Raw genomic sequence first — 115,343 nt, 5'->3', positions numbered from 1 at the left:
GAATGATTTTCTCCTCTAGAATTGTTGAATTAAAAAAGTACTTTTCTTCTTCACGACTCAATGAAGTTTCATACAGATTCCAGCTTCCGTTGCGTTCACCAGCATACAATATAGCTCTTCCATCGGGGCTAAAGGATACACTTCGCTCTTGTTCTGGAGTATTGGTAATTCGTTTTGTGGTTCCATCTTTAATCGAACTAACGAATACTTCACCACGTTTGATAAAAACTATTTCTTTTCCATTGGAAGAAACATCAAACTCACTAAGATTGTTATTTACAGATATTGTTTTTACAGGTAGATTACGTAAGTCCGAACGGATATCTATTTCTACAAGTTGAGGTTCTGATCCTTCCGTTTGTAAAAATATTCTACCATGATAGCCATAACAGAGCTTACCATCTGAAGCTATGCTAAGGTGACGAACAGGATGTTTGGTAAAATTTGAAATTTGTTGAGCAGCTCCACCAGAGAGACTTGCTTTGTATACGTTAAAACTACCCGAAGATTCGCTCAAGAAATAGTAAGAATTTCCATCTTTCGCAAAAACGGGATCCATGTCTTCTCCATTAAAAGTACTCAGTTGGGTATACGCTTTAGATTCCACATCATATTTCCAAATATCTCGGGTAACAGATGATGTATGGTGCTTACGAAGTGGATCCTCATACCCTTTGGAGTCTTGAAAAAGTAATGTCTTACCATCACTACTCATCTTCGTGTTAACCGCAGGAGTGGTTAGAACTTGAGTTACTCTACCTCCAGTAATGGGTGCTTGATATAATTCTGGTAATACCCCAGACGGAAATTGTTGATTAGTATGTAAATCTAAACGTGAAGATGAAAATAGCACGAAATTACCATCGGTACTGAAATCGCTCGGACTATCATTAGAAGAGTGGAATGTTAGTCGGGTAGCAGTACCTCCTTTGGATGGCATAACGAAAACATCAAAATTACCATGTCTGTTTGAAGCAAAAGCAATTTGAGAACCATCAGGAGACCATACAGGCATATGATCATAGCCATCATTTATGGTAAGAATAGTAGCTGTCCCTCCGGTAGATGGTACCGTATAAATGTCACCATGATAACTAAAGGCTATAGTTTTACCGTCAGGAGATATGGCAGGAAAGCGTAGCCATTGAGAACTCTCCTGAGCTGATGAAATTTGTAATGAAAAGATAAAGGTAAAAAACAGAAAGATTGATTGTCTCATAATAAAAATATAAGGTATTCTAATTGTTTGATTCGTAAATTTGAGTAAACTTTAAAAATTAAAGCAAGCACAACATCAGATGTAGTTAATTTCTTCTGCAAGCGCGTATTAGGAAAATTTCGTTAGAATTTTCTCTTACTTGTTCTTGTTTACTAAATTAGATGCTAAACAAATAAATAATCACGCATAAGTTGTTAAAAAAACAATAAATTATAAGTCATGCCAGAAGTAACAGCAAAAAAGAATGAGCAAGTCGCAAAAATGAATTTCGGATCTATCTATCCTCATTATCTCAAAAGAATAGAAAAGCACGGTAGAACCAAAGAAGAGCTCGATCAGGTTATTTTGTGGTTAACGGGTTATGATCAGGCTACATTAGCATCTTTTATTGAGGGTAACGGAACCTTCGGAGATTTTTTTGAAGGAGCCCAAATGCATGAAAATGCAGACATGATCAAAGGGGTGGTGTGCGGATATCGTATTGAAGAAATACCTGAAGAATTTGCCTTGTACCGAGATTGCAGACGTATGGAAAAACTGATTGATGAATTGGCAAAAGGTCGTAAAATGGAGAAAATTTTACGCGAAGAAAAAATAGAAATCAGTGCAGATAAGAAAATAAAGCGGATACGTTTCATTACCTAAAGGGCACTTCTTTATTAACAATTTGGATAGTATGAAAAGAACAGTAGTACATTTTGAAATAGGTTGTGGTGATATTGATCAAACATCTGCATTTTATAGATCAGTCTTTGACTGGAATTTAACACGACACGGAAATTCTGCAATTATTGATACAGGAAACCAAAGTGCTTTAAGCGGGCATATCAATCAATTAGGACCTAATGATCCACAAAACTATGTTACTATATATATTGAAACCGATGATATCTCATCAGATTTGAAGGCAATTGAATCAAATGGAGGGGAGATATTTGTAAAAGCTACAAGATTACCGGATGGAAGGGAGTTTGCTTGGTTTAAGGATGTTGCAGGGAACTTAATTGGCCTGATCACTCCTAAATAAATGTTTAAAAGAAACATAAAGTACTCCTAATGAATAATGAAAATTTTCGTAACAAAGTACCGCATACCCTAAAAGCGATCAGAAAAATTCTGTATTTAAAGAAATGAGAATATGTACAGTAAAAACTATTCAATAAATAGGCAACTACCAGACTTTGAAAAATACATTTTGCTTAGAATAGTATAGAGAACAGGGAAATAAAAGATCATGAAACTAAAATTTCAATAAAAACAATGATTGACGCTTTTAAAAAACGTATTAATTTTTCAAATTTTTGGGTTAGAAATATCGTTATCATTGTAATCATTTCTGTTGTGGCTAATCATCTTACCGAGCCAGAAAATTTTCCGTTTAACCAAGACTACGAGTTTCCTTTACTTCCTATTGTAGTTTCCATCATTTCGGGAGGCTTAATCATTCTAATTGGCGGGGTTAATTTTAAACATTTTGAAAATAAGTATTTCAGCAACAAAATTAATACACCTATAGTATTGCGTTTTCTTTTTTCGACTTTAGGATATATTACTATCCTATATCTCATTTTATACTTTGGTCTAAATGGAATGATTAATGGAATCGAATCCTATAGCATATATCATTTGCTTACAGGACTATCCGTAAGTCTGCTCATCAGTGCAATTGGAATTACACTTTTATTTTCGACAGATATCTACAGACTACACAGACTTGCCTCGATAAAAGGAACACTTAAAACGCAACATGGTGGTAAAATAACCTTGATTAAGTATGGGGAAATCGCTTTTATCTATAGCGAAAACAAGATCGTATATATTGTAAAAACCGATGGGACGACAATTACTACAGATTTCACTTTGAATGAAGTTGAAAGCAAAATCAATGTACAAAGTTTTTTTAGAGCAAATAGACAAATCGTACTCCATTCTCGTTCTATCGAACAAGTACAGTCCATCGAAAATGGAAAGCTATCGGTATTACTTAAACCTACTATCGACAACCAAAAGACTTTTCAGATAAACATTAGTAGGTATAAAAAACAAGAATTTATGACTTGGTTTGAGGGTAAGCTATAAAATGCAATGATTATTCGGGAGTTATTTTGATACCATTCGGTAAAAATGAGCCGTAAATCCCTGTTTATCTTGCTTTATCGTTTTTACTTCGCTTAAAATTAAAAACGATAAAAAATGAATACCAAGACCTTTTTAACTACAAAAGTAACACCCGTAATCGCTATTCTTCTTTGCTACCTTCTATATCTATTAGGCTATTTTTACATCATCATAGCGGCTTTAATCGTATTAGTGGCAAGTGCCATTGAGTATAAAAAAGATATGTTTAAATCTTTAGGCTTTCAACGTAAAAGAATCCATGTAAAAAGCCTATTGATCATAGCTCCAATTTTGGGTATAGTTATGTTTCTATTTTATTTCTATATCATGGTACCAGGCGCTGCATATGTTACGGGGCAACCTATAGACTTTTCTGTTTTTGAAGTGTATAAAGGAAACCTGCCTGCTACAATGACTTTATTGGTCTTTATATGGGTATCCGCAGCATTTGGCGAAGAAATTGTGTTTAGAGGCTATCTGATGAGACAGTTTACTAAGTTTTTTGGATCAGGTAAAATTAGCCTTATGATTAATATCCTACTCTTTGGGTTTGTTTTTGGTTGTATACATGCATATCAAGGAATAACTGGGCAGGTTGTGGCAGGTGTTACAGGGATGCTTCTCGCTATTATTTTTCATCTTCGTAAGAACGATTTATGGTTCACTATTGCGGTTCATGGATTTATTGACACTGTGGCTCTTGTTTTTATGTATTACGGTTGGGGGTAATTGCCAGAAATCATAGAACCTTTTTGAAAACAGATAATTATATTTTCTATATTTAGGAGTTAGAGATAATATCAAAATCAATGGCATACGCACCTGCAATAAGCACAATTATCTCACCTGAGTATTTATCCGATTTTATTGGTAATGAATACGGTTTTGGAAAAAACACAGATTGCAAAATCTTAAAAACAGGTGTAAAACATAATTATTTAATTAAAACCGAAACAGACGAAAAGTTTGTGTTCAGAATTTACTTTAAAAATTGGAGAACTAAAAATGAGATTGAGGAAGAGTTATCACTATTAAACTATTTAAAAGGTAACGGAATTTCCGTTTCGTATCCAATAAAAGATTCAAATGATAACTATATCCAAAGAATAAATGGATTTGAAGGCGAACGTTTTGGAGTTTTATTTTCTTTTGCGGAGGGAAAGTTTATCCGAAAACCATCAGAAGAAATTTGTTATAATCTTGGTGTGGTAATGGCAAAAATTCATCAATTAACTATTAATAAAAAAATTGACCGAAAGAATTATAACGATAAGACATTGGTTAATTGGGCTTTTGAACTGGTAAAGAAGAATTTTTCTGAATCTTCAAACGAAATGAAATATTTTGAGCGTGCTACTTCTAAAATTTTCTCTGAATTTAGGAATGCAGAATCTGATCGCTTAAGGTACGGAACAATCCATCTTGATATGTGGTATGAGAATATGAAGATTAAAAATGATAGTGAAATTACGATATTTGACTTTGACAATTGTGGTAATGGATGGCTATTTTTAGATATCGCTTATAGCTTGATGTCGATCTATCGGAATGAGCCGGTTAAGGAGGTATTTGAAAAGAAAAGAAATAGTTTTTATGAAGGGTATGAATCAATTACCTCAATATCAAGCGAAGAAAAAAGATTGATTCCGTATGGAGGTTTAGCTATTTGGCTTCATTATACTGGAATTCATATTGAACGATTTAATGATTTCTCCAATCACTTCTTAAGTGAGGAGTTTTTAAAATATTGGATTCATGCCGTAAATCAGTGGATGGAATTAAACGAAATAAAAATATAAAGCCTCTAACACTGTATAACAAAACATAGTTGCCCTTCAGGACTATAACGTTTGTTATACTTACCGTCGGCAAACATTCCCAATATCGTGTTAAACAAGTTAATTTCCTTGTTCTAAATGTAAATTTTGAAGAATTTTCGTACTAAAAATCGGCCTAATTCAAAATTAAACCAAAACAATGAAGAGTAAACTAGTTATATTTCTACTACTAGCCACAAGTCGATTCTCTGCACAAAATTCAATTGAGAATTTTACTATAAATTCAGAGTACATAGATGAAACTCGAACCGTTACAGTAACGTTACCCAAAGAATATAAAAACTCAACAAAAAAATACCCCATAATCTTGGTGTTAGATCATGGTTTACTGTTTAACACAACAAGTGCAATTGTTAATCATTTGAGCAACACATCAAGAATGCCGGAATCCATTGTTATTGCGCTTGGTTCAGGAGGAAAACATAGAAATCACTTTGCGCCAAATCTATACAACAATCATCGTAATAGAATGTATAACTATGGCGATCATCAAGATGAATTTGTCAATTTCTTAGAACTTGAATTATTACCACTAGTAGAAAAAAATACCGTACGGCTACTTTTAAAACTTTTATTGGGTTTTCGCCATCATCAGTGATTGGACTTTATACATTATTGAATAAACCTAATTTGTTTCAAGCTTATATATGTTTTGCAGCAGGTAACATTATAGGAGATGGTTACGGTAAAGACGAGCGATTGATCGAAGAATTAGTTGCTCTTTATAGTCAAGATAAAATAAAACAGAACTTTTTGTATGTGGTATCTGGTAGTAAGGATGCAAATTCTCAACCCTACATAGCTACAAATATTAATGATTTCAATAATGAATTATCCAGATTCAATTCTAAGGCTATTCATACAAAAGCAGAGACGATTCAAGGTGAAGGACATACTGATGTTATTTTACCAGGTTTAATTACTGCTTTCGATTTTATATTTCCAAAAGAAAAGTGGTTTGTCGATTACTTGGATTTAATTGAGAATGAAGGTTCGGCTAAAGACAATATTGTATCTTTCTACCAAATTCTATCTGAGGAATATGGGTTTGACATTTATCCAAATGCTGACAGATTGTACAGTATGAGTTGTCTTAAAAATGTGGGTAGAAGATTATTGGGAGCAAAGAAAACTGAAGAGGCTATCGAGCTTTATGAATACTGGACAACATTATACCCTCAATCACATCTGGCATATTATTTTTTAGGTACATCATATAAGGAGAATCAAAAATTATTGAAAGCTACTACTGCTTATAATAGGGCTATTGAATTAGCTTTAACTCAAAAAAGTAGTGATGTAGACTTATATAGAAAGTCTTTGGAATCGTTAAAACAAATTAAGCAATGATAAACCGAATAGCTAAATTCTTGATCTTAATATCTGTAATATTTCTAAGTGCTTGTAAAACTGAGAAATCGAAGGCAGAAAAAGATGAGTCTTTAATCGAAAAACACTATTATTTTGATCAAAAACCACCTGGTTTAATACCAGAAGTTTTTGCTCCTGGCATCGTTTCAATTGATGGAAGGTTCGAAGGCACCGTTTCGTTTTCTTCAGAGTTGAATGAAATGTATTTTGCTGCAGAAAACAAAGAAGAAGAGGCATCTATCTATTTTTCAAAACTTATAGACGATAAATGGACTCCTGTAAAAAAAGCCAATTTTACGAATGGTAAAAAAAGGAAGAAATGCACCCATTTGTTAGCCCTGATGGGAAAAGGATTTATTTCACAGCGATGGACTCTGCTTTTGCAGATGAAAAAATTTGGTATGTAGACCGTTTAGAAGATTCCTGGAGTGATGCGACTCTTCTTGAGTCACCTATAAATGAGGATATGGTGTTTTTTCCTAATCAGTCTAAAAACGGAGATCTTTATTATTTCAATTTGTCAAAATTCAAAACGTATTATGCGCCTTATAAAAATGGTAAATTTCCCGTAGTACAGGAGGTTGCACTTGAATTTGGTCATCATGCTTTCATTTCTCCGTCGCAAGATTACATCATAGTAACAGCAAAGAGCGATCTAGAAGATGGAAGAAAAGATAATGATATGTATGTTTATTTTAAAGAGAAAGATGGAACATGGACAGCACCTAAAAATCTTGGAAATACCATAAACACTAGTTTTAATGAAAAAGCCCCAAGAATTACCCCAGATGGTAAGTATTTATTTTTTGGTAGGGATGAAAGAGATATAGAACCGGGACTATCAAATATCTATTGGGTAAGCACAGAAGTTATAGAAATCCTAAGACCAAAACCATAAAATGACAATTACTATCAACAAGGTATATTGCATATACCCTTTTTGATAGAGATTATACACTTGCTGTTATATAGAATCAAAATTTTAAAGAAATGAAAAAACTCTTACCAACTTTCGGAATTTTGATTTTTATAGCACTATATATTTATTCTGCTAATGTATATCCTGGAGGCTCACCTATCGACCCAAACTCTGTTGGGTATGATTGGTTGAATAACCTTTGGTGTAATTTGATGAGTGAAAATGCAATAAATGGAAATGAAAATCCTGCAAGACCAATTTCGATTTTCGCGATAGTTGTGCTGGGTTGCAGTATGGTTATTTTCTTCTTTTACTTTACAAAGTATTTTGTAAAAAGTAGATTCCTAACAATTGCAATCCAAGCTACTGGAGTTTTAGCCATGTTGTCGGCAGCATTAATTTTTACCAAATATCATGATATGATGACCACTATTTTAAGTATTTGTGGTTTGATTGGAATACTTAGTATTATTAGAACACTTCATATAAACAAAATGACCCTTTTTAAAATAACAGGCATCGTTTGCTTACTAGTTATAGGTCTTAATAACTTGTTTTATTATATTGAAAAATTAAACGAATACCTACCAATAGTACAGCTCATTGATTTTATTCTTGTTCTTGGTTGGACCGTTGGCCTTAACTTAAAAATGATGAAAATGCAGGCCATACAAAAAGCAGAATAAAAATTGAGTGCTATACTATGTATGATGGCATGATAACTAAATGGTCAGTCAAATGATTGTTGTATTCCTTCTGATAATATAGGAAAAGCCGAAAACCAGGTAACGTTTTACGATGTTGCGAAACATATATTAAAGACTGTAAGTCATATAAAACACATCTTGAAAACAATGAGACCAAAGAAATTGATTGAAAAGTGGATTGAAATATTCAATGAGGGAAATGCAGACAAAATTGCAGAACTATACCATCTGGATGCAATTAATCACCAAGTGGCCAACGAACCAATTGAAGGGAGAAATGCTATTAAAGAGATGTTTTCGACCGAATTCAGTACAGTGGATATGACCTGTATTCCTGAAAATTTATTTGAAGATGGAGAATGGGCGATTTTAGAATGGAAAGATCCTTTAGGATTAAGAGGGTGCGGATTTTTTCAAGTTATTGATGGAAAAATCAAATTTCAACGTGGATATTGGGATAAATTGTCATTTCTAAAAATGCATAACTTGCCGATTCCAACCGAATAAAAGAAGTACAGAAGGAACACAACAATGCTTAGATGGCATTAAATAATCTTTAAGCTAAACCATAAACATTATCTGTAGAACAGAAATCTATGAAGAGAAAAACAACCTTTGTTTTATTGATTTTAATTTCAATATCAAGTTGGGCTCAAGAGAGCGTTACTTTCAAAACCAAGTTCAAGCCCAACAAGAAGTATCAGACTCAACTCAAAACAACTTCACAAACAGAAATTGAATTTGAGGCTGATAAAGAAATAATGGATCGATTTAAAAGTCAAGGAATTGAATTGCCGATGATTATGGAAAGTGAAACCAATATGTCAACCAGTATTGTTACTCATGACTTGGACGGGAATGGGGGATTTCCGGCAACAATGAGTTATGGTAAAATAATCTCCAAGACTACAATTAATGGGGAAGAAACGATTGAAGAAAAGCCTTATTCCGGAATAAAAATTCTTGGAAAATATGATGCTAACAATAAATTCAAAGTAGATTCTATACTTGGGAAAAACATATCTCAACAAATGAGAACAACTTTAAGAGCTACTCTTGAAAATATCCAACAAGCCATAAAGTTTCCAGAAAAACCATTAAAAATTGGAGATAAATTCTCTAGCGAAGTTCCGATGTTAATCCCAATGCAAGGAATGAATCCTATTTCTATCAAAATAGATATAGAATATTTGTTAACCGAAATTAAAGGAGGGAAAGCTTTTTGATTTTAAACAAACTGTTACATTGGATACAAGTCAAGAACAAGTAAATGTCATAGCAAACGGGACAGGGACTGGAACATCGGAGTATGATATTAACGAAAGTTATTTGACAAAGTATACATCAAGATTACCTATGGATGTAACTGTTAAAGTCAATGAAAAAATGACGATGAAAATGAAAGCGACCACTACATCCGAGCAGCATGCGGTAATCGAATAAAAGAGGTCGACGGATGGAGGTATCGGATAATCCTTGAAATGAAACAACTTCTTGAATAAGATAAAAGGTTATGAATAATTTATAAGATAAACGGTTTTCGTTTCTTACATTAATAAGACATACAACAATTTGTATATTGCTTATGCTCCTTTGGGAAGCAAACGCAGGATATAAGGAATGTTATACACCATTTGAGAAAAGTAATCTACATAGTATTAATATTTGGGATTTTTGCTTCTTGTAAAGAGAAAACCAAATCAGAAAAGGCGAAAGATAAACTGACTAAAATTCCTGCAATGAAAGTTGATTTGGACACGATTTTGGAAAAGAATAATCCAAAATACTTGGACTTTTCCAAACATCAGTTGTTTATCGACACGACTCGGAATTCAGAAATTTTTGAAAAACTAATTAACTGGAAACCAAATCGAATAGACAATGATGCCATTGCATATCATGAAAAGGAAATTGCAAAAAAGCATAAACCAATAAAGGTTGACCTAAAAGGATTCCCGAGACATTGGATAAGTTTAAAAAGACTCAATAATGAGTTTGTGATTTATGAACCTTGTGATGGAAACACAACAGCTTTTGAAATAAATGAAAGTTCAGTTCTATTCTTCTATCAACTGGAACCGGATATCGATTTGATATCTGAATTAAGGAAAATCACAGAAAATGAAATCTCATTAGAATTAAGAACTGTTCCTCAAAAAACAGAAACTGAAAAAACAGAACTGTCTATAAAACCAACTAAATTTGAAAATGTCTATTTGTTAACTTATAGTTTTGGTGAATGGTATGTAACACCAACAGAAAAAGTTTCGAAATTTGATATAGTAGTTAATCATTGTCCAAAAACGAAAAGAAAGGAGTTTAACGGGTTTGATGAAAAATAAAAAAGGAGTACAACAATTTGTGTATAGTGCATACCCTTTGAGGTAAGCACCATAAACAAACCGTTGACATCAACTCAAAAATATGACTACAAAATCGTGTAAATTAAAGGCCGAAGAGATTTTGGAGCTTGAACCAAATCGAGGCGCTTGTTTTGCAACAGACAGAATAACCGTTGATGGTAAAAAAATTGGTTATATATATAAAGAAAAGCCAACTCGAGACATGGATAGTGGTTGGAGGTTTTTCGCGGGTGACGAAATAGATGAATATGTGAATAACTTGAATAACATCTCTATTTACGATATCAATACTATAGTAAATTATGATGGGGCAATTACTCCATTTTTGGATGCTCCAATTGGAAGCGAGTTTGAAAGAGTTGAAGGAAAAAATGATTTTAAATTGGTTGACGAGTAAAAACTAATACCAACAAAACGTTATTTGCAAACGAAAAAAAATACTCGTCCAATTTTCGGTTGCTGGATAAATTTCATCATTAGTTCTTTGTACAAAACTTGTGAAGATGGAATTTAAAAACTTACATAACCAAGACCAACCAGTATTCATTACAAATGTTTGGGATGTTCCAAGTGCAAAAGTAGCCGAAGAATTAGGTTGTAAAGCAATCGGTACTTCAAGTTCTGCCATTGCATCCCTATTAGGATATAATGATGGCGAAGAAATAGAATTTTCCGAACTAGAATATTTCGTAAAGCGAATAGCTCTTCATACCAATTTACCTTTGTCTGTTGACTTGGAATCGGGATATAGTCGTAATCCAAAAGAAATAGTTGGTCATATCAAAAGATTAGCAGCACTTGGTGTTGTAGGCATCAACATTGAAGATAGCGTGGTTGAAGGAAACAGAGTGTTATTAGATGCAATTCGTTTTGCAGAGGTACTATCGGATATAAAAGAGCACTTAGAAAAAGAAAATATTGATGTTTTTATAAACGTAAGAACAGATACATTTATCTTGCTTCAAGAAAATGTCGTTGAAGAAACAAAAAAGAGAATTCAGCTTTATCAAAATGCTGGAGTAGATGGAATTTTCACACCTTGTATCGAGAAGAAAACTGACATAAAAGAAATTGTAAATTGTACAAATTTGCCAGTCAACGTAATGGCGATGCCTAATCTTCCGGATTTTGAGACATTGACAAAGTTGGGTGTAAAACGAATAAGTATGGGTAATTTCCTTTTCGACAAAATGTATGATAACTTTAAAGAAACTGTACAAATGGTGGTAAACCATAGTTCCTTTAAATCAATTTTTTAAATACGATGTTGATAACAGACCATAGAAAAATAGAAACGTATTACCAGGCATTGTTAGAACGGAAACAAAGCTTTGTCGGAATCTTTTTTGTTGGCGTGAAAACCACATCTGTTTTTTGTATTGCAACGTGTAGGGCTAGAAAACCCAAGAAAGAAAATGTAGAGTTTTATACCACTTTTAAGGAAGCTTTGGACAATGGGTATAGACCCTGTAAAGTTTGTAAACCAACAGAAAATGCAAATCAAGCTCCCGAACAAGTAGAGCATGCCATTATATTGGTAAAAGAAAACCCTAAAGAGAAAATCACAGATAATCAATTAAGGCAAAAAGGAATTAGCCCAGAAGTTGTGCGTAGATGGTTTAAGAAAAATTATAGGATGACGTTTCAAGCCTACCAAAGAATGTATAGAATAAATAATGCCTTTCAAGAGTTAAAACTAGGAAAGAATACCACACATACCGCATTTGATATAGGGTATGAATCCTTAAGCGGGTTTGGTTACACCTTTAAAAAACTTGTAGGCAAATCACCCAAACAGAGTAAGGACAAAAACCTAATTCTCATCAACAGACTTACAACACCATTAGGTCCAATGTTTGTTTGTGCAACTGATAAAGGCATTTGTTTGCTAGAGTTTGTTGATAGACGGATGTTGGAAACAAAATTTAAAGATTTACAAAAGTTGTTAAATGCAAACATAATTTTGGGTGAGAATAAACACATCAAACAGGTAAAGAAAGAGATTGATGAATATTTTGACGGTACGCGAAAGACTTTTGACGTACATATAGAAACACCGGGAACTGATTTTCAGAATAAAGTATGGAAGGGTTTACAAAAAATCGAATATGGGACAACGACCACTTATCAAAAACATGCCGTAAGGATAAATAGTCCAAAGGCAATTAGAGCGGTCGCCTCTGCAAATGGACATAACCGAATCTCGATAATCATACCTTGTCATAGAGTAATTGGAAAGAATGGAAAAATGACTGGCTATGGAGGAGGAGTTGAACGAAAACAATGGTTGATTGAACATGAATCACGGAACGCCAGAGCATAGCAAAGTATATCAAAAAAATAAAGGTTTAAGAACTGAAACAAAAGTGTTTTTTGTAAATTTAAGGTCAATACCAACCGAAAAGTCATTACCAGGAAACTTATTGCTACGCTTATATAATACTACTAGGTTGCCTAGGGGTAATCAATGAATTAAGAACATCAAAAAAACAAACGGTATGAATCAATTAATGATTAGCTTGACGGTCTTATTTTTTTCATTTTATGTTCAGTCTTTTAGTCAAAAAAGCGAATCCATTGAAAAAAAGGTATGAGAGTACAATACACGGTTGGAGCAGAATTTGTCAATTTTACGATGACAGCCCCAACCGATGGATGGGTGGCAATTGGCTTAAATCCAGAGAACAAATTGGCTGGGAGTAGTTTTTTAATTGGAAGAGTAAAATAAGGCACTGTCGAAATAGAAGACTTTTACACCAGAAGTCCAGGAGATGTTCCCAAGGTAAAAGACTTAGGGGGCAAAACAGCGGTTCGTAATATTAGTGGAAAAGAAAACTCCAACAGCACAGAAATTGTATTTGACTTGGAAAGATTTCCAGATAGTAAATTTCACCATCAACTTCAAAAGGGTAAGAAATTCTTTATGCATATCGCATATAGCCAAGATGATGATTTTGCACATCATTCTTTTATGAGAGACAAAGTAGAAATTACTTTTAAGACTAGCGAAAGTAAAAGATATACAAAATAAAAACTGTGGGACAGCTTATCAGGTATACCAATGCAATAACCCACATTTTATAGTAAAACTTGGGTACGGCAAAAGCGAATACATAAATTCATTTCAATTTTGCTCAATTGCGATCCATAGATTAAAAAATAGTGATAATTATGAATACATCTAATAAGTCTCATTAAAAGGTTTCATCGTATATTCCAAAGAAATACCAAACGAAATCATAGATTTACTAAAAAAGATATGATTGAAAGAAAACATATAAATTTAATTCTCGCTATAGAGAAAAATGGGTCATTAAATAAAGCATCCAAGGAATTGAATTTAACCCAATCTGCACTCAGTCATCAGCTCAAAAATTTGGAGGATTCATTAGCGATACAAATTTTTTATAGAAAAGGGAATAGGTTGTTTTTTACAGAAGCTGGGCATGAATTAAGAGAAAGAGCAGGAAAAATATCAATTGACCTACATCAACTTGAGCAAAAGCTATTAGAAATTAAAGAATCCAAATATAATCGATATGTTCATGGCTATAGTGAAAGAGAAGCTAAACGATTATTAGACCAGGCATCTACAGTATCAGAATATTTGCACTATGATTCAGTGTGGGATCAGAATTCAACAATTTTGGAGGTAGGGTGCGGAGTTGGTGCTCAAACAGAAATAGTTGCGCTAAAAAACCCTGAAGCAAAAATAACGTCTATAGATATTTCAGAAGCATCGATAAAAAAGGCTAGGTCCAAAATTAAAAGCCTGGGAATAACTAATGTTGAATTTAAAGTAAAAGATATAAGGAGTTTAAACTCAGAACAGAAATTTGATCATGTTTTTATCTGTTTTGTTCTGGAACATATAAATAATCCCATAGAAATTCTAAAACATGTAAAAAAGTTGATAAAACCAGCAGGTACAATAACAATCATTGAAGGTGATCATGGATCGACCTTATTTTATCCTGATAATTTATTTTCAAGAAAAGTGATTGAAGGGCAAGTCAAACTACAAGAAATTAGAAGAGGTAATGCAAATATAGGTCGGGAACTATACCCTTTATTAGTACAATCGGGGTTTAAAGATGTAGAAATTAGTCCTAGGCAAATATACGTGGATAATAGTAATCCTGAACTGGTAGAAGGATTTATAAAGAATACTTTTACAGCGATGATTCAGGGTGTTTCGACAGAAATAATATCAGAGGGAATTATGAATAAAGAAGAATTTGAAAAAGGAATTACCGGATTACTAAGAACGACGAAAGAAGATGGGGTATTTAGCTATACTTTTTTTAAAGCTAAGGCAAGGCGATAAAGAACTGCAACTAATATGAAGTATGCGACTGGTCAATTAAACATCATCATATCACATACCTGTAATCTTGTGTGCTACATCAAAAAAAACCTTATTTTTAATCACATATCACCATAAGATTATTGAAAACATTAACAACAACTAGAAGTAATAAAATCTCATAAGGTAATACAAAAAAGCAATGATAGACACTTCCCTTAGCTCATCAAATTTTTATTTTTTGCTAGCGGTATTTCAAGGGGTTTTATTGGCGTTGTTTATCATTTTTCTAAAACCCAAGAGAAAACCCAATATATACTTGGGAATTCTAATACTTTTATTTTCATCTGCTCTTTTGCAATCGGTTTTAGAGTCTTCTATTCATGCTTTCAACTCAAAATACCCAATACCTTTAAACTTTAGTTTTTCCTACGGTCCTTTGGCATATTTACATATTCTACATATCAAAGATCCTCCGAGATCCTTTCGTTGGAAAGATGTGATCCATTTTGTGCCTTCCTTGATATTCGACGTGTTATTTTTTACCATTTCCTTTCTGTTTATAAGAGCAAATATGGATTGGGCTTATGACAATATTCCACTCATACAAACCATTGCACTAATCATGGCGGCTATCGGGATGATTCAATTAGCTATTTATTCCTATTTCATTTATCGGGAATCAAAGGATTCCAATCAAGTACTCAAAGAATTTAAAAAAGTAAAACGGTGGCTCTCTATATTGATTATTTCCTGGTCTTTGATCATCGGGTTTCTTATGATTGCTATCCCCATAGGGCTTATTTTTATCAAAAACCTTGATGATAATTCACAGTGGTTGTATAAGCCTTTAGGTGTTATCAAAGCACTTTGGATTTATGTACTTGGTTATTTGTATCTGATAAAATATGTCAAATTTATCGGAAACTACATGGACAGAGTCTTAAAATTTGACTTTTCATTAGCCGAACTTATCTTTAGAAAAAATGAACTCCTTGAGCTGCTGGAAAAAGAAGAGCTATATAAGAATCCAAAAATTACTCTGACCGAATTCGCAGGTCATCTGGGTTGGCCGATAAATAATGTTTCCAAAATAATTAATGAAACCTTGCAAACCAATTTTAGTGATCTTATCAACAAATATAGAGTGAATGCTTTTAAAGAAATAAGCGCACAACCTGATAAAAAGAAATATTCAATATTAGGTCTGGGTTTAGAAGTTGGCTTTAGCTCAAAAGCATCTTTTTATCGAGTTTTTAAAAAAGAAACAGGTATGACACCTTCAGAATTTATTAAATCTCAAGAATAAGAAGTCTTATATGATGATCTGAGACCCTCTCTATTTTCATGTTTTAAAACTCCATGCCAAATTTGGAAAAAATTAAAAGACATGAAAAAACAATTTGTAATGATTATTCTTGGGTGCATATACGCATCTTGTTTATTTGGTCAGGTAAAACTCGTAGACGTTACCCATAAAGTTATTAAGGTGAGTGAAGAGGTAAACGTTGATGCACAGTTTGGTTATCTGGAAGTGCCAGAAAACAAGAACCAAACAGCTAGTAGAAAAATCAAGGTAAAGTATGTTTGGTTAAAAAACAGGTCTAAAAACTCTGAGCCGCCTGTGGTTTTTCTTGAAGGCGGGAGCGGAGTCAGTACATGGCAAGCAGACAGTCCTGAAGACTTAGCAGATTGGATTGAACTCTTGAAAGTAAGAGACTTGATTTTTATCGATAGACGTGGAAGCACGGATGAATCACTCACTTATATCTGGTCCGGTGAATACCCTGAAGACTTTTTTGTTTCAGAAGAAGCTGCAAGTATTCATTACCAACAAATGATAAAGGAATCCTTGGCGACATTTAAAAAACGTGGTGTAGATATAACGAGTTATACCATTGAAGCACATGCTAATGACGTAAATGAATTAATGACCGCTTTGAAAATTAATCGATATTCAATTTTTGGTTTCAGTTTTGGGTCGCATATTGGGATGACTGTTATGCAACTTTTTCCAGATCGTGTAGAGCGTGCTATCTTTTCTGGAGCAGATGCTCCAAATCAAGCATTTAACTTTCCCCGGTATTTGGATGCTCATATCGAGAAATTAGCAACACTAGTCAATGCAGATCAAAACATAAATAAAGAAGTACCCGATTTCAAAAAATTAGTAAAACGAGTTATGGAACAACTTGCACAAAAACCTGCAATCGTTACTATCAATAATCCCATAACCGGAAAAGAAATGAAACTCAAAATTGGGGCGTACGGATTAGGGGTAGTCTTACGATTAGATATTGATGACTATACTGATATTCCGGTATTACCCAGACTTTTGTATAGCATAGAAAAAGAGGATTACGGGATGCTTTCGTGGTTTGTGCAAAAACGCGTGGCATTTAGCCTTGCAATACCAGGGGGTGGAATTAATCAGCAGCTAGCATCGGGAGTAGGTACGGAACGAAGAATGCAAATTTCAAAAGAAGCAGAAAAAAGCATGTTCGGCAACGCAGTAAATTTCCCTTTTAATATAGCTCTGGGGCATTGGCCGGAAAATACATTGTCTTTTGACTCTTCTATACCAATAGCTTCTTCAATTCCTACTTTATTTATTACGGGAACCTTGGATTGCCGCACGCCTATTGAACAGGTAGAAGAAACAATGAAGGGATTTAAAAATGTTACACATATCAAGGTGGAAAATGCCGGACATGAACAAGCCCATTGGAACTCAAAAGTAGTAGATGAAATCATTCCTTTATTTCTGAAAAGAGAAAAAGTTGATGCCCAAAAGACATATTATGGAGATATAAAGTTCGTAAAAGTTACAGGACCAAGTAATAGTCATCCTTCTATTCGGTGAGTTTACATTATGCAAGAATTTAATTTTACTTATTGATGATATAGCAAAAACATTGCTCCGTACGTAGATGATTCAATCACATTCGACCAATTATTACAAAAATCCACCCGTTTATTTATTAGCAATCTCATAATGGAGGAATCAATTATACATTTGATTTAGTAATCTAAACAAATAATATTATGAGTTACGCAGACGATTTTTATACCAAAGAAAATATCATAGGATACACTGGGGATATCAATAATAAACCTACCGTGTATTTTGAGAGAAAAAATGGAGATGGTACCATTTCTTACGGGCATATCACCCAATACTATCCTGCTGATCCCGATAATGTAGGGCGTGATTTTGTGAACACAGTGAAGGAGAGTGAGTATACCAGGAAAAACGAATTAGTACTTATTGATCAGAAAGAGAATGGGATGTTGCCCGAAGAATTTATGACAAAGAATGAAGATAAATTTGATATAACAGCTATTTCCGAAAGAAAAGATAAAAATGGAAAGGTTTGGAAGGTTGGAGAACGATCGGTGGAAAGAGGTAAAGAAGTTCACCATATTAGTCGTACTCCTTTTATTTCAAAAAAAGGTTGCTCCCTATTTGATATAAAAAAGCTTGAGGCTTCTCTTAGCGTACAACATATAAAAGAGAAAGACCGCCACAAAACTCCAGAGGGTGCAGCTGAACTTGACAAATTCATGGATGATTTTGTGAAACTTTCTGCCGAAAACACTAATGATAAGAATGTTATGGCAACACCTAAAAATAAGGAATTAGAAAGTGAAGAAGAGTTACTCCGTCAATTTGAGTCGCTTTACATTATGGGAGTAGGCAGGGGGAAAGAGGAAAGTAATGCTAAAAATGTATTAGAAGGGTTTATGTTGCCCGATCATACAGCAACAAAAGCAGTTACTTCAGGAACTCCCAGAAATACTCAAAGAAGAAAAACTGAACAAAAACCAACAAACTTGGGAAATACAAACACCCGAAAAAGCAGAAGAAAGTCTCGTGGTCCTGGGCAAGGATAAACAAAGATGAACTGACACTAAATAGATGTGAACCATCTAATAATAATAGTTTGGTGTAATAAAGATAATAGAGATTTCTCTATATATTCAAATTTAGTTTCAAGTGTTGTTTTAATCTAGTGTTAATTCCTCAAACTAAGAAAGCCTTGTGTTAAGAAAACACAAGGCTTCTTTTGTGGAGTCGGAGGGATTCGAACCCTCGTCCAAACAAGGAACAACACAGCTTTCTACACGCTTAGTCTTTGTTTAATTTTCGTCGATAAGAAAGACCAAAAACTGCCAACCTATCGCTTATTCTCAATTAAATTTCGAAACCACATCAAGACCCTATAGTTTCTAGGTTTACTTTTACGAAGTCTCAAAATCAATCGCCGCAAACCAAGGCTATTGGGAGACTTCCTGCTTGCTCACCTAGTGAGCCGAGGCACTATCCTACTATGATTCGGATTATGCAGCTAGGGCGTAGTTATTCTCGCCGTTTAAAAAAGTGAAACATGATATTTACGAGCTATATTCCAGCGCTCGACGTGCTTACCATCTTATTCATCTCGCTGTCAAAACCAGTCGACCCCGATACTACTATTCAAGATAGTTTCCATTTCATGTCAAATTGGGGTAAAATTACAAGATCCAAGCATAAAATGGTTGGCAAAGATAACTATAATTGTCATATCTTTAGCCGCAATTTTAATTCAACAAAATATATACCAAACCTTATGGTCAAGTTCGGTGTTATTAAAGAACGAAAAAACCCGCCAGATCGTCGTGTTGTTTTCTCTCCAGATGGCATAAAAAAAGTAATTTCTAAGTTTCCAGAAGCCTCATTTATTGTAGAACATTCCGACATACGAGTGTTTAGCGATATGCAATATACCGATGCAGGCATTGTAGTGTCTAATGATGTTACAGATTGTGATGTGTTATTGGGGGTCAAAGAAGTGCCAAAAACAGATTTGATAGCCGATAAGAAATACTTTTTCTTTTCGCATACCATTAAAAAGCAACCATATAATCGGGAGCTTTTACAAGTTATACTGGATAAGAATATAGAACTATATGATCACGAGGTAATCGTTGGGAGTAGAGGGTTTAGATTGATCGGTTTTGGTAGATATGCAGGTATTGTGGGGGCGTATAATGGATTTAGAGCCTGGGGACAAAAGTTTGGTGGTTTTTCATTACCCAAAGCAGAGACCTTAAGCGATCAAAAAGATCTGGAAGCAGAGCTTTCAAAAATCACACTGCCTAATATCAAAATTGTAATTACCGGAAACGGTAAAGTTGGTAGTGGAGCAAGAGAGATTGTAGAAGCTATGAAGATCAGAGAAGTGTCTGTGGATGAATATTTGAACAACACTTTTTCTGAGCCTGTATATGTACAGATAGATGTATTGGATTACAACAAACGCAAAGACGGCACTGTGTTGGATAAAACAGACTTTTATACTAATCCAGGACAGTATGTAGGAGACTTTATGAAGTTTGCCAAAGTAAGCGATCTCTATATGGCAGGACACTTTTACGGAGATGGAGCGCCTTTTATTTTTACACGAGAAGATGCCAAGTCTGAGGATTTTAATATAAAAGTAGTAGCGGATATTTCTTGTGATATCGATGGCCCAGTGGCATCTACGATTAGACCTTCAACGATAGCTGATCCTATTTATGGATATGATCCAACTACAGAAACAGAAGTTGATTATAAGGATCCCAATGCGATTGTAGTGATGGCGGTAGATAATCTACCGTGCGAGCTGCCAAAAGATGCAAGCGAAGGCTTTGGAGAGATGTTTCTAGAACATGTAATCCCTGCCTTCTTTAATGGGGATAAAGATGGTATTCTCGAAAGAGCACGAATGACCAAAGGAGGAAAACTAACAGAGCGTTTTAGTTATCTGCAGGATTATGTAGATGGTAAAGAATAACGGAAGCAAATAAAGAGACATGACAACAAAGCAACTGGTCGAACAAATCCATAAGAAAAAGTCATTTTTGTGTGTGGGTCTAGATGTAGATTTTAACAAGATTCCAGAGCATTTATTAGAAACAGAAGATCCAATTTTTGAATTTAATAAGGCCATTATTGATGCTACGCATCATTTAGCAGTTGGCTACAAACCCAATACTGCTTTTTATGAAGCTTATGGGTTGAAAGGATGGAAATCTTTGGAAAAAACAATTGAGTACTTAAATACAAATTATCCTGAAGTGTTCACCATTGCAGATGCGAAGCGTGGAGACATCGGAAATACGAGTACCATGTATGCCAAAGCTTTTTTTGAAGATTTACAGTTCGACTCGGTTACTGTGGCACCGTATATGGGTAAAGATTCTGTAGAGCCATTCCTTGCTTTTGAAGATAAACATACCATCCTTTTGGCGTTAACTTCAAACCAAGGTGCTTTTGATTTTCAGACCAAACAAACAGAAGGGAAAGAATTATATAAGAATGTTCTGGAAGTATCCAAAACTTGGGCAAATTCAGAAAACTTGATGTATGTAGTGGGAGCCACCAAAGCAGAGTATTTGGCAGAAATACGAACAATAATCCCAGATAGCTTTTTATTGGTTCCTGGAGTCGGAGCACAAGGCGGAAATTTACAGGATGTATGCAAATATGGGCTCAATGATCAAATAGGCTTGTTGATTAACTCTTCCAGAGGGATTATTTACGCTTCAAAAGGAAAAGATTTTGCTGAAGCTGCACAAGCTAAAGCATTAGTGTTACAAGAGGAAATGGAAAAAATACTGGTAAGTCGATAATAAAAAAGGAACGAAACTTTTTTGTATAAATTTCGTTCCCTTTTAAAACAATAGAATTAACGTCTATTCGCGTTAAATACGTGTTTTGCATATCCGTAAAGTCCATACGCGATGAACACTACAAAAAATGCCATTATACCATAAATGATAACGTTTAGTAATACTGAATTCATAGCCCCGAAATTTTAATTATTACTCTTTCTAAGATACTGGTTTTTGATGAAAATTCCTACTTTTAAGTATTTAGTTATTAAGAGTTTATGAACTTTTTAGGATTTATTTAATTAGTGATGTTAAAAATCCATGGATAAGATGTTTTTTATCGATCAATTAGACCGAAAGGTGGAGATTTCAGGAAGTCCAAGACGTATCGTATCATTGGTGCCTTCGCAAACAGAGTTGTTGGTTGCCTTAGGGTTAGAAGAACACATTGTAGGAGTAACTAAGTTTTGTGTACATCCCGACACCATTCGAAAAGAGAAAACCATCGTGGGTGGGACCAAAAACATCAAATACGATCGTATACGAGCACTAGAACCGGATGTTATTCTTTGTAACAAAGAAGAAAACACCAAAGAGATCGTAGAAGGTTTGGCAAAAGAATTCCCAGTCCATGTCTCCGATATTTTTACCATAGCAGATGCCTTGGAGTTGATACAACAATATGGTGAGCTTTTTGATGTGCAGGAGCAGGCAAATAGCTTAGTTCAAGATATTGAAAAGGAACAACAGTCTTTTCTGGATTTTATAAAAGATAAACCCGCTCGTCGTGTAGCCTATTTTATATGGAAAGATCCTTGGATGGCAGCCGCCAATCAAACCTTTATCAATCATCTTTTGAAGTTGAATAAATTCATTAATGTTTTTGAAGATGAAGATCGATACCCAGAAAAATCAAAAGAAGAGATACAGGATTTGGAAAAACTGGATAAAATACTATTGTCTTCAGAACCATTTCCTTTTTCTGAAAAACACATAGAACAAGCGCAACAGCTTCATGAAAATGCTGAGGTGTTATTGGTGGATGGAGAATATTTTTCATGGTACGGATCTCGTCTCTTAGGTGCGTTTACCTATTTTAAAACCTTGCACTAAGCCTGCTGTAGAGGATAAACATTTCTATAAATATTGTTAAGTGGTGTGCTACTAACAAATAAGTTCCTATTTTTGAGCTTCTAAACAACTTTCTATTGTTAAATTATTCTGTATATCAGCACAATACTAGTAGCGAATGGGTAACTTTTGTTCATGGAGCAGGAGGGAGCTCTTCTATCTGGTTCAAACAAGTGCGCGAGTTTCGAAAACATTTTAATATTTTACTGTTGGATCTTAGAGGACATGGTAATTCTAAACCTGCACTCAAGGACGCTTTTGATTCAAAATATACCTTCGATTCGATTACCGAGGATATCGTAGAAGTGATTGATAAAGAGAATATTGCTACGTCTCATTTTGTAGGGATTTCTTTGGGAACCATATTAATTCGAAATTTAGCAGAAAAATATCCTGATCGTGTAAAAAGTATGATCATGGGTGGGGCGATTATGAAATTGAATCTTAGATCGCAAGTGTTAATGCGCCTGGGGATTGTATTCAAATCTGTAATCCCATATATGTTGCTGTATAAATTCTTTGCATTTATTATTATGCCAAAGAAAAATCATAAACAATCGAGAATACTATTTGCCAACGAAGCGAAAAAACTATACCAAAAAGAATTTGTAAGATGGTTTAGATTGACTTCAGAAATCAATCCTTTACTCCGATTCTTTAGAGCAAAAGATATTCGCATTCCTACCTTATATGTGATGGGAGAAGAAGATTATCTTTTTCTGCCTTCAGTAGAAAAGGTAGTAGCTGCGCATCATTTGTCGCAATTATTTGTTGTAAAGAATTCTGGGCATGTGGTAAATGTAGAACAACCCGAAGTGTTCAATAAAACATCGATTTCTTTTATTTCAAATTCTTGATTTCAGCCTATCTGTTATCCTGAAGGGCAAATACTCTTCGCAATAAGTCTGTGGTTCTCGAACTTAGTTTGTTTCTGATATCCTTTTCCTCAACCGCAATCATGGTATACACTCCTTTTAAGGCCTCTTGTGTTACATAATCGGTTAGATCAGGGTTCACATTATTGGTTAGTGGTATTGCATTATACTTATTGATGATGTTAGACCATATCTGATTCGCACCTACCTTAGAAAATGATTTATTGATAACAGGGCTAAATTTGGCATACAATGCAGAGTTGGTTTTGTTTTGCAAATATGTAGTTGCGGCATTATCCGATCCCAAAAGAATTTGTTTGGCATCGGTAAATGTGATTTGCTTTACAGCATCCACAAAGATAGGTGTAGCTTCTTTTACAGCATCTTCTGCAGCTCTATTGATGGCTCGTAGGCCTTCGTCGGCAAGATTACCTAAACCAATGTCTCGTAGGGTTTTGTCAACTTTTCTAAGTTCTTGTGGTAAAAGAATTTTTACGAGTTCATTTCTGTAAAAACCGTCTTTTTGGGTAAGTTTGGTTACTTGCTTATCGATTCCGTTGTCCAGCGCTTGTCGTAATCCATTGGCGATGTCAAGATTACTAACCCCAAAACCACCTCCTGTAGTTTGTGGTAAACTATTTACAACTTGTTGCAGTTCAGCACAACTGGACAGGGTCAATACGGCAAATAAACAAATAATACGTTTCATAATTTCTTGTTAGATTTGAGAATACAATGAATTAAAATGAACTCAAATTTAGTTTTTTTACTGGTATGCATTCTTATTATTTCATGCAAAAATGAAAAAGAATCGATAAACGACACATCTTTTCAACCAAAGGCAACCCAGCAATACATCACCGTTTTGGGAGTCGCACAAGATGGAGGATACCCACATATTAATAATACTTCAGAATTTGTTGCGGTCAAAAGTAAGGTGCGAAATAAAGAACTGGTCACTGCCCTGGGAGTAATTGATAAACAAGAGAGTCAAAAGTTTCTTTTTGAGGCTACACCAGATATGCCAGAACAATTAGCCATGTTAGAAGATCAACATATAAAGAGTGATCATATTGTCGATGGAGTTTTTCTTACCCACGCCCATATCGGTCATTATACCGGTTTAATGCATTTTGGAAGAGAGGCAATGGGATCCAAAAACATTCCTGTTTATGCCATGCCCAGAATGAAATCATTTCTAGAAAACAATGGTCCTTGGTCTCAGTTGATAGCTCTCAATAATATTAAAATCCAACCTTTAATAGCAGATAGTACTATTGTCTTAACGAATAACATCAAAGTAACCCCTTTTTTGGTACCACATCGAGATGAATATTCTGAAACCGTTGGATACACGATTATAGGTAATCAGGCTACGGCACTCTTTATTCCCGATATCAACAAATGGTCGCTATGGAAAAAGGACATTGTAGCAGAGGTTAAAAAAGTAGATTATGCCTTTATTGATGCCACTTTTTTTGAAGACGGAGAAATTCCCAGACCGATGTCAGAAGTTCCTCATCCTTTTATTGCAGAAACAGTAAAGCTCTTTGAGTCTGAATCCAAAGAACTAAAGTCAAAGGTTATTTTTATTCACTTCAATCATTCTAACCCAACTCTTCAAAAAGAGTATCCAAAAAGAAAAGCACTAGAAGCGCAAGGATATCAATTTGCGGCTACAGGTGCCATTTTTCCTTTATGAAAAAATGACTGTTTTGTTGTTATATACCAATACCTTGTGTTGGATATGATGTTTGATAGCTCTGGACAATACAATTTTCTCTAGATCTCTTCCTTTCAGAATAAAATCCTGAACGTTGTGTATATGGGAGACTCGTACAATTTCTTGTTCAATAATAGGCCCTTCGTCAAGATCGGAAGTTACATAGTGGCTAGTAGCTCCAATAATTTTTACTCCTCTTTCATACGCAGAATGATAAGGCTTGGCCCCTGGAAACGCAGGTAAAAAAGAATGATGAATATTGATGATTTTATTAGGATACCGATCTACAAAATCTGAAGAGAGTATTTGCATATACCGAGCAAGTACAATAAAGTCAATTTTATGTTCTTTTAAGGTTTTGATTTGTTCGTGTTCTGCTTCTGCTTTGTTTCCTTTGGTCACAGGAATATGTTTGAAAGGAACATTAAAAGCATCGGCAATAGGCTTAAGGTCCGAATGATTGCTAATGATAATTGGAATTTTAACGTGCAATTCGCCAGAGGCGTATCTTCCTAATATATCATATAAGCAATGATCGTATTTAGAGACAAAAAGAGCCATTTTAGGCTTTTTGTCGGTGTCATACATCTCCCAATGCATTTGGTGATGAGTAGCCACATTAGTATTGAAGGATTCTTTAAATCGTGCTAATTTTTTCTCATCGCTGTCAAATTCACACTCCAGACGCATAAAGAATTCTCTAAGCTCGTGGTCCACATGTTGCTCGACATAGATGGTATTCCCTTCCTTCTCTAGTATAAAATTGGTTACCGTGGCAATCAGTCCCTTTTGGTCGGGGCAGTTGATTAATAAAGTGGTCTTTTTCATTAATAAAAGTCTTTTCGGTATATAAACATACCAAGAAAGCCCCGGGTGCACTAATGTTTTGATTGAATAGCACTACTTTTTAACTAATTCAAAATGAATACTTGTTTTTTATGAAAGATTGATAAAAATAAAAGCTGATTTAATTAAAAATCAGCTTTGTAAGAATAAATATGTATTAGATGTTATTTGATTTCGTCAATCGTATTACTGATCAATACCCTCAAATGGTCTTTATGTGCTTTGGTTAGTTTGTCGCCAGAACCATTAGAGATCATTGATCGTATTCTTTTCAAGTTATACAAAGCCATAGATTTTGCAGCATAGGTGTATTTTGCATTTTGTCCAGGATTGGATTTTGATAAAATACGAATCAATCGCTGTGTATACTCTAATTGTAAATTTTGTCTGAATGAGTTGATCGTTCCTCCTGCATCTTTCTGGAAAATAGCATTATTTAAATCTGTCATAAATTCTGATAACTCATAAGTGTTTCCGTAAAGCTCAGAGTCCGTAATTCTTTGCAAAGTATTAGGATGTAAAATATGATCCAGAATTCTTTTTTGATAACCAAGAATCAGATCATGAATTTTAGGATCCTCTGGTCCTCTAAAAAAATTATAACCTCTACGCTGCATGGCAATATAGTTGTATAATTCATTAGGAGTTTGATATGCATTAGGATCAAATACATATTTACCAAGGGCATTCATGGCTCTTTTTTGATCTTCATAGCTTACTGGAGTATATGGTTTAAGATTTGGATCCTGCCCAAACATACTTCGATCGACATACACCCCACCAATAAATCTTGAAATTACATCTCCAGCTCTCCCATACTGTCCTCGTAACAGATAGTAGGCTTGTCTTAGTTCCTGATAGGATTGTCCTTTTTTACTGAACTTAGATTTGATCTTAGTCATCATATCATTTACCAATTCCATTCTGTTGATAGAATAGGTAATCTGATCATTAGACATGTCTCCGGTCATTACACGTGGGTCGATAGCCTTACCTGCAGAACGCATATCATCTGCGTCATTTCCAAAAATTAATTCAGGTCTATTGGATTGATTGGTAATTTGATCTAATTCATTTTGATTATTTACCGGTGTATATCCATATTGAATAGCCCAAACATCATAAGGACCAACAGTAGTAGAAAAATAAGGACCTTGTTTTGATTTATCATTGGTAACATTAATAGCAGTATAGTCCATTACAGAACCAGTTAAACATTTGCCTTCTATAAGTTCGGGATTGGCAAGTTCTTCTGGACTAAACAACTGACTGGCTTTCATATTATGATTAAGTCCTAATGTATGCCCTACTTCATGCATGATCAATTCTTTCATGGCTTCTTTTCTCATGCCTTTCATTTCATTTTCATTGGCATCATAAGCCATTAGTGCTGTTTGACCAAAAAGAGTGTTTTCTTGCATTACATGTCCATAAGAACAACGTACCTGATTATTCTTGTTTAGCGCTAAAGAGGGTAGTGCCTCTTCTTCATCATGGGCAGTAAGATTAAATAAGCGATCATACTTTACGCGATTGGTATGAAAAACATACTCCAGCATAATATCGGCACCTAATAACTCACCAGTTCTTGGATTGGCAAAACTAGGACCGTATCCTCCAAAAGGTGGTCTGGGAGAAGATGTCCAACGTAATACATTATATCGGATATCCCCAGCATCCCAGGTAGCATCATCGGGTTGTGTTTTTACAACAATAGCATTTCTAAACCCTGCTTTTTCAAAGGCTTTGTTCCATTCTAATACAGCTTCCTTAATAGTTTCTCTAAACTCAATAGGAGTCGTGTTTTCAATCCACCACACAATAGGTTTTACAGGCTCAGATATTGCTGCATTAGGATCTTTTTTTACTAAATTCCAACGATGAACAAGATCTCTGTACGGTGTTGGACTGGTAGAAGTCATATCCGTTACCTGGGTAAAGAAGTACCCCACACGTGGATCGTCTAATCGTGGTTGATAATCATTTTCTGGTAGTGCAATTAAGCTGTGTTCTACCTTGATCGTCACATTTCTTCCGTCGGTAACAGCTGCAGACCCTCCATTAAGTACTGAAGGACTGGTATACACATAATGACTCTTTACGTTTGTGTTTTCTGGATAGTTCTTAATCGTCTTGATTTTGGTCTTTTCCTTACTAAGCTGCCCCGTTTTGAAAGCAAAAGGAGACGCTTTGGGACGGTTTGGAGCTTTGATTTGCTCAAAAGTTTCTTTTAAGAAAAGATCATCTGATTTGATCAAATACAAACCGTTTTCATCATCTTCAGCTTCTATTTTTAGACTGGCCATAATGCCTTCACTGATATTGGCTCCAGAAGATTTGGATAGCGCACTATTTTGATCAAAATAGAAGGATGAGTTTTGAGTAACGAATTCTATCTTATTGAAATGTTTTTCAATTTTAAAAATTTTGGATCCTAGATACGCTCCTCTAAATGCTCCTGCATCCAATACTCCGTCAGCAATCTGACTGAAATAAATGAACTCTTTACCAATTTGATCTTTAGTGATAATCATTTGGGTAGAGCCATCAATAGAGTCTCTGTACATGGTAAAAAGACCTTCGAGCTTTTCACTCTTTTTGGTCAATTCTTTGATCGTTTTTTTCTTGTCTTCCTTCTTTTCTGCAGAAGCTTCTGTTTGTCCCTTTTTAGCTCTTTTTTCTTTTTTTGAGCATAACCGTCTTGAATCCCAAAGCTGAAAACAAGTACGATCAACAATAGAACTAAGCTGTTTTTTGATGATGTGATATTCATAATAAAGATGTTTGATACTATAATTGTAGCGGAAGATATCGTTTTATTCGCGTTACCAAAAAACGTTTAACATTCGCGTTAACAAATGGTTGTATCTTAATTATTTATCCGAACTTTGTATTTTACATAAACTATGAATGCTCTAATTGAATTATAAACAGTAAAACGCTTCAAAAGGTTAAGTAAATTATATAATTCTAAAAAAATACTCCTTTTTGGTGCGTATTTCGTAAATTAGCAGCATAAAATTCACTATTTATTGTCGATGGAACAAATTGCACCGTATACACCAAAGAATAAAGTAAGAATCGTAACTGCTGCCTCCCTGTTTGATGGCCATGATGCAGCGATTAATATTATGCGTAGAATTATTCAATCTACAGGTGTTGAAGTAATTCACCTTGGTCATGACAGAAGTGTAGAAGAAGTAGTAAACTGTGCGATCCAGGAAGATGCCAATGCTATTGCGATGACTTCTTACCAGGGAGGACATAATGAGTATTTCAAATACATGTATGATTTGCTTCAGGAAAAGGGAGCAGGGCATATTAAGATTTTTGGAGGAGGAGGAGGAGTGATCCTTCCTGAAGAGATCAAAGATCTTATGGATTATGGGATTACAAGAATTTACTCTCCAGATGATGGACGTGAGTTAGGATTGCAGGGAATGATCAATGATCTAGTACAACAAGCAGATTTTCCGATAGGAAATACGTTAAATGGAGAGGCTAACCATCTTGCAGAAAAAGAAATTGGTGCTATTGCCAGAGTGATTTCTGCAGCAGAGAATTTTCCGGATGTTGCCAAAGATACTTTGGATGAAATCCATCAAAAAAATAAAACATCAACTACTCCAGTACTAGGAATTACAGGAACCGGAGGAGCAGGAAAATCGTCTTTGGTTGATGAGTTAGTTCGTAGATTTTTAATCGACTTTCCTAAAAAGACCATTGGAATTGTATCTGTAGATCCATCCAAAAGAAGAACGGGAGGTGCTTTGTTGGGAGATAGGATTCGTATGAATGCGATTAATTCTCCTCGTGTATATATGAGATCCCTGGCAACACGTCAGTCTAACCTGGCGTTATCAAAATATGTTGCCGAAGCTATAGAGGTATTAAAAGCCGCAGAATTTGATTTGATTATCTTAGAAACTTCAGGGATTGGTCAATCGGATACTGAAATTTTAGACCATAGTGATACATCCTTGTATGTAATGACACCAGAATTTGGTGCTGCTACACAGTTGGAAAAGATAGATATGCTGGATTTTGCAGACCTAGTAGCGATTAATAAATTCGATAAAAGAGGTTCATTAGATGCACTTAGAGATGTGAAAAAGCAGTATATGCGTAATCACAATCTTTGGGATACACCACAAGAAGAATTACCAGTTTACGGGACTATTGCTTCACAATTTAATGATCCGGGAATGAATACGCTTTACAAAGCGATCATGGATAAGTTGGTGGAGAAAACCGGAGCAAGCTTGGTTTCAGAGTTTCATATTTCAAAAGAAATGTCTGAAAAGATATTTGTAATTCCACCGAGTAGAACAAGATATCTATCTGAGATTTCAGAAAATAACAGAGCCTATGATAAAACTGTAGGAACCCAGGTTGAGGTGGCTCAAAAACTATATGGGATTTATAAAACCATTTGTAGTGTTGCGGATGTAAATTTCATTGGACTTTCAAAAAATGGAATCGAAGATGAAGCATTGCGAAGTGTGAAAAATGAAGATAATAAGGCTTTTATCAAGCTGTTATTGGCCGAATTTGACCGTGTTAAACTTAATCTGGATCCTTACAATTGGGAGATCATTATTGGTTGGGCTGGTAAAGTAAAAAAATACAAAGATCCAGTTTACACATTCAAGGTAAGAGATAAAGAAATCAATATAGAAACGCATACCAAGTCGTTATCGCATACACAGATTCCGAAGGTGGCCTTGCCAAAATATGAAGCTTGGGGAGATGTACTAAGATGGTCTTTGCAGGAGAATGTTCCTGGGGAGTTTCCGTATACTTCAGGATTATACCCTTTCAAAAGAACAGGAGAAGATCCTACAAGGATGTTTGCCGGAGAAGGTGGACCAGAGCGTACCAACAGACGTTTCCACTATGTGAGTCTTGGGATGCCTGCAAAACGATTATCAACAGCTTTTGATTCGGTAACTTTATACGGTAATGATCCAGATCATAGACCAGATATCTATGGTAAAATTGGTAATGCTGGAGTATCGATTTGTTGTCTTGATGATGCCAAGAAATTATATTCAGGATTTGATTTGACCCACGCAATGACCTCAGTGAGTATGACTATCAATGGGCCTGCGCCTATGTTGTTAGGATTCTTTATGAATGCTGCTGTAGATCAGAACTGTGAGAAATATATCAAAGAAAACGAGCTAGAAGCCGAGGTTGAAGCCAAGATCAAAAAAATTTATAAAGATAAAGGAATAGCACGTCCTGAGTATCAAGGTGATTTGCCGGAAGGGAATGATGGACTAGGGTTAATGCTTTTGGGTGTTACCGGAGATCAGGTTTTACCGGCAGAGGTATACGAAAAGATAAAAAGTGAAACGTTAAGTACGGTACGCGGTACTGTACAAGCAGATATTCTTAAAGAAGATCAGGCACAAAACACCTGTATTTTCTCTACAGAGTTTGCACTACGATTAATGGGAGATGTGCAAGAGTATTTTATTGATAAACAAGTGCGTAACTTCTATTCGGTATCTATTTCAGGATATCATATTGCTGAGGCTGGAGCAAACCCAATTACGCAGTTGGCACTTACCCTGGCAAATGGATTTACTTATGTAGAATATTACCTGAGCCGAGGAATGGATATCAACAAGTTTGGGCCTAATTTATCCTTCTTTTTCTCTAACGGAATCGATCCAGAATATGCAGTGATCGGTCGTGTAGCAAGAAAAATCTGGGCAAAAGCATTAAAACATAAATATGGAGCCAATGCCAGAGCGCAGATGTTGAAGTATCATATCCAAACCTCTGGGCGTTCATTACACGCTCAGGAAATTGATTTCAATGATATTCGTACTACGTTGCAAGCCCTGTATGCGATTTATGACAACTGTAACTCACTGCATACCAATGCCTATGATGAGGCGATTACAACACCAACCGAAGAGTCGGTACGTAGAGCAATGGCAATTCAATTGATTATCAATAAAGAATTAGGGTTAGCGAAAAATGAAAATCCTATCCAGGGATCATTTATTATTGAAGAGTTGACGGATTTGGTAGAAGAAGCTGTACTAACAGAATTTGATAGAATTACAGAACGTGGTGGAGTGCTAGGTGCTATGGAAACCATGTATCAACGTAGTAAAATTCAAGAAGAGAGCTTGTATTACGAAACTTTGAAGCACACAGGAGAGTTCCCGATCATTGGGGTAAATACATTCTTGAGTTCAAAAGGTTCTCCAACGGTAACTCCGGGAGAGGTTATTCGAGCTACCGAAGAAGAAAAACAATATCAAATAACGACACTTAACAATCTGCACGAAGCCAAAAAAGATCTTGCTACAGATGCTTTGTCAAAAGTTCAGGAGGCGGCCATTAACAATCAAAATATTTTTGAGGTGTTGATGGAAGCAACCAAAGTGTGTTCTCTAGGACAAATCACTGCCGCTTTATTTGAGGTGGGAGGACAGTATAGAAGAAATATGTAAAAGTTCAAAAACAATATTTTTAAACCCCGTTCAATAGAGCGGGGTTTTTCATTTATTGTAGTTTCTTTATCTTTAAAGCAAAAGGATACTTCGTGCTCAATACCATAGAATATACTGTTACAGCAATCGTTTGCCTAATTTCGGCTATAGTAATTCAACGTATTTTTAGCAAAGAAAGACTACGTCAAGCCGATCCCAAAGCAGTAGAAGGGATCAAATGGTTCGGACTGGCGATATTTGTATGGGGATTGGGCGCTTTAGTGAATTTGATTTTGGTGTCAGGACTCAAATGGACTCCTACCAACAAAGTATTGATTTATTTTGGGGTACTGATATCCTTGGCTAACTCCTTATTTATCATCTTGTCTTTACCTTCTATAGAACATCAAAAAAAGCCAGGGATTTTGGTGCGATTGGCGCAGCGTTTTAGCATTAGGGAATTTGTAAGCTTATTTTGTGGTGTTTTGGGAATGATTGCATTTGTTTTTGTAGCCTCATCCTACGGAAACGAAGAGATTAGCAATAATTTTATTTGGTTAATAGATATCCCGATTTCTATTTTGGTCGCCATTTCACTGTTGTTCGAGTTGAACAAAGCTTTTGTTGCTAGACAAATGAAGTTTATGTACCTGCCAACTTTCGTATTGTTCATTCTCATTGTGATTGCGGTTACGCATAGAATTATTCCTCAGGATAAAGCACTGCAATTTATTGATCAGCAATTTTGGAGTGTATTAGGGAGTATTACAGCGATCTCTTTCAAATTCCTATTCATTTTATTGTTTTCCATTCTTTTATATAGTTGGAAATTCCTTTCAGAAAAAGAGCAACAACAAAGTTTGGCGCAGCAGTTAACTGTGGAGAATGAGCAACTTAAAAAAACAATCGAACAATTTGAATTGGCCAACGAGAGTCATTTAGACACCATTAAGAATTTAAAGGTTGAGGTAAAAGATCTCCAACAGACGGCAAAAGTTGAACTTTCTGATCGACAAAAAGAGGTATTGGGATATTTGGCTCATTACGGAAAAGACAAATCGTATACCGAGATTGCTCAAGAAATGCATATCAGTACCGACGGTTTGCAAACCCATATTCATCAGATCAAGAAAATATTGAACATCAGTGGGGCGGGTGGTAAAGAGCAGCTTATAGAATTTGCGAAGACTCATGATTTTCTTCAGTATTTCCAGTCGGGAGAAGGTGCTTAACCATATACTTACGTACAGAGGTTACAAAATTTGAGCAGTGCGTAACCTTTTATGCCAACCATTTTTCTTTGAATTTGGACAAAAATTTAAAGAAGTATGGGAGCATTTATAGCAGAACAAAATCTGGATCAAAAAATTAATGAAGCCTTTGGTAATGCCACAGACTGGTTTGTTGAAGCCATTTTGGCTGAAATTCCATTGACTGAAGATGTGGGCATTCCTTGGGTACTAGTCGTCCTTTTTTCTGGGGCGATGTTTTTCACTATTTATTTTAAAGGAATCAACTTTAGGGATTTTTTTACCGCCATACAAGTAGTAAGGGGAAAGTTTGATCATTTAGAAAATGGTAATACAACTGAAAAAGAAGAAATCACCAAAAACGGAGAAGTAAGTCATTTTCAAGCATTGACCACCGCGGTTTCTGCCACTGTAGGATTAGGGAATATTGCTGGAGTAGCAATAGCATTATCCATAGGCGGACCGGGAGCAACTTTGTGGATGGTTTTGATTGGGATCTTGGGGATGTCCTCAAAGTTTGTAGAATGTACACTTGGTGTAAAGTATAGAGAAATCGATGAGCATGGGAAGGTTTTTGGTGGGCCTATGTATTACCTTAAAAAAGGATTAAGCGAAAAAGGATACCAAAAACTTGGAAAAGTATTGGCTGTGTTGTTTTCGATCATGTGCATTGGTGGATCTTTTGGTGGAGGAAATATGTTTCAAGCCAACCAGGCTTTCAAGCTGTTCGACAAGGTATTGATTCCTGATGGTGCGATGATTCAAGGACAGGGTTGGGTATTTGGAGTAGTGATGGCTATTTTGGTAGCTGTGGTGATTATAGGAGGAATCAAGAAAATAGCCAGTGTTACGGACAAAGTAGTTCCTTTTATGGTGCTAACGTATATCTTATCTGTTTTGGTAGTTTTGGGATTAAATTTTTCGGCTATTCCGGCAGCCTTAGAAAGTATCTGGGATGGTGCCTTTGATCCCCAAGGAGTAATCGGAGGATTCGTGGGTGTACTCATTCAGGGGTTTCGTCGCGGGGCATTTAGTAACGAAGCTGGAATAGGAAGTGCCTCTATAGCACATAGTGCCGTAAAAACAGATTATCCTGCCAGTGAAGGTTTAGTAGCATTGCTGGAGCCATTTATAGATACTGTAGTGGTATGTACAATGACAGCTTTGGTATTGATTATTACAGGGCAGGTAGATACCGGGATGCAGATCAACTCTGAGCAGGGGGTGTTATTAACGGCCTCTGCATTAGAAAGTGGTGTTTCCTGGTTTCCGTATTTGTTAACCATAGCCGTGGTGCTATTTGCCTTCTCTTCGATGATCTCCTGGTCGTATTATGGATACCAATCCTGGAGTTACTTATTTGGTAGGAGTAAACGTATGGAATATATCTACAAATCTATCTTCTGTTGTTTTACGGTGATAGGGGCATCTGCAACTTTAAATGCAGTAACAGATTTTAGCGATGCCATGGTATTTGCGATGATGGTTCCTAATATGGTAGGACTGTTTTTGTTAAAAGATAAAGTAAAACAGGAGTTAAAAAAGTATAAACACAAAATTTTTGAAATGCTCTAGCATTGGTTGCTAGCTAATTTCTTTATCTTTAGACAAACACAAACTCATCATGAAGAAATTACTCACCCTATTGCTAGTTATAACTACATCATCTTTTGCGCAACAATCAGATCAAGTTTTGGCCTTGGTAGGAGGTACATTAATCGATGGTTTTGGGTCTACGCCTATTAAGAACAGTGTAATTATTGTAGAAGGTGATAAAATCAAGGCAGTTGGTACAAAAAAGACACTAGAGATTCCAGCAAATGCTAGAGTGATCTCAACAGAAGGAATGTCTATATTACCTGGTTTATGGGATATGCATGTGCATACCATGATCAATGGGCATGCAGATTATGCCTATTGGGATAAGACCTATCCTCCATTATTAGAAAACGTGATTATGCCGGCTTCTGCAGAGCAATTGCTTATGGCTGGAGTAACTAGTGCTAGGGACTTGGGAGGTCCATTGGCAGAAAGTATATCGGTAAGAGATCGTATCAATAAGGGAGAGATCCCAGGAGCAACTTTGTATGTTTCGGGGCCTTTTATTCAGAAGAAGCCTTATCCGGGTACAGAAGCATTTAGATGGGGAATAAATGGAGTGGAAGATGCCAAAAAGAAAATCAAAAAGCTGGCAGATGCTGGGGTAGATTGTATAAAATTGATCGATCAGGATCAAATGAGTAAAGAAGAGGTGCAAGCAGTTGTAGATACCGCTCATAAGTATAATTTGAAAGTAGTGGCCCACGGGCACAGACCACAGGAAATCCGAACAGGTTTGGCTGCAGGAGCTGATTGTTTTGAGCACACGGGCTTATCATCAGCGCCTCGATATCCTGATGATGTCATGGAAGCTATAAGAGAGCGTACTGCACAAATGAATTTAGGACCATTGTATTGGTGCCCCACTGTAGAAGGGTTATACAATTATGAGTATGTTCGGGATCATGGAGAGCATTTGGATAACGATTCCTGGCATAGAGGATTACACGATACCATTGTTGCCGATATAAAGAATAGTTTTAAACATAAAGATCGATTACCATATTTTCAGCTAACACCGATACGGAAACCTACATTAGAAACCAAAATAAAACAGTTGATGGATGCTGGTGTGGTATTAATGATAGGTACGGATAGTGGGATACCCATGAAATTTCATAGTCAATCCACTTGGAATGAGTTGGATGTTTGGGTAAATGAATTTGGTATTGATCCGATGTACGCCATACGAGCCGCAACCTATTGGCCGTCATTATGGATGGGAGTAGCAGATAAAGTAGGAACCGTTACTGAAGGGAAATTAGCAGATATTATTGCTGTAAAAGGTGATGTGCTTCGACATATCAGTGTATTGCAAGATGTAGATATTGTGATTAAGAATGGAAAGCAATACAAGTAATCTGGAAAAGGAGTTCTTAAAGTGACATTACCCAACTTCGTTGTAGTTTTCTAAATTTTCTTAGTTCTTTACGAAGTAGAATGACAAATTCTTTTCCATTGCTCTCAGACTGTTCAAGGCGTTCGCAATTTCTATATAATTTGTTGGTAATTCGGATCAAAGAATTTGCATGACGAATTCTATCATCCTGAAACGTTTGATTCTCTGCATTAATAATGTGAGGAGCGAGCGCATCAGACTGCCTTACAATGTCTCCGGTAAAATAAACATGAGGGTTTTCGTCACCATTATGTTGTAGTGGAGCTAAATCTTCTACAAGGTAATTCGAAACACTTCTGGAGAGTGTAAAAATCTCCCGTGCTTTTTGATACAGTCTTTTATTTTTGGGTTGTAAATTCATAGCAATTTCTACATCAAAAATACTGCATTTTTTAAGATTTTTTCTTTAGAAATTAAGGTGATTAATTATATTTACCTTATAATTTAAATATTAATTGCTTTTCTGGGTTAAAATGAAAATCGACACTATAAATTGGGAAATATTACATTGTCTTCAAGAAAATGGACGACTCTCTAATGCAGAGATAGGAAGGAAAATTGGACTAAGTTCGCCGGCAGTAGCAGAGCGCATCAAGAAAATGGAAGATTACGGTATTTTGCAGGGGTTTAGAGCAGATGTTTCTTACACAAAAACAGGATACCAACTCAAAGCAATGATCACATTGAAAGCATTTATGGGTAGATTAAAACCTTTTATGCTTAAAGTACCTGAATTTAAAGAAGTATTGAATTGTTATCGTATAACAGGTAATGAGAATATTATTATGGAGGTAGTTTTGAGAGATCAACTACATCTCCAGGAGTTTATCGACCGGTTGATTACTTATGGAGAAGCAAAAACGCATATCATTCTTTCTAATTTGGTAGAAAACAGTCCAATTATGGATCATGGTGGAGAAGCAATTTAGGAAGACTTTGGCATAAGATTTGTAATAATTAAGACATATAGGGATAGTCTTAATCTTGTGTGAGGACATTAGTTTGGGAAGCTAAAGAGAGTACAAGGGGAAGATGAAAAACACCTGAATTTGTTCAGGTGTTTTTTTTATAGTAATTTTTGACTTTGGTGGCATCTTTTTTGTGGTGTTATCACAGTAAAAAAAGCTATAGTGCGAGCATCTTTAATTAAAAACAACATTCTACTTGTTATTTTGTTTGCGTCCTTCTTTGGGTATGCGCAAAGTCAATTGGTATTAACCAAGGGTAGAGTTACCGATTCACTAGTGGTACCTGATACAAAAAATACATTTAGTATCTATCTACCTAGGACATATGATAAAAATAAAAGTTGGCCGATTATTTTTGGTTTTGATTCTTCAAACAGAACCAGCAATATTGCTAGATTTTATCAAGCGGCTGCAGAAGAATTAGGATATATTATTGCGGTTACCAATTTTACCGAAGAGCAATCGGCCAGAGAGAGGGCAAACTATGTAGCCGTTTTTATGAAGCATATTTTTTCTTTGTTTCCCATTCAGATAGGAAGGGTTTATGTAACAGGGGTAGGTGATGATGCCAAATTTGCAAGTTTACTCCCTTTGGGATATCCGGATAAAATTTTTGGAGTAATCGCTATTGGCGATAGTTATTTTTATGATTCAAGAATTAACTTAAATAAAAACTTTACGCATTTTGGGATACTCAATACACATAACTACCGATTTAAAAACTTTCAGGCCAATAAGAGCTTTTTAAAGAGAAGAGCAGTTCCTGCAGATCTATTTGTTTATGAAGGGGGAGGAGAATTTCCTACTCAAGAGCTTATAAAGAATGTGTTGACTGCTTTAACCAGACAAGCCATGCTCAAAGGAAGAGTAGCAAAAGATTCTATTTGGATTCAAAATAGTTTTAAGGAAAGCTTGCAAGAGGTTGATGGTTATGTGTCAAAACGGAAGTTCTTAAAAGCGTATGAAGAGCTAAAAAGAATTCGTATTGATTACAATCAATTTTTTGATACAGACTATTTGAAAGAAAAACAGAAGGAGATTAAAAAGTTAAATGGTTTTAGGAAAGAAAAGCGATTGCGATCAAAATATGCCATCAAAGAAAATTATTTGAGAGAATCTTATTTGTTCTCTGCCGAAGAAGACATTGCCTTGCTAAACTATAGTAATTTTGGCTGGTGGCAATATGAAATGTCTAAGTTGGATACCTTGATTGCCAAGAAAGAAAAATATAGCCATGATATGGCAATTCGAGTAAAAGGGTATGTGAATGCGATTATAAATAATTACAAAATCACTGCAATAAAAGAAAACGTGAATCTGGAAGCGCAATTGTTTTTGAACATTTTTAGCACCATCGTCAATAAAGAGGATTTTGATTCCTATAAAAAGATCATTTCTTTAAGTGCCAGAGACCTGGATAATGAGACAGCTTTGTTTTATCTGGAGAAGATGTTGCAGAACGGTTATAAAGACTTCGATGCCTTGTATGAAATAGAAGGAACCTTAGCTTTAAAGATCACTAAAAAATACAATGAGTTGATCAAAAAATACCTCGGAAATTCTAAATACTTCTTTTCAAAATAAACTGAAATCATAAAGTTTTGTGTATTTCGTCGAATTTTTGTGTTTTTTATCGGTGAAAATTTTGGTTTTACAATTATTTTACATTAAATTTACTTCAACTTAAAAATACTTGATGTGTCGCCTTCAACTAACATTTTAAGCTGAGTGACGATTCGGATTTAAAATATTAGTTTGGAATACATCAGGGACAAATTAGGTGTGAGGACATTAGTCTAAAGACCCCAAATCTTGAAGCTAAAGAGAGTACGTAATTTGACCCTACAAATAGAAGTGTCTACCTAGTGTAGGCACTCTTTGTTTTTGGCTATTTGATTACAATATGGGGTACTTCTTCGAGTTTCCAATCGATTACTAAACCACCCGCCAAGGATCTTGCAATATCAGGACCATAGAGGTATTCGCACAAATACAAAGCAGCTTCAAAACTTTTTGCTCCTCCTGCGGAAGTAATGTATTTTCCATCATGAACAAATAGTACATCTTTTCTTATGTCCAGATCAGGGAACATACTTTTCATTTTGTCGATATCACTTGGGAAAGTCGTAGAGACAGCATTGTTCAAAAGCCCTGCCTTGGCCAGTACAAAAGCACCGTCGCAGTGCGAAGTCATGTACAAAGCATTTTGGTCTACCTTCTGTACAAAACGGATCATTTGCTCATCATCCAGATCAGTATCCAGATGGTGTTCTGCACTAGGGACAACAAGAATATCAATTTTGGGCAATTCATCTTGAAGATAATTATAATCAGGAATAATTTTCACTCCTTCAAAAGTGGTGATGGGATGATCTGTATTTGCTACAGTAAAAACATTCATTTGCTTAATGTTTTTGCGATATTGGGTATGCTGAAAAATATCGTAAGGAGCCGTAAACTCCGTATTGTATGTGCCATCCATGATCAAAAAAGCTACGTTATACCGATTGTCTTCTAATTTCGGGAAAGTCTTTTTTTGCTCTGGTTTTTTTCCTCTTTTACAGCTGTAGTACTATTTTGTTGATCGTTGTTGGTACAGCTTGATATGCAAATGGCTGCTATATAGATGAGAATTGAAAGTTTTTTCATAAGTATATTTTTGAGTCTATTTGTTAAGGGTAAGCCCACGTTTTACCATAAAAAGTAAAAAGGTACCAATACCTGCCATAACAGCCATAAATATCCAGCCGTTATCATAGCCAAAATTAGCAATAAATTGCATTCCAGAATTATGCCCAAAGATATGTGCTACCGAGAAAGACATGCTATACAATCCCATGTATGCTCCTTGTCGTCCTTTTTTTGATCGTTCTAGGGCAAAGGCGTTTCCAAATGGAAATGCTACCATTTCGCCTAGAGTGGCAGCAATCATACCTATGATCAAAATACCTGCCCAAGGCGTTATGAGTAGCAAGATAAAGCTAATACCGGTTAATATAAAACCATTGATAACGTTACCCACTTTTGAAACATTTGTTCTCTCTAAATAAGCAATAAGTGGCATTTCGAAGAAAAAGATAAGCGCTCCGTTCATTGCCAGTAACAAACCGATGTTTTCTTCAGACAGTTGATGCACTTCTTTATAATAAAGCGGAATGGTCGAGAAATATTGCACAAAAATAAACCCAAAAAGAGCCAAAGCTATTAGGAATACGACATATAACCCATCTTTGTGTGCTGGAACTGGATTTTTTACAGGGATTTCCTTATCCAATTCTCTTGCTTTTCTTGGGTTAAGTGTCTGGATCATAACAATACCAGCGATCAAACAAGTAACTCCATCTACCCAAAATAATCCAGAGTATCCCATGGTAGCAATGATTAAACCACCTATTGCCGGACCAGCAGAAAAACCTAAATTAATGGCAAGCCTAATAAATGTTAAGGACCTCGTTTTGTTTTCTGGTTTGCTATACGCACTTAAAGCTACAAAAAATGCAGGTCGAGCTGCGTCTGCAATCGCGATAAGAACAAAGAAACTAACACAAATACTCCAAAAACTAGAAAAGAATTGAACTACAAAAAAAGCAATCCCCGTAAGTAATAAAGAGCCAAGTATTACCTTATAGTACCCTAAGATATCACTGAGTTTACCTCCTAACCAAGCACCAAAAAAAGATCCCAATCCATAGCTGGTCATTACCCAGCCGATTTGTTCTTTAGTGAAATCAAGGTTGTCGGATAGATAAAGGGATAAAAATGGAATAACCATTGCCCCAGCTCTATTGATCAATGTGATCAGTGCGAGCCACCATACCTCCCTGGATAAGCCCGAAAACGAATCCTTATAACGTTGTAAAATTTTCTTCAAGGAAAGGGTGATTTTTTGGTTGTTTCATCAAAATAATCGATAAAAATAGTTTTTTATCTAGTTTCTTAAACAATTTTATCAAAATTAATTAGTTAACTCATTGTAAATTGTACTTTTGCAAAAAAGTAAGGAGTAGTGTATAAACTGGTGATCATCGCGTTCTTTTGTTTTGTCAATGTTTTTGGGCAAGAAGTATCGAACGTACAGCGAATTTTATCGTTCCAGGATGAATTAAACCACGAGTTTGCGGCTGAGGAAACTTCTCCATTATCTCCCAAGGATTTAAAAGCATTCAAAACCCTCGAATTTTTTAAGATTGATACTAGTTTTTGTTTTAAAGCGAAATTTGTAAGAACACCATATGAGACTCCCTTTATCATGAAGACCACAACAGGGAGAGAACCGCTCTATGTAAAATATGCAGAAGCTCATTTCGAGTTTCAGGATAAGAAATACACCGTTAATATTTATCAAAACCAGGGACTAACTACAGAACCGGAGTATGAGGATTACTTGTTTTTACCTTTTACTGATTTGACTAATGGTGAAACGACTTATGCAGGTGGGCGTTTTATAGATTTAAGAATTCCTGAGGGAGATGAGATTATCATAGATTTTAACACTGCGTACAATCCGTATTGTGCCTATAATGATCGATATTCTTGTCCTATTCCTCCAGAAGAAAATCACTTGAATCTATTGATACCGGTCGGAGTCAAAAAGTATAAAAACTTACCTACAACTCACTAAAAAAGCGTCCTGAATATTCAGAACGCCTTGATTTAAACAAACAATATATTTACAGATATTATTAGAATTTGTAAATAGCTCCTAGTACGAAAGACGAAAGACTTTTGGTTAATTCTCCATCATTATCGGTAAAGAAATCCTCAGAGGTAGAATCTAATCTAAGTTCTGGTTTCAACGTTAAGTCACCAATGTCGTAACTACCAGTAAGTGTAGCAGCAATAACATCACCATCTCCCTCGGCATCAAGTCCGATAACATCAACTAATCCTCCATTATATACAGAGAAATATTCTCCTCTTAATCCTAAAGTAAATTTTTCTGAAGTTTTGTATTGTGGATATAGTGCAACTCCGTAGAAACCTGAAGCGTCTCCATCTTCTTGTGGTTCTGTAGATAAGTAAGTAGCATTAACTCCTAGATAAAAGTCTTCAGATACATCCCATCCTGTGGTTAAATCTGCCTGGAATGTAGGTCCAACTTCTCCCGGTTCTCCTTCGTTACCATATCTGAAGTTTAAGTATGCACTACCGGTATCGCCAGAGTATCCCACTTGCGCTCCAACTATATAGGTGTCAAATGGATTGTTTTCAGTATAATCTGTTGGGTTCATAACAGCTAACATAGCAGACCATTTTTCACTTAAGGCGAAGTCTGCTTTAAGTCCAGTGTGAGAAAAAGGTCCGTAAGAGAACATATATGATGTAGAATAATTGAAATTTCCTGTTGGAGAAATTACCTCATATCCTAAGAAGGTGTTGAAGTTTCCAAAAGTAAGGGTTACTTTTTCGGATACATTCCAGTACGCATACAATTGGTTTACAATTTGAGAAGAACCATCAGACAAGAATACAGCGTCTTCTCCTCTTGGGCCAAATACTAAATCTGCAACGAACCCTACTTTTTCTCCTTCATATCCTAGGATCACATTAGCCATACCTAGAGCAAATCCACTCTGATTAGCAAATGATGAAGTAGGAGCGACTGAATTGTCATTTGGTGCGCCAAAATTATATCTGTAGTAGCCGTCAATAGACCCCGATAGGCTTACTTTTGATAATAATTTTTCTACCGCCGATTCGGTTTCTTCTTCTTGGGCAGTAGCATTAACACTTAATAACGCAAAAGTCAGTAAGAATACTGGTTTCAAAAAATTTGTTACGGTTTTTGTTTTCATAATAAACATTAATTACTGTGATAATTTGTTTTTAATTGGTGCTGTAAAACTATGTTAAAAGAATTTTACCCCAATAAAAAAGTGGGTATAACTACGTATTTTTACGTATTTTTAATTTTATACCCTAAAAAAATTAAGGTTTATTGTTAAAATGGATAAATTTTGAGAATTTAAAAGTACGGTTTAGCATGTTTTTCCGTAAATCAATCAAAAAATTGACTTTAAACCTGTACGTATTTAGAAATTTGTCTTGAAAATCAATTAAGTGCTTGATCTCCTTTTTCTCCAGTACGAATTCTATAGCTTTCCTGTATATCGAAAACGAAAATTTTTCCATCCCCAACTTCTCCTGTTTTTGAAGTTTCAAGAATGGTCTGTATCGTTTTTTCTTTTAATTCGTCGGCAACAACAATAGACAGGCATCTTCTTTGGATATCACTGGTGCTGTAGCTGATGCCTCTATAGACATTTCCTTTTTTTCGTTGCCTACTCCTGTAACATCCCAATAGGTGAAAAAATCGATACCAATACCGTGCAATGCGTTTTTTACAGCGCCAAATTTTGATTTTCTGATGATAGCTTCAATTTTTTTCATAATTCTTTGGTTGATGGGATAGAAGTTCCATTTTTGGAATAGCTATTTGGTAATGAATATTCCTAAAAATACAAAAAGTAAAGCAACGCTAATAGAACCTATGGTGTAGATCGCAAAGGAAATAAGATCTCCAGATTTAAGAAATAGATGATTCTCATAAGCAAATGAGGAAAAGGTGGTAAACCCACCACAAAAACCAGTTGCAAGTAATAGTACAGTTTGGTGTGAAAGTGTGCTGTTTTTTGCAGCCAATCCCAAGATAATTCCAATCAGAAAGCTTCCTAATATATTAGCTGCAAATGTTCCATAAGGAAGGCCCGAAGAAAATGTATTAAGGTATTTGCTAACTAAGTAGCGCGCAATACTACCTGTGCCACCACCCACAAATACCAATAATAGTTGTTTCATTACCTTTAGATTAAAAAGAACCTGCATTTCCTATACTAAAGAAATGCAGGCTGTAAATTAGTGTTTTTATTATTTTATTGGGATGTAAATTTCAGTGATATACTGAGCTGGGTTAGGTTGTAATTCTGGATTGGTTCGGTACACTTCAAACGCGGCAGATTGTGTATTCAACTCTAAACCATTATCCGCTATATATTTATAACCAGCTTCCCAAGCTTCTTTTAGATTTCCGTAATCGCCGGTTAAGGTAGTTTTTACAACTTTCTGTCTAGGAAGAAAATCGCAAAGTATAGCGCTGTCCTTAGGAGTGACTACTTTATCCCTAGTAGGAATAGCAGTCGAATAAATCGCTGTACTTTGTTCTTCATTAAATTCATTGTAAATCGTAAAAGGCATTCCGGTTTGTGGTAGGTTGTTTTCTATCATATAGCTGTTTACGGCAGGTAGCATTTGTGCCATTTTCTCAGGAATTACAGCAATCGATGACGCTGTTGCGCTATACATATAGAATCCTCCTCCGTGTTCGGTAACACCATCTACGTTGATTGCATATTCTTTCATTTTTTCATTAACATAAGCATCTAATTTTTCCAAACCTCTACTGTACATAGGTTTGATCATTTGAGACAGGGTGCTGTCTTGTGTTACCCAAAATGCTTTTTCCATAAAAGATTGCTCTCCTTTCATACCCCAGGTAACCTTGGTTTTTTTGCCTTCAATTTTTTCAAATTTCCAGTACACGTCACTAGCGCTTTCACCCATTGGAGTAATGAAAGTGATTTTCTGATCAATACTGGTAAAAGGAGCTGCTTTTACCGTATTCATTCTTCCATCACCTTGAGTTTCGCTTTTCCAGCTATATGAGGCTCCTTCTCCACTGGTTTTTTCTGGGTATTCCATGATTAGATCATCAGATTCATCCATCCATGGCCCCCATTTTTCCCAGGTTTTATATTCGTTAATGGTATTAAATAACAACTCATCTGGAGCTTCTATTATACGGCTTTCTTCTGCTTGATAGTTACCATCGATTGTTGCAACGTACACAGCGCCACCAATGATTATTAACAATAATAGAAAGAACAAATACTTGATTATTTTCATGTCAGTCAGTTTAGATTGTTTGATTAGCTAATATAACTAATTTTTGCATCCTATTATTTTGTTACATTTGTCAGAATAACTAAATCGGTTTATGAAATAAATTTCAATCGCTCTTTTATCTCAAAAATAGTACAATTTATAAGGTGATTTTATTAGTAAACCAAAAACAAACAAACAATGAAACTCAACAGATTATTATTTTTTATCATGTTCGCTACACTATTCGTGGCGTGTAAACAAGACCCGAAAGTACAGGATCAAATTGAGCAACAGGAAGAGAAAGTTGCCGAAGAGAAATTTGATCATGTAGTAGAGCAGTTTGCTGATCTAAGAATATTAAGATATCAAATCCCTGGATGGGAAAATCTAACCCTAAAGGAACAAAAATTAGTCTATTATTTAACTCAGGCTGGTTTAAGTGGGCGTGATATCATGTGGGATCAGAACTATAGATATAATTTAAGAATTAGGAAAGCTCTTGAAAAAATCTATAAAACATACGAAGGTGATAAAAATGTTGCCGATTGGAAAGCGTTTGAGACCTACCTTAAACGTGTTTGGTTCTCTAATGGGATCCATCACCACTACAGTAATGATAAGATTAAGCCAGAGTTTAGTCAGGATTATTTAAGTACACTTTTGGCAGCAACGAGTACAGAGTTAGAGAAAGAAGCCTACGAAGCAATCTTTAATGATGAAGATACTAAAAAAGTAAATCAAGGAAAGGGAATCGATAATGTTGCCCTTTCTGCAGTAAACTTTTATGGTCCAAATGTAACCAATGATGATGTAACTTCATTTTATGCCAAAATCAAATCTCCAGATAAGGATAAACCCTTGTCATACGGATTAAATTCTCAGCTAGTAAAGGAAAATGGAAAATTGGTAGAAAGAGTTTATAAATCCGGAGGATTATATGGTTCGGCTATCGATGAAATTATCAAATGGTTAGAAAAGGCACAAGGAGTTGCCGAAAATAAAGCACAAGGAGATGCTTTAGGATTGTTAATCCAATATTACAAAACAGGAGACTTGCAAACATGGGACGATTATAATGTAGCCTGGACGGCAGCTACTGAAGGTAATATCGACTATATCAATAGTTTTATTGAAGTATACAACGATCCATTAGGTTATAGAGGGTCGTATGAGACTATTGTAGAGATCAAAGATTTTGATATGTCGCAAAAGATGGCAGTATTGTCTGAGAATGCACAGTGGTTCGAAGATAATTCACCACTTATGGAAGAACACAAGAAGAAGAATGTTGTTGGAGTTACCTACAAAGTAGTGAATGTGGCTGGAGAGGCCGGAGATGCTTCACCAAGTACGCCTATTGGGGTTAATTTACCTAATGCAAACTGGATTAGAGCTGCTGTAGGATCTAAATCTGTTTCTTTAGGAAACATTATTGGTGCTTACAACAATGCAGGAGGATCTGGTCGTTTAAAAGAGTTTGTGCATGATGATGATGAATATAAGTTAGAAGAGCAGTATGGTCAACTAGCGGATAAATTACACACTGCATTACATGAAGTAATTGGGCATGCTTCTGGACAATTAAATCCAGGAGTAGGAGAGACCAAAGAAACGTTGAAAAACTACGCGTCTACCATGGAAGAAGGACGTGCGGATCTTGTTGGATTGTATTACTTGATGGATCCAAAATTACAAGAACTTGGTCTTGTAGAAGATTGGGAAAAAGTGGGTAAAGCTGCTTATGATGGATACATCCGAAATGGATTAATGACTCAATTAATTCGTTTAAATCTAGGAGACGATGTAGAAGAAGCACATATGAGAAACCGACAGTGGGTAAGTGCTTGGGCTTTTGAACAGGGAGCCAAAGATAATGTGATCGAAAAAGTAACCAGAAATGGAAAAACATATTTCAATGTAAACGATTACCAGAAACTACGTGAAATTTTTGGAAAATTGCTTCGTGAAACACAACGAATCAAATCAGAAGGAGATTATGCAGCGGCTGAAGCGTTGGTAGAAGGTTATGGTGTAAAAGTGGATCAAGATGTACATGCTGAAGTGTTAAAACGTAATGAGCAATTTACATCAGCACCATATAGCGGATTTGTAAACCCGGTTTTAGTGCCAGAGATGGACGAAAATGGAGAAATTACAAAGGTAAATGTAACGCAGCCAACAGATTTTGCTACGCAAATGCTTGACTATAGTAAAGACTATAGTTTCTTGCCAGCTGTAAATTAGTATTACATTCAATAATTAACAAAAACGCTTTTTCTGAAAAGGAGAAGCGTTTTTTGTTTGGATCAAGATCTATTGGAAATCGTATTTTTTCTCGATGGCGTATCGCAATAGTTCCCCTTTACCTTGTAGTCCGAGTTTGCGAATGATATTCTTGCGATGGGTCTCAATAGTAGATACCGAATTGAAGCGAAGAGCGGCAATTTCGGAGGAGGTCTTTCCTTGTCCAATGAGTTTTAAAATTTCACGCTCACTTTTTGATAATACTTGTTTTTTTTCTTGAGGTTTAGCGTCTTTTGATAATAAAGAAGGATCAATGGCAGCATCAAAATAGGTGCCTCCTTGAGCAACTTGTTGTATGGCAGTCAATACTTCTTCCAAAGGAGAGTTTTTAAGTAAATATCCTGAGGCTCCTGCGTCCACCATTTGCTTTATAGCATCTTCCTGGTCAAACATAGAAAAGGCAATTACTTTGATACTGGGAAATTCTTTCTTGATAATGTTAGTGGCCGCAATACCATCAATTTTAGGCATTCTGATATCCATAAGCACCACTTTAGGTTGTTTTCGACGAACGATAGCAAGTAACTCTTCTCCATCATTTGCCTTTCCTACAATGCTGATATCATCTTCATATTTTAGAAGCAATTGTACTCCGTCGATCAGAGATTGATGGTCTTCGGCTATGGCTACGGTGATCATATGGGTATGTTTATAATGATATTGGTACCTTGATTAGGTGTAGAATCAATTTCAAAGGTCCCTTCGAGATGTTCTACGCGTTTTTCAATAGTTTTTAATCCCATCCCATCCTTATCTATAATGATTTTAGGGTCAAATCCCTTCCCGTTATCTTCTATAATGATATTGAGTAACGAATCGTGATTGGTAAGGGAAATATGAATTTCGTTTGCTTCGGCGTGCTTGATACAATTCGTGATCAATTCCTGGATCATTCTGAAAATAGAAATCTCCAAGCTATTGTCTAATCGTTCTTCTAGCCCAAAATCCTGAACCTCTATCTGTATTTTATTACTTTTCGATACTTTTTTAGCCAGATTTTTAATGGCGACCAATAATCCTTGATTTGCCATAACCCCACTGTTTTTTTCGTGAGCGATAGTACGTACTTTTTGATAAGCTTCATCCAGCAGGTGATCTGTGTTTGTATATAATTCTTCTATATTTTTTACTTTTGGATTGTTCCAGTTGCTCTTCAAATGTTGAAAATGTAACTTAACCGTGGCCAATGTACTTCCTAGGTTATCATGCAAATCATTGGCTAATCGTTGTCGTTCTTTTTCCTGTCCAAGGATCATTGCGTCGATAGCTGCCAATTCTTGATCTTTTAATAGCTTTTCTGTTTTTTGGATTTCAATTTCTTTTTCCTGTTCAGCGATACGTTGTTTACGTTTGGTGTTTTTATTAATCAAAAAAGCAGTGATTCCCCCAAAAAACAAAAGGACCAAGGAGCCGATAAGGAAATTTCTGTTTTTAATTCGTTTTGCTTCAATTTCTAGATTGTTTGCCCGTAGTTTTTCATTGTCGTATTTTTCTTCAATGTCAGAAATCAAAGCGTTTTGCTTAGTAAGGTTAATACTACTTTTTAGCTTTTCTACTTTTTTTAAATATAAGTATGCACTATCGAATTGTTTTAGACTACTATATGTCTTTTCAATATTCTGAAATAGTATTTTTTTACTTTTTATACCGTGTTTTTTTATATTGATTAATTCGGCTTTTTTAAAATATGAAAGAGCAAGATTGTATTCTTTTTCGCTGCGATATACATTTCCAATATTATTAAGAATACTAAATTTTAGATTTTTATTTTCATTTGCGATGCTGTCACTTTTTTGAAGCTTAAGTGCTGTGTTGAAATAATATCTGGCGGAATCCATTTTTTTAACCTTTTGTGATACAGCACTCCCAAGTTGGAAAGAATGTTGACTTCTCCTATTATACTATCTATTTCTTTATGTAGATAATAAGATTTTAAAAAGAACATTTTGGGGATATCGGGGTCAGAATTCCTGAAGTTTTTTCTTCCTAACTCATTATTTACTAATGCTAACCATTTTTTTGAATTGTTCTTTTTTGCATAAATACGAAGAGAATCAAAATATTTTTCTCTTTCTAGAGATAGTTCATTTTGACTAGCTAATAGAGAATATATTTCTAAATAAGTTTTGGCGGTATATTCTGTGTTTTTTAATCTTTTAAAATCATCTAGAGCTTTTCTATAAAAAATAAAAGCCGAATCTTCCTTATTCAAATTTTCATATGCTTGTGCAGTAATAAAATTCAAATTTGGCTTAATTCGGCTATCTATTCTTATAACATCTTTCTTATAATTATCTATAATTATTCTATACTGCTCATTTTCTAGATTGTTTTTAGCTTTTATAAGTATTGATTCGTTGTTCTGACTATTAACTGAGATAGAAAGAAAAAAACAAATAAGAATTATTATGTTGTTGTTAACCTCCATTTAAAATACTTCCTTCCTCTTCCATAGGTTCTTCTTTTAAACGATCTAAAATGAAATCCTTGTTTAAATCGTACTTATCTAAAAATGGAATGTCTTGAACATCACATTTGTCAGTTGTATAGACTCCTTGTTCAAATATACACAAGCTATATAGTAGGCGATGGATCCTGTTGAATTTATCATTGTGAAGAACGATTACCTTAAGTTTTTTGTGAGACGATAATCTACTTCTGCTAAGGCCTCTTATTTTGTCTATGGGGATTTCTGTTTCTATCATGTGTGTGACAGGGTCATTGACCGAAGGGCGTCCATTGTTTCCATTTAGAAAAACTAGAATGGCGTTGACATTGTTACTGGAAATATCAACAACTTTTACAATTTTTAACTTCTTGGTGGTGATTGGTATTTTTATTTTGATCAAATTGGAATCTACTTTGAAATAACTTCTCCTCTCGTCTGGTTTAAGTGGTCTATATATTGCTCTTCTGTTACCCGGAATTTCTGTTATGATTTGATTAGGAGGTGTATAGTTATAAAATATTGCTTCATTTATAGAATCTAGTTTTTCAGTTTCACTAGTCCGGTCAATTTTTTCAACTTGTACGTTTTTTAATTTTTCTGTTTGATTATTTTTTTGATTTTCCTGTTTACAAGAATTCAATAAAATTACAATGGATAATATTCCTAATAATAGTAGTAATTCTTTTTTCATTTTATGGTTATTTAGTTCACTCCAAAACTCTAAAAAAAGAGCAGTATTAGCCATACCCAATACAGGGTATTTTGCATTGATGACGATAAATACTCGAACATTCAAATATCACTTTTTAATAAAAGTGACATCCTTTCTTGATGATTATTTGATTGAAAACCAGGGGTATGTACGGTTTATTCTGGTTGTAAATACGTTTTTAACGCAAACAACAGCAAAATAAAGATAATAAAACCGATCAAAATGAAAAGACTGCCTTTATAATATTTGCGATGAAGTTTTAGATCTTTTCGATAGCTGAAAATCATTAAAATAATAAAAGCAATTACAAAAAGACCGGCAAATATTAACTGACCTTGACTAAACATAAATTCTTATTTTTACCGCAAAGATAATTTATAAAAACATACTGATGAAGGATAAAATTGCCGCGGTACAAGAATTTCATACTGCTTTTGAGATAGGATATAAAAATGAACCCATTGCTGATCTGGGAGAAGCAAAAAATACACTTCGTTTTAATCTTATGAAAGAAGAAAATGAGGAGTATTTTGAAGCTGCTCAAAATAATGATTTGATAGAAGTGGCAGATGCGCTTGGGGATATGCTATATATTCTTTGTGGTACGATTATCGAGCATGGAATGCAACATAAAATAGAAGAGGTCTTTAATGAAATACAACGAAGTAATATGAGTAAGTTAGGTGAAGACGGAAAGCCAATTTACAGAGAAGATGGTAAAGTGTTGAAGGGCCCAAATTATTTTAAACCCAACATCAAAGAAATTTTAGATCGTTAAATAAAAAAACTCCAGAGATAATGTCTGGAGTTTTTTATTCATATATTTTCGAGAACTTATACTTTTTGTCTCCAGCCAAAAGGATCTTCGGCTTTATTATATTGTATGTCCATCAATGCTTTTTTAAAGAAATCGGCATAAGGCTGTTCTTGCTTTTCAATTTCATAATGTTTTCCTTGATATCCAAAAGCTTTAATAGGGCTCACAACTGCTGCAGTTCCTGCACCAAAGGCTTCTTTTAAAGTTCCATTTTTGGCAGCCTCTACAATTTCACTTACTTTGACTGGTCTTACCTCTACATTAATCCCTTCTTTTTCAGCCATCGCAATTAGACTCTTACGGGTTACTCCATCAAGGATACGATCACTTACAGGAGCAGTAAGCAAGGTGTCGTTTACTCTGAAAAACACATTCATTGTACCTGCTTCTTCCATATACTCGTGTGTATTGGCATCTGTCCAGATAACTTGCTGATATCCTTTTTCCTTAGCTAGTTTGGTTGGATAAAACTGCCCGGCATAGTTTCCTGCGGCTTTAGCATATCCAAAACCACCATCTGCCGAACGGCTAAATTTTTCAGCAACCAAAACACTTACATCTCCGCTATAATACGATTGTGCAGGAGAGCAAATGATCATGAATTTGTATTCGTCAGCTTCAGAGGCAGAAACACTAGCTTGGGTTGCAATTACAAACGGTCTTATGTATAGCGAATTACCATATCCTGGTTTAATCCATTCGTTATCCAACTTCAATAGGGTGTATAATCCTTCAAAGAAATATTCTTCTGGGAATTCAGGTATAGCTAAACGCTCTGCGGATTTATTGATACGTTTAAAGTTTTCATCGGGCCTGAACAAAAATGTATCGCCATTATCATCCTTATACGCCTTCATTCCTTCAAAAACGGCTTGCCCATAATGAAACACACGTGCAGACGGTTCTATTGTCAAAGGGCCATAAGGAACAATTTTTGGAGATTGCCACTCACCATTTACAAAATCACAGACAAACATGTGATCGGTAAAGATTTTTCCGAAATTTAGATTTTCAAAATCTACTTGTCCAATTTTGGACTCACTTGCTTTTTTAATTTCTATCTGCTGAGAGATTGTGTTTTTCATTCTATTCGTTTTTTAGTGATCAAACCAATATATTCATGCTCGCAATATCTTAGTAATAAGTCTACTATTTAGGTAATTACTAACATGAACCTATAAAGTACGCAAAAATACCCTTTTCTCCTAAAATAAGAATTCTCAAAATGCGTAATTTTGTAACTCATGACAAATAATTATAGAATAATGAATAAAATCCAGCTTTTTTTAACGGTATCACTACTAATTATGATTAGTTGTACAAACAATCAAAAAGACTCTTTTGCTATTCAGGAAACAGATTTAGAAAATTACTCACCTTATGGCGGAAAGATTGTAAAAGATCAGGTTTTTTATCAAGGAGCCTTAGCAGAGAAATATCAAGAAATGAATGTAGGAGATACCTTAGATATTGCTTTTACCAGTACAGTAAACAATGTTTGTAAAGCCAAAGGGTGTTGGATGAAGCTCGCAATCAATAAGGATGAGGAAACTATGGTAAAGTTTAAAGATTACGGTTTTTTTGTGCCTAAGGATATAGAAAATGACACCGTAATTGTTCAGGGTAAAGCATTCGTGACCGAGATGTCTGTAGAAGATCAACGTCATTATGCCAGCGATGCTGGGAAAAGTGAGGAAGAAATAGCTGCGATTACCAAACCAAAAAAGACCTATTCTTTTATAGCAGATGGAGTTTTAATCAAGAACTAATGCAGGAGGAACAAAAGCGAGAAATTATTACCACCGGCGATGGGTCCAAAACTATTCATCTCCCAGGATGGAATGAACAGTATCACTCTAAACATGGTGCGATTAATGAAGCGCAGCACGTATTTATAAAACAGGGTTTTCATCACATTCTTCAATTACACGGTTTTGAGGAGTTGCATATTTTGGAAATAGGATTTGGAACTGGCTTAAACGCATTTATCACATTTTTGGAGTCCTTAAAAAGTAAACAGAAAGTGAATTATGTCGGGGTAGAGGCCTACCCAGTTACTATTGAAGAAGCAAATGTGATGAACTATGTAGAAGCCCTTCAGGCTACTGATCAAAAAGCTGCTTTTGTTGAATTGCATACTTCACCATGGGAAACTGAAACCGAAATCTCTAATGATTTTAAGTGTACCAAGCGCAAACAGTTTTTCTCTGAAATAAAAGATGAAAACTGCTTTGATCTGATTTATTTTGATGCTTTTGGCGCCAGAGTGCAACCCGAGCTATGGACGGTTTCAATTTTTTCTAAAATGTTTAGGGCTTTAAAAGATAATGGTGTTTTGGTGACTTATGCTGCAAAGGGAAGTGTGCGAAGAGCAATGCAAGAGGTTGGTTTTACCGTAGAACGCCTGCCCGGACCGCCTGGTAAAAGGGAAATGTTGAGAGCAAGTAAACTTTGATATCCAGTTCTGTTTTCGCTTCTGAACGATTGTTAAACCTATAATAAAGATATAGGTTTTATACCCTAGTGATAGTATTTTGCAGCAAAATGTATCACCATGAGGGTTCTAATTACAGGAGCTACAGGTTTGATCGGCCAAGAGATCGTAAAGCTATGTCATCAATCAAAGATTGATGTAAATTACTTGACTACGAACAAAAGTAAGATCAGTAAAAATGAATCTTATCAGGGTTTTTACTGGAATCTGAAACAAAATGAAATAGATACCGACTGTTTCAAAGATGTTGAGGTGATCATTAATTTGGTAGGAGCAACAGTTGCCAAACGCTGGACTTCTTCTTACAAGCAGGAAATCTTAGATAGTAGAACCAAATCAGCAGACCTGCTGGTAACGTCCTTGAAAAATACTTCACATACTGTTAGGCATATTATTTCTGCTAGCGCTATTGGTATTTATCCCGATTCATTTCAAAATTATTACATGGAAAATTCTCCTGAAGAGGATACTGGATTTCTCGGGGAGGTTGTCAAAAAATGGGAAGATGCAGTACTTCAGTTTAAGGATTTGGGTATAGAAGTGAGTTTGTTGCGAATTGGTTTGGTGCTGTCTGATAAGGGCGGGGCTTTTCCAAAAATCAAAAAACCTATTCAGTATGGTGTAGGGGCTGTATTTGGTAGTGGTAAACAGTGGCAAAGCTGGATTCATGTATCGGATTTGGCCAATATGTTTGTGCATGTTTTGAAAGAAGAACTCACCGGGGTGTATAATGCGGTGGCACCCAATCCAGTCTCTAATAAGAAACTGACAGATACCGTTGCTAATAAGTTAAATAAGAATATTGTATTACCAGGCGTTCCCAGGCTTACCATGAAACTATTTTTGGGAGAAATGCATGTACTTCTTTTTTCGAGTCAGAGAGTCTGTAGTGACAAAATTGCAAAAACCGGGTTTGAGTTCGAATATGATAATATTACCTCTGCAGTGGATGCCTTAATTCCATAAAAAAAAGCCGACATTACAAACATCGGCCTTATCATTTCTTGTATACTCTATTCTTTACGAAGTAGGATTCGCCTGAATGTTAATTTTAAGCTCGATATCATCATCGATAAATTTGTCACCTAAATTTTCAAAAATAGATTTTGATCCGTAGTTAACACCCCAATCCGTACGATTGATCGTAAATACTTCACTAGTAAGCGATACTCCGTTTGGATCTACTTTACTCGATACAGGAACTGAAATGTTTTTGCTGATTCCTTTGATGGTTAAATTACCAGAAAGCATAGTCTTTCCTGCTTCTTCAGTAACCCCTGTGACTTCAAAAGTAGCCTTTGGAAATTGAGCCACATTAAAGAAGTGATCTTCTTTTCCTTCGCCTTCTCCTTTTAAGTGTCCTTCTAACCCAGCTTTTTCATCACCTTCAAGATCAGTAACTGTAATAGTGTTCATATCAATTACAAAAGACCCGCTTTGTATTTTTCCAGTTTCTGCGGTTACTTCTCCACCAGATAATTTAATAGTTCCCGTATGCAGGCCGGCAGGTTTTTTTCCGGTCCATTCTATTACACTTGAAGTAGTATTTACCGAGTAGGTTAATGCGGCAGCAGGAGCTTCTTTTACTTCTTCGGCGTCAGAAGTTTCTGTTTCGTTTTGCTTTTCTCCTTTACAAGAGGTAGCAGAAGCTATAATGGCCAATACTGCAAATAAGTTAATTAGTTTAGTTTTCATAGATAATTCTTAAATGGTTAAAACGTTTTCAAAATTATTTTTTTCTTAACACATACTTCTTAAATATATACTAAAATATTCCTGTGACATTATGACATTAATTCAAAAATGGCAGTACTTTTGCTACTTCAAATTGAAAACTTATAATTAGGTACTTGTTACAATGAGTGATAAAAATAAAAATACAGAAGAGGTAAAAGATCAGGTAGAAGAAATACTTGATACGCAAGATACAGAAGAGCAAACCACTGAAGAGGTAGATGTTGAGGTGAAATTGCAGGAAGAACTAGATAAAGAAAAAGATAAGTTTTTAAGACTTTTTGCAGAGTTTGAAAATTATAAGAAACGTACGTCAAAAGAACGATTAGAACTTTTTAAGACAGCAAGTCAGGATGTAATGGTCTCTATGTTACCTGTTTTGGATGATTTTGACAGAGCTTTAAAGGAAATTGAAAAATCAGAAGATAAGGAGTTGATCAAAGGAGTGGAGTTAATTCATAACAAACTTAAGGAAACCCTAAAAGGAAAAGGTCTTGAACAGATTGAAGTAAATGCAGGAGATGCTTTTAATGCAGATGACCACGAAGCAATTACTCAAATCCCAGCTCCGAGTGAAGATTTAAAAGGTAAGATTGTAGATGTGATCGAAAAGGGTTATAAACTTGGAGAGAAAGTAATTCGTTTCCCAAAAGTAGTAACCGGACAATAATTTAGGTATGAAGGAAGATTTTTATGACATACTGGGTGTAAGTAAAAATGCTAGCGATGCTGAAATAAAAAAGGCATATCGCAAAAAAGCTATTGAGTTCCACCCTGATAAAAACCCTGGTGATAAAACAGCCGAAGAGAAATTCAAGAAAGCTGCAGAGGCTTATGAGATTCTTAGTGATGCTGATAAAAGAGCCAGGTATGACCAGTTTGGTCACCAGGCTTTCGAAGGCGGCGGCTTTGGCGGTGGCGGCGGAATGAATATGGATGATATCTTTAGCCAGTTCGGAGACATTTTTGGAGGCGGCTTTGGCGGTTTCGGTGGCTTTGGCGGCGGCGGAAGACAACGTCGGGTAAAAGGAAGCAATCTTCGAATCCGAGTAAGGCTTACACTGGAAGAGATTGCTAATGGAGTTGAGAAAAAGATAAAGGTAAAGCGTAAAATTCAGGCGCCAGGGACTACCTACAAAACTTGTGGGACCTGTAATGGTACTGGACAGGTAACACGTATTACCAACACCATTTTGGGTAGAATGCAAACGGCTACCGCATGTTCTACATGTGGAGGTGCCGGGCAAATCATTGATCATAAACCAGCAGATGCAGATGCTCAAGGATTAAAAATCACAGAAGAAACTGTTAGTATTAAAATACCACCAGGAGTTGAAGATGGAATGCAGTTGAAAGTTGCAGGAAAAGGAAACGAAGCACCTGGTAACGGTATTGCGGGAGATCTTTTGGTAGCCATCGAGGAGCAAGATCATCCAGAATTGCAAAGAGAAGGAAACAATCTGCACTATGATTTGTATGTGAGCTTTTCTGAAGCAGCACTGGGTACTTCAAGAGAAATAGATACAGTATCTGGTAAGGTGCGTATTAAAATAGAAGAGGGAGTGCAAAGTGGAAAAATCCTAAGGCTGAGAGGTAAGGGGATTCCGAGCCTTAATGGATATGGTAAAGGAGATTTGCTAGTACATGTTAATGTATGGACTCCAAAAACCCTTAACAAAGAACAAAGAGAGTTTTTTGAAAGAATGGCCAAAGATGATCATTTCAAACCAAATCCTGATAGTGGAGAGAAATCATTTTTCGAGAAAGTGAAAGATATGTTTTCTTAACAAAATCAGATGATTACCCTTGAAAGAATCATTTGTTTGATATTAACTTTTGATTAAGAAAAATTCGTATATTTGAAACATCACTAGCGCATTTAGTGATAATTTTTCTTTTTCATAGCAATTTTTTTCCCATCCTTAATACTTGTATTTAGGGTGGGTTTTGTTTTAATAGGCATATATTAGCATAAGTTTTTTAGTTTTCGTATCATGCGGAGCTGATAACAACCACAATTATATTTTTACACTTTATGACTAATCTTTTAGAGGTACAAGGAGCATCCAAACGATTCGGTAGCTTTACGGCACTGGATAATGTTTCTATAGCAGTACCAAAAGGGAGTATTTTTGGGCTATTAGGTCCCAATGGAGCTGGTAAAACTACATTGATTCGTATTATTAATCAGATTACACTTCCAGATGAAGGAAAGGTATTTTTGGATAACGAACCTTTAAAAAAAGAGCATATTCAGGATATAGGATATCTACCCGAAGAACGTGGGTTGTATAAATCGATGAAAGTAGGAGAGCAAGCCTTGTATCTAGCCCAACTTAAAGGATTAAGCAAAAAAGAAGCAAAAGATCGACTAAAATATTGGTTTGATAAGTTTGAAATTTCACACTGGTGGGACAAAAAGATACAAGAGCTTTCCAAAGGAATGGCACAAAAAGTACAATTTATAGTAACGGTACTACATCGACCGAAGCTGTTAATTTTTGATGAACCCTTTAGTGGTTTTGATCCTATCAACGCCAATGTAATTAAGGATGAAATTCTACAATTACGAAAGGAAGGCGCTACAGTTATATTTTCTACTCACCGCATGGAAAGCGTAGAAGAGCTATGCGATCATATTGCATTGATCAACAAGTCCAAGAAAATTTTGGAAGGCGAAGTTTCGGATATCAAAAGAAAATACAAATCCAATACTTTTGAGGTGGGATTACTCACCGAAAGTGAAAATGGGTTGTACGATGAACTTAAAGAGAAATTCCAGGTAGTTCCAGCTGATTTTAAAACCATAGAAGAACAATTAAAGTTGAAAATCACTTTAGATCAAAGTACATCGGCTAATGATCTATTGGGGTATTTGTCCACTAAAGCACAAGTTCTTCGGTTCAACGAAGTGATCCCAAGTGTAAACGAAATTTTTATTAAAACCATCTCAGAAAATGAATAATCTCAAATTAATAATTCAAAGAGAATTTATTGCTCGTGTTCGTAACAGAACTTTTGTGGTTATGACTTTCTTAAGCCCCCTCATCTTTGTGGGGATGATTGCTTTAATAACATGGTTAGCTACGCTTAATAATGAAGAAGTTCGACAAATCGCCTTTTTTGATGAAACGGGAATGTTTACTTCCGATTTTAAAAATTCGGATAACGTAACTTACATAAACTATAGTGATCTTAGTTTGAACGATGCTAAAGATTCGGTAGTCATCAAGAAGCTTTATGGATTACTTTATATTCCTAAAAAAGGAACAAACAAAGAGCTTGCTTCTTCTGTTCAGTTCTATGCGGATGATGCTCCAAATATTTCCATCCTCAATGGGATTGAAGATATCATTGCTTCAAAGCTTACCAACCAAAATTTTGAAGAAAAGGGGTTAGACCTAAATGTGATCGAAAATTCAAGAGCAAGAGTCAATATTTTGATCGAAAATTTCTCCGGAGAAAAGACATCAAAAATGACAAATTATGTGAAGATGTTTTTTGGAGGTGCTGCAGGGTATTTTTTAATGATGTTTATTATTATTTATGGTAACATGGTGATGCGATCGGTCATCGAGGAGAAGGCAAATCGAATTATTGAGATTATTATCTCATCAGTAAAACCATTACAACTAATGATGGGGAAAATCCTGGGAACTTCTTTTGCTGGGATTCTTCAGTTTTTAATATGGGTGCTTTTAGGAAGCGTTTTATTATTTGTGGCTACTTCGGTCTTTGGAATAGAAGCACAAACTCCCACAGGTATAGATCCTTCTATAGCACTACAGGAAGATCATCAAGAAGAAATACAATTGTTGCTTCAGGATATATTGAAACTCCCGTTAGGTACTTTGGTAATGGCCTTTTTTGTCTACTTTGTAGGAGGTTATTTCTTATATAGTTCTATCTATGCTGCTATTGGTGCTGCAGTAGATAGCGAAACAGATTCTCAACAATTCATGCTGCCTATTATTTTGCCATTGATGCTTGGGATTTATGTAGGGTTCTTTTCCGTTGTAGAAAATCCACATGGTACGGTCTCTACCGTCTTTTCTATGATTCCATTAACTTCTCCCATCGTAATGCTAATGCGCATTCCTTTTGGAGTAAATTGGTGGGAAGTATTGATTTCGATCCTTCTGTTATTTGGAAGTATTATATTTATGGTATGGCTGGCTGGAAAAATATACCGCGTAGGTATTTTGATGTATGGTAAGAAGCCTAGTTATAAGGAGTTGTACAAATGGTTAAAGTATTAGTGCAATGATACAAGAAGAAATCACAGAACAGGTAAAAGAAGTAATCCAAGAGGATGTCTGGGGAGCTATAAAAGAGTTTCTGGGCTACGAAATATTTCATTTTGGTTCCGAGGATCATCCCTTAGTGCTTACGGTAGGTTTGCTGCTATTCGTGATTTTTGTATTGTTGATTACTTCTTTCTTTTTAAGGGTATTTAAAAGATTCCTGACACGGAAATTGAATAGTGACGACAAGCTGAAATTTGAATCCGTTTTTTCGTTTTTAAAGTATTTCATTTATATCGTTGTTATTTTTGGTACACTAGACGCTATAGGTTTTAATATCACAGCTATTTTTGCAGCTTCGGCGGCTTTACTGGTTGGTGTAGGTTTGGCTTTGCAAACTTTTATTCAGGATATTCTCTCTGGGATATTCATTTTTGTGGATAAAACCGTTCATGTTGGGGATATCATAGAATTGGAGGATAAAGTAGGTAGAGTAGTAGAGATCAAACTCAGAACAACAAGAGCAGTTACTATAGATAATAAGGTGCTCGTTATTCCCAACCATAAATACATGACATCCTCATTGTACAACTGGACTCAAAATGGAGTGTTGACACGAGAATCTGTAAGCGTTGGGGTGGCCTATGGGAGTGATACGCAATTAGTCAAAGAATTATTGATCCAGGCGGCTTTGTCAAATCCTCATGTGTTGAAACAACCAGAACCCTTGGTGCTGTTTACGGATTTTGCAGATAGCTCACTAAATTTTAAAGTCATTTTTACAATCAATGATAGTTTTCAGGGAGTAATCCCTAAAAGTGAAATACGCTTTGAGATTGATCGTTTATTTAGAGAACACAACATCAATATTCCGTTCCCGCAACGCGTAGTAACTATTGTTAAGGAATAATCTACCATTGAAAAGTTAATAAATAATATACACGCCCCAATATGAAGTATAAGGATCTTTTAATGTTTTGTTTTTGTGTGTTTGCAATACACACGACTATTAGATCCCAGGATACTGATTTGGCAAGGTTAGAATACGCCTATATTCCTCAAAGTGATAGTGATAATAAGTATAGCAGAATTCGTTTTTCTGCCAACTATCCAATCAAAATGAAACAAGAGGGGTCTTATTTGGTAATTTCTGGTCAGTACCGATATAATGATCTTGATATAGAAGATCCATTGATATTTGATCCAGGAGGAGATCTCAATGTATTTCAGACCATAGGTTTGGAATTGGGGTATACTTTCAAAATGAAGAATAATTGGAGATTTGGAGCCAAACTAGGAGGGCAGATTTCGTCGAATTTCGAAAGTTCAGGAATAGAAGGTGACGATTTTAGATATACAGGGTCGGTGTATTTTGTAAAAAGCTATAAGGATAAACAGGCCCCTAAAACGGCTAGGTTGATTATGGGATTACGCTATACTACTCCTGCCAGTATTAACTTCCCGTTACCCATTATAAATTACTTTAAACGATTTCATCAAAATTGGTCTTTTTCGGTAGGAACACCAAAAACGAGTATCAAATATTTCTTTAACGAAAAGAATACATTACAAGCTTTTGTGGGATTGGATCGTTTTTATGGTAATCTGCAGAATAACAGAACTTTTGTAGATCAAAATGGGGAAACAAAGGTTGCAGAAAATGCGTCGATGTTGAATATTCTTGGCGCATTAGGATATGAATATTATTTTACGGAACACTTATTGTTCTATATGTATTCCGGATATACATTAAGTAACGAAATACGACTACGAGATGGGGATCAGGAAAATGTACTGACTATCAATAATGGAAATACATTCTATTTTCGTAGTGGAATAAAACTAAAAATATAATGGCAAAAATTTTAGTAATTGAAGACGAATCTGCGATTCGAAGAGTTTTAGTCAAAATTCTTACCGAAGAAAGTGATAAATATGAAGTATTCGAAGCCGAAGATGGACTTTTGGGTATAGAAATGATCAAAAATGAAGATTATGATTTGGTGCTTTGTGATATCAAAATGCCAAAGATGGATGGAGTTGAGGTATTAGAGGCTGTAAAAAAGATAAAACCAGAAATCCCAATTGTGATGATCTCTGGACATGGTGATTTGGATACAGCTGTAAATACGATGAGGTTGGGGGCGTTTGATTACATTTCGAAACCACCAGATTTAAATCGTCTATTAAATACGGTAAGAAATGCCTTGGATAGAAAAGAATTGGTAGTCGAAAATAAAAGACTGAAAAAGAAGGTTTCCAAAAATTATGAAATGATTGGAGAATCCAAAGCCATTTCGAATATCAAAGAAATCATAGAAAAAGTTGCAGCTACCGATGCCAGAGTGCTGATTACCGGACCTAATGGAACAGGTAAAGAACTTGTGGCGCATTGGATTCATCAAAAGAGTGATCGTTCTTCTGGACCAATGATCGAAGTAAACTGCGCAGCAATCCCTGGAGAATTGATTGAGAGTGAACTTTTTGGTCATGTGAAGGGAGCATTTACCTCTGCAAATAAAGATAGAGCTGGTAAATTTGAAGCTGCAAATGGAGGAACCATATTCTTGGATGAGATTGGAGATATGAGTCTTTCTGCACAAGCAAAGGTACTTCGTGCATTACAAGAAAATAAAATACAACGTGTAGGAAGCGATAAAGATATTAAGGTAAATGTAAGAGTAGTAGCGGCTACCAACAAAGACCTTAAAAAGGAAATTAGCGATAACAAGTTTCGGGAGGATTTATATCACAGATTGGCTGTGATCCTGGTAAAGGTTCCTGCGTTAAACGATCGTAGAGAAGATATTCCGTTATTAGTTGATCATTTTTCAAAGAAAATAGCTTCAGAACAAGGATCACCTACAAAGACATTTTCAGCCAAAGCGATTAAGCAATTACAACAATACGATTGGACAGGTAATATTCGAGAGTTACGCAACGTAGTAGAACGCTTAATTATTCTTGGTGGAGCAGAAGTAAGCGAGGAGGATGTAAAGCTCTTTGCGGCAAAATAAGAGTATATAGTGTTTGGTGTTATAGTGGTTTATGCATGTAATGAATAAACCCTATATTGCGACCAAAAGTGGGATAAGCCCTTTGTTATGAAGAAAATTGTATTGCCCCTCCTGCTGTTGCTTGGCTTGCAAAATGCTACAGCACAATATGATCCTGGTGCCGTAAACTACGGTTTTGTAGGGATCAAAAGTTTTGGTTTGCAAAATGAAGTTGGATTAGGAGCACGAGTAGAATATGCCTTTAATTGCTACACCACCTTTATAGGAGAATATAATAGAGCTTTTGCTATTGGAGCAGAAGAAGACTACGAAGGATTCAACGAACTAGCGTTTGGAGTCAATCTTATTTTATTTAATTGGTATCCTACTACTATAACCGCAGGAATGAGTTATATCGGTAATGACTCTAGTTTTTTTGAAGAGATAGAAGACGAAGCCTTTTTGGGGATACGATCTGGGAATTTTAACCATGGCGCTCAGATAAAACTAAGAGCATTGCATCAAGTATCTGTACCCGTGCACATTTTTGCCGAATTGAATGTCAAAAGTTTGGGAAGACGGTATGATACCTTCTTGATTGGGTTTAGCTATGATTTTAAAGCAAGATAATAAACAGAATCAGTTATAAAAATACTGGTTTATGCACACTTGATGATAAGCTCCAATGACTAGATATATTTTTTACAAAACCAAAACTTTAGTATCTTTCGAAGTATAACACAAATGACATTATGAAGCACATAAATCATGATGATTTTAGGGCAAAAGGACCTGTAGAACTATCAAGTATCCCAACCATTGTTGATCTTGAAGAAAGTGAAAAGAAGATTGAAAAAGAGTTAGAAGAAGTCAGAGAAAAACTGGGAAAACTTCAGGATACTTTATACGCCCATGGTAAATATGCCGTATTGGTTTGCTTACAAGGTATGGATACCGCCGGAAAAGATAGTTTAATTCGAGAAGTATTTAAGGATTTCAATACCAGAGGGATTATCGTCCATAGTTTCAAAGTACCAACCGATCTGGAGTTAGGACATGATTATTTATGGAGGCATTATATAGCCTTGCCACAGCGCGGAAAATTTGGAGTCTTTAACAGGACACATTACGAAAATGTTTTGGTTACTCGGGTACATCCGGAATATATCATGAATGAAAATTTACCAGATGTTACTTCGGTAGAAGATATTAATGATGAATTCTGGGGTAAACGCTTTGAGCAAATACGAAATTTTGAAAAACACATTGCTCAAAACGGTACTTTGATTTATAAGTTTTATTTGCATCTGTCAAAAGAAGAACAGAAAAACAGATTATTACGTAGGCTTGAAAAAAGGAAAAGAACTGGAAATTTTCAGCAGGGGATTTAAAGGAACGAAAACTCTGGGAAAATTATCAGAATTGTTATCAGGATGCCATTAGTAGAACATCAGAACCACATGCACCTTGGTATATAATCCCCGCAGATGATAAGCCTTCGGCAAGATATATTGTAGCGAGAATTTTGTATGATACCTTAAAGACTTATGAAGATATTCAGGAGCCTGAGTTAGATGAAGAGACAAAAGCCAATTTAGAGGCTTATAAACAACAATTAAATAATGAATAATGTAAAGACCAAGTTGATTTAAGATGACAGTCGATACATTATAGAGACAAATACTATGTTAAGAAAAATAACCCCTATTCTTTTTATTCTACTAATTCTTAATGGCTTTGCCCAAACGCCATCAGTAGAGGATTCTACTATGCTTAAGAAGATATACACGACTTCGCTAGTAAATGGAAAAAGCTATGAGTGGTTGGACTATTTATCCAATCAGATAGGTGGGCGTCTCTCTGGTTCTATCAATGCACAAAAAGCAGTAGAGTGGGGAGAAAAGGAATTAAAAGAGCTAGGGATTGATAAGGTGTGGTTACAATCTGTAATGGTGCCTAAATGGACAAGAGGGGTAACCGAGTTTGCGTATATCGAAACAGAACCAGGTAAAACAACGAATGTTCCTATTTGTGCATTAGGAGGTTCTGTGCCAACTCCAATAGGAGGTATCAAAGCACCAATAATTGAGGTAAAAGGCCTCAAGGACCTAAGAACTCTAGGAACGGATCAGATCGAAGGTAAAATTGTATTCTACAATCGACCCATGCAACCAGATCTTATTCAAACCTTCGAGGCGTATGGGGGTTGTGTAGATCAGCGTTATTCAGGAGCAGCAGAGGCAGCCAAATTTGGAGCCGTTGGAGTAATCGTAAGATCCATGAATTTGAGAATGGATGATTTTCCGCATACCGGAGCTATGAGTTATGGTGATTTACCGAATAGTGATAAAATCCCAGCAGCTGCGATTAGCACCAATGGAGCAGACTTATTAAGTTCAATGTTAACATTGAATCCAAAGATCAAATTTCATATCAATATGAACTGCCGAAGTTGGAAAGATGTAGAATCTTTCAATGTGATCGGCCAGATTACCGGAACCGAATTCCCTAATGAGTATATGGTAGTTGGTGGCCATTTGGATTCTTGGGATCTAGGAGATGGTTCTCATGATGATGGAGCTGGAGTGGTTCAGTCGATGGAAGTGTTGCGACTTTTTAAAGAAATAGGATACAAACCGAAGCGTTCTATTCGGGTAGTACTTTTTATGAATGAAGAAAATGGATTACGAGGAGGTAAAAAGTATGCTAAAGTGGCCAAAAGCAAAGGAGAAAAGCATGTGTTTGCGTTAGAAAGTGATGCAGGAGCGTTTACGCCCAGAGGATTTTCTTTTGATTGCGATGATGCGAACTTTAATCAGATACAAAGTTGGAAGCCTCTTTTTGAACCGTATTTAGTGCATTATTTTGCCAAAGGAGGAAGCGGAGCCGACATCGGTCCATTAAAAGGAGATGGAATTGTTCTCGCTGGACTTAGACCTGATTCTCAACGGTATTTTGATTATCATCATGCCAAAAATGATACTTTTGATGCGATCAACAAAAGAGAACTCGAATTAGGCGCGGCAACAATGACCAGCCTTGTGTATCTTTTTGATAAATATGGTGTAAAGTAACAGATTCAACCTTAACAACTTCGTATACTTACTTATTACAACAGCTTCGATATGATTACATTCAAAACGCTTGACGGTATCGATATCAAAGATATTCATTCTTGTTTCTTGAAAGCTTTTGCAAATTATGAGGTTCCATTTAACATTACACTAGATGAATTCTCTTATATGCTAGCCCGAAGAGGATGTGATTTTTCAATGTCCTATGGAGCTTTCAGTAATGATGTATTGGTAGGTTTTGTGCTTAATGGAATTGGTATATGGAATGGTATACCAACGGCCTATGATACCGGCACAGGAATTATTCCTGACTTTCAGGGAAAAGGGATTGCAAAAGATCTATTTCGATTTGTGATTGAAGATTTGGTTGATAAAGGGCAAAAACAATATTTACTAGAAGTTATTAAGACGAATACAAAAGCGGTTCAGTTGTACAGAGAATTGGATTTTGAAGTAACAAGAACCTATGATTATTATGTATTCGAGAATACGGCATTGGATAAAATACAGTCCAAATCACAAGTAAATGGAGTTTTCAAAAGTATTGTGAAACCAGATTGGAGAGAAATAACATCTTTTTTCTCCATATCACAATCCTGGCAGAATAATAAGGATGCTGTAGAAAGGAAATTATCTCATTTTAAGATCCTTAAGATGGTTGTGAATGGAACAGTGGTTGGGTATGGAGCAATAGAAATGCATACAGGAGATATTCCTTTATTGGTCATTCACCCAGATCATCGAAGAAAAGGTTTTGGAACTTCATTATTGAAGGAATTAGCTGCTTTTTCAACCTCGGGTATGATAAAAATAATCAATATCGAGAGTAGTTATGATCCTTTTACTCAATTTTTTAAGTATCTTCAGGTACCGCCAGGTAAAGGGCAATACGAGATGATACTTACCTTCTAGCAATCCAAATTACCATCGCAAACTACTGCCATATAAACGATAGCAGCTATTCCTATTAGAATGTTCAGTACTGGTAAACTAGCGGCAATAATTGCAAAAAGATGTCTTCTCTTTACAAAAGCAATCCAACTTACTGCGATAGAAAAAACCGTCACAAAAGGATAAGCAACCAGGCTAATGACTAAAGTGATGGTAGGGATGCTGTTTTCGGATCCAGGGCTGTCAAACATCATCGGGGACATGATGATCATGGGTAAAGAGGGTAAAATTAGAATGCCAAAAATGATACTGGCAACAATGAGGTAGATCTTGGTGTTGTTTCGCTTCTTTAAGGCGTTGTTATTAGCTGTTTTTTCAGACATAGTTCATGGTATAGAACGTTAAATATACGATAAGAATATTTTAGTTTATTTTGGTTCATATACCTTTGCGTCTTCAAAACTTAAAAATGCTTCAACAGTACACCAAAGAATTTAGATACAACATCAAATTAGCTGCTCCTGTTATGATGGGGATGATAGGACATACGCTGGTGGCTCTAGTAGATAATATTATGGTAGGGCAGTTAGGTACAGCAGAACTAGCGGCAGTTTCTTTGGGAAACAGTTTTATGTTTATTGCTATGTCTTTGGGAATAGGATTCTCTACTGCAATTACTCCTTTGGTAGCAGAAGCTGATGGTGAAAATAATTTTAAGAACGGTAAATCTGCTTTTAAACATGGTCTTTTTTTATGCACGACCTTGGGAGTGATATTGTTCTTTTTGATCTTGCTAGCCAAGCCGTTGATGTATCTTATGAAGCAACCTGAAGAGGTAGTAACCCTGGCTTTACCCTATTTGGATTTGGTCGCATTTTCTTTGATTCCTCTGATTAGTTTTCAGGCGTTAAAACAATTTTCTGATGGCTTATCAATGACCAGATATCCAATGTATGCAACACTATTAGCTAATGTGGTCAATGTAGTACTAAATTATCTGTTGATTTTTGGGAAATTCGGATTTCCGCAGATGGGGATTGTTGGAGCAGCAATTGGTACACTAGCATCCAGAATTGTAATGACGATCTTTTTATGGGTCTTTTTACAGAAGAATACAAAGTCTACAAATTATGTACAGAACATCAAATTCTTTATCCTGGAGCGTAAGATGATCAAAAAAATATTGGCATTAGGATTCCCGTCTGCATTGCAGATGTTTTTTGAAGTCGCCATCTTTACCGCAGCGATATGGTTATCAGGTATTTTAGGAAAGAACCCACAGGCCGCTAATCAGATAGCGCTTAATTTATCCTCTATGACTTTTATGGTAGCCATGGGGTTAAGTGTGGCCGCTATGGTGAGGGTCGGAAATCAAAAAGGATTAGCTCGGTTCGAAGATCTACGTAGAATAGCATTTTCTATATTTCTTTTGTCATTTCTGATCGCTACTCTTTTTGCATTAATTTTTATCCTGTGTAATACTATTCTTCCTCTAATTTATTTGGACCAAAATGATGTAGAAAATCTGGTAGATAATACCGAAGTGATTAGTATTGCAGCAAAACTTTTAGTTATCGCAGCCTTATTTCAGATATCCGATGCAATTCAGGTAACAGTGCTTGGAGCATTGCGAGGGCTTCAGGATGTAAGAATACCCACCGTGATCACTTTTGTTGCCTACTGGGTAGTAGGTTTTCCTGTAAGTTATTATCTGGGGTTATATACTGAGTATCAAAGTTCGGGCATTTGGATAGGCCTTCTTGCCGGACTGACTACTTCGGCATTATTGTTGTATTTCAGATTCAATAAATTAACAAAAGCATTGATTCAGAAAGATTGATTTTTGAAATAAAAACAAGGGAGAAATACGTTTTACCTACTTCGTTCGTTAATTTGGTATTAACGAATAATTAACTATCTTTCCCATAAAAACCTAACACAAAGAATGAAAGTCCCAAATTTTAAATTTTGTCTATCACTTATTGCCTTTACTTTGTTGATGATGACTAGTGGTAGAGGTCAAAACTTCGAACACAGTAAAAAACAAAACTTAATTCCTAACCCGAGTTTTGAAACTGTAAATACTTCTTTAAAAAGGATGGATATGGAGATGCAAAATTTTGGAATTATCCAGGATTGGAAGCCTGCAATTAATTCTCCCGACGTCTATCATCCACAATTAGAGTTAGTAAGATTTATACATAAGTCTCCTAATTTCTTAAAACAATTTGGGGAGCAAGACCCAAGAACTGGAGAAGGTAAAGTAGGGATGTATATTGCTGGAGGAGAGTATAAAGAAGGAGTTACCTCAAAGTTAAGACAACCGCTTAGTGCAGGGAAGTATTACTATTTTCATATGTATGTGTCTTTGGGAGAAGGGATTTCTAATTCCTGTACTTCTTCTATAGGTGCATATTTTAGTGCTAGAAGCCCAAAAATTACTGGAACATCAAAACTTCCTTTACATATAGAATCTTCAAAAAGAGTGTGCGATACCAAAGGTTGGGCAAAAGTTTGCGGTGTATATCGAGCAAAAGGTAACGAAAAGTACATTTCTTTAGGGTATTTTTCTGATAGCCCTATTGGGAAATCAGTTAAAGGAGGAAATTATGATACCGGTTATTATTTTGTTGATGATGTGTTATTGATGGAAATGAGAAGCACCAAAGGCTTAATCGCAGATCAGGTATGTAATATGGCTCTAGATTTTAAACCTATAGAGTTCCTAATAGGGGAGAGTGAAGCCTACAAAGAAATTAAAACAGCTTTGGATTCATACATTCAATATGTAACTATTTTTAATGTGAATTCGGTGAAAATTATTGGTCATGCAGATGATGCTGGCTCTACCTTTGAGAATGAAATCATGTCGGCTGTTAGAGCGTTTAACGTTAAGAGTTACATGGTCGAAAAAGGAGTGGATGAGTCACTTATCGAGATTGTTGCTGCTGGAGAAACAGCTCCTATAGTTACCGAAGGGTCTGATTTGGACCCGGAGTCTAATAATCGCGTAGAAATTAAAATAGAATAATACCAAAATTATAACTGGTGTTCCTGCAAAAAGGTAGTACCTTTGAAGCAAATTTTTATAGACAAATCATGAGCTTTCCAAAATTCTTGTTAGGGGATAATACTGATTTTCCTGATTCAATTTTTGTGATTCATACCGAATTTCCAAGGTTTATCATCAATCTTGAAAATGATGAGGTAGAATGGCTGGAAGAATTTGATAAGCACGATGAGAAGGAGTTACTTTCTGAAGCCGAAAACCTTTTTCAGGAAGCTAATGATTTTTATGATCGTGAGATAGAACGTTATGACGAATAATCCGGTTGATATCCTATTGATTCATGGAAGAACTAATACAATTTGATAAAGATCTTTTTTTATATCTCAATAATCTTGGGAATACTACTTGGGATGGATTTTGGTTGTTTATGACCGAAAAGTTATATCAAATTCCCTTGTATTTAGTTTTGTTATACTTTTTCCATAAATATTTTGGGTTACGTGGTACGATTATAACGCTGGTTGTCGTAGCTGCTTTAATCGCTACATCTGATCAATTGTCGAATTTGTTCAAGAATGTATTGTTTATGCGGCCAAGACCATGTCGTGCAGAAGGGGTAGCAGAATTTACCAGATTTATTGCAGAACGTTGTGGCCGCCATGGATATTTTTCGGCTCATGCTGCTAGTTCTATGGCGTTGGCTTTTTTTACAGGGCTTTCTCTACAAAAGCGTCTAAAGTATATTTTCCCTTTTATGGTAGTTTGGTCTATCGTTGTGAGCTATAGTAGAATTTACTTAGGAGTTCATTATCCAGGAGATATCATTACTGGTATGGCGATAGGAATTTTGTTGGGTGTGGGTGCATATAAACTTCACGAATTTTTAATCAAAAAATACGGATAGTAGAACCCATTTTTGGGTTTTAGCGATATTAGCTTTTTCTGAATTTTTTCTTTTTCTGCTTTTTGCTAAATAATCGTTTTAAGAAACCATCACGTTTTTCGGGTTTGCAATCCAGATCGTCCAGAATTTCTTCAGAAGGTTGCTCGAATTTGGCTTTGGTAATAAAGTCAAAACTAGCATCTTTATTCATTTCCTGGTATAGCTTAGCAAAAATAGGTAGCGCTGTATTCGCTCCCTGACCTAATGCTGTCGTTTTGAATCCAATATTATAGTTGTCATTACCTACCCAGGTAACTGTCACAAGTTTCGGAGTAATTCCAACAAACCAACCATCCTTATTATCTTGCGTGGTTCCTGTCTTTCCTGCGATATCGTTATTTAGCTTATAAGAATTCCGTATTCTTGAAGCCGTTCCTTTATCTACGGTTGCTCTCATCATCTGTAGCATTACTTGCCCTGTATATGCCGAGTATGCTGCGGTATCCTTTACTTTGGGTTCGAAAGATTGTATGAGATTGCCATTTTTGTCTTCAATTTTTGTGATGTAAAATGGGGTTACGGGTTTACTTTCGTTTACGAAACTGGCATAGGCACCGGCAAGAGATTTTAAAGGAATACCATCTGTGCCTAAAGCCATAGCAGGCTTTTCTGACAGCGAATCTGTAATGCCTAATTTTCTTACCTGATCTACCACTTTAGGGATTCCCACCTCGTTAAGAACTTTAACGGCAACTGTGTTAACAGATTGACTTAGTGCAGTCTCCAGACTAAAGTTGAGATATGGATCTTCTTCTTTTGATGAATTTTTAGGAGTCCAGTCCTCTAGATCTGTATAGGTAATCGATTTGGTTGAAAAATAAGTACACGGTTTCATACCGTCTTCTATGGCAGCGGTATATACAAAGGGTTTGAAAGTTGATCCAACTTGCCTTTTACTTTGTGATACATGATCGTATTTAAAATGACGATAATCAATGCCACCAATATAGACTTGTACTGCTCCGGTAGAAGGCTCTACAGCGATCATCCCGGTATTTAAAAACTTAAGATAGTGTTGAGTACTATCTATAGAAGAAACTTTTTTGGTACTATCTCCACTCCATTCAAAAAGCTCAATTTCTTTTTTCCTGGATAAAGAATCCAATATTTGAGATTCTGTCAATCCCTCTTCAATCCACTTTTTATATGTTTTTTGTTTCCGGATGATATTCTTGAGAAGCTCCTTGTCCTTCCATGGTGCTTGATCCCCGTATGATGTTTCATATTGTTTTTGTAGACTTTTTAGATGTTCTTTCATCGCTTCTTCAGCCAAGGCCTGCATCTTGAAATCCAAAGTAGTGTAAACCACCAGGCCATCATTGTAAATATCATAATCATTACCGTCGGGTTTTTTATGATGTTCCATGATTTTGAGAAGCTCCTTTTTTACCTCTTCTCTGAAGTAAGGAGCAAGTCCAAGATCATGATTAAAGTATTGGTAATCCAGCTCGATACTTTTGCTCATCGTCTTATCTGCTTTTTGAGATGATAGGTATCCATATTTGACCATTTGTTTGAGCACTACATCTCTTCTCAATTGACTTCTTTCTGGAAAAAGACGAGGGTTGTAACTATGATTTGCTTTTAGGGTGCCAATCAAAGTTGCGGATTGAGATAAGGTAAGTTGAGAGGTGGTTTTATTAAAAAACTTTTGAGCAGCACTTTCAATACCATAGGTGTTATCCGGAAAAGGAACGGTGTTAAAGTACAGTGCCAGTATTTCTTGTTTGGTATAAATTTCCTCCATCCTTTGAGCAACGATAGATTCTTTTAGTTTATTAATCACAGTGCTGAATACTCGATATTTTTTTCGCCCATAAAGATTCTTAGCCAATTGTAATGTGATCGTACTACCACCGCCAGAAGATTTATCTCTTAATAGGATACTTTTGAAAAATACACGTAATAAACTTTTGTTGTCCACACCATCGTGTTCATAAAACCGTACATCTTCTGTTGCGATAAGCGCATTAATCAAATGTTCAGGAAGATCTGTATATGTGATAGGTTGTCTATCATAAATGTAATATTTGCCAATTAGTTGTCCGTCCTTAGCTAATACCTGAGTTGCCTGAGCTTGCTTAAGCGTACCTAATTCCTGTTTGGTTGGTAATTTGCCCCACGCACCCAGATAGATAGAAAGGTAAAAACCGATAAATCCCAGTACAATAATGCCAACGCCCAACGACGGCCACTTTACCCATTTTTTTTGTAAAAACTGCTTCATGTCATTTCAGATCCCGACATAGATAACGTTAAAAACTCGCTATTATTAAGTTTTTTCAACAGGTCTTTTCTTTTTAAAATCTTTAAAGAACAGTATGATCATTACTACCATAAGCAATGAAAAAGGTAAAGATGTGATAATGAGCAGTTTTTGCATAGCAATAAGTACGTTGATTTCGGCTTTAGCATTACCTAATAAAATGATTCCAATAGCAAAAATTGTGAGGACAACACTCCATAATAAACGATGTTTTTTTGAAGGTTCTTGTTTGCCATCATCAGTGAACATGCTGAGTACAAAAATGGCAGAATCCAGTGAAGTGACCAAAAAACTGATCAAGAGCAATATGGTTAATGCATTTATAAAACTTTGTAATGGATAATTTTCAAAAAAGATAAAAATAGAAGTAAATACGTTGTCAAATTGCCCTTGATAATTCCCTAGGTGTTCTATGATATCAAAAGCAGATTGCCCAAAGGTAGTAAACCAAAAAAAGGTGCCCAGAGAAGGAATAAAAAGTACTCCTAGTATGATTTCTCTAAGGGTTCTGCCTTTAGAAATTCTGGCAATAAAAATACCAGTAAATGGAGCCCAGGCCAACCAAAATGCCCAATAATAGTAGGTCCAATCCGTAAGAAATGCTTCGCCTGGATTATACCGGCCGTACGCTAAACTAAGAGGTATAAAATCGATGATGTAGTGAAATAATGCATTAAAAAATTGGTAGATTACCGAAAGGATATCACTTTGCACAAATACAAAGAGTAATAGACCTATGGTGATGTAGATATTCCAGGTAGAAATGATTTTAATGCCTTTGTTAACTCCTCTAAACACCGATATAAATGCCAATACCGAAATGAGCAATAAGACCAAAATAGTTCCTGTTAATTCTATATCATGGTTCAGTATATGAGTAAATCCTCCTTCGATTTGGGTAGTACCAAGTCCTATGGCCGCCACCAACCCAAAAACTGTGGTAAGAATAGCAAGAATATCGATACCTCCGAAAATGATTCCCAAAGCAATTCCAGAAGGAACTAATTTTGATATTGAGGAAAAAGCACTGCTTGACAACACTTTTTTGGAGTGAACGAATAAATAATATCCTACTACTATCGCAAAAATTGCATAAAAGGCCCAGGCGGTAAATCCCCATTGATAAAAAGTGTATTCGAGTGCTATAGTACTCGCTTTGACACTGGTGTTTATTGGGGGATTATTCATCATATATACGGGTTCCTGCACTGCACGCAATAAAATTCCGGCGCCCATACCCGCACTATATAGCATAGATATCCATGCTAATCTTGAGAATTGAGGCCGATCAGTAGAGTTTCCCAATTTTTTACTTCCCCATTTAGAAATGGCAAGCACCACTAATAATACTACACAAATCAATCCTAGCCAAAGATAAAATCGCCCAAATAGCTGTCGTATCAATATGGAAAAGGACTCTATTCCATCATAAGTTTCAACGGTAAAAAAATATAAGAAAAAAGAAAAAAACAGTAGTATTCCCAATGAAATATAGAGTAAACTGTTTTTGCTGAAATCAAATCTCATAATAGTTCGTTTTTCTTTGGAAAATTTTTCAGTAGTAGTAAAATACAATGGTGTAGTATTAAATGTCTTAAAAAGTTTTGAATTGACGTTATGATCCTGATAAGTTTTGATTTTTTTAACAAGTAAAAAACTGAAAAAATAATCTGATTTTTAAACTTGTTTCTTCAAAAATTTCAATAATTTTAAGTAGACTTGTAATAGCATTATAGCTGTGTTATGGGAACCAGCCCAATTAGAAGATTCCTTGAGGTAAAGTAATATGATTTCCCTCAAGTTTAGTAATAGAATTAAAAGTAGACCCTCGTTTTGACCCTGTTATTATAACTAACTAAACCTGCAAACCCATGAGAAGAGTAATTGTTGATTTTAAAAAGCTGAATAAAGACATTTTAAACCTTCTTGTACAAAAGTTTCCTGATGGCTATGCTGATAGAGATATCATTTCTTTCAAAAATAATCACAATGAGCTGATCGAAGCTGTAGAAGTACGAACAGAAGATACTGCGTATCTGGTAAAAATAAGTAAGAGATTATCAGATACAATGCAAGCCTTTGATGATGACGATACCGCAGACAATATTCCAGAAAATGTGGGCGCTCCCGAGGTAAAGGATATGGATGGGGCAGAAGAATAGTCGAAGATTATATTCTGTAAACAAGTTTGGTTGTTTACGCCTAACTAATGCAAATTTATTTTTATTTGTATATTTCCTCATGCTGATATCAGTATTTGGATAGATATATGCTGGGGAAAAAACAAGTTAACAACAACCAAACCTTTAAGAGCCTTTTGGATACAATTAGGTTATAAAACCGCATTTATATTGTTTAAGAGAAAATATTTACTCCTTTTTTTGGTGGGAGTATCACTTTATGCACAGCAATCTGATCAAAAAGGTTCTACATCTTTTTTTATCATTCCAGAACTAGCCGTGGGAAAAACCATGGAGGCAAATACAGGCTTTCCTAAAACAGACCTGCAAAAATCCTTATTTGTAAGTATAGGTCGTTATAATCCATCAGGTGATCAACAATGGGCAGCAGAGTTAGGTTACCCCAAAACAGGTCTTTCTTTAGGGATTACAGATTTTGGTAATACCGACAAATTGGGGTTGGCATATTCGGTTCTACCATTTGTTGAGTTTGGTTTATTTAAGAAACGCTCAGATCGGTGGAATGTAAATTTAGGTATGGGAGCAGCTTATCTCGATACGCAATACGATCCCGAAACGAATCCATTTAATCTTGCAGTTACTACCAAAGTCAACTGGACTTTTCGTTCATTTTTGTATTATGATTTTTTAAAACGTAGAAATATCAATTGGCGTTTGGGAATAGGATATGCGCATTTTTCTAACGGACATACCCGGCTACCCAATCAAGGACTAAACTCTTTCTTAATCAATATATCTTCTGAAATAGGAAAACAGCCAGCAGTATCTCAGGAAAAGAGTGGAATACCAGTGCCCAAAAAGAAACGATACTCAGAGAATTATTTTTCTTTCAGAGCTGGTATTGGGCAAAATGTGCTTTCTAGAATTTTTAATGATAAGAAAGAAGTGTATTCTGTAGCTCTTTCGGGAGGTAAGATTATTAATAAAACGTATAAGTTTGGAATAGGGGCGTATTATCGGTTTTATGAACACTACTATGATCATATACGAGAGGATGGAGAACTTATTAGTGAACAGGTACCAGAGTACAGAGAACACCCATTTCGCTATGCTACAAACTTTGGTTTTTTTGGAAGTGCAGAGCTCTTCTTGGGACACGTAGGAATCTTGTTTGATTTGGGGATAAATATTTACAAACCTTTTTATAAGATTGAATGGCAATTGAGTCAGGGTTTTTTTTACCAGGGACAATATGCCAGGTTAGGAGAGTTGAATTCGTACTACAGGGTAAAAAGAACCATTACTGGGCGGATGGGAATAAGATATTATCTATTTAATACTTCCAAATCACCAAAAAACAATGTATTTCTTGGGGCTACAATTAATTCCAATTTGGGTCAGGCAGATTTTTCTGAGTTAAGCCTGGGGTATGCATATCGATTTGGATTTAAGGAAAAATCAAAATAGCGCTTTATTGCTTCTTGCTTAGGTTGAGTAAATGTTTGGCAGCAGCAAAAGGAGAGGTTTTAAGCTGTTGTACTGCTTCCATTTGAACATTCATTTCTTTTTTTACCTCTGGGTTGTTAAAAAATGATGTTTTTAATTGTTCTTCTATAGTCTGTAGTAACCAGAACTTGTTTTGTTGAATCCGGTTTTCTTCAAAAAAACCATTCTTTTGGGTGATGTCCAAATAATCTAGAATGACCTTCCAGATCTCTTCAATCCCTTCTTTTTTTAGAGCGCTACAGGTCATTACCTGGGGAGACCATGTGCTTTCTGCAAGAGGGAACAGATGCAAGGCTTTTCTGAACTGATTCTTTGCCTCGCGTGCACGTTTTTGATTATCACCATCTGCTTTATTGATCACTATGGTGTCCGCCATTTCTATAATCCCTCTTTTGATACCTTGAAGTTCATCTCCGGCTCCAGCCAATTTTAAAAGCAAAAAGAAATCCACCATACTATGCACTGCCGTTTCACTTTGTCCAACTCCAACCGTTTCAATAATAATTACATCATACCCGGCCGCTTCGCAAAGAATTATAGATTCTCTAGTCTTTTGGGCAACTCCTCCCAAAGAACTACCAGAAGGAGAGGGACGAATAAAAGCATCTGGAGATCTTACCAAAGATTCCATTCGGGTTTTATCTCCCAATATACTACCCTTCGAAATTGTACTGCTGGGATCAACAGCCAAAACAGCAACTTTTTTTCCTTTTTGAATCAAAAGATCACCAAGGGCTTCAATGAATGTACTTTTTCCTACTCCCGGTACTCCTGTAATACCAACCCTAATGGCTTTATTGGAGTGAGGTAGACATTTTTCTATGAGTTGTTGTGCTTGTATGGTGTGATCTTCCTGTGTACTTTCGATCAGGGTAATACCTCGACTTAATGCCGTAGTATTTTTGGCCAAAATCCCCTCAAAAATGGTTTGTACGCTTACTTTTTTTGGCGCTTCCTTTTAAAGCGATCAATAGCATCGTTCTTGGTGCTTTCAGGAACTTTTGAGATCGAATGAGGATGTTTGTTGGGTACTTTAGACACAGACTGATTTTAAGGCAAAGTTATAAATTCCTAATGGTAATATACCTTTTGTAGCTCCTTAAACTAAAATTATACTTTTATCGGAATAGCAACGGCGGTTTGATCCCAAGCCATGAACATGAGGGTAAATCCATTTGCATTTTGAAAATAAATGGAGAATTGCTCTACCACATTGAGAAGCGGTTGTACGGGAACTTCAACGATGAGTTGATCGTATTGCGGGTCTCGAGTAGCTTTTCCATCTTTGAAACTCACTCCCCAATCGTACAGTTTATTATTAAAAATGACTTTCCAGGAATCTTTATTTGGGATAGTCCATAACGTATATGTCCCTGCTGGTAGTTTTGTTCCGTCTACCATAACGTCTTTATCGGTAGTAAAAGTGGTAGCCTCATTGGCTCCTGTTCTCCATACTTCGCCAAAAGGGACTAAATTGCCAAAAATTTCCCTATCCTTTTTGTAGGGTCTGTTATAATAAATCTCAAAATTGACATTACCTGCATTGTGGGTAAAGGCTTCTTCTGGACTATGTTTTTTGGTATTGTATTTTATCAATTGCAAGCCGGCAAAACCAAAAATAAAAAGGCCGGCAAGGATTAATAGCACTCGTTTTAGTAATCTGGACATAAAAGTTAATCTTTGATTGATTAAAGATAGTCTTTTTTGGGATCTAAATGCTATTAATCCTTAGAAAGAAAAGTAGTAGATTTATTGGGTTAACCTGGCAATATTCATGATGTTTACTGCACAGGTGTTTCTCAATGAGGTAAGGACTTTTAATATCGAATCGGGTAAGTGCTTACGTTCCAATAAATAATCAATTTGATCGATTATGGTATTGGTACAATTCATATTTTTTTCCAAAAGTGTAAATACATCTTTTACCTCCTCATGATCTTTGTAAATCTGACTTTTTTTTAGCTTATGCATGGTTAAATAATTTAGTTTAATAAAAGTTGTATTATGTAGTATATTTACTTTCCAAAAGCTTACTTCGAGAGTAGTTAAATATTTATTAATTATTTGATATTCAGACGTTTGATTATTTTGTTTCGATTTTATGCATAATTTTGCAACATCTAGGCTTTTGTATTCGTCTATATAAATGAATACAATTAGAAACAGTTTTTAATTAGAATCACTAACCAAAAGTAAAGGAAGTTTGTTACAAAGCGAGCTAATAGAACAGTGTAGAGCGAATGACCGCAGAGCACAGATGAAGCTTTATAATAAGTACTGCGACGGTATGTATTATGTGGCTTTACGATTCCTCAAAGATCCATTTGAGGCAGAGGAGGCTATGCAAGAATCTTTCATCAAGGCTTTTACGAGATTACATCAATTTACAGGTGATGTTACTTTTGGTGCTTGGCTTAAACGAATAGTAATTAATAAGAGCATTGATATGCTTAAAGCCAAAAAGATGAATATGGTGGCGATAAATGAACAGGTAATGACGACGGTGGAAGAACAGAATGATTGGTCTGTTTCAGATTCGGTTACCGTAGATGAAGTAAAGAAAGCTATAGAAAGATTACCTGAAAAATATAAATATGCAGTAATGCTATTTTTAATCGAAGGGTATGATCATAACGAAATAAGTGAAATACTAGATATCACTCCAGTTGCTTCTAGAACTTTAGTACATAGGGGAAAAAAGCAACTACAGGACCAACTAAAACATTTGAAAGATGGCACAAGATATTAGAGAGCTGTTGAGACAAGATAAAGCTATCCCTTCTGAACGATTGCAAGATGGACATCAAGCTCGTTTTATGGCTAGATTAGAGAAGGATTTACCCGAGCGGGAAACTAAATCGTCTAATTATGGCTGGCTTAAAATTGCAGCTAGTGTGGCTATTATTTTTTCCATTTCTATCACCGCATTTAACCAATTTGGTGGTAAGGATAATACCGGTACTGAGGTAGTAGATACTGAAACTACCAAAAATGCTACAGTAGTGTTGAACAAGCAATCCTCCGGGTTGGCAGATATGCACCCAGAATATGAAAAAGTAGAGAACTATTTGTTGACCAGTATTAAATTTCAATTATCCGAAATTACGGTCAATGATAAGAACAGAGAATTGGTAGAAAGTTTTAAGGTGCGTTTGAGTAATCTGGATAAAGAATACCAGAACTTAAATAAAGAATTGATGGAAGTCGGGCCAAACTTAGAGAGTATTGAAGCGATGAAGGAGAATCTAACACTTAGACTTTCATTATTAGAACAATTAAAAGAAAAACTTGAAGAATTAGAAAAAATTGAGAACGAAGGATATGACGAAATACAAGCTTAGCGGTATTACATTTTGCATTCTTAGTCTTTGTGTTACAGGGTTACTAGCTCAGGATAGACAAGAGAAACTTAATGAACGGATTTCTGTTGCTTCTGATGTTGCGTTAAACCTGAATACCAGCCATACCAATGTTGTTTTTGAAACCTGGAATAGAAATGAAATTGGGATTGAAGCTTATGTAGAGGGAGAGAATTTGGATGACGAAAATAGTAGAAGGATTATAGAAAGTTGGCAGTTGGATGTATTGGGAGATGATCAAAGTATTACGATCAACTCCAGAGCAGGAAATTTGTGGTCAGGAAAAGTTACTGCATCGAATTTTACGATTAGTGAAGAAGAGTTAAGAAAGTTAGATCCTGCTATTTCGGATCTTTTAGGGCCTCTTATCAAAAATATAGAGAATAATCCTATGCCTAATTCGCTTTCAAATGAGCAGCAATCTAATGTTAACCTCTCTAATAGGAGGTATTCAGAACAAGACGAGAAGTATGTGCAACAATGGGAGAGTCAAATTCGAGAAAAGTTCAGTGATGAGATCGAAAAGGAAAAGCAAAAATTGGCGCAGCAGTTAGAAAAGAATGGTGCTATTTCTGGAGATTTGCAGATCAAATTAGAGTGGGGAGAGCAGTACGGCAGACAAATGGAGGCCTGGGCAGCACAGTTTGTTAGAGACATACAAAATCAGCAGCAAGGAACGTCGAATGTAACAGTATACCAGTATACGGCAACACGACCTAATACCAAAGGAACGAGTAAGGTGATCAAAGTAAAGATGCCCAAAAATGCAAAGTTAAAGCTTAATATTCGTCATGGAGCAGTGCAACTTGCAGAAAAATCATATAATGTAAAAGCATCCTTATCGCATACCAGACTATCTGCTAATGTAATCGATGGAAATAAAACATTCATAAAAGCATCTTATTCTCCTGTATTTGTTAGACAATGGAATGATGGAAGACTAGTGGTGAATTATGTAAAAAACTGTAGAATTCAAATTGCTAAGAATCTTTTAGTAAACTCAGATTCAAGTAACATCTTTATTCAGCAAATGGATGAAAACGGAGCCATAGCGGCAAGTTTTGGAACAGTAACCATTGCGAATTTAGGAAGTTCTTTCAAGACATTGGATTTAGCCGTTCAGAATAGTGATTTTCGATTAAAATTACCTAAAACACCTTTTAATCTTACCTATACAGGCTCTCGTAGTAAGATTGGGTTGCCTAAAACATTGGAGATTAATACCAGAAGTAATTTTGGAAACGTTTTTATCAATGGTTATCAAGGTACACGCGATACAGACAAGCTGATTACTGTTAATGCTAAATACAGTAACGTGATTTTGAGTAAAGAATAAATATTTTTCATAATAATTGTAGTGTTAATTATAAAAAAGCTTCATCGGTACATATCGATGAGGCTTTTTTAGTGTAATACATTTTCTATTCTCATTTTTCTACCAAATAAAGCGTAAGAACCGTTGTCGGTTTTTGTCTTTGATCCTTACAAAAATGCATTTAATCTATTATTTCCCTGGATCTTTGAATGTAAGTTGTTGATAATCAAATTAATAACCTTTAAATAACTTAAATTTAACATTTTTTGTGTTTTTTATCGAGTATCGAATTCATTTGATCTAAAAGTCTGTTTTTTAGTTTGTTTAGCCATATTTAAGTAATATCATTGTATGGTAAACCCGTAACAGGGGGAAAACAAAGCATTATTCAAAAACCCTAGATAAGATGAAATTGATAACATGTATTTTTAGTTTATTTCTATTCTTAAATAGTTATGCAAACATTAGTGACGGCGATCTTAAAGTAGAAAAAGATGGTCTGGTTGTGGTTGTATTGGATTTTGAAGAAGGAGATAAAATTAAATTATTCGAGATTGAGACTGGAGAGCATATTCTTTCCAAAACTCATAGTGAGATCGATTTAAGTCAACTACCAGTAGGGTCTTACCTTCTAGAAAACAATGATGGTGAATCTGTTGTGATCGATAGAATGGAAGAAGAGTTAAAGGTTGATGGGGCGATCAATGCAATTCATAATGATTTTTTATTAGAAAGAGATAGTGCAAGAGTTATGGTTCCTGCAGAGATAGATGTTGAGCAAGAGTATATGCACTATTATGATAACTCAGAAACCAATCTTTTAGCGATTACAAGAGAAGGTGATGTGATTACGGTAGAGGATTTCGAAGAAGGAGACAAAATAAAATTATTTGAAGTAAAAAATACAGTTCACGTTTTAACAAAAACAACAAACTTTGTAGATCTTAGCCAATTGCCAGCTGGTGTTTACGTATTAGAGAACGACAGAGGAGATTCTGTAGTTGTAGAAAAGTTTGTAGACAAAGATCAAGTAGCAGAAATGTAGGAAATGCTATATAAAATGTGTAAAGCCTATCCAAACGGATAGGCTTTTTTGTTTGTGATCTAGGGGTATTGTTTTTATTTCTCTAGATTTTTGGTCATGTTGAAACCTACGAATAATCCAACACCAGCCATTAAGAAAATAGTTCCGGGATATGCAACTTCACGATTTAGACCAATTACTTGATGCAAGAGTCCCGCGATAAAAATACCTGCACCTATACCCATTAATAATAATGAGAAATTCAAGATAAACACTTTCCAAAAAGGTGTTACTCTTTTTTCTTTACTACTGTAGAAGATAGAGGCGTCTGCTCCTTTTTCTATCAATGCCATTCTTTCTTTATTTCTGGCAGCGATAAAGAGGTAGAATATTCCAAAAATGCAACCAAAAATAGATAGTGGTATTAATGCTTCAATAAAACTCATAATGTTGATTTTAAAATTTAGATTACTGTTCGTTTTTTCATTATGACGAGCAAATGTTTGGAGCGGTTACAAAAAATGTGAAAAAAAATTACTACCTTTTTTGAGTATTAGGTGTAACCGTAGTTAGATGAATGTCGTCTCATAGATAAATGAGCCATCAACCAGATCAATATTATATCCAAAAAGTACTAGAAGGCGATATCAACGCTTTTTCGATACTGGTAGAACGATATCAGAATTTGGTATATACTGTAGTGTATAGGGTGGTTAAAAATAAAGAACAGGCAGAAGAAGTGGCTCAGGACACCTTTGTCAAAGCGTATGAGTCATTAGCTAAGTATAGAGGAGAAGCTAAATTTTCGACTTGGTTATATACAATAGCCTATCGAAAAAGCCTGGATTTGGTGAAATCCAATAAACGATTAATAACTTCAGAATTGATAGAAGAGATTAATGAAGGAGATATAGAACTGGTTACTGATGCATTGAGCTATTTACAAGAACAGGAACGAAAAAAAATCATAGCAGAGAGTATCTTAAAACTACCACAAGAAACGGCAGTGTTAGTAACACTTTATTATTTTGAAGAAAAGAATATAAAGGAAATAGCTGATATTGTGGGGTTAACAGCAGATAATGTAAAAATAAAACTGTTTCGTAGTAGAAAAAAGTTATATTCGATACTGAAACATTATGTTTTACCAGAAATAAGTAATAAAAATGGAAGAGCAATTTAATGACGTAAAACGTTTAGTAAAAGAGGCAGGAATAGAACGTCCCTCGTTGGGTTTCTCTATCAATGTGATGCAAGATATTAAAAGGTTGAGTGCACAGGAGCCTATCGTCTATACACCTCTTATTTCTAAACGAGCCTGGTTTTGGATAGGAATATTAATTTTTGGTTTGGTTTTGAGTCTTGCGTTTTTAACTGATAACAATACATCGATTTTGGATAAAATTGATCTTTCTTCTTTACAATTAAAGGGGAAGTTGATCAATAACCCTTTTAAAGACTTTACACTTTACAAAACTACATTGTATGGGATTTTGTTCTTCTCCATATTATTTTTTGTACAGATCCCAATTCTAAAAAGAAGAATAGACAAGAGTTTTTCTTTATAGTTCTATTGTATATATACAACTAATCTTTTAAAAGATTTTTTAAACTCCGTTACATTCTCTATTTTACATACCCTAATTATTTATTATACATCGGTATGCAAAAAAGAGTCTGTATAATAGGGGCTGGCCCTAGCGGGATTACGGTGCTCAAGAATTTGATTGATAAAGGACTATCTGTGGTTTGTTATGATCAGAACAAAGAAGTAGGAGGTAACTGGATTTATTCTGAAGATGAAAGCCACTCTAGTGTTTTCGAGACCACTCATATTATTAGCTCTAAGACATTATCACAATACGAGGATTATACTTTTGACGATTTTGATAAAACGGTGGCCGATTACCCGTCACATGATGAATTAAGGAGGTATTTTCAAGCCTATGCTCGCTATTTTGACCTCTATCCATATATCGAATTTGGAACTAGCGTACTACATTGTGATAGAAAAGGAGATAATGAATGGCATGTTACTATCAAACAGCACAATCAAGAGCGTGTAGAAATATTTACCGATTTGGTAGCCTGTAACGGCCATCATTCTGTACCTAGAATGCCAGAGTATCCTGGAAATTTCAGCGGTTCCTTTATGCATTCGCATCACTACAAAAAAGCGTCACCATTTGCAGGAAAAAGAGTGTTGGTCATTGGAGGAGGGAATTCTGCTTGTGATGTAGCCGTAGAAACCAGCAGGGTGAGTGAGCGAACAAGTATAAGTTGGAGAAGGGGGTATCGTATTATTCCAAAGTTCTTTTTTGGATTACCCTCGGACATTGTGGGTGCAAGATCTGCCTGGTTGCCTGTAAAAATAAGAAGTTGGCTCAACGATCGATTACTGAACCTTCTTATAGGAAAGAATAAATTATATGGGCTACAGGAGGTAAAAACTAAATTTGGAGAAACTCACCCTACCATTAATGATGAACTGTTATATAAGATAAGACATGGAAAAGTTCACCCTAAAGTGGATATAGAACGGTTGGATGATAATACTGTCCATTTTAAAGATGGTACCAAAGAAGACTTTGACGTAATTATTGCGTGTACAGGTTTTGTTTTGAAGCATTCCTTTTTTAAGGATTCTTTTATCGATTATAGTGATGGTCCAGTACCTTTATATCTCAAAATGTTTCATCCAAAATATCATGATTTGTTTTTTGTGGGGATGTTTCAGCCATTAGGATGTATTTGGCCGGGATCAGAGTTGCAAAGTAAGATTTTGGCAAACTATTTGACTGGGGAGTGGAAAATGCCTCAAAATATTGAGAAGTTATGCGAGCGAGAAGTTACCCATCCACATTACAGGCAAATCAATACACCAAGACATACCATTACTGTGGATTATCATGATTTTAGAAGGGCGTTACTGAAACAACTTCCTAAAAATTGGATATCCAAAGAACCCAAAACCATTTCAAAAAGTGCTTAAATGAACAGTACAACGTTTAAAGATTTTTTAGGTCAGTTGACCGATAATTTTGTTCCTGTAGTATCTTCCGTATTTTCAAAAGATGATTATTTAGCCATAGACTTGTCCGAGTCCAATAAAGAGCTGGATACCATAGATGTTTCATCATCATCAGCATTTGATGATTATATTGCAGATTTTCTAAAACAACATAATGCTCAGGTAGCCTATGGTGGATATTTGGAAGTGCGATCGATGTATCGTCGAAGCACTCATTTTAACCAGCAAGATCCTACAACCGAGAGAAATATTCATTTGGGATTAGATGTTTGGTGTGATGCGGGTACAGAAATTTTGGCTCCAATCCCAGGAAGAATCCATAGCTACAAAAACAATAAGAATTATGGAGATTACGGTCCTACTATTATTTTGGAGCATGATTATCCCGAAATAACTTTTTATACTTTATACGGTCATCTTAGTGTAGCTTCGTTGGATCATATTGCCATTGGTCAGGAGGTTCGAGCAGGTGATGTTATTGCCAGATTAGGCGATGCGTCTGTAAATGGAGATTATGCTCCGCATTTACATTTTCAGGTTATGAAAGATCTGGAAGGAAACTCCGGAGATTATCCAGGAGTATCCAGTAAAAGTGAATTAGCTAGGTATCAAAACAATTGTCCTGATCCTAATCTACTACTTAAAATAAGGTAAAAAACACCTCAGAATTATCACATTTAGAACTATTTTGTTTAATTATACAAGTATAATTTAGCTATCTTATGTGTGCATAATCGATAAAACTATCTGGATATGTACTAATTTTAAGTGCCTGATTTAGTGTATTTTGTGTATTTAATCTAGTTTATTGTGTTTTTTGGCGACACTTACAATATTTAAATATCTGATAATCAATTATTTAAAGATATTTTTCTTCTTTTTTGGTATTTTGACGAAAATACGGCGTATTTGATCTAAAAACTTGATTTCTAGTTGGTAACACAATTATTTCGCTGTATTCTTGTATGGTAAAACCGTAGTTTCTTAACTACAAAGCCCCAAAAATGATGAAAACGATTACACTATTATTCAGTTTATTTTTATCTCTTGTTTGTATTGCTAAAGATGACAATGGTCTTGTTGTAAAGCAGGATGGTTTGGTTGTTGAAGTAATGGATTTCGAAGAAGGAGATAAATTAAAGTTATTCGAAGTTGAAACTGGAGATCACATCTTATCAAAATCTTATGCTCATATCGATTTAAGTCAGTTGCCAGTAGGTTCTTATATTTTAGAGAACAACCAAGGTCAATCTGTAGTTATCGATCGTTTAGAAGAAGAGTTGATGATCGAAGGAGCTGTTTTTGCTCAGGATGAAAATTTTGAGGTAGAAGATAGCATGATGACTGATGCTGGAGAGAGCACAGATGTTGAAGAAGGTTTCATCAAGAATTATGTAGATTCTAACCAAAATCAACTAGACATCCACAGAGATGGAGATATTGTTACTGTATTAAATTTTGAAGAAGGGGATAAATTAAAGTTGTTTGAAGTAAAAGATACAGTACACGTTTTATCAAAAACTACCAATGTTATCGATTTAAGTTTATTACCAGTAGGAGTTTACTTATTAGAAAATAACAACGGGGATTCAGTAATCGTTGAAAAGTTTATCGAAACTCAGAACAACCTTAGCGAACTATAAGAAAATTCATCGGGGGAGTTTTACAGCTCAAACAAAAATATAAAAGAAGCGGATCCAATTTGGATCCGCTTCTTTTTTTGGGATATAATGATGTAATGGGGGTTTTTTAGGGTATTTTAAAATTTAAATACATAGAATTATGATGTATTGTTTTTTTATGTATATTTGATCTATGTATTCAAAAGAACTTTTAAAAGGAACCCTTTCGGTAATTGTATTAAATATCCTTGCTGAAAATGGACGTATGTACGGCTATGAGATTTTTCAGAAAGTAAAGGAGCTGTCCGACGGCAAAATTTTGCTTAAGGATGGTTCGTTGTATCCTGCATTACAAAAGATGAAAAAAGAGGGGTTATTGACTTGCGAGGAAGTATATATCGGTAAAAGAATTCGAAAGTATTACTTGCTCACCAAAAAAGGAAAAGAGGAAAAAGTGTATTATTTGGAAGAACTGCAAGATTTTATAGCAACCATAAGCAAAGTTATTAACCCACAATTGAAGATTTCATGAGACTTACTGATGAACAGGAACGGAAGATTATTGAAGTTCTAGATAAAGATGGGTTAAAAATAAAGTCTTTGAGAGATGATATTTTGGATCATCTATGTTGTGTAGTAGAAATCCGAATAAAGAAAGGAGAAGCCTTTGAAATGGCCTTGCAAGAAGCATTAATAGAGCTAGCACCTAATGGATTGAGTGAGATTGAACGAAAAACAATTTTTTTATTAAACTATAAACGAATACTTATGATGAAAAGACTTATGTATCTAATTGGTTTTGTAGGAGCATTTACGCTTACAGGAGGTATTACTTTCAAAGTGTTGCACTACCCTTATGCTAATATGCTATTTACAGTAGGATTTCTGTTATTACTTTTTGTATTTCTGCCTTTATATACTTTTGATAAATTCAAGTTGGCAATAGCTCGTTCTTTGTCAGAACGACTAAAGATCATTATGGGCTGTGTTTCAGGAACTGTAATAGGCTTGTCTGGATTGTTTAAATTCTTGCATTGGCAAGGGGCTAGTGTCCTTTTGCTGGCGGGGGCGTTTATATTTGCTGCGGGATATTTGCCTTTTTTGTTTTTTACGATGTATAAAAAGTCTGTATCATAGATCAGCTCAAAAAGTATAAAAAAACCTGCAGTAAGAACTGCAGGTTTTTTTATGTAAAGTCTTGTAACTTCTTATTCGTTGATCAATACCCATTCTCCTTTTTCGATTAGAGGAATGGCTTGTTTGTATTTCAAGGTTTTATTTTCGCCACTCATTACGTGCTTAATGGTAACCCTATCGTTACGACCAATTTTAGGCTGCTCCCTTACAATGGTCTCTGTAACCTGTGGTCTTTGTTGTGTTTGGCCAGCAGCTCTATTCATGGCGGCACGCTCATCCATATTAGGAATCTCTTCTTTGCTAGTTTCCAGATTTTCTTTTCTTCTTACCTGGCGAGCTTCAGAGATGTCTTGTGTATTACCAGTAGGCAATTCTCCTTTGAATAAGAAAGAAATCACATCTTTATTTACTTCTTCGATCATAGCTTTGAACAACTCAAACGCTTCGAATTTGTAAATCAATAACGGATCTTTTTGTTCGTGAACGGCAAGCTGTACACTTTGTTTCAACTCATCCATTTTACGAAGATGAGTTTTCCAGGCATCGTCGATAATGGCTAGTGTGATGTTCTTTTCAAAATCGGTGATCAGCTGTTTCCCTTCAGAATCATATGCTTTTTTAAGATCTGTAGCAACATTCAGGCTCTTTACCCCATCCGTAAACGGTACAAGGATTCTTTCGTAATTGCTAGAAGGGTCTTCATATACTTGTTTGATCACCGGGAATGCAGTTTCTGCATTACGCTTCATTTTATCTTGATAGTGATCATAAGCTGCTTTGTATACTTGTCCTGCAATTTTTTGGGCATCCATTTTCTCAAACTCCTCTGCAGAGATAGGACTGCTCATAGAGAAATAGCGTATCAACTCAAACTCAAAGTTTTTGAAGTCTTGAGCATTCTTGTTGGATTCGGTGATCACTTCGGCAGTGTCGTAGATCATATTAGCGATATCTACACGCAAACGTTCTCCAAATAGCGCATGATATCTACGTTTGTATACCACTTCTCTTTGTGCGTTCATTACATCATCATATTCCAAGAGTCTTTTACGAACACCAAAGTTGTTTTCTTCTACTTTTTTCTGAGCTCTCTCAATAGATTTTGTGATCATAGAGTGTTGGATTACTTCTCCTTCTTCTAATCCCATTCTATCCATCATTTTGGCAATACGCTCAGAACCAAATAAGCGCATAAGGTTATCTTCTAGCGATACGTAGAACTGTGAGCTACCTGGATCTCCCTGACGTCCAGAACGACCTCTTAACTGTCGGTCTACACGTCTTGAATCATGGCGCTCTGTACCAATTATTGCAAGTCCACCAGCAGATTTTACCGCATCTGTAAGCTTGATATCGGTACCCCTACCAGCCATATTAGTAGCTATAGTAACCATACCTTGTTTACCTGCTTCAGCAACAATATCGGCTTCTTTTTTATGCAATTTCGCGTTCAGTACATTATGTGGAACCTTTCTGATGGTAAGCATTCTACTTAGTAATTCAGAAATTTCTACAGAGGTTGTACCGATCAATACAGGTCTACCTGCGTGAGACAATTCGGTTACCTGTTCGATAACGGCATTGTATTTTTCACGTTTTGTTTTATATACTAAATCTTCACGATCATGTCTTGCTATAGGTCGGTTGGTTGGAATTTCTACCACATCCAGTTTGTAAATTTCCCAAAGTTCACCTGCTTCGGTAACTGCGGTACCGGTCATACCTGATAACTTTCGGTACATTCTGAAGTAGTTCTGCAAAGTAACCGTAGCAAAGGTCTGCGTAGCATCCTCGATTTTCACATTTTCTTTAGCTTCGATCGCCTGGTGTAAACCATCGCTATAACGACGACCATCCATAATACGTCCGGTCTGTTCGTCAACGATCTTTACTTTATTATCCATTACCACATACTCCACATCTTTTTCGAATAATGAATATGCTTTTAGTAATTGTCTTAAGGTGTGAATACGTTCACTTTTTACGCTATAATCTCTAAAAAGATCTTCTTTCTTTTCAGCCTCTTCTTCCTTAGATAATCCTAACTCTTCAATTTTGGCGATTTCCATACCAATTTGAGGAAGTACAAAGAAATCTGGGTTTTCTTTTCCAGAAAGATATTCAACACCTTTATCGGTAAGATCTATTTGATTGTTCTTCTCTTCGATTACATAATACAGGTCGGCATCAATCTTATGCATCTCGCGATTGTTGTCTTGCATGTAGAAGTTTTCTGTTTTTTGAAGCAGTTGTTTTACTCCTTCTTCACTCAAAAACTTAATTAAGGCTTTGTTTTTTGGAATACCTCTATATACCTGTAGTAATTTAAAGCCACCTTCTTTGTTATCTCCTTCTTTGATGAGCTTCTTAGCTTCAGCAAGAACAGTGGTCAAATATTTTTGTTGAACAGCAACGATATCCGCAACCTTTGGTTTTAGTTGATCAAACTCATGAATATCTCCTTTTGGTATAGGGCCAGAAATAATCAACGGGGTACGTGCATCATCAATCAAAACAGAATCCACCTCGTCAATGATCGCATAGTTATGTGGACGTTGTACCAAATCTTCAGGAGCGTGAGACATATTATCACGCAGATAATCAAAACCAAATTCGTTATTGGTACCGTAAGTAATATCCGCGTTATAAGCTGCTCTACGTTCTGCTGAATTAGGTCTGTGGTTATCGATACAATCTACGGTAAGTCCATGAAACTGGAATATAGGAGCCATCCATTCGCTATCACGACGTGCCAGATAATCATTTACAGTTACCAGGTGTACTCCATTTCCAGAAAGCGCATTAAGATATACCGGTAGGGTAGCCACCAAAGTTTTACCCTCACCCGTCTGCATTTCTGCAATTTTACCTTCGTGCATGGCAATACCACCGATAAGCTGAACATCATAATGGATCATATCCCATTTCACCTCTTTACCGGCAGCATCCCAGCTTGTAGACCAAATTGCTTTGTCATTATCTAGTGTGATGTAATCTTTTGTTCCAGAAAGTTCTCTATCATAGGTAGAAGCACTTACTTCTATGGTTTCATTATTCGCAAAACGCTTCGCTGTTTCTTTAACGACAGCATAGGCTTCAGGTAGAATGTCATTTAATGCATTTTCTGTAGCCTCGTAAGCATCGTCCTTTAGCTTGTCGATTTCTGCGTAGATATCTTCTTTTTTGTCTATATCTTCTTCAGTATTTGCATCTTCCTGAAGTTTTTCAATTTTGGATTGAATGTCTTTTCTGGCATCATCAATCTGTTTTTTGAATGCTTCTGTTTTCGCACGCAGTTCATCATGAGATAATCCTTCAAGTCCTTTTTCAGCTTTTTTGATCAATTCAACTTTTGGCTGAATCTCTTTAATATCTTTTTTGGATTTATCTCCTACAAATACTTTTAATACAGAATCTAAAATTCCCATAATTTATGGTTATATGTTTATTGAGATGTTTGTTTCAAACACAACTGGTTGGAAGGTCCAACTGTTCGGGTCATTCGAGTCAAGTCCCAGATCTTGGGATTAGCGAAATTATCTCACGACCAATCAGGTCAAATTATACAATATTTTTACGATCAAAAATCGTAATCTAAGCGGCGTAATTTACGCAAAAAAAAGCCTCTTGCGAGACTTTTATAACTATTTCATTTTTTTAATATTCATCCTCATTCCAAAGATAATCTTCGTCTGTAGGATAATCGGGCCATATCTCTTCTATCGAATCATAAGAATCTCCTTCATCTTCAATCGCTTGCAAATTCTCCACAACTTCCAAAGGTGCTCCAGTACGAATTGCATAATCAATTAGTTCGTCTTTTGTAGCTGGCCAAGGTGCATCACTCAGATAGGATGCTAGTTCTAAAGTCCAATACATAGGTTTACTGGTTTATTTTCTGCAAAAATAATTTTTTAGTTTAAAAAGTCAAGTAAAAAATTAATTATTTAAACAATAATTATAAGAACGTGATTTTCTGGGGTTTTCCCTTATTAATTTTGCAGCTATTTTTAATTTAAGAATTCTTGGTAGGAATCCATTTTATCTCATCTGCTTTCAAATCGTGGGACAACTTTCGTGCCAGTACAAAAAGGTAGTCAGATAGTCGGTTTAAATATTGTAAGGTAGTGCCTTCAAAAGGCTCTAATTCATATAGTGCAGTAGCCAAACGTTCTGCTCTACGGCATACGCAGCGGGCTATATGACAGAATGACACAGTTTGATGCCCTCCTGGTAGTACAAAATGCGTCATTGGTGGTAAAGCTTCATTCATTCGATCCATTTCATTTTCTAATAATTCGATGTCTTCATCGGCTATGGTAGGGATGTTCAATCGTTTTTTACCACTTTTTAGCATTGCTTTTTCAGGATCTGTAGCCAACACAGCACCTACGGTGAAAAGTTTGTCCTGTATAGTAACCAAAACTTGTTTGCTAAGTTCATCGATATCTTGATCTCTGATCAATCCAATATGAGAATTCAATTCGTCGACCGTTCCATAACTGTCGATTCGAATATGATGCTTAGGGACTCGTGTGCCTCCAAAAAGGGCTGTAGTGCCTTTGTCCCCTGTTTTTGTGTATATTTTCATGTGAAATTAATTTCTTATTGCTCTTTTTCTTTCTTTTTGAAGTAATTTTTTTTGAAATTTCGTTTATCACGATCATACAGTTTGCGCTTATTGTTCTTGGTGTTCCAAGATACGATTGCAAATAAAATGGCAATCCCAATGACCATCAAGATAAGCTGGGTTTCTCCGGAAAGTGAATCAAACATTGTTTTTCTTTTAAGGTAAAAGTAGAAAAATGCTTTTAATTGAAGCTTATAAACAATCAGTATTTAAGAAGGAATATGCATTAAAAAATGCTAAATTTGTTGCGCTATGGAATTCTCTTCAAAATTATTGGAAAACGCAGTATACGAAATGTCTCAATTGCCAGGTATCGGGAAACGAACTGCTTTGAGATTAGTACTTCATTTATTAAGACAACCAGAGGCTCAAACAGAACATTTAACCTTGGCGTTGGGTCAATTAAGGAAAGAAATCAAGTTCTGTAAAAAATGCCATAGTATTAGTGATGTAGAAATCTGTGATATTTGTAGTAACCCTAGTCGAGAAAAGGAACTCGTTTGTGTTGTAGAGGATATTCGAGATGTAATGGCTATCGAAAGCACGGGGCAATACAGAGGTTTATATCATGTGCTGGGCGGAAAAATAAGTCCTTTGGATGGTGTTGGTCCGCAAGATTTAAAGATTAGTTCCCTGGTAGAAAAAGTGAAATCAGGAGAAATCAAAGAACTCATTTTTGCACTTAGCGCCACTATGGAAGGGGATACAACAAATTTTTATATCTATCGACAACTGGAAGGGCTGGAAGTGAAAATCTCCACGATTGCTCGGGGTATTGGAGTTAATGACGAGTTGGAGTATGCAGATGAAGTTACTTTGGGTAGAAGTATTATGAATAGAATTCCTTTTGAAAACGCTCTGAAGAATTCCTAACTTGTTACAGAAAAGTAAGTAACCTGAGACTATCAGTAATCATAGTAAATTACAATGTGCAATATTTCTTAGAGCAATGTCTATTGAGTCTAAGAGAGGTAATCGTTGCAGAAGATTCTGAAGTCATAGTTGTAGACAATAACTCTACGGATGACAGCTGTCAAATGATTCGGGACAAGTTTCCCGAAGTGCTATTGCTGGAAAACAAGAGCAACCTTGGGTTGGCCAAAGCAAACAATAAAGGAGTCGGTGTTTCTAGTGGAAAATTTTTGTGTTTTCTCAATCCGGATACTATTATTCCGGACAATGTATTTCCAAATCTTTTGAAAAAGGCAACACAACTACCACATGTTGGGTTAGTAGGACCCAGATTAATCAGTGGTAAGGGGAACTTTCTTCGGGAAAGTAAACGTAATATCCCTGCACCACTAACTTCTTTAAAAAGACTTTTAGGAATTCGTACGCGATTTGTAAAAAGCTATTTTGCCGATCATATTCAAGAACGAGAGATAGGAAGAGTCGATGTTTTGGATAGTGCATTTATGCTGATCAAAAAAGATCATTATCTGTCAGTTGGTGGTTTTGATGATGATTACTTTTTGTATGGTGAAGACCTGGATTTGTCATATAGAGTTAAGAAAATGGGATTGCTTAATTATTATTTAGGTACTATTACGGCTTTGCATTATAAGGGAGAAAGTGTCGATCGTAATGCTGATTTGGTAATGATTTTCTATGGAGCCATGCGATTGTTTTACAGCAAACATTTTAAAAGCAATCGCGTTCTTGATTTTATGGTTTCTGTGGGGATAAGAATGGTATCTTTTATACATTCATTTAAAGATTTTAAGAAGAATAGAAGAGAAGTAACACAGTATTATTTGATTTCAGAAAATGAAGTATTGAGTGCCAATATTGCATCAAAATTGAATACTGAATTGGTAAGAGTTTCTACAATAGAGAGAGAAGATTTGGGAGATAAGAATATCGAGATTATCTTTGATGGCGATTTTATGTCTTATCTTGAGATCATTAAACAAATGGAATTGTTGAATAAACAAAATGTCACTTTCAAAATACGACCAGCAGATTGTGACTATATTTTGGGGAGTGATTTTAGTGATGGAAAGGGAGAAGTGATCACATTTTAAATAAACTTTAATATAGAAAAACTAATTTTAAAGCTTTATTTTAATTAAATTCGCAAAAAATATAACATTTAAACACTTTGGATTAAGAATATGGCAAAATTTGAGCTAAAACTTCCAAAAATGGGTGAAAGTGTTGCAGAAGCAACAATAACAACTTGGTTAAAAGAAGTTGGAGATACTATCGAACTGGATGATGCTGTGGTAGAAATCGCAACAGATAAGGTAGATAGTGAAGTGCCTAGTGAGGTAGAAGGTGTACTAGTTGAGAAACTATTTGATGTGGACGATGTAGTACAGGTAGGTCAAACTATTGCCGTTATCGAAACCGAAGGAGCAGTTGTTCCTGATTCTGGATCTTCGACTGCGGTAGAAGAGGCACCTGCTGAAGTTCCTGCAGAAGCTGCGGTTATTGAAACCCAAATAGCTGAAACTGCAGAAGCAGTTAGTGCTACTGCAACTGACTTCTCAGAAGGGAGTAAGTTTTATTCTCCTTTAGTTAAAAATATCGCAACTGCAGAAGGAATATCTCTAGCAGAACTTGAGGCGCTGCAAGGCACAGGAAAAGATGGTCGAGTTACCAAAAATGATATTTTACAATTTGTAGAGGATCGCAAAAATGGTAAGGTAGCACCAGCTGTAGCTGCACCTGCAAAAGTAGCAGCAGAGAAACCTGCAGCAACACCGGTTAAAAAAGCAGAAACTCCAAAGGCAGCACCTGTGGTGGCTTCGGGAGAAGATGAAATTATAGAAATGACACGTATGGGTAAACTAATTGCCCATCATATGGTAGAATCTGTACAAACTTCGGCTCACGTACAATCGTTCATCGAGGCAGATGTAACCAATATCTGGAACTGGAGAAAGAAGGTGAAAGGAGATTTCATGAAAAGAGAAGGAGAGAACCTTACGTTTACCCCGATCTTCATGGAAGCTGTAGCAAAAGCCTTGAAAGACTTCCCGATGATGAATATATCTGTGTCAGGAGATAGTATTATTAAAAAGAAAAATATCAATTTAGGAATGGCGGCGGCATTGCCTGATGGGAATTTAATTGTGCCTGTGATTAAAAATGCAGATCAATTGAATCTTGTGGGGATGACTAAGGCTGTTAATGATTTGGCGGGTAGAGCTCGTGATAATAAGTTAAAGCCAGATGATATTCAAGATGGTACGTATACGGTTACTAATGTTGGAACTTTTGGTAGTATTATGGGTACGCCAATCATCAATCAACCGCAGGTTGGGATATTGGCTCTTGGTGCAATTCGCAAAGTTCCTGCTGTCATCGAGACTCCAGAAGGAGATTTTATTGGTATTCGATACAAAATGTTCTTATCGCATTCGTATGATCACAGAGTGGTAAATGGAGCTTTAGGAGGGCAGTTTGTACAACGAGTAAAAGATTACTTAGAAGCTTTTGATAGTAATAGAGAGATCTAAAAAAGATCAATCTTTTAAAATAATGGCAACCCTGCAGTTTTCTACTGTGGGGTTTGTTTTTTCTTGGAGTAATATCTGCTAATACTCAATCGAGCCATATGTAAAAATCAAAAAAATTTGGTCAATTCAAATAACTTGTTTAGTTTTGAAGTGTACTAGATAACTAATACACTAGATATGATTCAAATTAGAGGCTTAGGTTTTCAGTATCCAAAAGGAAGAACCATTCTTAATGATATTTCATTGGATTTTACTCCTGGTAACATCTATGGAGTATTTGGCGAAAATGGCGAAGGGAAAAGTACACTCATTAAGTTGATGGCAGGTTTGTTGTTTCCGAAAATCGGGTATTGTCAAATTTCTAGTCAGGACATTTCAAGAAGAAGTATCGAGAACCTACAAGAGATTTTTTTAGTCCCTGAAGATTTCGAATTACCCGCTTTGAGCATTGATAGTTTTGAAAAAATAAATGCTCCTTTTTACCCTAAATTCTCTAGAGATCAATTCTATCAATTGATTCAAGAGTTCAAGCTTTTTCCTAAAGAAAAACTATCTGCATTGTCGTTCGGACAAAAGAAAAAAGTACTCATCGCTTTTGGTATTGCTGCCAATACCAATTTGTTGCTTATGGATGAGCCTACTAATGGATTAGATATCCCTTCCAAAAGTCAGTTTAGAAGGATTATGGCTTCCGCAGTAGATCAGGGGAAATGTATAGTGATTTCAACTCATCAGGTAAGGGACTTGCATAGTCTGATTAATCATGTGGTGATTCTTGGGCAATCAAAAGTAATATTCGATCAATCGTTTTCTTCCGTTTCCGAAAAATTATGGTTTGGCAGACCAAAACAACAAATGATGGATGAAGTTTTATATGCCGAACCTACTTTTGGGGGTAGAGCAGTGTTGAAACGAGAAAATTTTGAAGAAACGGAGGTTGATCTTGAATTGTTGTTTAACGCTGTAGTTAGTAATCCGGACAAAATCAATACGGTAATAAAAAGTACACATTACGATGCAAAAGCTTAGTGCAAAAAGAATAGCAGGACTTATTTATAGGAGCGTGATATTGCTACGTGGAGCAATAATTACAGCCTTGCTTGTTGCAGGTGGACTTGTTTTTGTAGGAACATTAATAAATGTACGAGGAGACTTTATGGTAAAGCCAGATGAGTTCATTTCTATGTTTTCTATTTTGTTTTTGGTATTAGGTCTCTTGTTCACTTTTTCGATTTTTAGAGAAATTCAAGGAGATAAAACAAATCACTTCTACTTTTTGTTACCAGCGACTGCTTTAGAAAAAGTATTGGCTTCATGGTTGCTTTCCAATGTAATGTACATTGTAGTATTTAGTGTTTTTGCTTTTGTTGTTGGGCAATTGGCTATTGCTTTATGTAGCGTTTTTCCTAGTACAGATTTACATGTTTTACCTATTTTTTCGGATACATATTGGTGTTTAGTAAGGTTTTACTTTTTTGTTCAGCCTGCATTCTTACTGGGGGCATTAACCTTTACAAAAAATAGGATAGGTAAAACCCTGCTCGCTGCATTAGTGGTAGTTTTTGGGGTGTTTATTTATAATATGATATTGTGTTTTTGGTTTACAGGAGGGGCTTTTGATGTGTTTAGTTCTGATCCTTTTTCTACAGAAGGGTTTTCGTTGGCACAAAATGATCTATCAGGAGTCGGTGGATTTCTTTTCGGTTTGATTTTCGGGCCCATGATGCTTTTGGCAGCTTATTTTAAAATGACAGAAAAGGAGGCTTGATCATGGATTTTGATAACGGCAAACCGATATACTTACAAATTGTGGATTTCTTTTATGAGAATATTCTGATCCGTAAATGGCAGGAAAACGAAAGGATTCCTTCGGTAAGAGAGGTTGCTGTTATGGTAGAGGTAAATCCAAATACCGCAAGCCGGGCATTTACACATTTACAAGAACTAGAAGTGATTTATAATAAAAGAGGAATCGGATATTTTGTCTCAGAAAAAGGGTATGATACCGTACTCGAAATCAAGAAAAAAGAATTTATGGGAGTACGACTTCCGGATATGTTTAAAGAAATGATGCTACTCGATGTAGAGTTTGAAGAAGTGAAGAATTCTTATGACCAATATATTAAAAATGTAAGTGATGAAAAAAAGTAATTTGGTATTAATAATTGCAGTGGTGCTGCTGGCTTTTTTCTTTTTTGCTTTTCAGAAGATCATGCATGATTATATTGATAAAGTAGATCGAAGTAAAGTGAATCTTGCTGTTAAAGAGGAAGTAAGGGATGTTTCAGCATTCAAGAGCATCTACAACGAGGAAGGAGCTTATATCAATTTTATTCAGGATAGTATTACCCAACTCAAGATTAAAGCACCAGAAAACCTATTGCCTTTTGTAAAGATTAAAATATCTGGAGATACACTAAGAATAGAGAACGCCAAAGAAATACGAAAACGGGATAGTGTACAGATTTTTATTCATAATTCTGTATTAGAAGGAGTCGTAATGCATTCAGGAACTACTTTTGCAACTTTGGGACAAGTATCTGGGAAAGATCTTAATCTTCTGTTTAGTAACGAAAGTTATGGTGCGTTGGATTTATCCTATGAATCGGTAAGGAGCAAAGCGAAGTCTGGAGCTAAGGTTAATATCAAAGGGAATTCCAATCAAGTAGACTTTTCTAATTAATCAATTTAAATCATGAAGCATATGTAAATAGTACAAATTACATCATCAATCATCATCAATCAATTTCAATCATTAATCAAAAAACGAACATTATGAATTTCAATCCTAAAACAGGGATGGTCCTGGGATACCTATTTCTATTTCAGTTTGTATTAGGAGTATTGATCAACTTCTATTTACTGGGACCAGTTATTTTTGACAACGACTTTTTAACCCTTACTGCTTCCCATGAAACGGAGATTGTCACAGCCACTTTATTGGTAGTTTTGTTAGGTTGCATAAGTCTTTGGATAGCTATTACCTTAAAGCCATTTTTTGATACCTATAGCCGCAGGTTAGGAATGCTCTATCTGGTGCTCACCGTGGTGAGTTTTGCAGCTACTCTTATCGATAATACAGTACTGTTATCTTTATTGTCTATCAGTAGTGACTATGTTGAAGCTGACATCGCTAGCCAAGCTTACTTAAAGAGCTCGGGAACATTATTTCTGGAGGTACGAGGTTGGATTCATATGATGGATATGTTGGTAGGCGGACTTTCGGTTATGGTCTTGTATTATGGGTTCTGTAAAACCGAACTTGTTCCTTCACTATTTTCCATCTTAGGATGTCTTGCAGCAATAACCATGCTATCAAACGTGCTTTGGTCTTTGTATGATAGTGGTCTTATGATATTATATCTCCCTATAGGACTGTTGCAAATCGCTATTTCTTTTTGGCTTATTATCAAAGGGTTTAACCTGGAAAAATTAATCTCTATCGGGAGATAAGACATCAATCATCATCAATCAATTTCAATCATTAATCAAAAAATGAACAAAATGCATACAATTAACAAAACCATTCAATTTGGTGAATTTGTAGATGGGTATACGATACCTGTATTAAACGAACGAGAAATAAGAGCGGCTGCAGGCATTCTCTTTTTGATCATGTTTATCTCGATACTTATCGTAGTTTTTACAGGCGACTTCACTATGCTTAAATACGCAGTGACTATTTTTCTAACAGATATTATGATTAGAGTATTGATCAATCCAAGGTTTTCACCATTCTTAATACTGGGTCGGATGATTGTTCGCAATCAAGTGCCAGAATATGTGGGGGCGCCACAAAAGAAATTTGCCTGGAAAATAGGTTTAGTGCTATCCAGTATCATATTTGTATTATCTAATGTGGTCAATTCATATGGACCAGTTACTGCACTGATTTGTTTGATCTGCCTAGTATTTTTGTTTTGGGAAACCGCTTTTGGTATTTGCCTGGGCTGTAAGTTTTATGCAAGATTCTATAAGGATAAAGTGCAGTATTGTCCAGGGGAAGTTTGTGAACGAAAAGACAGACAAGATATACAAAAGACAACGGTGGCTCAGCGCATGATCTTTTTTGGGTTTATAGCCTATATTGTGATTATGGTATTTCTGCTTCAGGATATTTATGCCGAAGATCCAGCCAATTTATGGGATATTATTAATGGTACAGTAGAGGAATAACCATGCAGGATTATTTTTTGAAATATCAGAATCAGATTATTGGTCAGCATCAATATATCAAAACACCTTATCATGATTCGATACGAGTGTTGTATGCAGACTGGACAGCTAGTGGTCGAATGTATCGACCCATCGAAGAACGTATGCTCAAAGATTTTTATCCCTTTGTGGCCAATACACATACGGATACGAATTATACAGGATCGGCAATGACCTATGCGTATCACAAAGCACAGCAAATTATTAAGCAGCATGTAAACGCCTCATCTCAGGATGTGCTGATATCTTCAAATTCAGGGATGACGGGAGTGGTTAATAAGCTGCAACGAATGCTCGGGCTTAGGGTTCATGAATCGTATCAAGATCAAGTTCAATATGAAGAAGAGGATAAACCAGTGGTATTTGTTTCTCATATGGAGCACCACTCTAATCAAACCTCTTGGTTAGAAACTATTGCAGATGTTGTTGTGGTTCCTCCGGATAGAAAGGGGTTGGTATCTATTCATAATTTTGAAATTGAAATCCAGAAGTATCAGCATCGTAAAACAAAAATTGTAGCAATTACTTCCTGTTCTAATGTGACTGGAATTATCACTCCTTATCAGGAAATAGCTGAACTCATACATCAATACAACGGCTTATGTTTTGTGGATTTTGCCTGTTCTGCACCTTATATTGAGATGGATATGCACGAAGACGACAAAAAAGGACGATACTTTGATGCTATTTATTTTTCGGGGCATAAGTTTTTGGGAGGACCGGGAACAACAGGAATCTTAGTGTTCAACAGTAAATTGTATCATAATAAGATACCGGACATTTCAGGTGGCGGTACAGTTTCCTGGACTAATCCGTGGGGAGAACATCGATATTTGGATACTATCGAAGCTAGAGAAGATGGAGGTACGCCTGCTTTTTTACAAACCATAAAGGTAGCGATGTGCATGCAGTTGAAAGAAGAAATGGGAGTAGATAACATACAAAAAAGAGAACATGAAATTCTTCAAATGATTTGGGCTTCTATGTCTAATATCTCTAATTTACATATTCTGGCTGGAGAACATCAGGAAAGATTAGGCGTAATTTCTTTTTATATCGAGGGTCTTCATCATAATCTAGGGGTTAAAATACTCAATGATCGATTTGGAATACAAACTAGAGGGGGCTGCTCTTGTGCGGGTACATATGGACATTATCTGCTTGGTGTTACGCCACAGAGGTCCAAAGAAATCACAGATCAGATTAATAAAGGAAATAATGCAGATAAGCCAGGTTGGATTCGGATGTCTATTCATCCAACACATAGCAACAAGGAAATCGTATTTATTTTGGATGCGGTACAGCAATTAGCAAAATATCATAAGATATGGAGTAAGGATTATGATATAGATCTGGCAAAAGGAACCATTTCACATACAAATACGGTTTCTACTTTAGAAATGAAATGGAGCATAGATCAAAGTTTCACTGCAAGATTTTTAAAAAAGCCTGAATCTTTTGGGATTTGGTAGAAGACTCAGTATAAGAGTATAGCAATAATCCTACCCTCGAAACAAGAAGAAATGATCCTTCATGTTTTCAATTTCAGAATTTTTGTTGGTTACGATATAGTTAATTGCTTTTGTAGTGAAATCTTTACCTTTTTTGGTAAGAGAAACGATATCGTTATCAATAGTAATCATATTGTTTTTGAGAGCCAAATCCAATACAGATTTTGATTGTACTTTCTGCCAATTAATATGTTCGTTGAGGTGTTTTACGTGTCTTTCTTCAATTTCCTGATGGTTTCCCAAGTGTAGAAGGAAGGTAAGCAGAGACACCTCGATGCGCTGTTGTCTTTGTCGATAAAGAACAGAGAACAAACCTCGACCTGGAGCAAATAAGTAGGCGATTAAAAATACCAGACCTAGTACTGTTGTAATTGATCCTGAAATAGAAGCATCCAAAGCGTGAGCTACCCAGTAACCTGTTATTGCGCTTCCTACACCAAATACAACAGCCAAAACCAACATCTTTTTCAGGTCATTGGTCAATAAATAAGCGGTGGCGGCTGGGGCAATCATAAGGGCAATTACCAATATGGCGCCTACAGCATCAAAGGCTCCCACTGTAGTGATAGAAGAAACCGTCATCAGTCCATAATGCATAACTGCTGGTGATAATCCCAAAGCAGAAGCTAAACCAGCATCAAACGTGCTTACTTTCAATTCTTTGAAAAAAGCAAAAAGCAAACCAAGTGTGATTAATAAAATAGAGCCAATGATCCACAAGGATTTTGGGCCTAGATCAATATCATTAAATCCTAATCTATCAAACGGAGCAAAAGCGAGTTCTCCCAATAATACGGCATCTACATCCAAATGAATATCGTTGGCATTTTGTGCGATCAAAATAATTCCAATACTAAACAGTACGGGAAATACCAATCCAATCGCCGTGTCTTCTTTTACCAGTCCAGTTTTTTGAATAAACTCTACCAATACCACCGTAAGTACGCCACTGGCTGCGGCCAAAATAATAAGAAGAGGAGATGACAGGTCGTGCGTAATAAAAAAGCCAATCACAATACCAGGAAGAATGGAGTGGCTGATAGCATCAGTAATTAATGCCATTTTGCGGAGTACCAAAAAGGTTCCTGGTATAGCGCAAGCTATAGCTACCAGGCTTGCGATCAGCTGTATTTCAATTTGTGCACTACTCATCTTCTTCTTTGATTAATTGATTGTATAAATTTGCTGCAGTGTGGTATCCTGTTTCCGTCATTGACCACATGGGACCATCAATTTTTACATAATCTTTGTCTTCTAGTTTTTGCAACGATTTTCTGGTAAATCCCTGAAAATTATTTAAGATTTTGATTGCATGTGGATGAGATATATCTTCATGAGTACTGGCAATATTGTACATAAATGATAGGGTCTTATGCAATTGCAAGTCATTTCTGTTTTTTCTAAACCGTATTTCTCGAAATAGTAAACCACGTCCCGGAGAAAAGATAAAAGAAAATAAAACGAATACCCCAGCAACAAGTACAATAACAGGTCCCGTAGATAGATTGTTATGACTTGCACTTATCGCAGTTCCTAAAACTCCAGAGGATGCGCCAAAGAGCGCTGCCAAAAACACCATTTTTCCCAAATTATTGGTCCATTGCCTGGCTGCAGCTGCCGGAGCCAAAAGCATAGCACTCATTAAAACAACACCCACGGTTTGTAACCCTAATACGATAGCAACCACAATAAAAGTGGTAATCAGGATATCAAGAAATTTGGTATTAAAACCAAGAGTTTTGGTATAATCTGGATCAAAAAGTAACAATTTTAGTTCTTTCCAAAACAGTAGCACGATAACTAGACTTATACCAGTAACTATTATCATTAACCAAACATCACTTTCTAGAAGTGTAGCGGCTTGGCCAAACAAATAACTTTCTAATCCCGCTTGATTTGCATTAGGTTGCTTTTGAATATAGGTAAGCAACAGCATACCAAAACCAAAGAACAAGGAAAGGATAAGTCCAAGGGCAGTATCTGATTTGAGATGGGTTTTTTGAGTAATCCCACGAATCCAAAAAGTTCCGATAAGACCGCTGATCAGTGCGCCTAACAAAAAAACGGAACTGCTTTTTACTCCAATAATCAAGAAAGCAATGGCAATTCCTGGGAGGGCAGCATGAGAAATGGCGTCACCCAATAGACTCTGTTTTCGCAATACGGCAAAACTTCCTAACATACCACAAATAGCGCCAAGCACTGCCGTACCCAAGGTAATCGTACGAAGGGTGTAATCACTAAAAACCAACGTTATGTACTCTCTTAAATCCATCATTTAGGAGATAATGTCTGTAAATCTATATGTTGTATTGATACATGCATAACTTATTGATTGACAGCTACTTTATAATTAATACCGTAGGTTTTTGTGAGATTGTCATCATTAAAAATATCTTTCACTGGTCCTGTAGCAATTTTTTTAACGTTCAAAAAAGTAACCCAATCAAAATATTCTGGTACCGTTTGTAAGTCGTGATGAACAACAATCACTGTTTTACCCGCTTTTCTAAGTTCTTTTAGGATATTGATAATTGCCTTTTCGGTAGTAGCGTCTACTCCTTGAAACGGTTCGTCCATAAAATAAATGGAAGCGTTTTGTACCAAAGCTCTTGCTAAAAAAATTCGCTGTTGTTGCCCTCCAGATAATTGACTTATTTGTCGGTTTTTGAAGGCTAACATTCCCACTTTTTCTAAAGCTTCCAGAGCGGCTTTCTTTTGTTTAGCACCAGGGCGTTTGATCCATCCCAGGCTTCCGTAGGTACCCATCATCACCACATCTAGTGCAGTAGTGGGAAAATCCCAATCTACACTCCCTTTTTGAGGGACATAAGCGACTAAAGAACGCTGTTTGTCGTAGGTTTTTCCATAAATATTAACACTTCCGGCTATGGGTTTAATAATATTTAAAATGGATTTGATCAAAGTTGATTTGCCTGCACCATTCGGGCCTACTATTGCCATTAAGACACCTTCTGGTATGGCTAGATCGATGTCCCACAACACAGGTTTGTAGTTGTAGGCTACTGTAAGGTCATCTATTTGAACAGCAATTTTTTCTTCCATTACTTCAATGCATTTATGATGGTGTTTACGTTGTATTCAAACATACCTATATATGTGCCTTCTTTTGTTCCTGGATTTCCTAACGCATCAGAAAATAAGGTTCCGCCTATGGCTACTTCATGATCTTTGGATCGCACTGCTGCCTGTAAAGCCTCTATAGTTCTTTTAGGAACAGAACTTTCTACAAAAATGGCCTTGATTTCTTTTTCAATAATAAAGTTCGCCAATTTCTGAACATCCTGAACACCCGCTTCTGTAGCGGTAGACAATCCTTGTAATCCTACAACATCAAAATCATAAGCCTGACCAAAATAATTAAAGGCATCATGGGCAGTGACTAATATTCGTTTTTCTTTGGGTAAAGTAGTGATAGTCGAATTTAGCTTCTTTTCAAGTTCGTTTAATTTTTCTAGGTATATTTTTCCATTTGTTTCAAATGTTGTAGCATTTTTTGGATCAGCAGAAGATAGTTGTTGTACTGCATATTGGCTGATGATTTTCCAGTTTTCGATACTAAACCAAATATGAGGATCATAATTAGAAGCGAAGTAATCAGAACCAATCAACGTATTTTTATCAAGTTTCTCGGCAACAGGAATGGTTTTAATATCTTGATTTTCCATCTTTTCAAAAACTTCTACCAGTTTTCCTTCCAGATGCAATCCATTGTAGAATATAATATCAGCATTTACCAACTTACTTACATCCCCTTCGCTGGCTTTGTATAAGTGAGGATCTACACCACTTCCCATTAACCCTACTACTTCTATCGCATCTCCTCCAATATTATGAAGTAGATCTGTGATCATAGAGGTAGTGGTTACCACATTTACTTTTTGGTTTTCTTGTTTTACTTCTTTTTTGCAAGAAAAGAAAACTGTGGAAAAGATAAATAAAAGTGTTAGTTTCTTAATCATTGTTCTCAATCAATAAATGAATTAAATTATGTTTTATTCAGGGAGTAGGTCGTGCGTATTTCGATATTCTTTTTAAGAAATTACATCTACACTAATAGTAATTAATTATATGCCTAATAATTGTATTGTGTTTAGTATTTTTGTCTCATCACCGTAGCAAAACTAAAAAAGTTAGTTATGACTAACAAATTAAATTTGAATAATTTAACAAAAAGTGAAGAAGACTATCTAAAAGCACTTTTTAAGTTGTTGATAGAAGATAGCTCTGATAAGGTTGGGAATAATCAATTGGCAGATTATCTGGGAGTTTCTCCAGCTTCTACAAATAATATGATCAAGAAGTTAAAAACAAAAAAATATGTGGTCAGCGAAAAATATGGAAAGTTAGAATTAACCCAGGAGGGTCGTTCTGTTGCCGTTCGACTTATTCGAAAACACAGGCTTTGGGAAACGTTTTTGTATAACTACCTAAATTTTAGCTGGGATGAGGTTCATGATGTGGCAGAACAATTAGAGCATATCAAATCCTACAAGCTGGTAGATGAGTTAGATCGCTTTATGGATTTTCCGAAAAAAGATCCCCATGGGGAGTTGATTCCTAATGCTAGTGGCGAATATAAGGTAGTTCCTAAAATTACCTTATCCTCTTTGTCGGTAGGTGAGGTGTGTAAATTAGTATCTGTAAACGACGGCTCTGTTAATTTTTTAAGATTTGTATCAGAAATAGGGCTGGCACTTAGTAGTGAGATTAAGGTGTTGGAAATTCGCGAATTTGATAAATCGATCAGGATAGGATTCAATGATACTACTGAAACCGTGACAAGAAAATTTGCGGATAATGTATTTGTAGAGAAGTTGGTATAGTTTTTAGAAATGTTAAAGTACAGCTGGTCTACAAGAATGTTAAATAATTGAAGTTATCTTTGGGAATCACACGAACAATTTATGGAGCTTAATTTGAAAAAACCGATCTGTTTTTTTGATCTTGAAACGACCGGGGTTAATATTTCTAAAGATCGCATTGTAGAAATTTCCATCCTAAAAGTGTTTCCAAATGGGACTCAGGAAAGTAAAACATGGTTAGTAAATCCTGAGATGCCAATACCTCCAGAAACAACTGCTGTTCATGGTATAGATGATGCCAAAGTTGCTAATGAGCCTACTTTTAAGGAAATCGCTAACAAAGTTCATGATATGATTAAAGGTTGTGATTTGGGAGGGTTTAATTCTAATCGTTTTGATATTCCATTATTGGCGGAAGAGTTGTTAAGAGCTGAGCTAGACTTCGATATGAAGAATACTGTTTCTGTAGACGTACAAACTATCTATCATAAGATGGAAAAGAGAACACTTTCTGCAGCCTATAAATTTTATTGTGATAAGGATCTCAATGATGCGCACTCGGCTGAAGCAGATACTATGGCAACCTATGAAGTGCTAAAAGCGCAATTGGATAGATATCCAGAATTAGAGAATAGCACTAAATTCCTTTCAGAATTCAGTTCGAGAAAACAGTTCGCCGATTTTGCAGGTTTTATTGCTTATGATGATGATGGTAAAGAAGTGTTTACCTTTGGAAAACATAAAGGGAAATTGGTAGAGCGTGTGATGGAAGATGAACCTGGTTATTTTGGCTGGTTGCAAAATGCAGATTTTCCTTTATATACCAAAAAAGTATTGACTGCTGTTCGACTTCGTAAACTCAACAATAGTTTGAATCTGTAATATCTTTCCATATCTAAATTAAGCGATGAAGATAATTTGTATTGGGCGTAATTATACCGACCATATAGAAGAGTTAGAAAATGAAAAGCCTACAGATCCTGTAGTTTTTTTAAAGCCCGACACTTCTATCTTACTCAAAAAACAACCTTTCTTTATTCCAGATTTTTCTAATGACATTCATTATGAAGTAGAAATTTTGATCAAAATCAAGAAACTCGGAAAGTATATCGATAGAAAATTTGCGCATAAGTATTATGACGAAATTGGGTTGGGGATTGATTTTACGGCAAGAGATTTGCAAAGTCAATTGAAGGCAAAAGGATTGCCCTGGGAAAAAGCAAAAGCGTTTGATGGGGCTGCGGTTATTGGTAATTGGATTTCCAAGGATAATTTTGCAGATGTGAATAACATCAATTTTAGATTAGAAAAAAACAAAGAAATCGTTCAGCAAGGAAATACCCAATTGATGTTATGGAAAATTGATGAGCTTGTTGAGTATGTTTCTCAGTTCTTCACCTTAAAAATAGGAGATATCATTTTTACTGGAACTCCTGCAGGAGTAGGAAGGGTAGATGCCAATGATTATTTGGATGGCTATATTGAGGATGAAAAAATGTTTTCTATAAAAGTGAAATAAAAGTGTTGAATAGCTAGAGTGCTAATAGCATTTTTTTAGGACTCAAATATTCAAAGTATCGCTTTCTTACCTTAAAACTTTCATCCAGAAAAATAGTAGCGGGGAGAGAAAAAGGTCGTCCCTCTCTAGAAGCTAACAAGAGTGGGATTTCATGAATGGGATTTCTCGACGATGTTTGAGTTTTGTTGGTAAAAACACCTCCGTCAAAAGCAATAGTATCTCTGCTTTCCGCATTCATTTTTACCGCATAGTATTCTTCATTTATTTTTTTGATCACTTCTGGTTTTGTGTAAACCACACGATCCATTTTTTTACAATAGGCACACCAATCGGTGTAGAAACTAATGATTACTTTTTTAGGTTTTACCGCAAGAGAATCATCTAATTGCTCAAAACTGATCCAACGAACAGCTTCACTGTTTTGAGCAACAACCTCAAATGATAGTGCTAAGCATAAGAAGAATATAAAACTTGTTGATCTCATAACTAGTGCAGGTTTCCAAATTTTATTCCAATAAAAAAGGTTCTAGGTGTTCCTGGTCCATAAATATAATCAGAATCACGAAGAGGGCCGATATCAAAATCATCCTGATAGCTGTTAAATATATTTTTTACCCCTCCGCTGAAGGTTACATGAAAATTTTCTGAAATATCTAAGTGGTGTTCTAATTTTAGGTTTAGGTCAAAGAAAGGATCGGTATCAACAAGATCCAAAAAACCAGATTCGCTAACTACTCTTGGTACAATCATGTTTCCTGTATAGGTACCGGTTAGGTCCATGTTAAAACGTTTACTCGGTATCCAGGATGCATTGATATAGCCGTAGGTATTAGGGTTTCGTACAAATTCGTCTACGATCACATCCTGTTCTCCTGGTACAGTACCATCGGATTCGAATAGGATCTGGCTTTCGTCATAATCGGATTGTTGTATGGTACCTCCTATTTGAAACTGCCATTCTTTTGATGGAGAAATACCGATTTCAAAATTAGTTCCAAAAACTTTTGCTCCGGATCCATTTCTTACTTCTTCAAGAATAGAACCGTTTTCGAGAACAGCTCCTGTGCTTACCAAAGTAAATGGGTCTTTGAGATCCGTAAAAAATCCTTCTAAGAGAAAATCAGCTTGAATTTTATTAAAGTTTTTTGAGTAGTTCAATGAAGCGGTAAAGGCATTTGAAAATTCGGTATCCAGATTTTCGGATAGAATCACAAATTGGGGCTCCCCACCAACAGAAGAAATATGTAGATCTTCGTTGAAGGCTTGCGGAGCTCTAAATCCTCTTGCATAACCACCTCTGAATTTTAATGACTTCAGAATGTTATAGGATAAGGTAATACGAGGGCTTAATACGGTTTGAGTTACAGAAACATCCCTGGAGATCCCTCCGATGTTATAATTCCCATCAACATTAACATGATCTAGCCGTGTGCCGAGTAGGGCGGTAAAATTATCTGTAGGTTTCCATTCGTATTGCAAATAAGAGCCTATGGTATGTACCTGTTGATCGATTAATCGGTTATAACCAGCTATTACATCTTCAGTGTCGCTAATATTGTATTCTACTCCTGTAGTAATAATATCGTTGTTTTTTAGATTTTGAGTAAACTGTACTCCGGTAAGCAAGGCCAAGTCTTTAGTTACTCCATAGGCGTTTAAGGCCAGAATACTATCTTGTCTGGTTCGTCCACCACCAAGTCCTCCATAATAACTATCTCTATCGGTATATTGTCCAGAAGTGTAGACAGAAAGATTATTGGTTCCCTTTTTGTTTTCCAGTTCATAAGTAATACCTCCCAAAAAAGTATCATGGTCCAGTTCTTCAGTAATATCCGTGAAATGAGGAGCTAGATCAAGGCGATCTCCTCCGCGACGATATTCTTTAATGGTGGTCAAGTCCAAGGAGATTTTACTTCGGTCAGAAGGTTTTAAAAACGTTTTCAAACCAAAAGTGGTATTCTGAAGGGTGGTAAGTTCGGTAAAACCGTCTCCGTTGGCATCAAATTCTTCTCGATCTCTATTCAACCCAAATACAGTAATTCCAGACATTAAATCATCACTTACCAGAGAAGCGTTGAAGTTAAGTGATCGATCTGGCGTATCTCCATCAACAAGGCCCAAATAGGTTCCAACTTCCCATGTATTTAGAACTGGATCCTTGGTGATGATATTAATGGTTCCTGCAATAGCATTCGATCCATAAAGTGCAGAACCTCCACTTCGCACTACCTCGATACGTTCTACAATATTGGTAGGAATTTGTTCTAATCCATAAACGCTATTAAGTGCGCTAAATACAGCTCTACTATTTATCAAAACCTGCGTATAACTTCCATCTAGTCCATTAAGTCTCACTTGGGTAAACCCACAGTTCTGACAGTTATTTTCTACCCGCACTCCTGGAGAATAATTAAGGCCTTCTGAAACGGATATGGATTGCGTAGCTCCCAATAATTTTGGACTTAGTACATTCACTACAACGGGGGCTTTTTTTCGATTCACTCGATTTCTTGTTGCACTAACCACTACCTGATCCAGATTTAACCTGTCTTCGGCAAGGGTGAATTTCTGAGTGACAGTAGTATTGGTATTAGAGGTTATGGAAATATTTTGCTCTAAGGTTTGATGTCCTAGTGCACTTATTTTTATCAAATAATCTCCATATGGAATATCATAAATTTCAAAATCACCATTTTTATCAGACGAAGCATAGGTGGTAAAGGAATCGTTTGATAATATGATATTGGCAAAAGGAATGATGTCTTCCTTTGTATTCGTATTTCCCTTAAGGTTTCCTGTTTGACCAATTATAACACTGATCTGAAATAAGGTGAAAATGAATAAAATTGGTTTCATATTTGATGAAATAAGTATTTTATTAGATCGGGCAAATTTAAAAAGTTAGTTAAGGCTAACAAATTTTTTAACAGTTTATGTTGAAAAATTTAGAAGTCTTTAATTTTAAGGGTTTTACTTGTAGTTTCAGATGATGTCCACACAATAAAGAATGAGATTTCCTTGATGTATATCGTATTTCTTTACAGAATATTCAATAAATATTTTAGTTTGTAGGGATGAGATGTTATATTTACAAATAACTCTTACAACGTAGGTGCTTTACATTAGATAAGCTTCTTGTAGAGTTTATAAAGAACCTTTTCAATAAAAATAAAATACATGAGCAAAGGATATAGTTTGAAAAATGTAAATGAATTATCTGGAGGTGATGACGAATTTATTGCAGTTCTGGTACAGACTTTCTTAGAGGAGATTCCACCAGATCTTGAAAATATGGTTCAGGCAGTCGACGCAGATAATCCACAGATGGCTTATCAATACGCTCATAAGATGAAGCCAAATCTTCAGTTATTTGATATCGATTTGTTATCTCAAATCAAGCAAATTGAGGCATGGTCCAAAACAAATAAGCCAAAAGAAGAAATAAAAGCAGTATTAGACGAGATTGTGTCTACTGTTAATGTGGCTATAGCCTCCTTAAAAGTCGATTTCGCGTAGCTTTCCAAAAATATGTTAGCAGAAATTATTACCATTGGTGATGAAATCCTCATCGGACAGATTGTAGATTCCAATTCTGCCTTTATGGGTAAAGAACTCAATAAAATAGGAGTTGATGTATATCAAATCACTTCTATAAGTGATGATAGACAACATATCCTAAATGCAATAGAAGAAGCTAAGAGCAGAGTAGATATCATTTTAATAACAGGTGGTTTAGGGCCTACCAAGGATGATATCACAAAACACACAATATGCGAGTATTTCGATGATCACCTGATCCAAAATGATGCGGTTCTAAAGCATATTGAAGATTTGTTTGCTAAATATATTTCTACACCGATTTCTGATGTAAATCGAAAACAAGCTTTGGTTCCAAGTCGTTCCACGGTTTTGATGAATCAATATGGAACTGCTCCCGGAATGTGGTTTGAAGATCAAGGTACAGTTTTGGTATCCATGCCAGGAGTGCCTTTTGAGATGAAAGGGCTGATGAAAACCGAAGTGCTCCCAAGATTACAAAAAAGATTTGATCGTCCGTTTATCGTACATAAAACGGTGCAGACTTATGGTATGGGAGAAAGTGCTATAGCAGCAAAAATTGAAGATTGGGAAGATAGCTTACCCGATTTTATAAAACTGGCATATTTACCAAACTTGGGTAGAGTTCGTTTGCGACTCTCTGCTAGAGGAAAAGATAAGCAGCTTCTCGAAGAAACGATTTCAGAAAAAATAGAAGCACTGAACGATATCATTGGAGATATTATTGTTGGTTATGAAGATGATCAAACTATAGAGGTTAGGATAGGAGAGTTATTGGTTAAAAAAGGAGCTACCTTATCTGTAGTCGAAAGCTGCACTGGTGGAAGAATTGCGCAGTTGTTTACAGCCAATGCGGGAGCTTCAAAATACTTTAAAGGAGGAGTGGTTACTTACGCTACTCAGTCAAAGATTGATATTTTGGGGGTAGGTGCTGATGTTATTCGAGAGTATTCGGTAACCAGTCATCAAGTTGCAGAAGCAATGGCCAAAGCAGTAAAATCTAAATTTAAATCAGAATATGCTATTGCCACAACAGGCAATGCCGGACCTACCAAAGGAGACGGTGATGTAGAAGTAGGAACGGTTTTTATTGCTATTGCTACTCCAACAACAGTGTTTTCAAAAGAATATAATTTCAGTAATCATAGAGAAAGAACTATCGGTAAGACGGTTAATAAATCTCTAGAGCTGTTATTAAATGAACTGAATAGATAAGTATTTTATTCTTCGGATTCTTCTTTTGAAAGAATTTTATTTGACCAGGTAATAGCGTTCTCTAAATCATCGGTTACATAAGTTGGCATACTTGTAAAGGTTTCTTCTAACTTTGCTACTTTATAATTCACAGGGTCATAAATTACAATTGCATAACCTTTTAAGTTGGGGAAATGCTCTTCAACTCCATGAATTCTAGTAGGTTTAAAGGAATAAGAATTAACTCGCTGAGAAATATAGGTAAATGGCTTGATGCCTTTGTAATAATGTTGGATCAATTCATAGAGTTTTTTTCCGCTGTCAAAATTAAGATCCAATCCTTGATTGACATTTCCAACTACGAAATTTTCATAAAAATAAAACCAACCAATATCAATTTCATGTTTATTTAAAAGAGGGGTATTAATGTTTTCAATCATTTAAAAAAACTATTTTATTTTTCTAAAATAAGTAATAATAATTAAAGCTGGTCAGAATTTACCTGTACTGCCATTCTAATCGATAAAAACTCTATTTATTCTCATATAAAACTCATGAAAGCGCAAAAGACCTTATTAATAAAAGTGAAACGCTTCAGGGAGTAAAATATATTGTTTGAAAAAAGTGACTAGTATATTTCACTTATTACACTAAGATTTATTTTTAATATCGTCTAATTCGGTATGAACCCAAGTGATTGCCTCCTGTAGGCTGGAGAAGTTATAAAATGGTCTTTTGGCAAAGTGCTTTTCTACTTCAATCGATTTGCTGCAAAGGTGGTTATAGGTAACTGTTGCGTAGCTTACAAAATTATCTAAGTGAAGTAAAGGGCATTCACTGTATTGATGAGGTAAAATACTATGAGAGTTGATTCGGTTAGAAATATAACTGAAAGGTTCTCCATTTTCATAATACTTTAAAACTAAAGGTATAATCTCATCAAGTTTGTCAAGAGATATTGTTATACCTTCTTTAACTTCTGAAACAAAATAATTAGTATAAAAATAAAATGTGCCTAGGTTGATTTCGTGTTTAGCAATTAAATGATCTGACATGTTTTTACTTTTTTTGATTTGGGGATTAGTCAATGTATTGATTTATCAATTACATGGTAATCGTTGATTATCAATTATTTATGTTTTGTGTGAAGAGAATTAATCCTTTGGCATAATACTTTCTGCCCATTGCACTGCCTGGTCGAGGCTATGAAAAATTTGTAAGGGAATTTTCAAGAAAGCCTTTTCAAGGTTGGCAACATCGGTATTGGTCTTGTCGTAAGTAACTATTGCGTATCCTAATGTGTTGGGCAGTATTTTTGCAGTTTCAAAGTGAATCGTTGGATCCATCGAATAAGAGTTAATTCGATTGGTAATGTATACAAAAGGTTTTTTTCGACCGTAGTATTTCTTGGTTAGGGTGTTGGTTACTTCAAGCGCCATTTTAAGATCAACTACAACTCCTTCGTTAATTTCAGAAATCATAAAATGATCATAATAGTAGAAAGTACCTATATTGGCAATGGTATGTTTTTTTATTAGTTCGTTCTTAAGACTATCAGGCATTATGGATAAATGATTTAGGGGTAATAAGCAATAAATATACAATAGTAGGTTTCAAAAAACTAATTTTGTTTAACTAGAAACTAATATGCATGAAGATCAGTAAATGAGAAATGTATTAAAGTTAGAGAGGTTTATTTTATTGATTAGTAGTGTTTTGTGTTATTTTTTGGTGTGTTTTTAATAAAAAATAT

At 35.6% G+C, this 115,343-nt stretch carries 118 protein-coding genes, 1 other RNA gene and 2 pseudogenes (1 of these 121 only partly in view); 82 read left to right on the top strand and 39 right to left on the bottom strand.

From position 1 onward, the window contains the following. Positions 1 to 1,219, bottom strand: the 5' portion of a protein-coding gene (locus AC0L3Q_RS18015; RefSeq protein ID WP_473281641.1) for a S41 family peptidase. Its footprint begins 2,012 nt before the window's first position; 1,219 of the gene's 3,231 nt are visible here — the first part of the coding sequence; its start codon is at positions 1,217 to 1,219; its stop codon lies off the left edge, out of view. Between the two features lie 219 nt (positions 1,220 to 1,438). On the opposite strand from AC0L3Q_RS18015, the gene AC0L3Q_RS18010 reads away from it, so the two are divergent. The 22 genes from AC0L3Q_RS18010 to AC0L3Q_RS17905 all read left to right on the top strand — a co-directional run bounded on the left by AC0L3Q_RS18010 (position 1,439) and on the right by AC0L3Q_RS17905 (position 18,735). Continuing rightward, positions 1,439 to 1,864 (top strand): DUF2200 domain-containing protein, encoded by a 426-nt coding sequence (locus AC0L3Q_RS18010; RefSeq protein WP_473281639.1) that lies wholly within the window; start codon positions 1,439 to 1,441, stop codon positions 1,862 to 1,864. Between the two features lie 31 nt (positions 1,865 to 1,895). Further along, complete coding sequence (locus tag AC0L3Q_RS18005) at positions 1,896 to 2,246, top strand: VOC family protein (protein WP_473281637.1); 351 nt, start codon at positions 1,896 to 1,898, stop codon at positions 2,244 to 2,246. Between the two features lie 233 nt (positions 2,247 to 2,479). Beyond that, complete coding sequence (locus AC0L3Q_RS18000) at positions 2,480 to 3,298, top strand: LytR/AlgR family response regulator transcription factor (RefSeq protein WP_473281635.1); 819 nt, start codon at positions 2,480 to 2,482, stop codon at positions 3,296 to 3,298. Positions 3,299 to 3,412: 114 nt separating this feature from the next. Then, on the top strand, positions 3,413 to 4,066 hold the full coding sequence (locus AC0L3Q_RS17995) for a CPBP family intramembrane glutamic endopeptidase (protein WP_473281633.1): 654 nt from the start codon (positions 3,413 to 3,415) through the stop codon (positions 4,064 to 4,066). An 80-nt stretch (positions 4,067 to 4,146) separates the two neighbouring features. Then, positions 4,147 to 5,136, top strand: coding sequence for a phosphotransferase (locus tag AC0L3Q_RS17990; protein ID WP_473281631.1), 990 nt, complete (start codon positions 4,147 to 4,149; stop codon positions 5,134 to 5,136). A 178-nt stretch (positions 5,137 to 5,314) separates the two neighbouring features. Then, entirely contained in the window at positions 5,315 to 5,773 is a 459-nt protein-coding gene (locus tag AC0L3Q_RS17985; protein WP_473281629.1) for an alpha/beta hydrolase-fold protein, read from the top strand. 32 nt (positions 5,774 to 5,805) lie between these two features. Continuing rightward, a complete protein-coding gene (locus AC0L3Q_RS17980) occupies positions 5,806 to 6,525 on the top strand; it encodes a hypothetical protein (RefSeq protein WP_473281627.1) in 720 nt (239 codons plus the stop codon). Next, positions 6,522 to 6,953: a hypothetical protein gene (locus AC0L3Q_RS17975; protein WP_473281625.1), complete on the top strand. Its 432-nt coding sequence runs from the start codon at positions 6,522 to 6,524 to the stop codon at positions 6,951 to 6,953. Before AC0L3Q_RS17980 ends, AC0L3Q_RS17975 begins: the two co-directional genes overlap by 4 nt. After that, positions 6,866 to 7,444 (top strand): hypothetical protein, encoded by a 579-nt coding sequence (locus AC0L3Q_RS17970; protein WP_473281623.1) that lies wholly within the window; start codon positions 6,866 to 6,868, stop codon positions 7,442 to 7,444. The genes AC0L3Q_RS17975 and AC0L3Q_RS17970 overlap by 88 nt, the downstream gene beginning before the upstream one ends. A 92-nt stretch (positions 7,445 to 7,536) precedes the next feature. Next, a complete protein-coding gene (locus AC0L3Q_RS17965) occupies positions 7,537 to 8,151 on the top strand; it encodes a hypothetical protein (RefSeq protein ID WP_473281621.1) in 615 nt (204 codons plus the stop codon). A gap of 168 nt (positions 8,152 to 8,319) precedes the next feature. Continuing rightward, a complete protein-coding gene (locus AC0L3Q_RS17960; RefSeq protein WP_473281619.1) occupies positions 8,320 to 8,679 on the top strand; it encodes a nuclear transport factor 2 family protein in 360 nt (119 codons plus the stop codon). Positions 8,680 to 8,768: 89 nt separating this feature from the next. Continuing rightward, positions 8,769 to 9,398, top strand: coding sequence for a hypothetical protein (locus tag AC0L3Q_RS17955; protein WP_473281617.1), 630 nt, complete (start codon positions 8,769 to 8,771; stop codon positions 9,396 to 9,398). Between the two features lie 19 nt (positions 9,399 to 9,417). Continuing rightward, positions 9,418 to 9,615, top strand: coding sequence for a hypothetical protein (locus AC0L3Q_RS17950; RefSeq protein WP_473281615.1), 198 nt, complete (start codon positions 9,418 to 9,420; stop codon positions 9,613 to 9,615). Positions 9,616 to 9,911: 296 nt separating this feature from the next. After that, the gene (locus AC0L3Q_RS17945; protein ID WP_473281613.1) at positions 9,912 to 10,514 is read left to right on the top strand and encodes a hypothetical protein; all 603 of its coding nucleotides are present in this window, start codon (positions 9,912 to 9,914) and stop codon (positions 10,512 to 10,514) included. A gap of 82 nt (positions 10,515 to 10,596) precedes the next feature. Continuing rightward, a complete protein-coding gene (locus AC0L3Q_RS17940; protein WP_473281611.1) occupies positions 10,597 to 10,932 on the top strand; it encodes a DUF2185 domain-containing protein in 336 nt (111 codons plus the stop codon). A 106-nt stretch (positions 10,933 to 11,038) separates the two neighbouring features. Next, positions 11,039 to 11,794, top strand: coding sequence for an isocitrate lyase/PEP mutase family protein (locus AC0L3Q_RS17935; protein WP_473281609.1), 756 nt, complete (start codon positions 11,039 to 11,041; stop codon positions 11,792 to 11,794). Between the two features lie 5 nt (positions 11,795 to 11,799). Further along, entirely contained in the window at positions 11,800 to 12,858 is a 1,059-nt protein-coding gene (locus tag AC0L3Q_RS17930) for a bifunctional transcriptional activator/DNA repair enzyme AdaA (protein ID WP_473281607.1), read from the top strand. A 267-nt stretch (positions 12,859 to 13,125) separates the two neighbouring features. After that, positions 13,126 to 13,263 carry a hypothetical protein gene (locus AC0L3Q_RS17925; protein ID WP_473281605.1) on the top strand — a complete coding sequence of 46 codons (138 nt, stop codon included), beginning with the start codon at positions 13,126 to 13,128 and terminating at the stop codon, positions 13,261 to 13,263. A gap of 531 nt (positions 13,264 to 13,794) precedes the next feature. Further along, complete coding sequence (locus tag AC0L3Q_RS17920) at positions 13,795 to 14,862, top strand: methyltransferase domain-containing protein (RefSeq protein ID WP_473281603.1); 1,068 nt, start codon at positions 13,795 to 13,797, stop codon at positions 14,860 to 14,862. Between the two features lie 298 nt (positions 14,863 to 15,160). Beyond that, positions 15,161 to 16,150: a helix-turn-helix domain-containing protein gene (locus AC0L3Q_RS17915; protein WP_473281601.1), complete on the top strand. Its 990-nt coding sequence runs from the start codon at positions 15,161 to 15,163 to the stop codon at positions 16,148 to 16,150. A gap of 81 nt (positions 16,151 to 16,231) precedes the next feature. Then, on the top strand, positions 16,232 to 17,704 hold the full coding sequence (locus AC0L3Q_RS17910; RefSeq protein ID WP_473281599.1) for an alpha/beta hydrolase: 1,473 nt from the start codon (positions 16,232 to 16,234) through the stop codon (positions 17,702 to 17,704). A gap of 182 nt (positions 17,705 to 17,886) precedes the next feature. Next, complete coding sequence (locus AC0L3Q_RS17905; RefSeq protein WP_473281597.1) at positions 17,887 to 18,735, top strand: hypothetical protein; 849 nt, start codon at positions 17,887 to 17,889, stop codon at positions 18,733 to 18,735. A gap of 173 nt (positions 18,736 to 18,908) precedes the next feature. On the opposite strand, the gene ssrA is transcribed toward AC0L3Q_RS17905, so the two are convergent. Continuing rightward, positions 18,909 to 19,307, bottom strand: a transfer-messenger RNA (tmRNA) gene (gene ssrA, locus AC0L3Q_RS17900). Positions 19,308 to 19,451: 144 nt separating this feature from the next. On the opposite strand from ssrA, the gene AC0L3Q_RS17895 reads away from it, so the two are divergent. The 4 genes from AC0L3Q_RS17895 (at position 19,452) to AC0L3Q_RS17880 (ending at position 23,468) form a co-directional block, all read left to right on the top strand. Beyond that, entirely contained in the window at positions 19,452 to 20,660 is a 1,209-nt protein-coding gene (locus AC0L3Q_RS17895) for an NAD(P)-dependent oxidoreductase (protein ID WP_473281595.1), read from the top strand. A 19-nt stretch (positions 20,661 to 20,679) separates the two neighbouring features. Beyond that, positions 20,680 to 21,498, top strand: a complete 819-nt coding sequence (gene pyrF, locus AC0L3Q_RS17890) for an orotidine-5'-phosphate decarboxylase (RefSeq protein ID WP_473281593.1) — start codon at positions 20,680 to 20,682, stop codon at positions 21,496 to 21,498. A 303-nt stretch (positions 21,499 to 21,801) separates the two neighbouring features. Continuing rightward, positions 21,802 to 22,593 carry an ABC transporter substrate-binding protein gene (locus AC0L3Q_RS17885; protein WP_473281591.1) on the top strand — a complete coding sequence of 264 codons (792 nt, stop codon included), beginning with the start codon at positions 21,802 to 21,804 and terminating at the stop codon, positions 22,591 to 22,593. A gap of 95 nt (positions 22,594 to 22,688) precedes the next feature. Further along, complete coding sequence (locus AC0L3Q_RS17880) at positions 22,689 to 23,468, top strand: alpha/beta fold hydrolase (RefSeq protein ID WP_473281589.1); 780 nt, start codon at positions 22,689 to 22,691, stop codon at positions 23,466 to 23,468. Between the two features lie 7 nt (positions 23,469 to 23,475). On the opposite strand, the gene AC0L3Q_RS17875 is transcribed toward AC0L3Q_RS17880, so the two are convergent. Further along, entirely contained in the window at positions 23,476 to 24,195 is a 720-nt protein-coding gene (locus tag AC0L3Q_RS17875) for a DUF4197 domain-containing protein (RefSeq protein ID WP_473281587.1), read from the bottom strand. 36 nt (positions 24,196 to 24,231) lie between these two features. Between AC0L3Q_RS17875 and AC0L3Q_RS17870 the strand changes: the two genes are divergently transcribed. After that, the gene (locus AC0L3Q_RS17870; protein ID WP_473281585.1) at positions 24,232 to 25,188 is read left to right on the top strand and encodes an MBL fold metallo-hydrolase; all 957 of its coding nucleotides are present in this window, start codon (positions 24,232 to 24,234) and stop codon (positions 25,186 to 25,188) included. On the opposite strand, the gene purU is transcribed toward AC0L3Q_RS17870, so the two are convergent. Together purU and AC0L3Q_RS17860 are read right to left on the bottom strand one after the other, a co-directional pair. Beyond that, positions 25,183 to 26,037: a formyltetrahydrofolate deformylase gene (purU, locus tag AC0L3Q_RS17865; RefSeq protein ID WP_473281583.1), complete on the bottom strand. Its 855-nt coding sequence runs from the start codon at positions 26,035 to 26,037 to the stop codon at positions 25,183 to 25,185. The genes AC0L3Q_RS17870 and purU overlap by 6 nt on opposite strands. 182 nt (positions 26,038 to 26,219) lie before the next feature. After that, positions 26,220 to 28,661, bottom strand: a complete 2,442-nt coding sequence (locus tag AC0L3Q_RS17860) for a zinc-dependent metalloprotease (RefSeq protein ID WP_473281581.1) — start codon at positions 28,659 to 28,661, stop codon at positions 26,220 to 26,222. Between the two features lie 432 nt (positions 28,662 to 29,093). Here AC0L3Q_RS17860 and AC0L3Q_RS17855 point away from each other — a divergent pair, with 432 nt between their 5' ends. The 4 genes from AC0L3Q_RS17855 (at position 29,094) to AC0L3Q_RS17840 (ending at position 36,716) form a co-directional block, all read left to right on the top strand. Further along, positions 29,094 to 32,528 (top strand): methylmalonyl-CoA mutase family protein, encoded by a 3,435-nt coding sequence (locus AC0L3Q_RS17855; protein ID WP_473281579.1) that lies wholly within the window; start codon positions 29,094 to 29,096, stop codon positions 32,526 to 32,528. Positions 32,529 to 32,620: 92 nt separating this feature from the next. Next, positions 32,621 to 33,739, top strand: a complete 1,119-nt coding sequence (locus AC0L3Q_RS17850) for a LuxR C-terminal-related transcriptional regulator (RefSeq protein ID WP_473281577.1) — start codon at positions 32,621 to 32,623, stop codon at positions 33,737 to 33,739. Between the two features lie 96 nt (positions 33,740 to 33,835). Next, positions 33,836 to 35,332 (top strand): alanine/glycine:cation symporter family protein, encoded by a 1,497-nt coding sequence (locus AC0L3Q_RS17845; protein ID WP_473281575.1) that lies wholly within the window; start codon positions 33,836 to 33,838, stop codon positions 35,330 to 35,332. 49 nt (positions 35,333 to 35,381) lie between these two features. Continuing rightward, a complete protein-coding gene (locus tag AC0L3Q_RS17840; RefSeq protein WP_473281573.1) occupies positions 35,382 to 36,716 on the top strand; it encodes an amidohydrolase family protein in 1,335 nt (444 codons plus the stop codon). Positions 36,717 to 36,732: 16 nt separating this feature from the next. On the opposite strand, the gene AC0L3Q_RS17835 is transcribed toward AC0L3Q_RS17840, so the two are convergent. After that, positions 36,733 to 37,116 carry a hypothetical protein gene (locus AC0L3Q_RS17835; RefSeq protein WP_473281571.1) on the bottom strand — a complete coding sequence of 128 codons (384 nt, stop codon included), beginning with the start codon at positions 37,114 to 37,116 and terminating at the stop codon, positions 36,733 to 36,735. A gap of 112 nt (positions 37,117 to 37,228) precedes the next feature. On the opposite strand from AC0L3Q_RS17835, the gene AC0L3Q_RS17830 reads away from it, so the two are divergent. After that, a complete protein-coding gene (locus AC0L3Q_RS17830; protein WP_473281569.1) occupies positions 37,229 to 37,684 on the top strand; it encodes an Lrp/AsnC family transcriptional regulator in 456 nt (151 codons plus the stop codon). A gap of 201 nt (positions 37,685 to 37,885) precedes the next feature. Continuing rightward, positions 37,886 to 39,307 (top strand): hypothetical protein, encoded by a 1,422-nt coding sequence (locus AC0L3Q_RS17825; protein WP_473281567.1) that lies wholly within the window; start codon positions 37,886 to 37,888, stop codon positions 39,305 to 39,307. A gap of 304 nt (positions 39,308 to 39,611) precedes the next feature. On the opposite strand, the gene AC0L3Q_RS17820 is transcribed toward AC0L3Q_RS17825, so the two are convergent. Further along, a complete protein-coding gene (locus tag AC0L3Q_RS17820; protein WP_473281565.1) occupies positions 39,612 to 40,205 on the bottom strand; it encodes a DJ-1/PfpI family protein in 594 nt (197 codons plus the stop codon). Between the two features lie 183 nt (positions 40,206 to 40,388). Beyond that, on the bottom strand, positions 40,389 to 41,594 hold the full coding sequence (locus AC0L3Q_RS17815) for an MFS transporter (RefSeq protein WP_473281563.1): 1,206 nt from the start codon (positions 41,592 to 41,594) through the stop codon (positions 40,389 to 40,391). A gap of 135 nt (positions 41,595 to 41,729) precedes the next feature. Between AC0L3Q_RS17815 and AC0L3Q_RS17810 the strand changes: the two genes are divergently transcribed. Beyond that, positions 41,730 to 42,344 carry a DUF1684 domain-containing protein gene (locus AC0L3Q_RS17810; RefSeq protein WP_473281561.1) on the top strand — a complete coding sequence of 205 codons (615 nt, stop codon included), beginning with the start codon at positions 41,730 to 41,732 and terminating at the stop codon, positions 42,342 to 42,344. A gap of 61 nt (positions 42,345 to 42,405) precedes the next feature. Here AC0L3Q_RS17810 and AC0L3Q_RS17805 read toward each other — a convergent pair whose 3' ends face one another. The 4 genes and pseudogenes from AC0L3Q_RS17805 to AC0L3Q_RS17790 all read right to left on the bottom strand — a co-directional run bounded on the left by AC0L3Q_RS17805 (position 42,406) and on the right by AC0L3Q_RS17790 (position 45,625). After that, complete coding sequence (locus AC0L3Q_RS17805) at positions 42,406 to 43,518, bottom strand: porin (protein WP_473281559.1); 1,113 nt, start codon at positions 43,516 to 43,518, stop codon at positions 42,406 to 42,408. Between the two features lie 257 nt (positions 43,519 to 43,775). Further along, a pseudogene (locus tag AC0L3Q_RS17800) lies at positions 43,776 to 44,113 on the bottom strand (P-II family nitrogen regulator). A gap of 42 nt (positions 44,114 to 44,155) precedes the next feature. Continuing rightward, the gene (gene crcB / locus AC0L3Q_RS17795; protein WP_473281557.1) at positions 44,156 to 44,521 is read right to left on the bottom strand and encodes a fluoride efflux transporter CrcB; all 366 of its coding nucleotides are present in this window, start codon (positions 44,519 to 44,521) and stop codon (positions 44,156 to 44,158) included. Positions 44,522 to 44,590: 69 nt separating this feature from the next. Then, complete coding sequence (locus AC0L3Q_RS17790) at positions 44,591 to 45,625, bottom strand: SRPBCC family protein (RefSeq protein ID WP_473281555.1); 1,035 nt, start codon at positions 45,623 to 45,625, stop codon at positions 44,591 to 44,593. A gap of 177 nt (positions 45,626 to 45,802) precedes the next feature. On the opposite strand from AC0L3Q_RS17790, the gene AC0L3Q_RS17785 reads away from it, so the two are divergent. Further along, positions 45,803 to 47,848, top strand: a complete 2,046-nt coding sequence (locus tag AC0L3Q_RS17785) for a dipeptidyl-peptidase 3 family protein (protein WP_473281553.1) — start codon at positions 45,803 to 45,805, stop codon at positions 47,846 to 47,848. Between the two features lie 69 nt (positions 47,849 to 47,917). On the opposite strand, the gene AC0L3Q_RS17780 is transcribed toward AC0L3Q_RS17785, so the two are convergent. The 5 genes from AC0L3Q_RS17780 to AC0L3Q_RS17760 form a co-directional block, all read right to left on the bottom strand. Next, positions 47,918 to 48,547 (bottom strand): response regulator transcription factor, encoded by a 630-nt coding sequence (locus tag AC0L3Q_RS17780; RefSeq protein ID WP_473281551.1) that lies wholly within the window; start codon positions 48,545 to 48,547, stop codon positions 47,918 to 47,920. Further along, a complete protein-coding gene (locus AC0L3Q_RS17775) occupies positions 48,544 to 49,746 on the bottom strand; it encodes an ATP-binding protein (protein WP_473281549.1) in 1,203 nt (400 codons plus the stop codon). Before AC0L3Q_RS17775 ends, AC0L3Q_RS17780 begins: the two co-directional genes overlap by 4 nt. After that, positions 49,665 to 50,336 (bottom strand): hypothetical protein, encoded by a 672-nt coding sequence (locus AC0L3Q_RS17770; RefSeq protein ID WP_473281548.1) that lies wholly within the window; start codon positions 50,334 to 50,336, stop codon positions 49,665 to 49,667. Before AC0L3Q_RS17770 ends, AC0L3Q_RS17775 begins: the two co-directional genes overlap by 82 nt. Then, positions 50,326 to 51,153, bottom strand: coding sequence for a hypothetical protein (locus AC0L3Q_RS17765; protein WP_473281546.1), 828 nt, complete (start codon positions 51,151 to 51,153; stop codon positions 50,326 to 50,328). The genes AC0L3Q_RS17770 and AC0L3Q_RS17765 overlap by 11 nt, the downstream gene beginning before the upstream one ends. A gap of 71 nt (positions 51,154 to 51,224) precedes the next feature. Beyond that, positions 51,225 to 51,416 (bottom strand): hypothetical protein, encoded by a 192-nt coding sequence (locus AC0L3Q_RS17760; protein WP_473281544.1) that lies wholly within the window; start codon positions 51,414 to 51,416, stop codon positions 51,225 to 51,227. A 44-nt stretch (positions 51,417 to 51,460) separates the two neighbouring features. On the opposite strand from AC0L3Q_RS17760, the gene AC0L3Q_RS17755 reads away from it, so the two are divergent. Further along, positions 51,461 to 51,847, top strand: a complete 387-nt coding sequence (locus AC0L3Q_RS17755) for a pyrophosphohydrolase domain-containing protein (RefSeq protein WP_473281542.1) — start codon at positions 51,461 to 51,463, stop codon at positions 51,845 to 51,847. A 56-nt stretch (positions 51,848 to 51,903) separates the two neighbouring features. On the opposite strand, the gene AC0L3Q_RS17750 is transcribed toward AC0L3Q_RS17755, so the two are convergent. Beyond that, positions 51,904 to 52,971, bottom strand: coding sequence for a branched-chain amino acid aminotransferase (locus AC0L3Q_RS17750; RefSeq protein WP_473281540.1), 1,068 nt, complete (start codon positions 52,969 to 52,971; stop codon positions 51,904 to 51,906). Between the two features lie 222 nt (positions 52,972 to 53,193). Between AC0L3Q_RS17750 and AC0L3Q_RS17745 the strand changes: the two genes are divergently transcribed. From AC0L3Q_RS17745 to AC0L3Q_RS17735, 3 genes are all read left to right on the top strand, one after another. Further along, complete coding sequence (locus AC0L3Q_RS17745) at positions 53,194 to 53,655, top strand: DUF4920 domain-containing protein (RefSeq protein WP_473281538.1); 462 nt, start codon at positions 53,194 to 53,196, stop codon at positions 53,653 to 53,655. Beyond that, positions 53,655 to 54,341, top strand: coding sequence for a tRNA (5-methylaminomethyl-2-thiouridine)(34)-methyltransferase MnmC2 (mnmC2, locus tag AC0L3Q_RS17740; protein ID WP_473281536.1), 687 nt, complete (start codon positions 53,655 to 53,657; stop codon positions 54,339 to 54,341). Before AC0L3Q_RS17745 ends, mnmC2 begins: the two co-directional genes overlap by 1 nt. Before the next feature lie 99 nt (positions 54,342 to 54,440). Then, the gene (locus AC0L3Q_RS17735; protein ID WP_473281534.1) at positions 54,441 to 55,346 is read left to right on the top strand and encodes a TIGR01777 family oxidoreductase; all 906 of its coding nucleotides are present in this window, start codon (positions 54,441 to 54,443) and stop codon (positions 55,344 to 55,346) included. 54 nt (positions 55,347 to 55,400) lie between these two features. On the opposite strand, the gene AC0L3Q_RS17730 is transcribed toward AC0L3Q_RS17735, so the two are convergent. After that, complete coding sequence (locus tag AC0L3Q_RS17730) at positions 55,401 to 56,075, bottom strand: YceI family protein (protein ID WP_473281532.1); 675 nt, start codon at positions 56,073 to 56,075, stop codon at positions 55,401 to 55,403. Between the two features lie 163 nt (positions 56,076 to 56,238). Here AC0L3Q_RS17730 and AC0L3Q_RS17725 point away from each other — a divergent pair, with 163 nt between their 5' ends. The 11 genes and pseudogenes from AC0L3Q_RS17725 to AC0L3Q_RS17675 all read left to right on the top strand — a co-directional run bounded on the left by AC0L3Q_RS17725 (position 56,239) and on the right by AC0L3Q_RS17675 (position 67,340). Further along, positions 56,239 to 56,784 (top strand): nucleotide exchange factor GrpE, encoded by a 546-nt coding sequence (locus AC0L3Q_RS17725; protein WP_073320709.1) that lies wholly within the window; start codon positions 56,239 to 56,241, stop codon positions 56,782 to 56,784. 7 nt (positions 56,785 to 56,791) lie between these two features. Next, a complete protein-coding gene (dnaJ, locus tag AC0L3Q_RS17720) occupies positions 56,792 to 57,901 on the top strand; it encodes a molecular chaperone DnaJ (RefSeq protein WP_473281530.1) in 1,110 nt (369 codons plus the stop codon). A 248-nt stretch (positions 57,902 to 58,149) separates the two neighbouring features. Beyond that, the gene (locus AC0L3Q_RS17715; protein ID WP_473281528.1) at positions 58,150 to 59,079 is read left to right on the top strand and encodes an ABC transporter ATP-binding protein; all 930 of its coding nucleotides are present in this window, start codon (positions 58,150 to 58,152) and stop codon (positions 59,077 to 59,079) included. Further along, on the top strand, positions 59,072 to 60,373 hold the full coding sequence (locus tag AC0L3Q_RS17710; protein WP_473281526.1) for an ABC transporter permease: 1,302 nt from the start codon (positions 59,072 to 59,074) through the stop codon (positions 60,371 to 60,373). Before AC0L3Q_RS17715 ends, AC0L3Q_RS17710 begins: the two co-directional genes overlap by 8 nt. A 4-nt stretch (positions 60,374 to 60,377) precedes the next feature. Beyond that, positions 60,378 to 61,268 (top strand): mechanosensitive ion channel family protein, encoded by an 891-nt coding sequence (locus AC0L3Q_RS17705; RefSeq protein ID WP_473281525.1) that lies wholly within the window; start codon positions 60,378 to 60,380, stop codon positions 61,266 to 61,268. Between the two features lie 41 nt (positions 61,269 to 61,309). Beyond that, on the top strand, positions 61,310 to 62,212 hold the full coding sequence (locus AC0L3Q_RS17700; protein WP_473281523.1) for a DUF6268 family outer membrane beta-barrel protein: 903 nt from the start codon (positions 61,310 to 61,312) through the stop codon (positions 62,210 to 62,212). After that, entirely contained in the window at positions 62,212 to 63,375 is a 1,164-nt protein-coding gene (locus tag AC0L3Q_RS17695; protein WP_473281521.1) for a sigma-54-dependent transcriptional regulator, read from the top strand. Before AC0L3Q_RS17700 ends, AC0L3Q_RS17695 begins: the two co-directional genes overlap by 1 nt. A gap of 87 nt (positions 63,376 to 63,462) precedes the next feature. Next, positions 63,463 to 63,984 carry a hypothetical protein gene (locus AC0L3Q_RS17690; RefSeq protein WP_473281519.1) on the top strand — a complete coding sequence of 174 codons (522 nt, stop codon included), beginning with the start codon at positions 63,463 to 63,465 and terminating at the stop codon, positions 63,982 to 63,984. 122 nt (positions 63,985 to 64,106) lie between these two features. Further along, positions 64,107 to 64,984: pseudogene (locus tag AC0L3Q_RS17685) on the top strand (PPK2 family polyphosphate kinase). Between the two features lie 55 nt (positions 64,985 to 65,039). After that, on the top strand, positions 65,040 to 66,428 hold the full coding sequence (locus AC0L3Q_RS17680; protein WP_473281517.1) for a M20/M25/M40 family metallo-hydrolase: 1,389 nt from the start codon (positions 65,040 to 65,042) through the stop codon (positions 66,426 to 66,428). A gap of 51 nt (positions 66,429 to 66,479) precedes the next feature. Then, positions 66,480 to 67,340 carry a GNAT family N-acetyltransferase gene (locus tag AC0L3Q_RS17675; RefSeq protein WP_473281515.1) on the top strand — a complete coding sequence of 287 codons (861 nt, stop codon included), beginning with the start codon at positions 66,480 to 66,482 and terminating at the stop codon, positions 67,338 to 67,340. Here AC0L3Q_RS17675 and AC0L3Q_RS17670 read toward each other — a convergent pair. Then, positions 67,337 to 67,702 (bottom strand): hypothetical protein, encoded by a 366-nt coding sequence (locus AC0L3Q_RS17670; RefSeq protein WP_473281513.1) that lies wholly within the window; start codon positions 67,700 to 67,702, stop codon positions 67,337 to 67,339. The two genes, AC0L3Q_RS17675 and AC0L3Q_RS17670, sit on opposite strands and share 4 nt — an antisense overlap. 86 nt (positions 67,703 to 67,788) lie before the next feature. Between AC0L3Q_RS17670 and AC0L3Q_RS17665 the strand changes: the two genes are divergently transcribed. The 4 genes from AC0L3Q_RS17665 (at position 67,789) to AC0L3Q_RS17650 (ending at position 71,233) form a co-directional block, all read left to right on the top strand. Continuing rightward, positions 67,789 to 69,159, top strand: coding sequence for an MATE family efflux transporter (locus tag AC0L3Q_RS17665; protein WP_473281511.1), 1,371 nt, complete (start codon positions 67,789 to 67,791; stop codon positions 69,157 to 69,159). Between the two features lie 105 nt (positions 69,160 to 69,264). Then, on the top strand, positions 69,265 to 70,350 hold the full coding sequence (locus AC0L3Q_RS17660; RefSeq protein ID WP_473281509.1) for an OmpA family protein: 1,086 nt from the start codon (positions 69,265 to 69,267) through the stop codon (positions 70,348 to 70,350). 68 nt (positions 70,351 to 70,418) lie between these two features. Beyond that, positions 70,419 to 70,646: a hypothetical protein gene (locus AC0L3Q_RS17655; protein WP_073320831.1), complete on the top strand. Its 228-nt coding sequence runs from the start codon at positions 70,419 to 70,421 to the stop codon at positions 70,644 to 70,646. Positions 70,647 to 70,669: 23 nt separating this feature from the next. Beyond that, complete coding sequence (locus AC0L3Q_RS17650; protein ID WP_473281507.1) at positions 70,670 to 71,233, top strand: phosphatase PAP2 family protein; 564 nt, start codon at positions 70,670 to 70,672, stop codon at positions 71,231 to 71,233. 28 nt (positions 71,234 to 71,261) lie between these two features. Here AC0L3Q_RS17650 and AC0L3Q_RS17645 read toward each other — a convergent pair whose 3' ends face one another. Together AC0L3Q_RS17645 and AC0L3Q_RS17640 are read right to left on the bottom strand one after the other, a co-directional pair. Then, positions 71,262 to 73,499, bottom strand: coding sequence for a penicillin-binding protein 1A (locus AC0L3Q_RS17645; protein ID WP_473281505.1), 2,238 nt, complete (start codon positions 73,497 to 73,499; stop codon positions 71,262 to 71,264). 45 nt (positions 73,500 to 73,544) lie between these two features. Beyond that, the gene (locus AC0L3Q_RS17640; protein WP_473281503.1) at positions 73,545 to 75,065 is read right to left on the bottom strand and encodes a BCCT family transporter; all 1,521 of its coding nucleotides are present in this window, start codon (positions 75,063 to 75,065) and stop codon (positions 73,545 to 73,547) included. 344 nt (positions 75,066 to 75,409) lie between these two features. Between AC0L3Q_RS17640 and AC0L3Q_RS17635 the strand changes: the two genes are divergently transcribed. Then, positions 75,410 to 75,700 (top strand): hypothetical protein, encoded by a 291-nt coding sequence (locus AC0L3Q_RS17635; RefSeq protein ID WP_473281501.1) that lies wholly within the window; start codon positions 75,410 to 75,412, stop codon positions 75,698 to 75,700. A 189-nt stretch (positions 75,701 to 75,889) separates the two neighbouring features. Beyond that, entirely contained in the window at positions 75,890 to 77,146 is a 1,257-nt protein-coding gene (locus tag AC0L3Q_RS17630; RefSeq protein WP_473281499.1) for an acyloxyacyl hydrolase, read from the top strand. Between the two features lie 4 nt (positions 77,147 to 77,150). Here the strand turns inward: AC0L3Q_RS17630 and meaB are convergent, their stop codons facing one another. The 3 genes from meaB to AC0L3Q_RS17615 form a co-directional block, all read right to left on the bottom strand. Further along, positions 77,151 to 78,095, bottom strand: a complete 945-nt coding sequence (gene meaB, locus AC0L3Q_RS17625; protein WP_473281497.1) for a methylmalonyl Co-A mutase-associated GTPase MeaB — start codon at positions 78,093 to 78,095, stop codon at positions 77,151 to 77,153. A gap of 200 nt (positions 78,096 to 78,295) precedes the next feature. Next, positions 78,296 to 78,853, bottom strand: coding sequence for a DUF2911 domain-containing protein (locus tag AC0L3Q_RS17620; RefSeq protein ID WP_473281495.1), 558 nt, complete (start codon positions 78,851 to 78,853; stop codon positions 78,296 to 78,298). 81 nt (positions 78,854 to 78,934) lie between these two features. After that, positions 78,935 to 79,156: a hypothetical protein gene (locus AC0L3Q_RS17615; RefSeq protein WP_473281493.1), complete on the bottom strand. Its 222-nt coding sequence runs from the start codon at positions 79,154 to 79,156 to the stop codon at positions 78,935 to 78,937. A gap of 232 nt (positions 79,157 to 79,388) precedes the next feature. Here AC0L3Q_RS17615 and AC0L3Q_RS17610 point away from each other — a divergent pair, with 232 nt between their 5' ends. From AC0L3Q_RS17610 to AC0L3Q_RS17595, 4 genes are all read left to right on the top strand, one after another. Continuing rightward, positions 79,389 to 79,934, top strand: coding sequence for an RNA polymerase sigma factor (locus tag AC0L3Q_RS17610; protein WP_073320642.1), 546 nt, complete (start codon positions 79,389 to 79,391; stop codon positions 79,932 to 79,934). Beyond that, complete coding sequence (locus AC0L3Q_RS17605) at positions 79,918 to 80,526, top strand: hypothetical protein (RefSeq protein ID WP_473281491.1); 609 nt, start codon at positions 79,918 to 79,920, stop codon at positions 80,524 to 80,526. The genes AC0L3Q_RS17610 and AC0L3Q_RS17605 overlap by 17 nt, the downstream gene beginning before the upstream one ends. After that, positions 80,507 to 81,880 (top strand): hypothetical protein, encoded by a 1,374-nt coding sequence (locus AC0L3Q_RS17600; protein ID WP_473281489.1) that lies wholly within the window; start codon positions 80,507 to 80,509, stop codon positions 81,878 to 81,880. The genes AC0L3Q_RS17605 and AC0L3Q_RS17600 overlap by 20 nt, the downstream gene beginning before the upstream one ends. A 385-nt stretch (positions 81,881 to 82,265) precedes the next feature. Beyond that, on the top strand, positions 82,266 to 82,904 hold the full coding sequence (locus AC0L3Q_RS17595) for a hypothetical protein (protein ID WP_473281487.1): 639 nt from the start codon (positions 82,266 to 82,268) through the stop codon (positions 82,902 to 82,904). A gap of 74 nt (positions 82,905 to 82,978) precedes the next feature. Here the strand turns inward: AC0L3Q_RS17595 and AC0L3Q_RS17590 are convergent, their stop codons facing one another. After that, on the bottom strand, positions 82,979 to 83,329 hold the full coding sequence (locus tag AC0L3Q_RS17590; RefSeq protein WP_473281485.1) for a DUF6249 domain-containing protein: 351 nt from the start codon (positions 83,327 to 83,329) through the stop codon (positions 82,979 to 82,981). 149 nt (positions 83,330 to 83,478) lie between these two features. On the opposite strand from AC0L3Q_RS17590, the gene AC0L3Q_RS17585 reads away from it, so the two are divergent. From AC0L3Q_RS17585 to AC0L3Q_RS17555, 7 genes are all read left to right on the top strand, one after another. Further along, entirely contained in the window at positions 83,479 to 84,066 is a 588-nt protein-coding gene (locus AC0L3Q_RS17585; protein WP_473281483.1) for an RNA polymerase sigma factor, read from the top strand. Continuing rightward, positions 84,050 to 84,451, top strand: a complete 402-nt coding sequence (locus AC0L3Q_RS17580; RefSeq protein WP_473281481.1) for a hypothetical protein — start codon at positions 84,050 to 84,052, stop codon at positions 84,449 to 84,451. Before AC0L3Q_RS17585 ends, AC0L3Q_RS17580 begins: the two co-directional genes overlap by 17 nt. Before the next feature lie 95 nt (positions 84,452 to 84,546). Then, positions 84,547 to 85,875: a flavin-containing monooxygenase gene (locus AC0L3Q_RS17575; RefSeq protein ID WP_473281479.1), complete on the top strand. Its 1,329-nt coding sequence runs from the start codon at positions 84,547 to 84,549 to the stop codon at positions 85,873 to 85,875. Continuing rightward, entirely contained in the window at positions 85,876 to 86,568 is a 693-nt protein-coding gene (locus tag AC0L3Q_RS17570) for a peptidoglycan DD-metalloendopeptidase family protein (protein WP_473281477.1), read from the top strand. A 350-nt stretch (positions 86,569 to 86,918) separates the two neighbouring features. Further along, complete coding sequence (locus tag AC0L3Q_RS17565; RefSeq protein ID WP_473281475.1) at positions 86,919 to 87,557, top strand: hypothetical protein; 639 nt, start codon at positions 86,919 to 86,921, stop codon at positions 87,555 to 87,557. 172 nt (positions 87,558 to 87,729) lie between these two features. Beyond that, positions 87,730 to 88,068, top strand: coding sequence for a PadR family transcriptional regulator (locus AC0L3Q_RS17560; protein ID WP_473281473.1), 339 nt, complete (start codon positions 87,730 to 87,732; stop codon positions 88,066 to 88,068). After that, positions 88,065 to 88,673 carry a hypothetical protein gene (locus AC0L3Q_RS17555; RefSeq protein ID WP_473281471.1) on the top strand — a complete coding sequence of 203 codons (609 nt, stop codon included), beginning with the start codon at positions 88,065 to 88,067 and terminating at the stop codon, positions 88,671 to 88,673. Before AC0L3Q_RS17560 ends, AC0L3Q_RS17555 begins: the two co-directional genes overlap by 4 nt. A 71-nt stretch (positions 88,674 to 88,744) precedes the next feature. Here AC0L3Q_RS17555 and secA read toward each other — a convergent pair whose 3' ends face one another. The 4 genes from secA to AC0L3Q_RS17535 form a co-directional block, all read right to left on the bottom strand. Continuing rightward, positions 88,745 to 92,101, bottom strand: a complete 3,357-nt coding sequence (gene secA, locus AC0L3Q_RS17550; protein WP_473281469.1) for a preprotein translocase subunit SecA — start codon at positions 92,099 to 92,101, stop codon at positions 88,745 to 88,747. Between the two features lie 229 nt (positions 92,102 to 92,330). Next, entirely contained in the window at positions 92,331 to 92,552 is a 222-nt protein-coding gene (locus tag AC0L3Q_RS17545) for a DUF2795 domain-containing protein (protein WP_008272287.1), read from the bottom strand. A 136-nt stretch (positions 92,553 to 92,688) separates the two neighbouring features. Continuing rightward, complete coding sequence (locus AC0L3Q_RS17540) at positions 92,689 to 93,264, bottom strand: cob(I)yrinic acid a,c-diamide adenosyltransferase (protein ID WP_473281466.1); 576 nt, start codon at positions 93,262 to 93,264, stop codon at positions 92,689 to 92,691. A gap of 14 nt (positions 93,265 to 93,278) precedes the next feature. Continuing rightward, on the bottom strand, positions 93,279 to 93,449 hold the full coding sequence (locus AC0L3Q_RS17535) for a hypothetical protein (protein WP_473281463.1): 171 nt from the start codon (positions 93,447 to 93,449) through the stop codon (positions 93,279 to 93,281). A 106-nt stretch (positions 93,450 to 93,555) separates the two neighbouring features. Between AC0L3Q_RS17535 and recR the strand changes: the two genes are divergently transcribed. The 10 genes from recR (at position 93,556) to AC0L3Q_RS17485 (ending at position 102,454) form a co-directional block, all read left to right on the top strand. Further along, the gene (gene recR, locus AC0L3Q_RS17530; protein WP_473281460.1) at positions 93,556 to 94,176 is read left to right on the top strand and encodes a recombination mediator RecR; all 621 of its coding nucleotides are present in this window, start codon (positions 93,556 to 93,558) and stop codon (positions 94,174 to 94,176) included. A 23-nt stretch (positions 94,177 to 94,199) separates the two neighbouring features. Beyond that, positions 94,200 to 95,327, top strand: coding sequence for a glycosyltransferase family 2 protein (locus tag AC0L3Q_RS17525; RefSeq protein ID WP_473286960.1), 1,128 nt, complete (start codon positions 94,200 to 94,202; stop codon positions 95,325 to 95,327). A gap of 90 nt (positions 95,328 to 95,417) precedes the next feature. Next, positions 95,418 to 96,767: a dihydrolipoamide acetyltransferase family protein gene (locus AC0L3Q_RS17520; protein WP_473281457.1), complete on the top strand. Its 1,350-nt coding sequence runs from the start codon at positions 95,418 to 95,420 to the stop codon at positions 96,765 to 96,767. A 177-nt stretch (positions 96,768 to 96,944) separates the two neighbouring features. Beyond that, on the top strand, positions 96,945 to 97,796 hold the full coding sequence (locus AC0L3Q_RS17515) for an ABC transporter ATP-binding protein (protein ID WP_073320589.1): 852 nt from the start codon (positions 96,945 to 96,947) through the stop codon (positions 97,794 to 97,796). Next, positions 97,783 to 98,535, top strand: a complete 753-nt coding sequence (locus tag AC0L3Q_RS17510) for a hypothetical protein (protein WP_473281454.1) — start codon at positions 97,783 to 97,785, stop codon at positions 98,533 to 98,535. Before AC0L3Q_RS17515 ends, AC0L3Q_RS17510 begins: the two co-directional genes overlap by 14 nt. 2 nt (positions 98,536 to 98,537) lie before the next feature. After that, a complete protein-coding gene (locus AC0L3Q_RS17505) occupies positions 98,538 to 98,918 on the top strand; it encodes a GntR family transcriptional regulator (protein WP_473281451.1) in 381 nt (126 codons plus the stop codon). Further along, the gene (locus tag AC0L3Q_RS17500; RefSeq protein ID WP_473281449.1) at positions 98,905 to 99,450 is read left to right on the top strand and encodes a GIN domain-containing protein; all 546 of its coding nucleotides are present in this window, start codon (positions 98,905 to 98,907) and stop codon (positions 99,448 to 99,450) included. The genes AC0L3Q_RS17505 and AC0L3Q_RS17500 overlap by 14 nt, the downstream gene beginning before the upstream one ends. A 92-nt stretch (positions 99,451 to 99,542) precedes the next feature. Then, positions 99,543 to 100,220: a DUF4386 domain-containing protein gene (locus AC0L3Q_RS17495; protein WP_473281446.1), complete on the top strand. Its 678-nt coding sequence runs from the start codon at positions 99,543 to 99,545 to the stop codon at positions 100,218 to 100,220. Between the two features lie 51 nt (positions 100,221 to 100,271). After that, complete coding sequence (locus AC0L3Q_RS17490; protein ID WP_473281443.1) at positions 100,272 to 100,943, top strand: DUF4395 domain-containing protein; 672 nt, start codon at positions 100,272 to 100,274, stop codon at positions 100,941 to 100,943. A 17-nt stretch (positions 100,944 to 100,960) separates the two neighbouring features. Then, the gene (locus tag AC0L3Q_RS17485; RefSeq protein ID WP_473281441.1) at positions 100,961 to 102,454 is read left to right on the top strand and encodes an aminotransferase class V-fold PLP-dependent enzyme; all 1,494 of its coding nucleotides are present in this window, start codon (positions 100,961 to 100,963) and stop codon (positions 102,452 to 102,454) included. A 30-nt stretch (positions 102,455 to 102,484) separates the two neighbouring features. Here AC0L3Q_RS17485 and AC0L3Q_RS17480 read toward each other — a convergent pair whose 3' ends face one another. From AC0L3Q_RS17480 to AC0L3Q_RS17465, 4 genes are read right to left on the bottom strand one after another with little or no spacing between them, the layout of a single operon-like run. Continuing rightward, positions 102,485 to 103,645 (bottom strand): metal ABC transporter permease, encoded by a 1,161-nt coding sequence (locus tag AC0L3Q_RS17480; protein ID WP_473281438.1) that lies wholly within the window; start codon positions 103,643 to 103,645, stop codon positions 102,485 to 102,487. Further along, complete coding sequence (locus AC0L3Q_RS17475) at positions 103,638 to 104,768, bottom strand: metal ABC transporter permease (protein ID WP_473286958.1); 1,131 nt, start codon at positions 104,766 to 104,768, stop codon at positions 103,638 to 103,640. Before AC0L3Q_RS17475 ends, AC0L3Q_RS17480 begins: the two co-directional genes overlap by 8 nt. A 53-nt stretch (positions 104,769 to 104,821) precedes the next feature. Further along, the gene (locus AC0L3Q_RS17470; RefSeq protein WP_473281435.1) at positions 104,822 to 105,559 is read right to left on the bottom strand and encodes a metal ABC transporter ATP-binding protein; all 738 of its coding nucleotides are present in this window, start codon (positions 105,557 to 105,559) and stop codon (positions 104,822 to 104,824) included. After that, entirely contained in the window at positions 105,559 to 106,473 is a 915-nt protein-coding gene (locus AC0L3Q_RS17465) for a metal ABC transporter solute-binding protein, Zn/Mn family (protein WP_473286956.1), read from the bottom strand. Before AC0L3Q_RS17465 ends, AC0L3Q_RS17470 begins: the two co-directional genes overlap by 1 nt. Before the next feature lie 180 nt (positions 106,474 to 106,653). On the opposite strand from AC0L3Q_RS17465, the gene AC0L3Q_RS17460 reads away from it, so the two are divergent. The 3 genes from AC0L3Q_RS17460 to AC0L3Q_RS17450 all read left to right on the top strand — a co-directional run bounded on the left by AC0L3Q_RS17460 (position 106,654) and on the right by AC0L3Q_RS17450 (position 108,838). After that, a complete protein-coding gene (locus AC0L3Q_RS17460; protein ID WP_473281433.1) occupies positions 106,654 to 107,340 on the top strand; it encodes a metal-dependent transcriptional regulator in 687 nt (228 codons plus the stop codon). Between the two features lie 81 nt (positions 107,341 to 107,421). Then, the gene (locus tag AC0L3Q_RS17455) at positions 107,422 to 108,201 is read left to right on the top strand and encodes an exonuclease domain-containing protein (protein ID WP_473281431.1); all 780 of its coding nucleotides are present in this window, start codon (positions 107,422 to 107,424) and stop codon (positions 108,199 to 108,201) included. Positions 108,202 to 108,226: 25 nt separating this feature from the next. Beyond that, positions 108,227 to 108,838: a fumarylacetoacetate hydrolase family protein gene (locus tag AC0L3Q_RS17450; protein ID WP_473281429.1), complete on the top strand. Its 612-nt coding sequence runs from the start codon at positions 108,227 to 108,229 to the stop codon at positions 108,836 to 108,838. 13 nt (positions 108,839 to 108,851) lie between these two features. On the opposite strand, the gene AC0L3Q_RS17445 is transcribed toward AC0L3Q_RS17450, so the two are convergent. Further along, a complete protein-coding gene (locus AC0L3Q_RS17445) occupies positions 108,852 to 109,322 on the bottom strand; it encodes a thioredoxin family protein (protein ID WP_473281427.1) in 471 nt (156 codons plus the stop codon). Positions 109,323 to 109,324: 2 nt separating this feature from the next. After that, on the bottom strand, positions 109,325 to 111,694 hold the full coding sequence (locus tag AC0L3Q_RS17440; RefSeq protein ID WP_473281424.1) for a TonB-dependent receptor: 2,370 nt from the start codon (positions 111,692 to 111,694) through the stop codon (positions 109,325 to 109,327). A 321-nt stretch (positions 111,695 to 112,015) separates the two neighbouring features. On the opposite strand from AC0L3Q_RS17440, the gene AC0L3Q_RS17435 reads away from it, so the two are divergent. Continuing rightward, positions 112,016 to 112,354 (top strand): Hpt domain-containing protein, encoded by a 339-nt coding sequence (locus AC0L3Q_RS17435; RefSeq protein ID WP_473281421.1) that lies wholly within the window; start codon positions 112,016 to 112,018, stop codon positions 112,352 to 112,354. Between the two features lie 12 nt (positions 112,355 to 112,366). After that, positions 112,367 to 113,611, top strand: a complete 1,245-nt coding sequence (locus tag AC0L3Q_RS17430) for a competence/damage-inducible protein A (RefSeq protein ID WP_473281418.1) — start codon at positions 112,367 to 112,369, stop codon at positions 113,609 to 113,611. Between the two features lie 5 nt (positions 113,612 to 113,616). Here the strand turns inward: AC0L3Q_RS17430 and AC0L3Q_RS17425 are convergent, their stop codons facing one another. The 3 genes from AC0L3Q_RS17425 to AC0L3Q_RS17415 form a co-directional block, all read right to left on the bottom strand. Continuing rightward, positions 113,617 to 114,030: a hypothetical protein gene (locus AC0L3Q_RS17425; protein ID WP_473281415.1), complete on the bottom strand. Its 414-nt coding sequence runs from the start codon at positions 114,028 to 114,030 to the stop codon at positions 113,617 to 113,619. A 210-nt stretch (positions 114,031 to 114,240) separates the two neighbouring features. Continuing rightward, the gene (locus tag AC0L3Q_RS17420; RefSeq protein WP_473281413.1) at positions 114,241 to 114,645 is read right to left on the bottom strand and encodes a hypothetical protein; all 405 of its coding nucleotides are present in this window, start codon (positions 114,643 to 114,645) and stop codon (positions 114,241 to 114,243) included. 99 nt (positions 114,646 to 114,744) lie between these two features. Next, complete coding sequence (locus AC0L3Q_RS17415; RefSeq protein ID WP_473281410.1) at positions 114,745 to 115,152, bottom strand: hypothetical protein; 408 nt, start codon at positions 115,150 to 115,152, stop codon at positions 114,745 to 114,747. Between the last annotated feature and the right edge of the window lie 191 nt (positions 115,153 to 115,343).

This window comes from Aquimarina sp. KJ22-3 (assembly GCF_055808215.1).
This window is presented reverse-complemented; position numbering and strand designations above follow the sequence as displayed.

What these genes read in the sequence shown, in the direction of transcription:
- AC0L3Q_RS17960 (WP_473281619.1), top strand. Translation starts at nt 8,320, where the DNA reads ATGAGACCAAAGAAATTGATTGAAAAGTGGATTGAAATATTCAATGAG.
- AC0L3Q_RS17645 (WP_473281505.1), bottom strand. Translation starts at nt 73,499, where the DNA reads ATGAAGCAGTTTTTACAAAAAAAATGGGTAAAGTGGCCGTCGTTGGGC.
- AC0L3Q_RS17600 (WP_473281489.1), top strand. Translation starts at nt 80,507, where the DNA reads ATGACGAAATACAAGCTTAGCGGTATTACATTTTGCATTCTTAGTCTT.
- AC0L3Q_RS17760 (WP_473281544.1), bottom strand. Translation starts at nt 51,416, where the DNA reads ATGTTTAGTCAAGGTCAGTTAATATTTGCCGGTCTTTTTGTAATTGCT.
- AC0L3Q_RS17535 (WP_473281463.1), bottom strand. Translation starts at nt 93,449, where the DNA reads ATGTTTGATTCACTTTCCGGAGAAACCCAGCTTATCTTGATGGTCATT.
- AC0L3Q_RS17475 (WP_473286958.1), bottom strand. Translation starts at nt 104,768, where the DNA reads ATGGATTTAAGAGAGTACATAACGTTGGTTTTTAGTGATTACACCCTT.
- AC0L3Q_RS17965 (WP_473281621.1), top strand. Translation starts at nt 7,537, where the DNA reads ATGAAAAAACTCTTACCAACTTTCGGAATTTTGATTTTTATAGCACTA.
- AC0L3Q_RS17975 (WP_473281625.1), top strand. Translation starts at nt 6,522, where the DNA reads ATGATAAACCGAATAGCTAAATTCTTGATCTTAATATCTGTAATATTT.
- dnaJ (WP_473281530.1), top strand. Translation starts at nt 56,792, where the DNA reads ATGAAGGAAGATTTTTATGACATACTGGGTGTAAGTAAAAATGCTAGC.
- AC0L3Q_RS17420 (WP_473281413.1), bottom strand. Translation starts at nt 114,645, where the DNA reads ATGTCAGATCATTTAATTGCTAAACACGAAATCAACCTAGGCACATTT.
- pyrF (WP_473281593.1), top strand. Translation starts at nt 20,680, where the DNA reads ATGACAACAAAGCAACTGGTCGAACAAATCCATAAGAAAAAGTCATTT.
- AC0L3Q_RS17660 (WP_473281509.1), top strand. Translation starts at nt 69,265, where the DNA reads ATGAAAGTCCCAAATTTTAAATTTTGTCTATCACTTATTGCCTTTACT.
- secA (WP_473281469.1), bottom strand. Translation starts at nt 92,101, where the DNA reads ATGGGAATTTTAGATTCTGTATTAAAAGTATTTGTAGGAGATAAATCC.
- AC0L3Q_RS17570 (WP_473281477.1), top strand. Translation starts at nt 85,876, where the DNA reads ATGAACAGTACAACGTTTAAAGATTTTTTAGGTCAGTTGACCGATAAT.
- AC0L3Q_RS17955 (WP_473281617.1), top strand. Translation starts at nt 8,769, where the DNA reads ATGAAGAGAAAAACAACCTTTGTTTTATTGATTTTAATTTCAATATCA.
- AC0L3Q_RS17710 (WP_473281526.1), top strand. Translation starts at nt 59,072, where the DNA reads ATGAATAATCTCAAATTAATAATTCAAAGAGAATTTATTGCTCGTGTT.
- AC0L3Q_RS17935 (WP_473281609.1), top strand. Translation starts at nt 11,039, where the DNA reads ATGGAATTTAAAAACTTACATAACCAAGACCAACCAGTATTCATTACA.
- AC0L3Q_RS17450 (WP_473281429.1), top strand. Translation starts at nt 108,227, where the DNA reads ATGAAGATAATTTGTATTGGGCGTAATTATACCGACCATATAGAAGAG.
- AC0L3Q_RS17425 (WP_473281415.1), bottom strand. Translation starts at nt 114,030, where the DNA reads ATGATTGAAAACATTAATACCCCTCTTTTAAATAAACATGAAATTGAT.
- AC0L3Q_RS17565 (WP_473281475.1), top strand. Translation starts at nt 86,919, where the DNA reads ATGATGAAAACGATTACACTATTATTCAGTTTATTTTTATCTCTTGTT.
- AC0L3Q_RS17415 (WP_473281410.1), bottom strand. Translation starts at nt 115,152, where the DNA reads ATGCCTGATAGTCTTAAGAACGAACTAATAAAAAAACATACCATTGCC.
- AC0L3Q_RS17930 (WP_473281607.1), top strand. Translation starts at nt 11,800, where the DNA reads ATGTTGATAACAGACCATAGAAAAATAGAAACGTATTACCAGGCATTG.
- AC0L3Q_RS17680 (WP_473281517.1), top strand. Translation starts at nt 65,040, where the DNA reads ATGTTAAGAAAAATAACCCCTATTCTTTTTATTCTACTAATTCTTAAT.
- AC0L3Q_RS17505 (WP_473281451.1), top strand. Translation starts at nt 98,538, where the DNA reads ATGGATTTTGATAACGGCAAACCGATATACTTACAAATTGTGGATTTC.
- AC0L3Q_RS17675 (WP_473281515.1), top strand. Translation starts at nt 66,480, where the DNA reads ATGATTACATTCAAAACGCTTGACGGTATCGATATCAAAGATATTCAT.
- AC0L3Q_RS17905 (WP_473281597.1), top strand. Translation starts at nt 17,887, where the DNA reads ATGAGTTACGCAGACGATTTTTATACCAAAGAAAATATCATAGGATAC.
- AC0L3Q_RS17835 (WP_473281571.1), bottom strand. Translation starts at nt 37,116, where the DNA reads ATGAATTTACAACCCAAAAATAAAAGACTGTATCAAAAAGCACGGGAG.
- AC0L3Q_RS17495 (WP_473281446.1), top strand. Translation starts at nt 99,543, where the DNA reads ATGAATTTCAATCCTAAAACAGGGATGGTCCTGGGATACCTATTTCTA.
- AC0L3Q_RS17725 (WP_073320709.1), top strand. Translation starts at nt 56,239, where the DNA reads ATGAGTGATAAAAATAAAAATACAGAAGAGGTAAAAGATCAGGTAGAA.
- AC0L3Q_RS17670 (WP_473281513.1), bottom strand. Translation starts at nt 67,702, where the DNA reads ATGTCTGAAAAAACAGCTAATAACAACGCCTTAAAGAAGCGAAACAAC.
- mnmC2 (WP_473281536.1), top strand. Translation starts at nt 53,655, where the DNA reads ATGCAGGAGGAACAAAAGCGAGAAATTATTACCACCGGCGATGGGTCC.
- AC0L3Q_RS17435 (WP_473281421.1), top strand. Translation starts at nt 112,016, where the DNA reads ATGAGCAAAGGATATAGTTTGAAAAATGTAAATGAATTATCTGGAGGT.
- AC0L3Q_RS17780 (WP_473281551.1), bottom strand. Translation starts at nt 48,547, where the DNA reads ATGATCACCGTAGCCATAGCCGAAGACCATCAATCTCTGATCGACGGA.
- AC0L3Q_RS17755 (WP_473281542.1), top strand. Translation starts at nt 51,461, where the DNA reads ATGAAGGATAAAATTGCCGCGGTACAAGAATTTCATACTGCTTTTGAG.
- AC0L3Q_RS17910 (WP_473281599.1), top strand. Translation starts at nt 16,232, where the DNA reads ATGAAAAAACAATTTGTAATGATTATTCTTGGGTGCATATACGCATCT.
- AC0L3Q_RS17665 (WP_473281511.1), top strand. Translation starts at nt 67,789, where the DNA reads ATGCTTCAACAGTACACCAAAGAATTTAGATACAACATCAAATTAGCT.
- AC0L3Q_RS17995 (WP_473281633.1), top strand. Translation starts at nt 3,413, where the DNA reads ATGAATACCAAGACCTTTTTAACTACAAAAGTAACACCCGTAATCGCT.
- AC0L3Q_RS17490 (WP_473281443.1), top strand. Translation starts at nt 100,272, where the DNA reads ATGCATACAATTAACAAAACCATTCAATTTGGTGAATTTGTAGATGGG.
- AC0L3Q_RS17515 (WP_073320589.1), top strand. Translation starts at nt 96,945, where the DNA reads ATGATTCAAATTAGAGGCTTAGGTTTTCAGTATCCAAAAGGAAGAACC.
- crcB (WP_473281557.1), bottom strand. Translation starts at nt 44,521, where the DNA reads ATGAAACAACTATTATTGGTATTTGTGGGTGGTGGCACAGGTAGTATT.
- AC0L3Q_RS17580 (WP_473281481.1), top strand. Translation starts at nt 84,050, where the DNA reads ATGGAAGAGCAATTTAATGACGTAAAACGTTTAGTAAAAGAGGCAGGA.
- AC0L3Q_RS17990 (WP_473281631.1), top strand. Translation starts at nt 4,147, where the DNA reads ATGGCATACGCACCTGCAATAAGCACAATTATCTCACCTGAGTATTTA.
- AC0L3Q_RS18005 (WP_473281637.1), top strand. Translation starts at nt 1,896, where the DNA reads ATGAAAAGAACAGTAGTACATTTTGAAATAGGTTGTGGTGATATTGAT.
- AC0L3Q_RS17460 (WP_473281433.1), top strand. Translation starts at nt 106,654, where the DNA reads ATGACTAACAAATTAAATTTGAATAATTTAACAAAAAGTGAAGAAGAC.
- AC0L3Q_RS17605 (WP_473281491.1), top strand. Translation starts at nt 79,918, where the DNA reads ATGGCACAAGATATTAGAGAGCTGTTGAGACAAGATAAAGCTATCCCT.
- AC0L3Q_RS17620 (WP_473281495.1), bottom strand. Translation starts at nt 78,853, where the DNA reads ATGTCCAGATTACTAAAACGAGTGCTATTAATCCTTGCCGGCCTTTTT.
- AC0L3Q_RS17635 (WP_473281501.1), top strand. Translation starts at nt 75,410, where the DNA reads ATGAGAAGAGTAATTGTTGATTTTAAAAAGCTGAATAAAGACATTTTA.
- AC0L3Q_RS17790 (WP_473281555.1), bottom strand. Translation starts at nt 45,625, where the DNA reads ATGAAAATAATCAAGTATTTGTTCTTTCTATTATTGTTAATAATCATT.
- AC0L3Q_RS17735 (WP_473281534.1), top strand. Translation starts at nt 54,441, where the DNA reads ATGAGGGTTCTAATTACAGGAGCTACAGGTTTGATCGGCCAAGAGATC.
- AC0L3Q_RS17520 (WP_473281457.1), top strand. Translation starts at nt 95,418, where the DNA reads ATGGCAAAATTTGAGCTAAAACTTCCAAAAATGGGTGAAAGTGTTGCA.
- AC0L3Q_RS17430 (WP_473281418.1), top strand. Translation starts at nt 112,367, where the DNA reads ATGTTAGCAGAAATTATTACCATTGGTGATGAAATCCTCATCGGACAG.
- AC0L3Q_RS17500 (WP_473281449.1), top strand. Translation starts at nt 98,905, where the DNA reads ATGAAAAAAAGTAATTTGGTATTAATAATTGCAGTGGTGCTGCTGGCT.
- AC0L3Q_RS17920 (WP_473281603.1), top strand. Translation starts at nt 13,795, where the DNA reads ATGATTGAAAGAAAACATATAAATTTAATTCTCGCTATAGAGAAAAAT.
- AC0L3Q_RS18000 (WP_473281635.1), top strand. Translation starts at nt 2,480, where the DNA reads ATGATTGACGCTTTTAAAAAACGTATTAATTTTTCAAATTTTTGGGTT.
- AC0L3Q_RS17805 (WP_473281559.1), bottom strand. Translation starts at nt 43,518, where the DNA reads ATGAAAACAAAAACCGTAACAAATTTTTTGAAACCAGTATTCTTACTG.
- AC0L3Q_RS17700 (WP_473281523.1), top strand. Translation starts at nt 61,310, where the DNA reads ATGAAGTATAAGGATCTTTTAATGTTTTGTTTTTGTGTGTTTGCAATA.
- AC0L3Q_RS17840 (WP_473281573.1), top strand. Translation starts at nt 35,382, where the DNA reads ATGAAGAAATTACTCACCCTATTGCTAGTTATAACTACATCATCTTTT.
- AC0L3Q_RS17480 (WP_473281438.1), bottom strand. Translation starts at nt 103,645, where the DNA reads ATGAGTAGTGCACAAATTGAAATACAGCTGATCGCAAGCCTGGTAGCT.
- AC0L3Q_RS17830 (WP_473281569.1), top strand. Translation starts at nt 37,229, where the DNA reads ATGAAAATCGACACTATAAATTGGGAAATATTACATTGTCTTCAAGAA.
- AC0L3Q_RS17555 (WP_473281471.1), top strand. Translation starts at nt 88,065, where the DNA reads ATGAGACTTACTGATGAACAGGAACGGAAGATTATTGAAGTTCTAGAT.
- AC0L3Q_RS17590 (WP_473281485.1), bottom strand. Translation starts at nt 83,329, where the DNA reads ATGAGTTTTATTGAAGCATTAATACCACTATCTATTTTTGGTTGCATT.
- AC0L3Q_RS17470 (WP_473281435.1), bottom strand. Translation starts at nt 105,559, where the DNA reads ATGGAAGAAAAAATTGCTGTTCAAATAGATGACCTTACAGTAGCCTAC.
- recR (WP_473281460.1), top strand. Translation starts at nt 93,556, where the DNA reads ATGGAATTCTCTTCAAAATTATTGGAAAACGCAGTATACGAAATGTCT.
- AC0L3Q_RS17650 (WP_473281507.1), top strand. Translation starts at nt 70,670, where the DNA reads ATGGAAGAACTAATACAATTTGATAAAGATCTTTTTTTATATCTCAAT.
- AC0L3Q_RS17895 (WP_473281595.1), top strand. Translation starts at nt 19,452, where the DNA reads ATGGTCAAGTTCGGTGTTATTAAAGAACGAAAAAACCCGCCAGATCGT.
- AC0L3Q_RS17750 (WP_473281540.1), bottom strand. Translation starts at nt 52,971, where the DNA reads ATGAAAAACACAATCTCTCAGCAGATAGAAATTAAAAAAGCAAGTGAG.
- AC0L3Q_RS17970 (WP_473281623.1), top strand. Translation starts at nt 6,866, where the DNA reads ATGCACCCATTTGTTAGCCCTGATGGGAAAAGGATTTATTTCACAGCG.
- AC0L3Q_RS17985 (WP_473281629.1), top strand. Translation starts at nt 5,315, where the DNA reads ATGAAGAGTAAACTAGTTATATTTCTACTACTAGCCACAAGTCGATTC.
- AC0L3Q_RS17775 (WP_473281549.1), bottom strand. Translation starts at nt 49,746, where the DNA reads ATGGATTCCGCCAGATATTATTTCAACACAGCACTTAAGCTTCAAAAA.
- AC0L3Q_RS17715 (WP_473281528.1), top strand. Translation starts at nt 58,150, where the DNA reads ATGACTAATCTTTTAGAGGTACAAGGAGCATCCAAACGATTCGGTAGC.
- AC0L3Q_RS17875 (WP_473281587.1), bottom strand. Translation starts at nt 24,195, where the DNA reads ATGAAACGTATTATTTGTTTATTTGCCGTATTGACCCTGTCCAGTTGT.
- AC0L3Q_RS18010 (WP_473281639.1), top strand. Translation starts at nt 1,439, where the DNA reads ATGCCAGAAGTAACAGCAAAAAAGAATGAGCAAGTCGCAAAAATGAAT.
- AC0L3Q_RS17560 (WP_473281473.1), top strand. Translation starts at nt 87,730, where the DNA reads ATGTATTCAAAAGAACTTTTAAAAGGAACCCTTTCGGTAATTGTATTA.
- AC0L3Q_RS17640 (WP_473281503.1), bottom strand. Translation starts at nt 75,065, where the DNA reads ATGAGATTTGATTTCAGCAAAAACAGTTTACTCTATATTTCATTGGGA.
- AC0L3Q_RS17940 (WP_473281611.1), top strand. Translation starts at nt 10,597, where the DNA reads ATGACTACAAAATCGTGTAAATTAAAGGCCGAAGAGATTTTGGAGCTT.
- AC0L3Q_RS17885 (WP_473281591.1), top strand. Translation starts at nt 21,802, where the DNA reads ATGGATAAGATGTTTTTTATCGATCAATTAGACCGAAAGGTGGAGATT.
- AC0L3Q_RS17655 (WP_073320831.1), top strand. Translation starts at nt 70,419, where the DNA reads ATGAGCTTTCCAAAATTCTTGTTAGGGGATAATACTGATTTTCCTGAT.
- AC0L3Q_RS17545 (WP_008272287.1), bottom strand. Translation starts at nt 92,552, where the DNA reads ATGTATTGGACTTTAGAACTAGCATCCTATCTGAGTGATGCACCTTGG.
- AC0L3Q_RS17695 (WP_473281521.1), top strand. Translation starts at nt 62,212, where the DNA reads ATGGCAAAAATTTTAGTAATTGAAGACGAATCTGCGATTCGAAGAGTT.
- purU (WP_473281583.1), bottom strand. Translation starts at nt 26,037, where the DNA reads ATGAAAAAGACCACTTTATTAATCAACTGCCCCGACCAAAAGGGACTG.
- AC0L3Q_RS17615 (WP_473281493.1), bottom strand. Translation starts at nt 79,156, where the DNA reads ATGCATAAGCTAAAAAAAAGTCAGATTTACAAAGATCATGAGGAGGTA.
- AC0L3Q_RS17690 (WP_473281519.1), top strand. Translation starts at nt 63,463, where the DNA reads ATGAAGAAAATTGTATTGCCCCTCCTGCTGTTGCTTGGCTTGCAAAAT.
- AC0L3Q_RS17445 (WP_473281427.1), bottom strand. Translation starts at nt 109,322, where the DNA reads ATGAGATCAACAAGTTTTATATTCTTCTTATGCTTAGCACTATCATTT.
- AC0L3Q_RS17745 (WP_473281538.1), top strand. Translation starts at nt 53,194, where the DNA reads ATGATTAGTTGTACAAACAATCAAAAAGACTCTTTTGCTATTCAGGAA.
- AC0L3Q_RS17705 (WP_473281525.1), top strand. Translation starts at nt 60,378, where the DNA reads ATGATACAAGAAGAAATCACAGAACAGGTAAAAGAAGTAATCCAAGAG.
- AC0L3Q_RS17510 (WP_473281454.1), top strand. Translation starts at nt 97,783, where the DNA reads ATGCAAAAGCTTAGTGCAAAAAGAATAGCAGGACTTATTTATAGGAGC.
- AC0L3Q_RS17770 (WP_473281548.1), bottom strand. Translation starts at nt 50,336, where the DNA reads ATGGAGGTTAACAACAACATAATAATTCTTATTTGTTTTTTTCTTTCT.
- AC0L3Q_RS17595 (WP_473281487.1), top strand. Translation starts at nt 82,266, where the DNA reads ATGAAATTGATAACATGTATTTTTAGTTTATTTCTATTCTTAAATAGT.
- AC0L3Q_RS17845 (WP_473281575.1), top strand. Translation starts at nt 33,836, where the DNA reads ATGGGAGCATTTATAGCAGAACAAAATCTGGATCAAAAAATTAATGAA.
- AC0L3Q_RS17730 (WP_473281532.1), bottom strand. Translation starts at nt 56,075, where the DNA reads ATGAAAACTAAACTAATTAACTTATTTGCAGTATTGGCCATTATAGCT.
- AC0L3Q_RS17925 (WP_473281605.1), top strand. Translation starts at nt 13,126, where the DNA reads ATGAGAGTACAATACACGGTTGGAGCAGAATTTGTCAATTTTACGATG.
- AC0L3Q_RS17945 (WP_473281613.1), top strand. Translation starts at nt 9,912, where the DNA reads ATGAAAGTTGATTTGGACACGATTTTGGAAAAGAATAATCCAAAATAC.
- AC0L3Q_RS17585 (WP_473281483.1), top strand. Translation starts at nt 83,479, where the DNA reads ATGAGCCATCAACCAGATCAATATTATATCCAAAAAGTACTAGAAGGC.
- AC0L3Q_RS17870 (WP_473281585.1), top strand. Translation starts at nt 24,232, where the DNA reads ATGAACTCAAATTTAGTTTTTTTACTGGTATGCATTCTTATTATTTCA.
- AC0L3Q_RS17855 (WP_473281579.1), top strand. Translation starts at nt 29,094, where the DNA reads ATGGAACAAATTGCACCGTATACACCAAAGAATAAAGTAAGAATCGTA.
- AC0L3Q_RS17455 (WP_473281431.1), top strand. Translation starts at nt 107,422, where the DNA reads ATGGAGCTTAATTTGAAAAAACCGATCTGTTTTTTTGATCTTGAAACG.
- AC0L3Q_RS17820 (WP_473281565.1), bottom strand. Translation starts at nt 40,205, where the DNA reads ATGGATGGCACATACAATACGGAGTTTACGGCTCCTTACGATATTTTT.
- AC0L3Q_RS17440 (WP_473281424.1), bottom strand. Translation starts at nt 111,694, where the DNA reads ATGAAACCAATTTTATTCATTTTCACCTTATTTCAGATCAGTGTTATA.
- AC0L3Q_RS17785 (WP_473281553.1), top strand. Translation starts at nt 45,803, where the DNA reads ATGAAACTCAACAGATTATTATTTTTTATCATGTTCGCTACACTATTC.
- AC0L3Q_RS17575 (WP_473281479.1), top strand. Translation starts at nt 84,547, where the DNA reads ATGCAAAAAAGAGTCTGTATAATAGGGGCTGGCCCTAGCGGGATTACG.
- AC0L3Q_RS17540 (WP_473281466.1), bottom strand. Translation starts at nt 93,264, where the DNA reads ATGAAAATATACACAAAAACAGGGGACAAAGGCACTACAGCCCTTTTT.